Origin of the sequence: Mesorhizobium sp. CO1-1-8 (assembly GCF_020164875.1) — a bacterium.
GTDB lineage: Bacteria > Pseudomonadota > Alphaproteobacteria > Rhizobiales > Rhizobiaceae > Mesorhizobium.
On record NZ_JAIUGZ010000003.1, the window covers coordinates 346,030 to 461,372 of the forward strand.

General features: G+C 60.1%; 105 protein-coding genes, 2 pseudogenes and 1 riboswitch (2 of these 108 only partly in view). Of the genes and pseudogenes, 55 read left to right on the top strand and 52 right to left on the bottom strand.

Going from position 1 to position 115,343, the window contains the following annotated elements; genetic code table 11:
- Positions 1-358, bottom strand: the 5' end (the start) of a protein-coding gene (locus tag LB558_RS07985) for a GlxA family transcriptional regulator (RefSeq protein ID WP_224697039.1). It extends 653 nt beyond the left edge of the window; only the first 358 of its 1,011 coding nucleotides appear in the window; the start codon lies at positions 356-358; its stop codon lies off the left edge, out of view.
- Between the two features lie 54 nt (positions 359-412).
- Here LB558_RS07985 and LB558_RS07990 point away from each other — a divergent pair, with 54 nt between their 5' ends.
- Positions 413-1,108, top strand: coding sequence for a DJ-1/PfpI family protein (locus LB558_RS07990; protein ID WP_224697040.1), 696 nt, complete (start codon positions 413-415; stop codon positions 1,106-1,108).
- 185 nt (positions 1,109-1,293) lie between these two features.
- Here LB558_RS07990 and LB558_RS07995 read toward each other — a convergent pair whose 3' ends face one another.
- The 7 genes from LB558_RS07995 to LB558_RS08025 all read right to left on the bottom strand — a co-directional run bounded on the left by LB558_RS07995 (position 1,294) and on the right by LB558_RS08025 (position 8,151).
- The gene (locus LB558_RS07995) at positions 1,294-1,725 is read right to left on the bottom strand and encodes a GlcG/HbpS family heme-binding protein (protein ID WP_224697041.1); all 432 of its coding nucleotides are present in this window, start codon (positions 1,723-1,725) and stop codon (positions 1,294-1,296) included.
- A gap of 97 nt (positions 1,726-1,822) precedes the next feature.
- Positions 1,823-3,076, bottom strand: a complete 1,254-nt coding sequence (locus tag LB558_RS08000) for a D-amino acid dehydrogenase (protein ID WP_224697042.1) — start codon at positions 3,074-3,076, stop codon at positions 1,823-1,825.
- A gap of 144 nt (positions 3,077-3,220) precedes the next feature.
- Positions 3,221-3,322, bottom strand: a riboswitch (glycine riboswitch).
- 127 nt (positions 3,323-3,449) lie between these two features.
- Positions 3,450-4,136: an ABC transporter ATP-binding protein gene (locus LB558_RS08005; protein ID WP_224697043.1), complete on the bottom strand. Its 687-nt coding sequence runs from the start codon at positions 4,134-4,136 to the stop codon at positions 3,450-3,452.
- Between the two features lie 4 nt (positions 4,137-4,140).
- On the bottom strand, positions 4,141-4,875 hold the full coding sequence (locus LB558_RS08010) for an ABC transporter ATP-binding protein (RefSeq protein WP_224697044.1): 735 nt from the start codon (positions 4,873-4,875) through the stop codon (positions 4,141-4,143).
- Positions 4,856-5,953, bottom strand: coding sequence for a branched-chain amino acid ABC transporter permease (locus tag LB558_RS08015; RefSeq protein WP_224697045.1), 1,098 nt, complete (start codon positions 5,951-5,953; stop codon positions 4,856-4,858). The genes LB558_RS08010 and LB558_RS08015 overlap by 20 nt, the downstream gene beginning before the upstream one ends.
- Before the next feature lie 70 nt (positions 5,954-6,023).
- Positions 6,024-7,256 (bottom strand): ABC transporter substrate-binding protein, encoded by a 1,233-nt coding sequence (locus tag LB558_RS08020; protein WP_224697046.1) that lies wholly within the window; start codon positions 7,254-7,256, stop codon positions 6,024-6,026.
- 22 nt (positions 7,257-7,278) lie between these two features.
- Positions 7,279-8,151, bottom strand: a complete 873-nt coding sequence (locus tag LB558_RS08025) for a branched-chain amino acid ABC transporter permease (protein WP_224697047.1) — start codon at positions 8,149-8,151, stop codon at positions 7,279-7,281.
- Positions 8,152-8,797: 646 nt separating this feature from the next.
- Between LB558_RS08025 and LB558_RS08030 the strand changes: the two genes are divergently transcribed.
- The 6 genes from LB558_RS08030 to LB558_RS08055 all read left to right on the top strand — a co-directional run bounded on the left by LB558_RS08030 (position 8,798) and on the right by LB558_RS08055 (position 14,699).
- Complete coding sequence (locus LB558_RS08030) at positions 8,798-9,568, top strand: ABC transporter ATP-binding protein (protein WP_224697048.1); 771 nt, start codon at positions 8,798-8,800, stop codon at positions 9,566-9,568.
- Between the two features lie 35 nt (positions 9,569-9,603).
- Entirely contained in the window at positions 9,604-10,719 is a 1,116-nt protein-coding gene (locus LB558_RS08035; protein ID WP_224697214.1) for an ABC transporter substrate-binding protein, read from the top strand.
- The gene (locus LB558_RS08040; RefSeq protein ID WP_224697049.1) at positions 10,719-11,435 is read left to right on the top strand and encodes an ABC transporter ATP-binding protein; all 717 of its coding nucleotides are present in this window, start codon (positions 10,719-10,721) and stop codon (positions 11,433-11,435) included. The genes LB558_RS08035 and LB558_RS08040 overlap by 1 nt, the downstream gene beginning before the upstream one ends.
- On the top strand, positions 11,435-12,334 hold the full coding sequence (locus tag LB558_RS08045; RefSeq protein ID WP_224697050.1) for a branched-chain amino acid ABC transporter permease: 900 nt from the start codon (positions 11,435-11,437) through the stop codon (positions 12,332-12,334). Before LB558_RS08040 ends, LB558_RS08045 begins: the two co-directional genes overlap by 1 nt.
- Complete coding sequence (locus tag LB558_RS08050; RefSeq protein ID WP_224697051.1) at positions 12,331-13,410, top strand: branched-chain amino acid ABC transporter permease; 1,080 nt, start codon at positions 12,331-12,333, stop codon at positions 13,408-13,410. The genes LB558_RS08045 and LB558_RS08050 overlap by 4 nt, the downstream gene beginning before the upstream one ends.
- 359 nt (positions 13,411-13,769) lie before the next feature.
- Entirely contained in the window at positions 13,770-14,699 is a 930-nt protein-coding gene (locus tag LB558_RS08055) for a glutaminase (protein ID WP_224697052.1), read from the top strand.
- A gap of 59 nt (positions 14,700-14,758) precedes the next feature.
- Here the strand turns inward: LB558_RS08055 and glmS are convergent, their stop codons facing one another.
- From glmS to LB558_RS08070, 3 genes are all read right to left on the bottom strand, one after another.
- Positions 14,759-16,582 carry a glutamine--fructose-6-phosphate transaminase (isomerizing) gene (gene glmS / locus LB558_RS08060; protein ID WP_224697053.1) on the bottom strand — a complete coding sequence of 608 codons (1,824 nt, stop codon included), beginning with the start codon at positions 16,580-16,582 and terminating at the stop codon, positions 14,759-14,761.
- Positions 16,583-16,815: 233 nt separating this feature from the next.
- The gene (locus LB558_RS08065) at positions 16,816-17,712 is read right to left on the bottom strand and encodes a haloalkane dehalogenase (protein WP_224697054.1); all 897 of its coding nucleotides are present in this window, start codon (positions 17,710-17,712) and stop codon (positions 16,816-16,818) included.
- A 247-nt stretch (positions 17,713-17,959) separates the two neighbouring features.
- Positions 17,960-18,664, bottom strand: a complete 705-nt coding sequence (locus tag LB558_RS08070; RefSeq protein ID WP_224697055.1) for a DJ-1/PfpI family protein — start codon at positions 18,662-18,664, stop codon at positions 17,960-17,962.
- Between the two features lie 670 nt (positions 18,665-19,334).
- Here LB558_RS08070 and LB558_RS08075 point away from each other — a divergent pair.
- Positions 19,335-19,961 carry a helix-turn-helix domain-containing protein gene (locus LB558_RS08075; protein ID WP_224697056.1) on the top strand — a complete coding sequence of 209 codons (627 nt, stop codon included), beginning with the start codon at positions 19,335-19,337 and terminating at the stop codon, positions 19,959-19,961.
- 343 nt (positions 19,962-20,304) lie between these two features.
- On the opposite strand, the gene LB558_RS08080 is transcribed toward LB558_RS08075, so the two are convergent.
- The 5 genes from LB558_RS08080 to LB558_RS08100 form a co-directional block, all read right to left on the bottom strand.
- Positions 20,305-21,165, bottom strand: a complete 861-nt coding sequence (locus tag LB558_RS08080) for a transporter (RefSeq protein ID WP_224697057.1) — start codon at positions 21,163-21,165, stop codon at positions 20,305-20,307.
- A 676-nt stretch (positions 21,166-21,841) separates the two neighbouring features.
- Positions 21,842-22,594, bottom strand: coding sequence for a glutamine amidotransferase (locus tag LB558_RS08085; RefSeq protein WP_224697058.1), 753 nt, complete (start codon positions 22,592-22,594; stop codon positions 21,842-21,844).
- A gap of 11 nt (positions 22,595-22,605) precedes the next feature.
- A complete protein-coding gene (locus LB558_RS08090) occupies positions 22,606-24,171 on the bottom strand; it encodes a GMC family oxidoreductase (RefSeq protein WP_224697059.1) in 1,566 nt (521 codons plus the stop codon).
- A 6-nt stretch (positions 24,172-24,177) separates the two neighbouring features.
- Complete coding sequence (locus LB558_RS08095; protein ID WP_224697060.1) at positions 24,178-24,345, bottom strand: hypothetical protein; 168 nt, start codon at positions 24,343-24,345, stop codon at positions 24,178-24,180.
- Positions 24,342-25,130, bottom strand: coding sequence for an SDR family NAD(P)-dependent oxidoreductase (locus LB558_RS08100; protein WP_224697215.1), 789 nt, complete (start codon positions 25,128-25,130; stop codon positions 24,342-24,344). The genes LB558_RS08095 and LB558_RS08100 overlap by 4 nt, the downstream gene beginning before the upstream one ends.
- A 135-nt stretch (positions 25,131-25,265) precedes the next feature.
- Between LB558_RS08100 and LB558_RS08105 the strand changes: the two genes are divergently transcribed.
- From LB558_RS08105 to LB558_RS08130, 6 genes are all read left to right on the top strand, one after another.
- Entirely contained in the window at positions 25,266-26,645 is a 1,380-nt protein-coding gene (locus LB558_RS08105) for a glutamine synthetase family protein (RefSeq protein ID WP_224697061.1), read from the top strand.
- Between the two features lie 25 nt (positions 26,646-26,670).
- The gene (locus tag LB558_RS08110; RefSeq protein WP_224697062.1) at positions 26,671-28,074 is read left to right on the top strand and encodes an aldehyde dehydrogenase family protein; all 1,404 of its coding nucleotides are present in this window, start codon (positions 26,671-26,673) and stop codon (positions 28,072-28,074) included.
- 53 nt (positions 28,075-28,127) lie between these two features.
- The gene (locus tag LB558_RS08115; RefSeq protein ID WP_224697063.1) at positions 28,128-29,318 is read left to right on the top strand and encodes a glycine C-acetyltransferase; all 1,191 of its coding nucleotides are present in this window, start codon (positions 28,128-28,130) and stop codon (positions 29,316-29,318) included.
- A gap of 38 nt (positions 29,319-29,356) precedes the next feature.
- A complete protein-coding gene (locus tag LB558_RS08120) occupies positions 29,357-30,139 on the top strand; it encodes an SDR family NAD(P)-dependent oxidoreductase (RefSeq protein ID WP_224697216.1) in 783 nt (260 codons plus the stop codon).
- Entirely contained in the window at positions 30,127-30,828 is a 702-nt protein-coding gene (locus tag LB558_RS08125; protein ID WP_224697064.1) for an aspartate/glutamate racemase family protein, read from the top strand. Before LB558_RS08120 ends, LB558_RS08125 begins: the two co-directional genes overlap by 13 nt.
- A gap of 260 nt (positions 30,829-31,088) precedes the next feature.
- Complete coding sequence (locus LB558_RS08130; RefSeq protein ID WP_224697065.1) at positions 31,089-31,784, top strand: DJ-1/PfpI family protein; 696 nt, start codon at positions 31,089-31,091, stop codon at positions 31,782-31,784.
- Between the two features lie 240 nt (positions 31,785-32,024).
- On the opposite strand, the gene LB558_RS08135 is transcribed toward LB558_RS08130, so the two are convergent.
- The 4 genes from LB558_RS08135 to LB558_RS08150 all read right to left on the bottom strand — a co-directional run bounded on the left by LB558_RS08135 (position 32,025) and on the right by LB558_RS08150 (position 35,807).
- Complete coding sequence (locus LB558_RS08135; protein ID WP_224697066.1) at positions 32,025-33,041, bottom strand: SMEK domain-containing protein; 1,017 nt, start codon at positions 33,039-33,041, stop codon at positions 32,025-32,027.
- A 497-nt stretch (positions 33,042-33,538) separates the two neighbouring features.
- Positions 33,539-34,225: an ABC transporter permease gene (locus LB558_RS08140; RefSeq protein WP_224697067.1), complete on the bottom strand. Its 687-nt coding sequence runs from the start codon at positions 34,223-34,225 to the stop codon at positions 33,539-33,541.
- Between the two features lies 1 nt (position 34,226).
- Positions 34,227-34,949, bottom strand: coding sequence for an ABC transporter permease (locus tag LB558_RS08145; protein WP_224697068.1), 723 nt, complete (start codon positions 34,947-34,949; stop codon positions 34,227-34,229).
- A gap of 72 nt (positions 34,950-35,021) precedes the next feature.
- Positions 35,022-35,807 carry a transporter substrate-binding domain-containing protein gene (locus LB558_RS08150; protein WP_224697069.1) on the bottom strand — a complete coding sequence of 262 codons (786 nt, stop codon included), beginning with the start codon at positions 35,805-35,807 and terminating at the stop codon, positions 35,022-35,024.
- A 385-nt stretch (positions 35,808-36,192) separates the two neighbouring features.
- Between LB558_RS08150 and LB558_RS08155 the strand changes: the two genes are divergently transcribed.
- Together LB558_RS08155 and LB558_RS08160 are read left to right on the top strand one after the other, a co-directional pair.
- A complete protein-coding gene (locus LB558_RS08155) occupies positions 36,193-37,527 on the top strand; it encodes an amidase (RefSeq protein WP_224697070.1) in 1,335 nt (444 codons plus the stop codon).
- Positions 37,528-37,673: 146 nt separating this feature from the next.
- Positions 37,674-38,645, top strand: a complete 972-nt coding sequence (locus tag LB558_RS08160; RefSeq protein ID WP_224697071.1) for a LysR substrate-binding domain-containing protein — start codon at positions 37,674-37,676, stop codon at positions 38,643-38,645.
- A gap of 43 nt (positions 38,646-38,688) precedes the next feature.
- Here LB558_RS08160 and LB558_RS08165 read toward each other — a convergent pair whose 3' ends face one another.
- A complete protein-coding gene (locus LB558_RS08165; protein WP_224697072.1) occupies positions 38,689-39,831 on the bottom strand; it encodes an aminotransferase class V-fold PLP-dependent enzyme in 1,143 nt (380 codons plus the stop codon).
- A 4-nt stretch (positions 39,832-39,835) separates the two neighbouring features.
- The gene (locus tag LB558_RS08170) at positions 39,836-40,837 is read right to left on the bottom strand and encodes an ornithine cyclodeaminase family protein (RefSeq protein WP_224697073.1); all 1,002 of its coding nucleotides are present in this window, start codon (positions 40,835-40,837) and stop codon (positions 39,836-39,838) included.
- Between the two features lie 393 nt (positions 40,838-41,230).
- On the opposite strand from LB558_RS08170, the gene LB558_RS08175 reads away from it, so the two are divergent.
- Together LB558_RS08175 and LB558_RS08180 are read left to right on the top strand one after the other, a co-directional pair.
- A complete protein-coding gene (locus LB558_RS08175) occupies positions 41,231-42,400 on the top strand; it encodes an NAD(P)/FAD-dependent oxidoreductase (RefSeq protein WP_224697074.1) in 1,170 nt (389 codons plus the stop codon).
- Between the two features lie 54 nt (positions 42,401-42,454).
- On the top strand, positions 42,455-42,805 hold the full coding sequence (locus LB558_RS08180) for a RidA family protein (RefSeq protein WP_224697075.1): 351 nt from the start codon (positions 42,455-42,457) through the stop codon (positions 42,803-42,805).
- Between the two features lie 535 nt (positions 42,806-43,340).
- Here LB558_RS08180 and LB558_RS08185 read toward each other — a convergent pair.
- A complete protein-coding gene (locus LB558_RS08185; protein ID WP_224697076.1) occupies positions 43,341-45,497 on the bottom strand; it encodes a hypothetical protein in 2,157 nt (718 codons plus the stop codon).
- A 628-nt stretch (positions 45,498-46,125) separates the two neighbouring features.
- Here LB558_RS08185 and LB558_RS08190 point away from each other — a divergent pair.
- The 6 genes and pseudogenes from LB558_RS08190 to LB558_RS08215 all read left to right on the top strand — a co-directional run bounded on the left by LB558_RS08190 (position 46,126) and on the right by LB558_RS08215 (position 54,237).
- Positions 46,126-47,487 (top strand): metallophosphoesterase, encoded by a 1,362-nt coding sequence (locus LB558_RS08190; protein WP_224697077.1) that lies wholly within the window; start codon positions 46,126-46,128, stop codon positions 47,485-47,487.
- Positions 47,487-48,515 carry a GTPase-associated system all-helical protein GASH gene (locus LB558_RS08195; protein WP_224697078.1) on the top strand — a complete coding sequence of 343 codons (1,029 nt, stop codon included), beginning with the start codon at positions 47,487-47,489 and terminating at the stop codon, positions 48,513-48,515. Before LB558_RS08190 ends, LB558_RS08195 begins: the two co-directional genes overlap by 1 nt.
- The gene (locus tag LB558_RS08200; RefSeq protein ID WP_224697079.1) at positions 48,512-49,543 is read left to right on the top strand and encodes a TRAFAC clade GTPase domain-containing protein; all 1,032 of its coding nucleotides are present in this window, start codon (positions 48,512-48,514) and stop codon (positions 49,541-49,543) included. Before LB558_RS08195 ends, LB558_RS08200 begins: the two co-directional genes overlap by 4 nt.
- Positions 49,540-50,385 carry a hypothetical protein gene (locus LB558_RS08205; protein ID WP_224697080.1) on the top strand — a complete coding sequence of 282 codons (846 nt, stop codon included), beginning with the start codon at positions 49,540-49,542 and terminating at the stop codon, positions 50,383-50,385. The genes LB558_RS08200 and LB558_RS08205 overlap by 4 nt, the downstream gene beginning before the upstream one ends.
- A 2-nt stretch (positions 50,386-50,387) precedes the next feature.
- Positions 50,388-53,030 carry a hypothetical protein gene (locus LB558_RS08210; RefSeq protein ID WP_224697081.1) on the top strand — a complete coding sequence of 881 codons (2,643 nt, stop codon included), beginning with the start codon at positions 50,388-50,390 and terminating at the stop codon, positions 53,028-53,030.
- Between the two features lie 494 nt (positions 53,031-53,524).
- Positions 53,525-54,237, top strand: a pseudogene (locus tag LB558_RS08215) (IS5 family transposase).
- Positions 54,238-54,274: 37 nt separating this feature from the next.
- Here the strand turns inward: LB558_RS08215 and LB558_RS08220 are convergent.
- The 14 genes from LB558_RS08220 to LB558_RS08285 form a co-directional block, all read right to left on the bottom strand.
- A complete protein-coding gene (locus tag LB558_RS08220) occupies positions 54,275-55,738 on the bottom strand; it encodes a HEPN domain-containing protein (protein WP_224697083.1) in 1,464 nt (487 codons plus the stop codon).
- A gap of 137 nt (positions 55,739-55,875) precedes the next feature.
- On the bottom strand, positions 55,876-56,784 hold the full coding sequence (locus LB558_RS08225) for a nucleotidyltransferase and HEPN domain-containing protein (protein ID WP_224697084.1): 909 nt from the start codon (positions 56,782-56,784) through the stop codon (positions 55,876-55,878).
- Positions 56,785-57,060: 276 nt separating this feature from the next.
- Positions 57,061-57,852, bottom strand: coding sequence for an ABC transporter permease (locus tag LB558_RS08230; RefSeq protein ID WP_224697085.1), 792 nt, complete (start codon positions 57,850-57,852; stop codon positions 57,061-57,063).
- 3 nt (positions 57,853-57,855) lie between these two features.
- Positions 57,856-59,028 carry an ABC transporter permease gene (locus LB558_RS08235; RefSeq protein WP_224697086.1) on the bottom strand — a complete coding sequence of 391 codons (1,173 nt, stop codon included), beginning with the start codon at positions 59,026-59,028 and terminating at the stop codon, positions 57,856-57,858.
- Positions 59,025-60,089 carry an ABC transporter ATP-binding protein gene (locus LB558_RS08240; protein WP_224697087.1) on the bottom strand — a complete coding sequence of 355 codons (1,065 nt, stop codon included), beginning with the start codon at positions 60,087-60,089 and terminating at the stop codon, positions 59,025-59,027. The genes LB558_RS08235 and LB558_RS08240 overlap by 4 nt, the downstream gene beginning before the upstream one ends.
- A 109-nt stretch (positions 60,090-60,198) precedes the next feature.
- Positions 60,199-61,206, bottom strand: coding sequence for an ABC transporter substrate-binding protein (locus LB558_RS08245; protein ID WP_224697217.1), 1,008 nt, complete (start codon positions 61,204-61,206; stop codon positions 60,199-60,201).
- Positions 61,207-61,316: 110 nt separating this feature from the next.
- On the bottom strand, positions 61,317-62,696 hold the full coding sequence (locus LB558_RS08250) for an aspartate aminotransferase family protein (RefSeq protein ID WP_224697088.1): 1,380 nt from the start codon (positions 62,694-62,696) through the stop codon (positions 61,317-61,319).
- 82 nt (positions 62,697-62,778) lie between these two features.
- A complete protein-coding gene (locus LB558_RS08255) occupies positions 62,779-64,215 on the bottom strand; it encodes an aldehyde dehydrogenase family protein (protein WP_224697089.1) in 1,437 nt (478 codons plus the stop codon).
- Positions 64,216-64,225: 10 nt separating this feature from the next.
- Entirely contained in the window at positions 64,226-65,467 is a 1,242-nt protein-coding gene (gene lhgO / locus LB558_RS08260) for an L-2-hydroxyglutarate oxidase (protein ID WP_224697090.1), read from the bottom strand.
- Complete coding sequence (locus tag LB558_RS08265; RefSeq protein ID WP_224697218.1) at positions 65,464-66,183, bottom strand: SDR family NAD(P)-dependent oxidoreductase; 720 nt, start codon at positions 66,181-66,183, stop codon at positions 65,464-65,466. Before LB558_RS08265 ends, lhgO begins: the two co-directional genes overlap by 4 nt.
- Before the next feature lie 123 nt (positions 66,184-66,306).
- Positions 66,307-66,966 (bottom strand): GntR family transcriptional regulator, encoded by a 660-nt coding sequence (locus LB558_RS08270; protein ID WP_224697091.1) that lies wholly within the window; start codon positions 66,964-66,966, stop codon positions 66,307-66,309.
- Between the two features lie 642 nt (positions 66,967-67,608).
- Complete coding sequence (locus LB558_RS08275) at positions 67,609-68,220, bottom strand: SCO family protein (RefSeq protein WP_224697092.1); 612 nt, start codon at positions 68,218-68,220, stop codon at positions 67,609-67,611.
- The gene (locus LB558_RS08280) at positions 68,213-69,163 is read right to left on the bottom strand and encodes a cytochrome c oxidase assembly protein (protein ID WP_224697093.1); all 951 of its coding nucleotides are present in this window, start codon (positions 69,161-69,163) and stop codon (positions 68,213-68,215) included. The genes LB558_RS08275 and LB558_RS08280 overlap by 8 nt, the downstream gene beginning before the upstream one ends.
- Positions 69,160-69,375, bottom strand: a complete 216-nt coding sequence (locus tag LB558_RS08285; protein ID WP_224697094.1) for a hypothetical protein — start codon at positions 69,373-69,375, stop codon at positions 69,160-69,162. Before LB558_RS08285 ends, LB558_RS08280 begins: the two co-directional genes overlap by 4 nt.
- Positions 69,376-69,812: 437 nt before the next feature.
- On the opposite strand from LB558_RS08285, the gene LB558_RS08290 reads away from it, so the two are divergent.
- Positions 69,813-70,766, top strand: coding sequence for a GlxA family transcriptional regulator (locus tag LB558_RS08290; protein WP_224697095.1), 954 nt, complete (start codon positions 69,813-69,815; stop codon positions 70,764-70,766).
- Between the two features lie 160 nt (positions 70,767-70,926).
- Here LB558_RS08290 and LB558_RS08295 read toward each other — a convergent pair whose 3' ends face one another.
- The 4 genes from LB558_RS08295 to LB558_RS08310 are packed head-to-tail and all read right to left on the bottom strand — an operon-like array spanning position 70,927 to position 74,865.
- Positions 70,927-71,703, bottom strand: coding sequence for an ABC transporter permease (locus tag LB558_RS08295; protein WP_224697096.1), 777 nt, complete (start codon positions 71,701-71,703; stop codon positions 70,927-70,929).
- A gap of 22 nt (positions 71,704-71,725) precedes the next feature.
- On the bottom strand, positions 71,726-72,583 hold the full coding sequence (locus LB558_RS08300; RefSeq protein WP_224697097.1) for an ABC transporter permease: 858 nt from the start codon (positions 72,581-72,583) through the stop codon (positions 71,726-71,728).
- A gap of 17 nt (positions 72,584-72,600) precedes the next feature.
- The gene (locus LB558_RS08305) at positions 72,601-73,752 is read right to left on the bottom strand and encodes an ABC transporter ATP-binding protein (protein WP_224697098.1); all 1,152 of its coding nucleotides are present in this window, start codon (positions 73,750-73,752) and stop codon (positions 72,601-72,603) included.
- A gap of 33 nt (positions 73,753-73,785) precedes the next feature.
- On the bottom strand, positions 73,786-74,865 hold the full coding sequence (locus tag LB558_RS08310) for an extracellular solute-binding protein (RefSeq protein ID WP_318011622.1): 1,080 nt from the start codon (positions 74,863-74,865) through the stop codon (positions 73,786-73,788).
- Between LB558_RS08310 and LB558_RS08315 the strand changes: the two genes are divergently transcribed.
- The 11 genes from LB558_RS08315 to LB558_RS08365 all read left to right on the top strand — a co-directional run bounded on the left by LB558_RS08315 (position 74,783) and on the right by LB558_RS08365 (position 84,653).
- Entirely contained in the window at positions 74,783-75,097 is a 315-nt protein-coding gene (locus LB558_RS08315) for a hypothetical protein (protein WP_224697229.1), read from the top strand. The genes LB558_RS08310 and LB558_RS08315 overlap by 83 nt on opposite strands.
- Complete coding sequence (locus LB558_RS08320) at positions 75,098-75,616, top strand: Lrp/AsnC family transcriptional regulator (protein WP_224697100.1); 519 nt, start codon at positions 75,098-75,100, stop codon at positions 75,614-75,616.
- Positions 75,613-76,809 carry a M24 family metallopeptidase gene (locus LB558_RS08325; RefSeq protein ID WP_224697101.1) on the top strand — a complete coding sequence of 399 codons (1,197 nt, stop codon included), beginning with the start codon at positions 75,613-75,615 and terminating at the stop codon, positions 76,807-76,809. The genes LB558_RS08320 and LB558_RS08325 overlap by 4 nt, the downstream gene beginning before the upstream one ends.
- Before the next feature lie 390 nt (positions 76,810-77,199).
- Positions 77,200-77,991: an ABC transporter substrate-binding protein gene (locus LB558_RS08330; protein ID WP_224697102.1), complete on the top strand. Its 792-nt coding sequence runs from the start codon at positions 77,200-77,202 to the stop codon at positions 77,989-77,991.
- A 17-nt stretch (positions 77,992-78,008) separates the two neighbouring features.
- Positions 78,009-78,872: an amino acid ABC transporter permease gene (locus LB558_RS08335; protein ID WP_224697103.1), complete on the top strand. Its 864-nt coding sequence runs from the start codon at positions 78,009-78,011 to the stop codon at positions 78,870-78,872.
- Positions 78,869-79,648 (top strand): amino acid ABC transporter ATP-binding protein, encoded by a 780-nt coding sequence (locus LB558_RS08340; RefSeq protein ID WP_318011623.1) that lies wholly within the window; start codon positions 78,869-78,871, stop codon positions 79,646-79,648. The genes LB558_RS08335 and LB558_RS08340 overlap by 4 nt, the downstream gene beginning before the upstream one ends.
- Positions 79,649-79,684: 36 nt before the next feature.
- On the top strand, positions 79,685-80,620 hold the full coding sequence (locus LB558_RS08345; RefSeq protein WP_224697104.1) for an arginase family protein: 936 nt from the start codon (positions 79,685-79,687) through the stop codon (positions 80,618-80,620).
- Between the two features lie 66 nt (positions 80,621-80,686).
- A complete protein-coding gene (locus LB558_RS08350) occupies positions 80,687-81,832 on the top strand; it encodes a transporter substrate-binding domain-containing protein (RefSeq protein ID WP_224697220.1) in 1,146 nt (381 codons plus the stop codon).
- Between the two features lie 104 nt (positions 81,833-81,936).
- Positions 81,937-82,470, top strand: coding sequence for an ANTAR domain-containing response regulator (locus LB558_RS08355; RefSeq protein ID WP_224697105.1), 534 nt, complete (start codon positions 81,937-81,939; stop codon positions 82,468-82,470).
- A gap of 233 nt (positions 82,471-82,703) precedes the next feature.
- On the top strand, positions 82,704-83,426 hold the full coding sequence (locus LB558_RS08360; protein ID WP_224697106.1) for a DJ-1/PfpI family protein: 723 nt from the start codon (positions 82,704-82,706) through the stop codon (positions 83,424-83,426).
- A 204-nt stretch (positions 83,427-83,630) separates the two neighbouring features.
- Positions 83,631-84,653, top strand: a complete 1,023-nt coding sequence (locus LB558_RS08365; protein WP_224697107.1) for a GlxA family transcriptional regulator — start codon at positions 83,631-83,633, stop codon at positions 84,651-84,653.
- 417 nt (positions 84,654-85,070) lie between these two features.
- Here the strand turns inward: LB558_RS08365 and LB558_RS08370 are convergent, their stop codons facing one another.
- Positions 85,071-85,844, bottom strand: coding sequence for a DJ-1/PfpI family protein (locus tag LB558_RS08370; protein ID WP_224697108.1), 774 nt, complete (start codon positions 85,842-85,844; stop codon positions 85,071-85,073).
- A gap of 147 nt (positions 85,845-85,991) precedes the next feature.
- Between LB558_RS08370 and LB558_RS08375 the strand changes: the two genes are divergently transcribed.
- Both LB558_RS08375 and LB558_RS08380 read left to right on the top strand, forming a co-directional pair.
- Complete coding sequence (locus tag LB558_RS08375; RefSeq protein WP_224697109.1) at positions 85,992-87,002, top strand: GlxA family transcriptional regulator; 1,011 nt, start codon at positions 85,992-85,994, stop codon at positions 87,000-87,002.
- A 105-nt stretch (positions 87,003-87,107) separates the two neighbouring features.
- Complete coding sequence (locus LB558_RS08380) at positions 87,108-88,133, top strand: alpha/beta fold hydrolase (RefSeq protein WP_224697110.1); 1,026 nt, start codon at positions 87,108-87,110, stop codon at positions 88,131-88,133.
- Between the two features lie 129 nt (positions 88,134-88,262).
- On the opposite strand, the gene LB558_RS08385 is transcribed toward LB558_RS08380, so the two are convergent.
- The 8 genes from LB558_RS08385 to LB558_RS08420 form a co-directional block, all read right to left on the bottom strand.
- On the bottom strand, positions 88,263-90,650 hold the full coding sequence (locus tag LB558_RS08385) for a N,N-dimethylformamidase beta subunit family domain-containing protein (protein WP_224697111.1): 2,388 nt from the start codon (positions 90,648-90,650) through the stop codon (positions 88,263-88,265).
- A gap of 108 nt (positions 90,651-90,758) precedes the next feature.
- Entirely contained in the window at positions 90,759-91,097 is a 339-nt protein-coding gene (locus tag LB558_RS08390) for a N,N-dimethylformamidase, small subunit (RefSeq protein ID WP_224697112.1), read from the bottom strand.
- A gap of 96 nt (positions 91,098-91,193) precedes the next feature.
- Complete coding sequence (locus tag LB558_RS08395) at positions 91,194-91,547, bottom strand: hypothetical protein (protein WP_224697113.1); 354 nt, start codon at positions 91,545-91,547, stop codon at positions 91,194-91,196.
- A 126-nt stretch (positions 91,548-91,673) separates the two neighbouring features.
- A complete protein-coding gene (locus LB558_RS08400) occupies positions 91,674-92,360 on the bottom strand; it encodes an ABC transporter ATP-binding protein (protein ID WP_224697114.1) in 687 nt (228 codons plus the stop codon).
- Positions 92,350-93,042, bottom strand: coding sequence for an ABC transporter ATP-binding protein (locus LB558_RS08405; RefSeq protein ID WP_224697221.1), 693 nt, complete (start codon positions 93,040-93,042; stop codon positions 92,350-92,352). Before LB558_RS08405 ends, LB558_RS08400 begins: the two co-directional genes overlap by 11 nt.
- A 26-nt stretch (positions 93,043-93,068) precedes the next feature.
- Entirely contained in the window at positions 93,069-94,130 is a 1,062-nt protein-coding gene (locus tag LB558_RS08410) for a branched-chain amino acid ABC transporter permease (protein WP_224697115.1), read from the bottom strand.
- A complete protein-coding gene (locus LB558_RS08415; protein ID WP_224697116.1) occupies positions 94,130-94,996 on the bottom strand; it encodes a branched-chain amino acid ABC transporter permease in 867 nt (288 codons plus the stop codon). Before LB558_RS08415 ends, LB558_RS08410 begins: the two co-directional genes overlap by 1 nt.
- Before the next feature lie 10 nt (positions 94,997-95,006).
- Positions 95,007-96,227, bottom strand: coding sequence for an ABC transporter substrate-binding protein (locus tag LB558_RS08420; protein ID WP_224697117.1), 1,221 nt, complete (start codon positions 96,225-96,227; stop codon positions 95,007-95,009).
- Between the two features lie 604 nt (positions 96,228-96,831).
- On the opposite strand from LB558_RS08420, the gene LB558_RS08425 reads away from it, so the two are divergent.
- From LB558_RS08425 to LB558_RS08490, 14 genes and pseudogenes are all read left to right on the top strand, one after another.
- On the top strand, positions 96,832-97,599 hold the full coding sequence (locus tag LB558_RS08425; RefSeq protein ID WP_224697118.1) for an SDR family NAD(P)-dependent oxidoreductase: 768 nt from the start codon (positions 96,832-96,834) through the stop codon (positions 97,597-97,599).
- 632 nt (positions 97,600-98,231) lie between these two features.
- Positions 98,232-99,197, top strand: a complete 966-nt coding sequence (locus LB558_RS08430; RefSeq protein ID WP_224697119.1) for an NUDIX hydrolase — start codon at positions 98,232-98,234, stop codon at positions 99,195-99,197.
- Positions 99,198-99,262: 65 nt separating this feature from the next.
- Positions 99,263-100,237, top strand: a complete 975-nt coding sequence (nadA, locus tag LB558_RS08435; protein WP_224697120.1) for a quinolinate synthase NadA — start codon at positions 99,263-99,265, stop codon at positions 100,235-100,237.
- Complete coding sequence (locus LB558_RS08440; protein ID WP_224697121.1) at positions 100,234-101,775, top strand: L-aspartate oxidase; 1,542 nt, start codon at positions 100,234-100,236, stop codon at positions 101,773-101,775. The genes nadA and LB558_RS08440 overlap by 4 nt, the downstream gene beginning before the upstream one ends.
- A gap of 1 nt (position 101,776) precedes the next feature.
- Positions 101,777-102,658: a carboxylating nicotinate-nucleotide diphosphorylase gene (gene nadC / locus LB558_RS08445; protein ID WP_224697122.1), complete on the top strand. Its 882-nt coding sequence runs from the start codon at positions 101,777-101,779 to the stop codon at positions 102,656-102,658.
- A gap of 10 nt (positions 102,659-102,668) precedes the next feature.
- Positions 102,669-102,992 carry a hypothetical protein gene (locus LB558_RS08450; protein WP_224697123.1) on the top strand — a complete coding sequence of 108 codons (324 nt, stop codon included), beginning with the start codon at positions 102,669-102,671 and terminating at the stop codon, positions 102,990-102,992.
- Positions 102,993-103,059: 67 nt separating this feature from the next.
- Positions 103,060-103,512 carry an aspartate 1-decarboxylase gene (panD, locus tag LB558_RS08455; RefSeq protein WP_224697124.1) on the top strand — a complete coding sequence of 151 codons (453 nt, stop codon included), beginning with the start codon at positions 103,060-103,062 and terminating at the stop codon, positions 103,510-103,512.
- A 59-nt stretch (positions 103,513-103,571) separates the two neighbouring features.
- Positions 103,572-104,570 (top strand): biotin synthase BioB, encoded by a 999-nt coding sequence (gene bioB, locus LB558_RS08460; protein ID WP_224697125.1) that lies wholly within the window; start codon positions 103,572-103,574, stop codon positions 104,568-104,570.
- The gene (locus LB558_RS08465; RefSeq protein ID WP_224697126.1) at positions 104,567-105,709 is read left to right on the top strand and encodes an 8-amino-7-oxononanoate synthase; all 1,143 of its coding nucleotides are present in this window, start codon (positions 104,567-104,569) and stop codon (positions 105,707-105,709) included. Before bioB ends, LB558_RS08465 begins: the two co-directional genes overlap by 4 nt.
- Positions 105,706-106,343, top strand: a pseudogene (bioD, locus tag LB558_RS08470) (dethiobiotin synthase). Before LB558_RS08465 ends, bioD begins: the two are co-directional and overlap by 4 nt.
- Positions 106,340-107,602 carry an adenosylmethionine--8-amino-7-oxononanoate transaminase gene (locus LB558_RS08475; protein WP_224697127.1) on the top strand — a complete coding sequence of 421 codons (1,263 nt, stop codon included), beginning with the start codon at positions 106,340-106,342 and terminating at the stop codon, positions 107,600-107,602. Before bioD ends, LB558_RS08475 begins: the two are co-directional and overlap by 4 nt.
- Entirely contained in the window at positions 107,599-108,582 is a 984-nt protein-coding gene (locus tag LB558_RS08480; RefSeq protein ID WP_224697128.1) for a beta-ketoacyl-ACP synthase III, read from the top strand. Before LB558_RS08475 ends, LB558_RS08480 begins: the two co-directional genes overlap by 4 nt.
- Positions 108,583-109,004: 422 nt before the next feature.
- Positions 109,005-109,355 (top strand): DUF3817 domain-containing protein, encoded by a 351-nt coding sequence (locus LB558_RS08485; protein ID WP_224697129.1) that lies wholly within the window; start codon positions 109,005-109,007, stop codon positions 109,353-109,355.
- A 5-nt stretch (positions 109,356-109,360) separates the two neighbouring features.
- Positions 109,361-109,777, top strand: coding sequence for a CopD family protein (locus tag LB558_RS08490; RefSeq protein ID WP_224697130.1), 417 nt, complete (start codon positions 109,361-109,363; stop codon positions 109,775-109,777).
- 285 nt (positions 109,778-110,062) lie between these two features.
- On the opposite strand, the gene LB558_RS08495 is transcribed toward LB558_RS08490, so the two are convergent.
- Positions 110,063-110,839 (bottom strand): SDR family NAD(P)-dependent oxidoreductase, encoded by a 777-nt coding sequence (locus LB558_RS08495; protein WP_224697131.1) that lies wholly within the window; start codon positions 110,837-110,839, stop codon positions 110,063-110,065.
- A 618-nt stretch (positions 110,840-111,457) separates the two neighbouring features.
- On the opposite strand from LB558_RS08495, the gene LB558_RS08500 reads away from it, so the two are divergent.
- The 3 genes from LB558_RS08500 to LB558_RS08510 are packed head-to-tail and all read left to right on the top strand — an operon-like array spanning position 111,458 to position 114,549.
- A complete protein-coding gene (locus tag LB558_RS08500) occupies positions 111,458-112,720 on the top strand; it encodes a Re/Si-specific NAD(P)(+) transhydrogenase subunit alpha (RefSeq protein ID WP_224697132.1) in 1,263 nt (420 codons plus the stop codon).
- Positions 112,720-113,145 carry an NAD(P) transhydrogenase subunit alpha gene (locus LB558_RS08505; protein ID WP_013528202.1) on the top strand — a complete coding sequence of 142 codons (426 nt, stop codon included), beginning with the start codon at positions 112,720-112,722 and terminating at the stop codon, positions 113,143-113,145. The genes LB558_RS08500 and LB558_RS08505 overlap by 1 nt, the downstream gene beginning before the upstream one ends.
- A gap of 6 nt (positions 113,146-113,151) precedes the next feature.
- The gene (locus LB558_RS08510) at positions 113,152-114,549 is read left to right on the top strand and encodes an NAD(P)(+) transhydrogenase (Re/Si-specific) subunit beta (protein WP_224697133.1); all 1,398 of its coding nucleotides are present in this window, start codon (positions 113,152-113,154) and stop codon (positions 114,547-114,549) included.
- A 597-nt stretch (positions 114,550-115,146) separates the two neighbouring features.
- Here LB558_RS08510 and LB558_RS08515 read toward each other — a convergent pair.
- A protein-coding gene (locus tag LB558_RS08515; protein ID WP_224697134.1) for an ABC transporter ATP-binding protein crosses the window boundary here: on the bottom strand, positions 115,147-115,343 show its final stretch. The gene runs 508 nt beyond the window's last position; only the last 197 of its 705 coding nucleotides appear in the window; its start codon lies beyond the right edge, outside the window — the gene reads right to left on this strand; it ends in the stop codon at positions 115,147-115,149.

The window sequence follows — 115,343 nt, forward strand, 5'->3', positions numbered from 1 at the left end:
AGACCGACGCCACACGGCGAGCTTTCCTTGACCTCCGTTCGATCCAGGCGACAAGCTCCGCGTCCTGGCATGCCTCGGCTACTCCAAGGCCTCCAACAACGATCAACGTGTCCAACTCGCTGTCGGCATCGGGAAGCAAGTTGGCTTCCAGGCCCAGTCCCGCGGTCGTCATAACGTGTGACTGACGCGAGACTATCAGGCATTGATACTGCTCCGGTCGGCCCTCGCGGCATGCGAACTCATTGACGGTCGCAAACACCTGAAGCGGGCCGCAGATATCGAGCAACTGCGCGCCCGGGTAGGTGACGATCTCCACCCGATTGAGACTGTTTGGCACGATCGGAGGCGCATTTGTCATTCGGCCAAAATAAAACCTTCTAAAGTTAGCACTGTCAACAGGAGGAGATGAAATATGACTGTGCAAGTCGGAATTTTGGTATTCCCTGAGGTTCAGCAGCTTGACATGGCTGGTCCGTACGAGTTTTTTGCCACCGCGCAGGGGGTAAACGTCGATCTTATCTGGAAAAACAAAGAACCGGTGAGGTCGTTCACGGGAATTACATTCCCCGCAACTAAGACTTTTGACGAGTGCCCGGACCTGGATGTCATTTGTATTCCCGGCGGCAATGGCGTCGGTCCTTTGCTAACCGACGAGGAAACTCTGGATTTCGTCCGCCAGAAGGCAAAGAAGGCGCGCTACGTCACGTCGGTTTGTACTGGCGCAATGGTCCTCGGAGCGGCCGGCCTGTTGAAAGGCAAGCGGGCCACCACGCATTGGAACTTCCTCGACTACCTGAGCGCCTTTGGTGCAATCCCGGTCAGCCAGCGCATTGTCACGGATGGAAATGTCATCACCGCCGCCGGCGTAAGCGCGGGCGCCGATTTCGCACTGTGGATGCTGGCAGAAACCGTCGGCAAGGATGAGGCTGAGAAGACGCAGCTTTGGCTGGAATATGCCCCGAAGCCGCCTTATCATTCCGGCAACATTGAAGATGCGTCACAAAAGACCATTCGGGAGACCCAGGCGCGTTGGGCAGGCGACCGCGCCGGCATGGATGCTCTTTTTGCCAAACACGGCTGGGAGAGAACTGTCGAGCCGGCTTTCTGATCTTTCGTCTAAAGCTTGTCCTCCTGCCTCGGCAGGAGGACAAGCATCCAGTGACACCTCGCCTAGATACCTAGGCGTGCTTCATGTATGCGCTCAAATCATTTTGGCGAGAGAGCGGGCCCTTTTCGTGGCCGTCACCCGCCAAGGTTGATGGGCCACGTTACGCCAAGACAGTGTCTGAGCAGTCACGCGGTCTGCGCAACAAAGCCGGCAGCTTCGATGCCTGTGACGGCCGCGAGTTCATCATTGTCGGACGTATCTCCTGTTATGCCGACCGCTCCCAGCAGCACGCCTGCCTGATCGCGAATGAGAACGCCGCCAGGAACCGGGACAATCCGGCCGCCCGAAACAGCATTGAGTCCCGCGACAAAATGTGGGCGTTCTGCGGCAATCTTGTCCAGCGCGCGCGAGCCCATTCCGATCGCCAGAGCGCCATAGGCCTTGCCGGAGGCGATCTCGAAACGCAGCATCGACGCGCCGTCCTGCTTCTGAAACGCCTTTAAGTGCCCACCGGCGTCGAAAACGGCAACTGCGAGCGGTTTAAACCCGGCCTGCTCACCCTTGGCGAGGGAAGTTGCAGTGATCGCATTGGCTTTCGCAAGTGTTAGCTCAGTCATTATGGTCCTCTTAATTAGCTCTTCGGTTCGGGCGATTGCCCATCAAATCCAGCCCGCGCCGCTCATCCAAATGTTGAGACCGGCGGTTTCTACCTTTTTACGCGGCTTTGCGATCACCTTGCGGCATCTCCCTCGCAACGGTCTCGGCGACCATAGCGGCCGTTGCGGCCGAGAGTGTCCAACCAAGGTGACCATGCCCGGTGTTATAGAAAACTCCCGGTGCCCTACCCCGGCCGACCCTGGGCATCATATTGGGCATCATCGGTCTCAAACCGGCCCACGGCACAACCCGGTTGGTATCGACTTGAGGAAAGAGCATTCGCGTCCAATCGACCAGCGGCTTGACGCGATCTTCCCTGATGTCACGGTTGATCCCGTTGAACTCCGCGGTGCCGGCAACGCGGAACCTGGTCTCACCCAGTCGGCTCGTAACGATCTTGGCTCGATCGTCGAGCAGGCTCACCCAAGGCGCTGCCAGCTGAGAGCGCTCCTCATCGAGATGGACTGTGATTGAATAGCCCTTGACGGGATAGATATTGACGCGGTCGCCGAGCATTGCTGCGAAGTATCGACTGGTTGATCCGGCGCACACCACGATGGCATCCGCCTCGATCGTCTTCTGGATAGGCTCACCGTCGGGCCCACCCAAAGTACAATCCAGGCGCAAACACCCACCGCGCCGCACTCCTGTGACCGTCGCGTCATAGACAAAACGCCCGCCGCGCCTCTCGCAGGCCAAGGCAAGACCGGTGGTGTATTTGTGGATATCCCCAGTGGAATCCGAAGGCGTGTAGAAACCGCCATAGAATGCGCCTTGCAGCGTTGGCTCGATCGACCGGATTTCCTCGGGGGTTACCGCCTTCCGGTCCAGACCGCCCTCAACCAGCATGTCATTGACCTTCGAAGCATGTGTGAAACTCGGCTTGTCCCAATAGATGTGGAGTATGCCGCGCCGCACGTGGTTGAAGTCAATGCGTTCACGCGCTGCAATGTCGAACATGTGCTTTCGAGCCGCGATCGCCAGCCTCGTGGTCGCGACCGTATTTTCACGATAGTTTGCGAGGTTCCAAACGAACTCGGCGAGCCAGCTATATTTGTGCCAGCTCGGCGCCGGATTCATTAGAAGCGGCGCATCGCTCTTGAGCATCCACTTGATGCCCTTGAACACAGTCGACCAGTGGTTCCAGACTTCCGCGTTGCTGGCCGACAATTGCCCACCATTAGCGAAGGATGTTTCCATAGCGGCATAACGCTGGCGTTCGATAACGGTGACGTCGTAGCCACGTTCAAGCAGCGCATAGGCGGTGGAGACGCCGGCAATACCGGCGCCGATGACGGCGATGTGGGTCATTTCGCTCTCCAAGACAGTTTCTGGGTGCAGGCCGAGGCCCGCGGTTGATCCCCAAATCTGTCACTGTACCTGAGAGCTTAACCAAGTCGTCATCGGCTTGGCTTTCCCCTTCGGTGGGCGCTCTGGGCGCCTCTCTCCAGATGGTTCAACAACATGGTCACTTTTGCCTGAGAGTTTCCTTGGGGGGTTGCTCCTTCGGCGCCGGCAAGATTGATTAGAACTGCCGATCTCTCCCATGCTGTCGTATGAACGCGATAACTATATTATTGGCTCACGGTATCAACGCATTCCCTTCACATGCATGAACCTTTGCTAGGCTGCGCAAATCGCTGCCAGTCGGCAAACGGCTGCTATCCAAAACCGAAATCTGCCTTCAAACCGCGATGCATCGATAGAGTTCCGGGTCGTTACGCACTTCGTCTGGCTCACCCGACAGGGCTACCCGTCCACGGTCTATGACCAGGACCTGATTTGCGATACGCAACGCCATCTCCAGGTGTTGCTCGACAATGATGACCGCCATCTCCTGGGACAGCTTGTGCAAGCGCTCGGTAATTTCGTCGATGACGCCGAACCATACGCCTTCCGTGGGTTCATCGAGCATGAGTATCTTGGGCCGGCCCATCAACGCGCGGCCGATCGCCAGCATTTTGCGCTCTCCCCCGGAAAGGGTTCCAGCGACCTGCCGCAAGCGGTTACCGAGTTTCGGAAAAAGATCGACGATCGTGTCGATTTCCTTCAAGCCCCGACTGGTCATGGCGCCGACCGTCAGATTTTCACGGACCGTGAGAGTACCGAACACCGCGTGCTCCTGGGGCACATAGCCAATTCCAAGGTCCACCCTGTCCACCACACGCTTGTCGCGAATGGAAACGCCGTCCAGGACGACATCGCCCGCCGAAACCGGCACCTCGCCGATCAAGGTTTTCAATAGAGTGGTTTTGCCAGCACCGTTTCGTCCCAGGATAGCGGTGCCCCCTTTTTGGGGGATAACAGCATCGATCCCGAACAGAACGCGGCTGTTACCATATCCGGCGGTGAGGTTTTTGATTTCCAGCATTCAGTCACGCTCTCGTCGTATAGACTCTTCTGACAGCTTCCGAGGCGTCGAGTTCATCGACGCGACCGTCGAAAATCACCTTGCCTTGATCGAGAACCGTCACCGTGTCGCAGATCGTCTTGATGAAATCGAGATCGTGCTCGACGATGACGACGGACGTCGCGCTTTTCAGCGGAACCAGGAACTCGCCAGTGGCGCGCCGTTCCTCCAGGCTCATGCCACCAGTCGGTTCGTCCAGCAAAAGCAACTTCGGATTTTGGGAGACCGCCATGGCGATTTCCAGCCACTGCTGCTGGCCATGGCTCAACACACCCGCCAGATCGCTTGAACGCTGCCGAAGGCCAAATCTTTGCAGGTCCAGCAGGATCTCCTCGCGCAATCCTGCGGCGGAGCCTGAGCGCATTTGCGACCAGATCGGGGTGGATGCCTGCTTGGCCAGGAGCAGGTTCTCAAAAAGCGACAGTTCGGGAAGGACCGAAGTTATCTGGAATTTCAGGCTCATGCCGCTTCTGGCGCGACGGTAGGACGAATGGCGGGTAACGTCGTTTCCAGCGAAGTGGATGGTTCCGCCGTTGAGCTGGTGAGCACCTGTAATGGCCTTCAGCAGAGTGCTCTTGCCAGAACCGTTTGGCCCGATCAGGCCATGGAAGGTCTGAGGCCTGACGGCGAGGCTGACGCCGTTGAGCGCTGTGAAGGTTCCGTACTTCTTGACGGCGCCTTCAACGCGGAGAAGCGACATTTCTGCCTCCCTCGCGATCAGGTGCTGTCGGGCTCGATGGTCCGCTAGCCGGCAAATTCATCTCCGCATCGCCAGCGAAGAACGACCCACGCCTGTCGCGGTCGCTCACGAGAAACCCGATAATCCCTTTAGGCCTGTAAACAACAACGACGACCATCAGGACGCCCATGATCGCTGGCCAGATCCCGCGCAGAAGCTCGACGTCGGAGATGGCGAAGCCTACGCCTTCAATAACAAACACGCCCAGGATCGGCCCCAGCAGCGTGCCTGGGCCGCCAAACAGGGCATACAAAGCAGCGTAGGTTGATTGCACGAAGCCGATGTTTGTCGGCCCGATGTAGCTTTCGTGGAACGCGAACAGGCACCCGGCCATTCCGGCGATAAGCCCCGCCAAGCAAAAGACAATCGCCTTGTACACCTGAACCCGGTAGCCAAAGAAGGCCAGTCTTTCTTCATTCTGGCGCATTCCGCTCAGCACCAGGCCGAACTGCGACCTGACAAGGAACCGGACAAGGCAATAGACGCATGCCAGCACAAAGATCGAAAAATAGAAGAAAACCGGACCCGGGTACAACTCGTACGATCCGATGCGCAGGGGGTCCGGCACAGATATGCCGTTGGCCGCGCCGATAAGCTGCCAGCCACCAACAAGGCGTTCGGCAATATAGGATGCCGTCAGCGTGCCCAACGAGACAAAAATGATCTCGGTCTTGCGCCGCCCCAGAAGGAGGAACCAGGCCACCAGGAAAGAGCCCGTCAGCCCCACCAGACCGCCGAGCAGCAGGACCACGAACAAATTGCCTGTATGAGCGAACGTGCTGAGCAGCGCGGCCGCATATCCGGCACTGCCGAAAAACAGCGCCTGGCCGAACGCCATGATCCCGGAATATCCCCAGCAGAGATCGAAGCTGATCGCCAGGATCGATAACAGGACAAGTTTGGTCATGATCTGCTGCTCATAGCCTTGGAAGGTCGACCCAGCCACGAGCAGCGCGATGAAGACCGCGATCTCTACGATATTGAACCTTGAGATGCGAGGCCGCGAAACAGACGTCGGCCGTGATGTCGGACTGTTCATTAAACAACCTGCGAGTTCGGCCTGTGTCGGCCGCAACGGTCGGCCGCCAGCGGCGGCCGACCAGGACTTATTAGCTTGCTCGGCATGCCCCGGGCGGCACGGCTTCCTTTTTATCCAGGATGTTCCACTTCCCGCCTCCGGCCTGCGCCAGATAGATGTTCATGGTTGGGGCGTGGGTATCCGGGTTCATCTTCGCGCCGCCGCCCGGGCCCTTTTCCAAGGTCGCGGTTGAATAGGCTTCGGTGATTGCTTCGAAGGCGAGATCCCCGTTGGTCTTTAGGACGGCCTGCTCATAGAATTTGAGGCCACGGTAGCTGCCTGTGGCGCTCACGCCGGCGGTAAAAAGATAGGGGCTGCCTGGGAACATCGCGTTATATTCCTTGATCAGCTGCTGTGAATACGGATCATCGACCGTGTGGAAAAAGTCGAGCGCGTTATAGACGCCTTCAAGGGCACGCTCGGGAACAGAGTTCACGGCATTCTCGTCGAAATAGAGGACCGACTGCGTACCGCCATTCTTGGCAAAGCCGGCTTCATAAAGTTGCTTCATGAAGCCCTGGATGCCGGGCGGGATGATCGTGTTGAACACATGATCGATCTTTTCGCTCATGATCTTGCCGACGGTAGCTGAGTATTCGACCTGGTCGAGCGGATAATATTCCTCGAAAACGACCTCCCCGCCGTTGTCTTCAATTACCTTGCGGGCAAGAGCATTCGTCATTTGGGGCCATTGGTAATTGGCGCCTGGCAACGCAAAGCGCTTCGCCCCCTTGTTCTTGATCAGATAGGGAATCAAGAATGCGAGCTGATGCGAGACCGTAGCTGCGGTCGTGTAAAGGTGGGGCGTGCAGTCACCGCCTTCATAGTGCTGCGGATAGATGTAGAGCTTTTTGGCGCGCTGAATGACCGGCACTTTCAGCGCCTCGCGTGTCGACGACAAGCCACCGCCCATGACCAGATCCAACTCATGGCTGCTCAGCAGGCGGTTTATGTTGCCGACCGATTTTCCCGGGTCCGAAACGGTATCTTCAAGATAGAGTTCCAGCGGGCGACCCAGAATGCCGCCGGCATCGTTGATCTGCTTGGCGGCAAATTGGGCGGCTTGCCAATGCGTGTTGCCGAAGGTCGAAAGCGCCCCGGAAATATCGGCGGCAATGCCGACCCGGATCGGTCCGGCAGCATTTGCCCAAGAGGGTTTCAGCACCCAGCCGCCAGCCGCGGCGACCCAACCTGCGGCGGCCAGTCGTCCGCTGGCCAACAGGAATGAGCGTCTGGATGGATGAAATTTCGGGTTTTCTGACATGCGCGTACGTCTCCCTTTTTTGTTAGCGCTTGAACAAACCTTGCGGATAGATTTTCACGGCGGTGAGCAACAGGACGTAGAGCGTGACTTCAGCCGTGACGGGGCTGATCCAGTACGCCGCGCCGGTGTACTCGCGAAGCCATTGGATGCCGGGGGTCAGCGCACCCATGAGGGCCGCGCCGGATATCGGCCCCTCGAAGGTGCCGATCCCGCCAAGCATTACGGACAAGAAAGCCTGGACCAGGAACTGGAGGCCGAGGTCCGCTGAGAGCGAGTACAGGGGGACCATCAAAGCTCCCGCCAGACCTGCAAGGCCAGCGCCGATCGCAAAGGTGATCGAGTAGAGTCTTTGGGTGGAAAGACCCGAGGCTTGGGCCAGGTTAGCGTTCTCAAGGGAAGCCCTGATCTGCAGTCCGAACCGCGTGTATCTGATCACGCAGACCGATATCACCATCAGAAGAAACGTTATGACTATGATGAGCGCTCGCCATAACGAAAACGTTCCGCCGGCAAATTCAACAATCTGCGGAAGCGGCTCTGGAATTTCGTAATATTTTCCCGCCAGGAGCACACGGATCACCTCGCGGATCGCCAGCCCGACGCCGAAGGTGGCCAACATCGCGGTGACTGGTGCTCGATAAAGGCGCCGCACGATCGTCAGTTCTATCAGCAGTCCAATTGCGGCCACGACAAATGGCGCGATGAGCATGCCAGCCCAGGCTGGCCACCCGTTGCCCTTGGCAACGAAGACCGTATAGGCGCCAAGGAGAACAAACTCCCCGTGCGCCATGTTGAATATACCCATAAGGCTGGCGATCACGGCGAGCCCGCTCACGACCAGAATCATGATCGATGCGAAGGCCGCGAGATCGAATGCAACTTTTACCAAATCCATTGGCGCCGCTACCACAACGTTTCTAAAACTGATTTCAAGCAATGCTTGGCGAACGCATTGGATACGACCCGCCAGAGAGCTCGCTCGTACTGACACCGCATCGGCGAAGGGCCCGCTGGGCCTCGATCAATGCAGCCCCTATCGGGGCCATGCGGGAAGCAAGCAGTCATCCTTGTATTAATCTTCGCGGCACAGATCGCGGTCTGCAGGCCTCTCGCGTCATGGACGAGTTCCGCAAGGCGACAACTGTGCCATTCCCACTCCCATCATGCCGCTTCGGACAGCTTTCCGATCATTGATCTTGGCCAGCACCCCACGTCCGGCGGCTCAACGCCGCCGCCGCTCGAACCGTGCAGCCACCAAGAGAGCCGCTTTAATGGCGGTCCTATGCCTTGGAGAATTTCTCCGCTATATGAAATTGCTTGTCAATACAGATAAAATATTTCTGTTTAGATTTGTTTTTGCAAACTGGCATGTCCGTGTGAGCTTTCCCGAAAGATGCAGCAGCTCCAGAGACCGAGCGCAAAAATGCCCTCGGCACGCGCTCCGGGAGTTCCAGCGCGTAAACGGCCCCCTATTTCGCTGTTGACTCCGTTGGTCTTATGGACTGAATTATAGACCTTTCCTCTCCAAGCGAGAATCTGACTTGCCTACCGTCGGAAACGAACTGCTCGTCAAAGGCGTCGCCAAACGCTTTGGGGGTCTCACCGTTCTTAAGGGTGTTGACCTCAATTGCGGTCCTGGAGAGGTCGTTGGTCTGATCGGCCCAAACGGCGCCGGTAAGTCCACACTCATAAACGCCATCACGTCCTTCATGCCGGTCGACACTGGTGAGGTCAGGATCGGCGATGTCCGCGTGAGCAATACGACGCCCCAGTTTTGCTCCGCAGCCGGCCTCGCCAGGACGTTCCAAAACATCAAGCTTTTTGCAAATCTCACGGTGCGCCAGAACATCGAGGTGGCCCTGACCTCGGGGAGACGAGACCGGCCTGCGCAGGCGTCTAAGGTGCATGTCGAGGAATTGCTGGATTGGTTCGGTCTCGCTCGTTCATCGACATGGAAGGCTGGCGCGCTTTCCTACGGCAATCAGCGACGGCTCGAGATCGCGCGAGCCCTGGCTCTTGGCCCCTCCTACCTCCTGCTCGACGAACCTGCGGCCGGCATGAACGGTGGGGAGACCTCAGACCTCATTGCTTCGGTCAACTCCATTCGAGATCGCTTCGGCTGCGGCTTGGTCATCATTGATCACGACCTGCGCTTCATCATGACGGCGTGCAAGAGGATCTATGTGCTGGATGCTGGAGCGATCGTGGCGAGCGGTTCGCCAGAGGAAGTGCGCAGCAATCCCAAAGTGATCGAGGTCTACATCGGCCACGACCGAACTCAACGACACCAACAAGCCGGGAGGCAATCATGAAAACGATCGCAGTCGCAAGCTCAGTCTTCTTCGCCATGTCGCTGGCCACGATTTCCGCCGCCTTGGCAGCAGACCACATCATCATCATCGGCTACGCAGCCGCCGTGACCGGCGCGCTGGCACCCTACGATAGCCCCGACGGGGTCAAGTGCAGGGTGGAGCAACTGAATGCCGGCGGCGGCATCGGCGGAAAGCCTGTCGAGTTGATCGTTCGCGACACCAAGAGTGACGCGGTCACTGCCAGCAATGTCGGCCAGGAACTGCTCGACCTCGGCGCAAACGTTCTGCTTGGACCCCCGACGGACGACGGTCTTATCCCCATTGCGCAACTGGCCCTTCCTCAGGGGATCCCGGTGCTTTCTGTCGGCGGTACTCAGCCCGCCTTCCCGCTTGCCTCGCCAGAGAACGGCTACCTGGTGCCCTATGGCGACAACGCATCCGCCTCTGCGGCCGCCGAGATCGCCTACAAGGCTGGCCACAGGAAGGTGGTTTTGATGATTGCCAATGACGTGGGTGCCTATTCGGCAATCACGCCTGAATATTTCGGCAAGGCTTTCGAACGCCTGGGCGGGAAAATCGTTGGCAGGGTGAACTATCATCACGGTCTGGCGGACTACAATGCGCAGGTCACCGAGGTCCGCAGCAATCCCGAAAAGCCAGATATGATCTTCGCCGCGATCCTGGTGCCTGACGCGGGAGTTCTGGTACGCACCATCAAGGCCGCGGGCCTGGATATTCCAGTCTTCGGCACCGATGGATTCGACGATCCGTCCTTCATCGGTGTCGCTGGTCCCGGAGCAGACCTGGCAACCTTCATTACGCATGGCTTTCCTGCCGAGGGCAGCCCGCTGAAGCAATTCTATGACGACTGCGAAAAACGTGGTCTCAAAGCCCAAAACATCTTCTTCGGCCTCGGCGGCGAGGCCGTGGACGTCATCAAGGCCGCGACCGAAAAGGCCGGCTCTTTCGATCCGCCGGCCATCAACGCGGCGATCAAGGAGTTAGACGGCCTCAAGGGGCTCACCACAGGGTCCATAACCTACAAGGATCGCGGCGGCATTCCTTTGAAGGAAATGACCGTCATCCAGGTCAAGGACGGCAAGTTCGCCCAGGTTGGAAAAATCATCCCGCAATGGGTGGCAAATCCTTGATGCTGAGGCTCGAAAGCCTGCACGTCAGCTATGGGCCGATCAAAGCGGTGCGCGGGATCACGCTTGAGGTCAAGCAAGGCGAGATTGTCGCCCTGCTTGGTCCCAATGGTGCGGGCAAAACCAGCCTGATCTCGGCCATCGTTGGGTTAGCCCCTATTGCCGGAGGCGTGGTGACATTCAATGGCGACGACATCACTTCCGACCTGACCGAGACGATCGTCCAGAAAGGTTTGACGCTGACGCCGGAAGGCAGACGCGTCTTCAGCGATCTCACCATTGGCGAAAACTTGCGTCTGGGGGCCGCATCCCGTTGCGACAAGGCTGGGGTTGCCCAGGATCTTGAACGATATCTTGGGATGTTCCCGATCCTGCGACAAAGGTTCTCGTCAAGGGCTGGCATGCTCTCGGGCGGCGAGCAGCAGATGCTGGCGATCGCCAGATCGTTGATGTCACGCCCGAAAATGCTGATGCTTGACGAGCCTTCCCTGGGGCTGGCGCCGCGCATTGTCGACCAGATATTCGAACTCTTGAGTGCCTTGCGCGGCCATGGGCTGACAATGCTGCTCGTGGAGCAGAATGCGCACCATGCGCTGGAACTCGCAGACCGGGCCTATGTGCTTGCCAGCGGCGCGCTTGTCTTCGACGGAACTGCCTCAGACCTGAAGTCCTCCGGCGGTATCATGAATATGTATCTCGGTACAGAAGGCGTCGATTAGTGTCGGACTATCTTCTCCAACAAACGTTCAATGCGCTTAGTGTGGGCGGCGAATACGCCCTCCTCGCGCTCGGGCTCGCCATCGTCTTCAGTGTCATGGGGCTGGTCAACTTCGCCCATGGCGACATGATCACCGTCGGTGGCTACGCAATGTTTCTTATGCTGTTGTTCGGCATTCGTGATCCGCTGCTGGTGTTACCCTTTGGTGTCATTGCCACAGTAGCCATTGCGCTTCTGCTCGAACGCGTCGCGTTCAAGCCGGTGCGAAACGCGCCGCCGAATACAGGTATGCTCATGGCGTTCGGCGTGGGAATCCTGATTCAAAACATAGCTTTGATGACCCTTGGAAGCCGCCCGAAGGCGGTGGCCACAGCTGAATGGCTGACGCATTCCTTGTCGGTTGGCGGGGTCCAGATACCAGTTATCCAGGTACTTGAGACAGGTGTTACCATCGTCGCCATCGTGGCCTTGGTTGCCTTGCTCCGCTTCACGACCCTGGGATTGGCGATGCGGGCCGCGGCCAAAGACGTGCCGATCGTGCGTATGATGGGGATTAAAGCTGATCGGGTCATTATGACGGCCTTTGCCATTTCGGGGTTTCTTGCTGGGCTGGCGGGAGTCTTTGTTCTTGCTCGTCGCGGCGCAGTCGATCCCTTCATGGGTTTTGCGCCGGTGCTCAAGGCCTTCGTGGCAGCGGTTCTCGGAGGTTTCGGCTCACTGCCGGGAGCCGTGGTCGGAGGGTTCGCGCTCGGCATCGCCGAGGTGGCCCTGCAACTTGGCCTTCCTCCGGAAATCGGTGGCTTCCGGGATGCATTCGTCTTTCTGATCGTCGGAATCGTTCTGGTGTTCAGACCGCAGGGGATCATGGGGGACAGACCCGACTTTGGAGAGAAGTCATGAGGCAGCTTGTCCCTTCTTTGGCCGGCGCGCTGATCCTGTCGTCCGTCGTGGTAGCAATCGGAGGCGCGGCACTGCTGTTTGCCGAGCCGTTTTATCAACGCATCGTCTTTGGCTTCCTCGTCAACCTGATCGTGGTGGTCGGGCTTCAGGTCTTCATGGGCAATTCCGACATAACGAGCTATGGCCACATCTCGTTCATGGCCATCGCGGCATATCTGGTTGCCATTTTGGCCACCCCAGTGGCGATCAAAAGAACGGCCCTGGCCACCGCGCCCTTTGGTTTGTCCGAACTCCAACTCGGCATAGTTCCAAGCGTCCTGATCGCTATATTGATCACCGTTTTCATAGCGGCAGTGGTCGGCACGATGCTGGTGAGGCAAACCGGCGTGCCGGCTTCAATTGCGACCCTGGCCTTTCTCGTCATAGTGCATGTCGTCATCGTCAATTGGGTCGATTTGACCCGGGGTCCCCGTGCGATCTATGGCGTTCCAGTCAAGGCAAATCTCGTCTGGGCTACAGCATGTGCCGTGTTTGCAATCGTCGTCGCGCGGCTGTTTCGGGACTCCAGATGGGGATTGCAGCTAAGGGCCGCCAGCCAGAACATTGCCGCCGCGGGAGCAATGGGAGTCCGCATCAAGCGTCTTCGCCTGGCCGCATGGATCTTGAGTGCGGCGTTTCTGGCTACCGCCGGCGTTTTGTTCACCCTTTTCGTCGGAACCATCAGCCCGAACAGTTTCTATTACGACCTTACATTCCTCACCCTCGCCATGCTTATTCTTGGCGGATCGAGTGTAAGCGGAGCCGTAGCGGGCGCTGTCGTTGTGACCTTCGGGGTCGAGGTGATGCGCTTTCTGGAAAATGGACCGGTATTGGCGGGCGTCAAACTCCCTGAGATGTTTGGACTTACCGGATTATTTCTGGGCGCGATAATTGTCTTGTGCATGGCGCTTCGGCCAGGTGGCCTGATTGGGGCCGACGAAATTGACGAAATCTGGCGCCAGCGCTCGCGGGCACGCGCGACTGAGGTCGATTCCGCGCTCAGCACTTTAAGGGAGCGGGCCGCGGCGAAGGGCTGATGACCGCCTCGGAACTTGAAAGGCGAGCAGTAACAGCGGCTCCGCTGCGACTGCCCCGGCTGAGGCTCGGCATCGCGATAAGTTCGAACGGCAGCCAAGACCTTGTCTGCCCAGCATCGCTTTGGTGCGATGATCTCGTATTCGGCCGTGGCGCGGTCTTTCTGGCAAAACCGCCAAGCCGTCAACGCATCGCCTCGTCGGCGCTGCCACATGAATCTCGGCCGCCGTTGAGCCCCGGCTTCATGAGCCCGCATCTAGCGACCCGGAGCCAAGCCCCATGACGTGCTCTGTGATGTCGGCCGCCAACGCGACATGGTCGCGGCGCTCACGCATGGCGGCCATTCGCGGCGGGTGCTGACATGCCCGGCCTTGAGCAAGCGCTTGCCGAAATTGCCGCCGAAATGGCGCAGCGCACCGATCGCGGTGATGTCGCCGGCTATATTCCGCAGCTCAGCAAGATCGATCCTATGAAATTCGGCATGGCGGCCGTTACCAACGAGGGCCAGGTAATTCTTGCAGGCGATGCCGATCAGCCCTTTTCGATCCAGAGCGTGTCGAAAGTATTCACGCTCACCCTGGCGTTGGGCAAGGTCGGCGATGGGCTCTGGCGCCGCGTCGGCCGTGAGCCCTCCGGCAACCCCTTCAATTCGATCATCCAGCTCGAGCATGAGAACGGCATCCCGCGCAATCCTTTCATCAACGCCGGCGCCATTGTTGTCTCCGATGTCCTGCTTGCAGGTCACCAGCCGCGTGAGGCAATTGGCGAGATACTGCGGTTCATCCGCTCCCTTGCCGACGACGACACAATCATCATCGACCGAGAGGTTGCCGCGTCCGAGCGGGCTACGGGGTACCGCAATTTTGCCGCCGCCCACTACATGAAATCCTTCGACAATATCCATCATGCTCCCGAACTGGCTCTCGGTGTCTATTTCCACCACTGCGCGATTGCCATGAGTTGCCGGCAGCTCGCAATGGCAGGGCGATTTCTCGCCAATGCCGGCAGGAGCCCGGCCAGCGGGCATACTGTCGTGTCAGCAGAGCGGGCGCGACGCATCGCTGCCCTGATGCTCACCTGTGGCCACTATGACGGTTCGGGCGATTTCGCTTTTCGCGTCGGGATTCCCGCAAAAAGCGGCGTAGGGGGCGGAATTTTGGCAATCGTGCCCGGTGTCGCTTCGCTGGCGGTTTGGTCTCCAGGCCTCAACGCCAACGGCAACTCCAAGCTGGGCTCGATTGCCCTGGAGAAGCTTGCCAGGGCAATGAATTGGTCCGTCTTTGCTCCGTGACCGAAAGCTCGGACCGCAGGTCTTTAGAGCACCGCTCCGTCGCTACTGGCAGGGCAGAACTATTCGACCGTCACCGATTTCGCAAGGTTGCGCGGCTGGTCGACGTCGGTGCCCATGAACACGGCGGTGAAGTAGGCGAGCATCTGGATCGGCAGCGCGTAGATGATGGGCGAGATGATCTCCGGCACGTCGGGCAGGATGATCGTCTCCATCGTCTTGATGCCAGCCTGTGCCGCGCCCTTGGCGTCGGTGATCAGGATGATCTTGCCGCCACGCGCCGCTGCCTCCTGCATGTTCGACATCGTCTTTTCGAAGATGCGATCGTGCGGCGCAATCACGATCACCGGCATGTTCTCGTCGATCAGCGCGATCGGCCCATGCTTCAGCTCGCCCGCGGCATAGCCCTCGGCGTGGATGTAGGAGATTTCCTTGAGCTTCAGCGCGCCTTCCATGGCCAGCGGGAAATTGGTGTCGCGCCCGAGGTAGAGCACGTCCTTGTAGCGCGACAGTTCGCGCGCGATGCGTTCGATCTGCTCTTCGAGCTTCAGCACCTGGTTGGCATAGCGCGGCGCTTCCGAAAGCGCGCGCACCAGCGTCTTTTCCTCTTCCTTGGAGATCGTGCCGCGGGCCACACCGGCGCGCACCGCAAGCGAAGCCAGCACCGAGAGCTGGCAGGTGAAAGCCTTGGTCGAGGCGACACCGATCTCAGGGCCGGCAAGTGTCGGCAGCACGACGTCGGATTCGCGCGCCATGGTCGATTCCCGCACATTGACGATCGCGCCGATCTTCATGCCTGCCTTGCGGCAGTAACGCAGCGAGGCCAGCGTGTCGGCGGTTTCGCCCGATTGCGAGATGAAGAAGGCGGCATCGTTCGCCGACAGCGGCATTTCGCGGTAGCGGAATTCCGAGGCGACATCGATATCGACCGGCAGCCGCGCATAGCGCTCGAACCAGTATTTGCCGATCAGGCCGGCGAGATACGCAGTGCCGCAGGCGGAGATAGCCAGTCGGCCGATCTTGGCGAAGTCGAACGGCAGGTCGAGCGGCTTCGACACGCCGGAGACGAAATCGACGTAGTGCGCCAGCGTGTGCGAAATCACTTCCGGCTGCTCATGGATTTCCTTTTCCATGAAATGGCGGCGGTTGCCCTTGTCGACCATGAAGCTGGTCGACAGCGACTGCTGGCGTTTGCGGGCAACCTTTTTGCCGTCGATGTCGAATATGGTGACGCCGCCACGGCGCACCACCGCCCAGTCGCCGTCTTCCAGATAGGTGATCGAATTGGTGAACGGGGCCAGCGCAATGGCGTCAGAGCCCAGAAACATCTCGCCCTCGCCATGGCCGACGGCCAGCGGCGGACCGTTGCGGGCGCCGACGATCAAATCCTCGTCGCCGGTGAACATGATGGCCAGCGCAAAGGCGCCTTCCAGCCGCTTCAGCGCCTGATGCGCGGCCTCGACCGGATTCAACCCCCTGGCCAGTTCGCGCGCCACCAGGTGTGCCACGACCTCGGTGTCTGTCTGCGACGAGAAGGAATAGCCGTCGCGGACCAGCTCCTCGCGCAGTTCGGCGAAATTCTCGATGATGCCGTTATGGACGATGGCGACGCCGTTGGAAAAATGCGGGTGCGCGTTGGTCTCATTGGGCACGCCGTGGGTCGCCCAGCGCGTATGGCCGATACCGATCGTGCCGTCGAGCGGCTCATCCTTGAGCCGGCGTTCGAGGTTGACCAGCTTGCCCTCGGCACGGCGGCGGCCAAGCTCGCCCTTTTCGATGGTGGCGACGCCTGCCGAGTCATAGCCGCGATATTCGAGCCGCTTCAGCGCATCGACGATGAGCGGCGCAACCTGCGAGTGGCCGACAATTCCAACGATACCGCACATGCAGACAGTCCCCGATTGCCCATGGAAAACCAGCGCTATTTAGGGGTGGCCGGCCTGCCGCGAAAGTCACATTGCATTTCGTTCCGTGTCAGCGGCAGGACAGCAAACATAAGTCCCTTTAGCCCGAAACAACACTGCCCCCGCAGGTCAATCAACCTGCGGGGGCACCAACAAATCGCCAGCAGCACTTGGCGGTCAAAAGGCCTTGCCGGCGATCAATGGCCCGAGCGAAACTACGCCGCGGCCTTGGCCCTGGTGTCACGTACGAAAGCGGCGATAGCCCGGCCGATTTCGTCCGGGCTGTCTTCCTGAACGAAATGACTGCCCGATACGGTGACTTCGGTTTGATTGGGCCAGCCGCGCACAACGTCGAGCACGCGTCCGCGTTGGATCACGCCAGGTTCCGCTCTGATGAAGAGCTTTGGCACGTTGCTCTTGGCAAGCCAGGCGCCGAAGTCCTTGACTGTCGCAACGACATTGGCCGGTTCTCCAGCCAAGGGTACTTCACGCGGCCAGGTCAGCGTAGGCCGACGATCCTCGCCCGCGTTGAGGTATGGTTTGCGATAGTGATCCATCTCCACATCACTCATCTTGCGCTGAGTGATGCCTGGCAGGATCCCCTCAATGAAAACGTTGTTCTCAAGCACCATCGGTTCGCCCTGGGGCGAACGGAAACCTCTGAACCCCTGAGCTACCTCGTCAGGAAAATCGCTCCATTCCATGGGGACCGAAACAGTTTCCATATGGACGATGCCGGCAACCCGGTCGCGATGCTTGTTGGCCCAGTCGAATCCGAGTGCGCCGCCCCAGTCGTGGATGACAAGGGTGACACGGTCGCCTAGATCGAGTTCATCCCACAGTGCGAAAAGATAGTCCCGATGCTCTTCGTAAGTATAACGGTGAGGGCCGGAATCATCGAGCTTATCGGAATCGCCCATGCCGATGAGGTCGCATGCAACCAGCCGGCCCAGCCCTTCCAGATGGGGCATGATGTTGCGCCACAGATAAGACGAGGTGGGGTTGCCGTGCTGAAAGACAATCGCGTCGCCCTGCCCCTCGTCTATGTAAGCCATCCGCTTACCTTTGATTTCCTTGAATTTCAGTTTGCCGTAAGGCTTTGTTCCGACCATTGGTTCCTCCCGGATTGGGTTTTGCTTTGGTTTGATCGTTCAATGCGAATTCGTCAGCAGGGACACCCCGCTTCAGACAGTGTCTGCGCCGGCCCCAGAACAGGCCGGGCCACACGCCGTGAGAGTGCCGAAGAAGACGCGCAAGAAGCCGGGGCGAAGCTGGCTTACTGCCCTCCGCCCTCCTGTCTTCCTGCTGGCTGCTCTGACGCCACGCCAGCGCGCTGTCGCCGAGCGCTACTTGGCGTTGTTACTGAGCCTTGTATGGGTTCGCCTCGGCGTATTCGCGATAAGAGGCGTTCAGCGGCTCGACATACTTCATGATTTTGTCGAAATGGACCTGCTTGGCCGTCTTGGGCGAGCCGAAATTGAAAGGCGGCTCCGGTGTGTATTCGATAAGCAGTTGCGCGAAGCGAGCCGCATCCTCACCCAGCATCTCATTCAGCAATATCAGGCCGAAGTCGATCCCGGCGGTGACACCGCCTCCGGTGATACGGTTACGATCGATTACGACACGCTCTTCCACCGGGATCGCGCCAAACAAGGGCAGCGATGCCATCGTCGACCAGTGGGTAGTGGCCTTATAGCCCCGCAAAAGCCCTGCGGCGCCCAGGACCAGCGCGCCCGTGCAGACCGAGGTGACGTATTTTGCCCGCGGCCCACGATCAGCGAGGAAATCGATGATCTGCTTGTCACGCATCGCCGGCGCTGAACCATCGCCGCCGGGCACGAACACGACGTCGAAATCGCCCTCGGCCTCGGAGATCAGCTTGTCTGCCTTAAATGGCAGCCCAGTGTCGGAATAGAAAACATCCGTAGTGGAGCCCAGCAGATGCATTTCGCAGGCTACCCGGAGAGTTTCCCAGGGCCCGATCAGGTCCAACATGGTCATTTCCGGAAAAGCGATCATGGCCACGCGGGGCCGCCAGTCCAACGGTTTCGAGGACGCATTCATGGATAATCCTCCCAATTGTGGGTAAGTTTTGCTCAATTTGGACAATGTGGGTCAACTTTGACGATCTCAGTCGGGCCTGTCAAGGCATTTCTGAAATCGAAATAAGAATGCGTCTTTGTGCCAATGATTGTCAATAAGGCTTAGTTTTCTCGTTATAGAAAGTTTATCGCCAGTTTCGAAAAGGCAAGTCTTCCGGTTCCCGTCGCGCTGGATACCCATCTCGCGCGCGCCGCAGGATCGGCGTGGGGCCGCGACTTGGAGAACGTAAGTTGCATGCGTGCGCCCGGCGATCTCGGCGAGGTTGAGCCTGGGGCCTGATTCGCGATCCCTAGGTGCCGGATAGGAGGAAGCCGGTCCAAATCGCCGGCGGGCAATCGGCAGGGATATCTGAAACAGGCTTTTGCACATATGAAGCTGTTCGTTTCCGGCGCGCGCATGCGGTGTGCAGTAGCATTCGTCTCCCATTTTCTTTATGTAGAAGCAGAGAATGCGAAAGATTTCACGCCTTGAGCTTTTTTTCGAATAGGAAAAAACCGCCACGTTTTGGGACGCGTTCAGGCTCCCCCAGCGACCAAGACGGCGTCGCGCTTCGGGTGCCTCGGTTTAAAACTCTCACCTCCCTCTAAAGATGCGTTGGACCATGTCAAAAACGCCGGCTCAGAATCAGCGAGTGAAAACCAGCGATAAGCGAAGGACCCTTGGGGAAAACCTGAGGACGATCCGAAAGCTGCACAATTGGTCACTGTCAGACATAAGCAAGATGACAGGCATACCGCTGTCATCCTTGTCAAAGGTCGAGAACGGGCACGCCACGCTTTCATTTGAGAAAATCGTGGTTCTCACTGAAAAACTCGGGATCGAGTTCGCGGATCTTGTGAAGCCGGAGCGCAAGAGCCTTCCGCCCGCCAGCCGTTCCATCACAAGGACAGGCACCGGCCCGCGGTTGAAGATAGGGGGACTTGATTTTCAATTCCTCAGCGGCGAATTGACCGCGAGCAAAAGCGTGGCGTTTCGTGTGACTGTGGCCAACCCACGCGACGACGACCACATTCCCCCTTACAACCACCATTCCGGAGAGGAATTTGTCTACGTTCTCTCCGGAACCCTGGTCCTTTACACCGAATATTACGAGCCACTGGTGCTAAATGCCGGGGACAGTGTCATGTTCGATGCCAGCATGGATCATGCCTATGCCTATGCCGGCGACGAACCGGCAGATGTCATCATGGTCAACGACAAATACATCACGCCGACAAGCCAGACTGTGTTCGAATCCTTGCGGCTTCGTCCCGAGTGAGATCGGCTTCACGGCACCCTTTGGGTTGGCACTCACGCCACGCACGTGGGCAAATCGGGACCAAGCAGCTTCGCGTAATCCCAAGTTGGCGGGGGGTGAGCAGCCTCTGGGCTGTCGGCGAGAATTCTCCACGGCGACGTTAGCTTTGATTTCTCGCTGAAGCCGCTCGGAATTAGGCTTCGAGGTAACGGGCCGCGATAGGTCGAGGCCTCGCACCAGGGCCCCGGCCAATCCTTCACATGCGTCGAGCCGACGGCTTGCGATTGCTTCGTTGAGGTAAAAAAGGCAGAGCGACCGCATGGATAACGGGCACCCTGCAAGTTGTCCTGGTTGGGTCAGGCGGTCAAAAGAGCTTGAGGAAACGCAGCTGGACCACGACGTCGTTCTTGAACCCGTCCTCCGTCTTGACGTCGCTTCCGACCATAGCCTGCGCCTGGAAGGTGGACGTGAAGAAATGACTGGCGAACAGGCGCAGTTGGTCCGACCGTGTTTTGAAGCCCGTGTAGTTGTCCCCGAACGACAACGCGCCCCCGAACTTGCCCGAGTAGCCAAACGACACGGACGTGACCTGCGAAAGCTGGTAGCGCAGGTAGGCTTGGGCCTGGTAGGAGGTATCTCGGCTGTAGCCGTCGTGATCGAACTCGAAAGTGGCGTCGAAGGCTCCGTCGAAGAAGAAGCCATTGCCAAGCCCTTGCATCAATCCAACTTGCGGGGTGAAGGCCCATGCGCCGGAGCCAAGGCTCACCGCTGTCGGATCAGCGTTATAAGCGCCAGTGGGAATGTTGAGGTAGCCGGTAAAGCCAAGTGTGGTGCCAGTCGGTTCATTCGAGTGGGCAAGCCAGGCGACCGCGGACACCGTGATGTCACCCAGGCCGTCCTTGATGCCGCCTGCCGGAGGTGCGCCAAATAGATCAACATCAAGATGTCCCACAGGAATGATTGCGTTCACCGCAAAGGGCACACCGCCCAATTCGCCATAGTGCACGACCCTGCCAAAGGCCACCGCGGCATCGAGCTTTGACTTGGGGAGATCTCCCCCGAACGCGCTGGAATTTGCGCTGCTGGCATGCCCATATTGCGTGTAAAGCAGCGCCCCATTTGTACCGGGCGGGGGCACAAAATAGTCTCCAGGCGCAATATCAAAAGCCCAGGCCGTCGACGGCAACGCGGCTGCGGCAATCAATCCAAGCGTAAGTTTCTTCATTCCGGGTCTCCTCCCAAATTTGGCACGGCAGCGGCCAAAAACGTCTGCGGCATCAGCCGGAGACATCCATCAGTCCTTTCAGTGAAAAGAATCGCGAGAGCGCACGGCTTTAGCGTGCTGATCCCCGCCTAAGACGAGCAGGCAAGTGCTGACATTGTGACCCCCCAAGAGCGCTAGTCGTTTGACCGGCCGGATTAATCCAGCCGGTCCGGGCTCCTCAGCCGACCAACGAAAACTTGTTTCAAATCCTCAAGCTATCTGTAGATAGCGATATTAGTTTGTCAATATGATAATCATATTCTCATCAGAGAAATTTTGCCGTTTAGAAAATAAATGCCGAAAGGATGGATGCCAACGCCTTGCACCCACGACGATCAAGGCGACGCCTGCGAATTGCAGCAGCGCTGCAACGGCCCCACGCTTGCGCTGGAGGTCGGCTTTTCGTTAGGACGATCGGTTGTTCAGGAACCTCTAGTCTAGAATGCGGCCGGCGTGAGCGCTCGCGCATCGTGAACGTCAGGCAAGCCCCGCAGCAATCGCCGATTTGACCGGGTGCCAGGTACTGCATGCTTGCCGTTCCCGTTTGCAAGCCCGCTGGCAGGCGCAATCCGGATTGCTCGCAGATGCGAGTGGCGTTCGCCATAGGACCTTTCGCTAAAGCATAGCCGTCGCCTGGCTAGCCCGCGAGCGCCATGCCGAAGAACCGCTGCAGAAGCTGTGGTCCGTAAGGGGTGCTCTCGATGGCCCGGTCAATTGTTTCGACCGACTGTCCGTTCTTCTCAAGCTTTTCGCCGACGATATCGAGAAGGGCGCGCATGATCGAATCGCTGATCTCAGGATGGAATTGCACACCCCATGCCTTCGAGGCGTAACGCACAGCCTGATATTTGTCGCGCTCGTTGTTGGCGAGTACGGTTGCACCCGGTGGAAGCTCAAGCACAGTTTCATAGTGGTGGGAGTTGAATTTAGCTTCGTCGGGGAAACCCGCGAACAACGGGTCATTACCCGTTTTCGCGTTGAAGTTTACCGAAATGCTACCCGCTTCAGGCCCGTTCGGGTTGGGTCCGACCGTGCCGCCCAGGGAATAGGCAAGCATCTGGTGTCCAAAACAGACCCCAAGGACGGGAACGTTGGCGTCCACCGCCTCGCGCAACCATGCAGCGGTGGACTCCATCCAAGGCGTTGGGGAACTGATCATCGCGCCAGAACCGGTGACAAGCACCCCGGCGAAACTTTGTGGAGGCTCGCCGATCGCCTCGTCTTCGTAGACGCAGGCCACGGCAAAATGTTTGGGCGCCATCTCGGCGGCGTTCATGAACATGCCGTCCGAGTCACCGAACTGCTCGACGATTTTCGGTGCGCGCTCGGCCAGCGATCCTGCCTTTATGATGAGCAGCTTGCGACCCTGATTGTCGCTGTCATAGTTCATGATCTTCTCCATCAGTGCCTCGCTTGGCGATCCTGGGCGATGAATTCCGCGACCCGCTCGCCAATCATAATCGCAGGGGCATTCGTGTTGCCGCTCGTGATGCGCGGCATGATCGAAGTGTCAGCTATGCGCAGACCGTCCAAGCCGCGCAGCTTAAGCCGAGGATCGACGACGGAGGCCTCATCAGAACCCATACGACAGCTCCCTGCTGGATGACACATGTTAACCGCGCGGTGGCGGATGTATTCCATCCACTGGCAGTCGGTGCGCACGTCTGGCCCTGGCGATGCTTCGCTGACGATGCTGTCCCGCATCGGCGCACTGGCATAAATCTCGCGGGCCACACGACAAGATTCCATCAAGGTGCGCACATCTTGATCGGAATCGAGCAGGCGGTAGTTGACGATCGGCTTGTCGTGGATGTTTGCAGTACGCAACCGCACCGATCCCCGTCCCTTTGTTCGGCAGAGGCTGACTGCGGTGCTCGCCGAGGAGGTCTCCAGGAACTTCACGCCATGATCGAGCACCACATAGCCAGCAGGCATGAAGCTCATCTGATAGTCCGGCACTTGGTCGGGCCCGTGGATCGAGCCATAGAGCGTGACTTCGCACATGCCGGAAGCTGCCGGGCCTGTACGGCTCATCATCCACTGCGCGCCAGCGGACAATATGCCGCCGAGCCCCAGCGTGTCGTTCCAGGTCTTTTCCTTGACGTTCACGCTCATCCAGATGCAGGGGTGGTCCTGAAGCCCCTCGCCTACCGCGGGCAGATCGTGGACCGGTTTGATCCCCACGGCATTGATATGATCGGCCGGGCCGATGCCCGACACCATTAGGAGATGCGGCGTGTTGATACCGCCGGCCGACAAGACAATTTCCTCATTTGCATAAGCGGTCTGCTCGCGGCCGCCGCGGACATAGGTGACGCCTCTCACCCGATCGCGCTCGACGATGAGGCGGGTGACCGTGCTTTGGGTGAGGATCTTGAGATTTGGTCTCCTCTTGGCCTCCTTCAGATAGGTCCTGGCGGTGCTTTGGCGCCATCCCCCTGCCGAACTGTTGGGACACGGCATTACACCTGACCATGTCTTGAGCAGGTCAGTCGTGTTCTCCGGAAGACCGAACGCGCGCGCGCTCTCCAGGAACTTGCGCGAAATTGGGTTCGGAGTGACCGGGGATTCGATCTTCACCGTCTTTTCTAGCTTGATGTAGGCAGCGTTGACGGCATCAAGGTTCCAATCCGGCCCGGCAGCCTGCTCCCATGCCTGGAAGTCGGATTTCAACCCTTTGACGAAGACCATGCCATTGATGGAGCTGCCGCCCCCCAGACCCCGCCCGGGGGTCAGTGTCTCGCGCCGGCCGTTTCGCGTTGGATCCGGCTCCACGCCAATGAGCCAGTGATAGCGCGGACTTCCCTTAACGAAGTAGATGCCGTTGGGAATCTGCAAGAAAGGCGCCATGCCGCGCCCCCCCGCCTCTATCAGCAGCACGCTCGCCGAGGGATCCTCCGACAGCCGCGCCGCAGCGACAGCTCCGGCCGACCCACCGCCGATCACAATGTAATCAAATGATTTCATCCGTTTTCACCTGCACGTCGAAATGTGCAAATCGACGGTGCGGCGGTCGCGCAGGCGGATCGCATATTGCGTCATGCCAACGAGCGCTTCGCGACCGCGCTCGGGGCGGGCGCGGCCCTTTGCCCAGCAGCGGCAGGAACCCGAACCGGAGAACTTATGCTCGTTGACCGTCATTGCCGTGCTTCACCCTTTGTCGTGTACGCCGAAGTGATCCCGCCATCGGCAATCACGCTTTGCCCGGTCATGAAGGAGGAGTCATCGCTGATCAGGAACGCCGCCACCCGCGCGATTTCCTCAGGTTTGCCGAACCTTTTCATCGGCAGATGCGGCATGCGGGTTTTGAGGAATTCCGGATCGCGATCCTGAAGGGTCTGGAAAAGTTCCGTCGCCACGGGCCCTGGCGACAGCGCATTCACCCTGATGCCTCGCGGGGCGAGCTCGATCGCCATTTCACGAGACATCGAAATGACACCGCCCTTGGCGGCACAATAGGCGATCTGCGGATGCGCCGAGCCAATATGCGCAACCATCGCAGCATTGTTGACGATTGCCGCGCCTGGGCGATTTTCCATGTGAGGCACAGCCGCACGACACATGAAAAAGACGGAGCTGAGATTGAGTGTCAGCGACGCTTGCCAGATATCGACACTTGTATCCAGCAAGCCGTTGTCGCCCGACAGGCATGCGCCGGCATTGTTAAATAGGCCGTCCAGCTTCCCGAAATGCGAAAGCGCGAGGTCGACGGCAGCCTGGCAGTCGGCCTCCACCGATGCATCAGCGCTGATGCAGACCGCCTTTCCGCCCGCGTCGTTGATCTGCGCGGTCAGCTGCTGAAGCGGCCCGGGGCGCCTTGCGGTCAGCACCAGTTCGCAACCTTCCTCGGCAAAATGGCGTGCGCTTGCAGCGCCGATTCCCGCGCTCGCTCCGGTCAGGAGGATGGTACGTCCCTTAAGTCTCATTAATTGCTCCACACGCCGAACTGGCCAATAGGCCGCATATTAGAAAACTACTTTCGTATTTGACAAAAGTTTCCGAAAAGTGCAATAGGCATTCCGCTTGAGCTCGGATCGATTTCGTTGGAGGAAGCGTTGTCAGTGCATGAAAAAATCCGCGTCGAGAATGTCGCGGGGGTGGCGGAAGAAATTCGAAGCCGCGGTCTTCCCGACGTAACGTTCGCCCATTTCGATACCAACGGCACGCTGCGCGGAAAAAAGATCTCGAAGGAGAGCTTCCTGTCGGCGCTGGAGGGCGGGTTAGGCCTTCCGTCGGTGTTCCTGGCGACCGATCACAATGAGGCTGTTGTTCCCGGCCTTCTGCTGACCGATCCAAAAACCGGCTACCAGAACGGCAGCATCAGGATCGATCCGGCCTCTATGCGGGAATTCCCGCAAGGGACCGGGCGCGCCGATCTTCTCTTCCTGACGCAGTTTGACGACAAGCACAGCCTGTTTTGTCCACGCGCGATATTGTCGGAGGCGATCGCCAAGTGTGAAGGTCTTGGTTGGGATGTTCTGAGCGCTTTCGAACTTGAGTTTTCCCTTCTGAAGGAGACGCCCGCTACATCGGCGGTAAAACGCGCCGATGCTCTGGAGCCATTCGAAGACGTTGCCGTGTTCGGGTCGATCGTGCAGCAGGTCTATAATTCGGACCTTTACGACGATCTGAGGCTGACGTCCGAAGTGATGGGCTTTCCTCTTGATGCCCTGCACAAGGAACTTGGCCCAGGTCTCATCGAAGTCGCTCTCCAGCCGAGTTCAGGCATCCGCAGCGCTGATAACGCAGCGCTCTTCAAGACAATGGCGAAAGCGATCGCCAAGAAGCGGGGATTGCTGGCCACCTTCATCGCCAAGCTGAAGACCACCCTGCAAGGGCACGGCGCGCATGTCCATTTGTCGATGCGCGACAGGAAGAACGGAAAGCCGCTCTTTTTTGATCCTGATGGCGAGTTCGGGATAAGCCCGATGACGCGCCATTTCCTCGGCGGATTGCAGCGCTACCTGCCCGATTTCACGCTCCTGGCGCTGCCCAATGTGAACTCCTACAAGCGCGTCATCCCCGACGCATGGGCCCCGGTCTATCCCAACTGGGGTTACGAAAACCGGACCTGCGCCTTCCGCGTGGTTGGCGGCAGCTCGTCATCGAAAAGGATCGAAATCCGCCTCGCCGGCGCCGACGCCAATCCATACCTGGTGCTGGCCGCAATCCTCACCGCGGGGCGTCTCGGCGTCGAGCAGAAGCTCGAACCGACAGAACCGTGCAAGCTGAATGGCTGGGCGTCCGAGGAGCAGCCGCTTCAGCGCTTCCCCGCATCGCTGTCGGAGGCGATCGACGTATTCGCCAACTCAGGTCCTGCCCGCGACCAGTTCAGCGAGGAGTTTGTTGCCCATCTCACCGGGATGAAGCGGGCACAAAATAACGACTTCCTGCGAAGCGTCACAGACTGGGAGGTTCGCAATCTCCTGGTTTCGTCTTGATTGATAAGAACGAAGGTAGATTCAAATGGCGGAAACTTTCAGCGTAATCACGCCGGTGGACGGCAGCGTCTATACCCAGCGCACGTTTGCAACCGGAGCCGAAATTGCTGAAGCCGTTCGCAAGGCGAAGAAGGCACAGCTGGAATGGAAGCGGGTTCCGTTGGCTGAGCGTATGGCAAGATGCCAGAAAGCGGTCGACATCCTTGTCTCAAGAGCTGGGCCGCTCGGCGAGGAGGTCACCTGGCAGATGGGGCGGCCGCTGCATGTTGCGGCCGCTGAGATCACGTCAGGCTATCAGCGACGCGCGCGCCATTTCATCTCCTTGGCCAGGAACATTCTCGCACCTGTCGAACTCCCTGAGGAGCGGGGCGTAACCCGCTTTATCCGGCACGAGCCGCTTGGCATCGTGCTGTCAATCATAACCTGGAACTATCCCTACGCGAACGCGACATTGGCCTCTCTTTACCCGTTGGTCGCCGGCAACGCGGTGCTTTTGAAGCACTCTCCGCAATCACCTACCGTAGCCGAGCAGGTCGCGCGCGCCTTTACTGAAGCTGGCGTTCCCGACGGCGCGCTTCAGGCACTGCATTTGACCAATGAGGACACCGGCCGCCTGATTGGCTCCGGTGACATCCAGCACGTCGAATTCATCGGCTCCAACATGGCCGGACAGGCGATCGTGGCGGCCGGGGCGCATGCCAGGGTGAGCTATTCGCTCGAAATGGGCGGCAAGGACCCAGGCTACGTGCGCCCCGATGCCGACATCGATGCAACAGCAAAGACGATGGCCTACGATTTTACCGACAATTCCGGACAGTCCTGCTGCGCCCTTGGGCGCATCTACGTTCACGAACAAGTCTATGACCGTTTCGTCGAGGCGTTTCGCGAATCCGCGGCGAAAATCACTTTGGGCCACCCGATCGAGGAGAAGCCCGATATCGGGCCGGTGGTAAGCGTCGCGGCTGCCAACAAAATGCGCGGCCAGCTTGCGGATGCCCGCTCAAAGGGCGGCCGGCTTCTGTTGCCGGAAAACCGCTTCGACATTGCCAGGCCCGGCACTGCCTATATCGAACCCCAGGTGGTCTTCGACGCCAACCACATGATGGACTTGGCCACCAAGGAAACGTTCGGTCCTCTGATCTGCGTGACCAAGGTCTCGTCGGACGACGCTGCAGTCGAGCTGATGAATGATACCGAGTTTGGCCTCACGGCGTCTGTCTGGACCAAGGACGTCGATGCCGCGATGCGCATCGGCGACCAGATTTCCTCGGGAACCTTCCTGTTGAACCGCTGCAACCACAGCGACATCAACCTGCCTTGGGGCGGACGCAAGACCTCGGGGTTGGGTTATGTCGGAGGCGAACTTGGATACCTGCGTGTCACGACCCCGCGCGGCTACCATCTCCACACCGGATTCGCGGAGGATTGATGCGGCCGGCCCCAGCATCGGCGCATGCAGACTCCCATTGAAGTGAACAGATAATGACCAAACAATTCTACAGCCAGTTGGCAGAGACGCTTGCTGGGATCGAATCGCAAAAGCTGACCAAGGTCGAGCGTCACTTGACGTCCGCACAACGGGGAATGATCTCGATCTCCTCGAATGACGGTGGGCGTCAAGTCCTCAATATGTGCGCCAATAATTATCTTGGCCTCGCCGACAATCCCAGGATCGTCGATGCAGCCCGCGACTATCTTGAAGAGCGCGGCTACGGCATGGCGTCGGTCCGCTTCATTTGCGGCACGATGGACATCCATCGCGAGCTTGAAGAGAAACTGGCGAACTTCCTCGGCCAGGAGGATGCCATCCTTTACACCTCCTGCTTCGATGCCAATGGCGGACTGTTCGAGCCTCTCCTCGACGACAAGGACGCCATCATTTCCGATAGCCTGAACCACGCCTCGATCATCGACGGTATCCGCCTCTGCAAGGCCAAACGTTATGTCTATGCCAATTCGGACATGAACCAGCTTGCCGAGAAGTTGCGGGAGGCCAAGGCCAACGGTGCGCGCAACATCATGGTTGCCACCGATGGCGTGTTCTCTATGGACGGCTACCTGGCGAAGCTTCCCGAAATTGTCGCTTTGGCCCGTGAGCACGGCGCTTTGGTGATGGTGGATGACAGCCACGCGACAGGCTTCATGGGGCCCAAAGGAAAAGGCACACCAGCACATTTCGGCGTCGAAGTGGATATCGTCACGGGCACATTTGGAAAGGCGCTCGGTGGCGCGGTCGGCGGCTATGTCGCCGCGCGCAAGCCCATTGTGGACCTGCTTCGCCAGCGGTCCCGGCCCTATCTTTTTTCGAACTCGCTGCCGCCCTTGGTGGTCGGCGCCGCGCTCGCCGCGCTTGACCTTGTTGCAGAGGGCGACCATCTTCGCCGCAAACTTTTCGACAACGCCAGATACTGGCGGGCCGGAATCGAGAAGCTCGGCTTCGATGTCCTGCCCGGCGAACATCCGATCATTCCGGTCATGTTGGGCGATGCCGCGCTTAGCCAGCGCATGGCAGCCGACTTGTTCGAGCGCGGCGTCTACGTCATCGGATTCTTCTACCCCGTCGTTGCCATGGGCAAGGCAAGAATCAGGACGCAGATGAGCGCGGTCCATGTGCAGGCTGACCTCGACTTTGCGCTCGATGCCTTCGCGGCTGCGCGCGAGGCAGTGTCCTGACACCTGTAATCAAGAATAACGTGCCGGAGAGAATGACCATGAAGCGTCTGTCGGAAAAGGTAGCCCTTGTCATTGGAGCCGGTGTTGCTGGCGAAGGCTGGGGAAACGGCAATGCAACCGCGGTCGAATTCGCGCGACAGGGGGCGAAAGTCGTTGCCGTCGACTACGATCTCGGGCGCGCCGAGCGCACGCGGGACTTCATCCTTGGTGAAGGCGGCGACAGCATTGCATTGGGGTGCGATGTGACGTCATCCAGCCAGGTCGCCGCCATGGTTGTGGCGGCAAAGAAAGCCTACGGCCGCATCGACATCTTGCATAACAATGTCGGTATCGTCGTCGTCGGCGGCGTGGTCGACATGCCAGAGGATGCCTGGGACCGTGTCATGGACACGAACCTGAAGAGCATGTTCCTGACTTGTAAGTATACGATCCCCGTTATGCTTGAAGGCGGTGGCGGCGCCATCGTCAATGTCTCCTCAACATCGGGCATTCGCTGGCAGGGCACTCCTTACATCTCCTATGCGGCCTCCAAGTCTGGGGTGCTGCAATTCACCCGGCAGATCGCCATGGAATATGCCGCGCAAGGGATCCGCGCCAACATCCTTTTGCCGGGCATGATCGACACGCCGTTGGTGCGCAATTCCTTGTCGGCGGATGGCTATGAGGCGGTGATCGAGGCGCGCAATGCCGCCTGCCCCATGAAGCGCATGGGAACGCCGTTTGAGGTCGCCAAAGCGGCTGCTTTCCTGGCCTCCGACGAGGCCAGCTACATTTCGGGTGCCGAGCTCGTGGTTGATGGAGCCCTGACGTGCAAGATCTGACGACGCGTGAGCCCTGCATCGGCGTCGTCGCTGGCGCCGGGCCGGACGCGGGGGTGACCTTCTGGCGCCAGGTATTGGCCGCCTCTCGGTGGCGGCAGGGGGAGACGTACCGCGGCGATCTGGACGCACCGCGGGTGCGTGTAATCTCAGAACCTACACTGGGATACGTGACCGACCTCGACGCAAACAGGGGCAGGCTTCAGAAGACCCTCAGCGACATCCTGTCGGAGCTTCACGCAACCTGTCACACCATCGTCGTTGCATGCCACGCGCTGCAGGGATTGGCCAAGGACGTTGCCAGCGACGAGATCGGGCAGAAGCTGGTTTTACTACCCGATGTGGTTTGCGATTTCGTGCGCAAGGAGGACATCAGGAGCGTCGGGTTGTTGGGCGCACCATCGATCTCGGCGAGCGCGGAAAGGTCCCCCTATCGCGCGCTCTGGCATGTTGCCGAAGTCGAAAAGCCGAAAGACCCGGACGCCGTTATGGCGCTGATCTTGGAGGCCAAGCGGATCGGCGCTTCCCATCCTCGGGTTTTGAAGCAACTGTCCTCCATGATCTCCGCTTATGAGGCCGACACAGTACTGCTTGCCTGCACCGATTTTTCCGGACTTGACCTAACGGTGGATGGGAAAACGATCGTGGACGTTCTGGAGCTCGCCGCCGATGTCGTCACGGCAGCAAATTGAAACATTGGACGGTGCATCGCCCATGGTGCCGACGAAGAGGCGAAAGCAAGCGCCTTTGCGACGAGCGGACAGGACGCGCAGGCGCGCCTTCGCCACACTGATGTTGCCTTCAGTTCCCCGCACTGCTGACCATTCGGCGTCGAACAGAACGCGTTTTGGGCGATTAAACTGCGCGATTAAGGTTGAACGGCGGTGGGGCCTCGCCCTGGTTACCGTCGCAAGCTGCACCGAACGCTGTGGGCATGAATGAAGGAGGTTGGATGAAGATCGGTTCGCTGCTTTTCGAAAAACTGGACCAGATCGATATGACCGGCCCGTTTGAAGTCCTGTCACGGCTCCCGAACGCAGAGCACCGACTTTACGGCCTCACCGCGGATCCCGTTCGCGACATCATGGGTTTGCGGTTTTCTCCAGACGCAACCATTCACGATGCACCGCAGCTCGACGTGCTACATATTCCAGGCGGCCCCGGTCAGGAGGCGCTGATGGATAACGAGGCACTGCACGAATGGCTTCGTGCGCAGGCGTCGGGCGCTACAAAAGTGTTTTCGGTCTGCACTGGTGCTTTGATCCTCGGCGGAGCTGGTCTCCTGCGAGGGCGTCACGCAACGACCCATTGGGCCTCGCATGCCCTGCTCCCGCTGTTCGGGGCGACGGCGGTTGACAAGCGTGTCGTCGAAGATGGGAAGTTCATATTTGCAGCGGGCGTCACGGCAGGGATTGACGGTGCGCTTACCTTGGCGGCGGACCTGTGCGGTCCCGATGTCGCGCAAAGGATCCAACTCGAAATCGCTTATGCGCCAGAGCCGCCATTCCATAGTGGCACGCCGGAGAGTGCACCTCCGGCAGTCCTGGCCGCGGCAAGAGCCGCCGCTGCGGAACTGCTCGCCCGCCGACAAGCGACCGCGAAGCGCTTTGCCGAGCGATTTGGTATCGCCTTTGGAACCGTGGAGTGACGCTCTCGCAGTTAGCCCTTTCGCCCATGCTATTGATCGCCATAGAGAGGACCGTGAGGCGCCGGCGGCCCCCGCGGGTCGGTGAGAATAGGAAGCGGCAGACTGCAAGCGGGAGGGGCGTCTATGATGCTCGCCTTCAACGGTCGCTCCGGCGCACAATGCGATGATTGGACGAACCGCTCCGAAATGACGAAAAGACTTCGAGTGCGGCAGACCTAACGCTTCAGCAGGTCGGATGTTTCAGAGGTCGCTGAAATCGATCGAGACAATTATTTTCTGCCAGGTCGTGTGGCCCTGCTCGACGTAGGAACCCAAAATGTTGTCGAGGTAGTCGATGTTTGAACGCAGATTGATCCGCCAGTAGACCGCTCCCGTCTCGTCTTCGGGATCAGTAAGCCAGATGTATCCGTCCTCCCTTAGGATTCGGATGTCGCCGTCAGTTCCACCGTGGCCGGCCGTAAGCCTCTGGAGCTTGTCGGCGTTGATACGCCAGCCCTCGTCACCATCGTTCTCTTCGGCGCGCTCCACCATATAGGCGAGGAACTCGCGGGTTAGACGTGGCAGCCTCTGCAAATGCCGCGACATCGTCTCAATATCGGCCCGCACCTCGGTCGCGGTTTTTCCGAGCACCTCGCTGTGGGGGCCCTGAAAGCGTACGCAATCGGAGATTTGTGGGCTTTGGCGCTTCTCCAGTTTGTCGGCCAAGGTCGTCTTGTACCGCCCGTCCTCGTCGGGGACCTCGAGCTCGGCGCGGATGCGCACCGTCTCTTTGGACACGTAGTCGTAGACCTCGCGAAGCTGGTCGATCTCGAGAGGCACGATGGCCATTAAAAGGTCGTTGAGATCGACGACGGTCGTCTTGAGGTCAAACCCCACGGCTTCGCGAAGACTTTCGTCGAGCGACACAGAGTTCTGCTTCCATCCCACGACGAAGAAGCGGATGTCATCGTACTGCTGCCGCTGCTCGTCTGTAATTTTGGCGTAGGTCGTCTCGATCTTTTCCTTATTCGCCCTGGAGGTGACCTGGAAGGCCACGCGCTGCTTTCTGTCGCCAAGGTCCAGGCCCGGCTCGTTGCTCCGATCGGCGTTGAGGCTCCTCAGGTCGTAGCCGTAAGTTTTGTTTAGAATAAACTTGAAGAAGTCCTCACTGAACTTGTTGAGATCGGTCAGGCCGAGCCTAGCACGCTGCTCGACGTCGGCTCGCACGGCAGTCAGGTTGTCGACGATCTCGCCGATCAGGTAGCCCCTAGTGATCATGTGTTCCGCGTCCCTCGGCAACCGGCGGCTTCTCGTACCAGCCCGAGCCGCGTTGGCCAAACGAAAGGCCGGTAAAAGGGTGGGGCCTGCCAACAAGGCCAGCTACAGACCAGCTCCGGCAACGCCCTATTTCGTTTGGTGACGGTCGACCAAGGAACGTGCGCTTGCACTCGTGACACTCCGGAAGCTGACCATCAGCTTCCGGCCCGTTCCTGCCAAAAGCAGCCCAGCAGGATTGCGCCTGATCTCTAAAGTTCAATTCCGCGATTGCTCGACAAGAGACATCTTGCCGCCAACCCGCTGGACGAGTCGTTTACATGGTAACGGGGGATTCATAGTAGAAAGCATCCCAGTCCGGAAGGTACCAGGGAGCGACACTGATCGGTTCAGCCAAAATATTTCGCCAGCCTCAGGTCGTTAGCTAACATTGGCGAAGGCTCAAGCCGCTGGCCTCGGCAGCAAATCGTCCATGGGACGGGCGTAGTAGACGGTTCCAGTTAATACCGCCGAGCAAGCCGTCTCTCGAAAAAACCGAAGCCGCTCGTCACCAATACAGCTAGCAGGAAATATCCTAGAGCAGCGGCGAACAGAGGCTCATAGACCCGAAAAGTCTGCGCACGAACGAGGTTTGCCGCACCCATAAGCTCGAAGACGGTGATCGTCGACGCGAGCGCGGTCCCCTTCAAGAGCAGGATATTCTGCCCGCCGATCGCCGGTAGCGCCAACCGGAAAGCCTGCGGCAGGAGCACCGAAGTCATGATCTGTGTTTTTGAAAGGCCAAGCGACTGGCCGGCCTCGCGCTGCCCTTCCGGGATTGACCGTATCGCGCCTCTCCAAATCTCGCTGCAGTAAGCCGCTGTGTTCAAGGACAGGACGAAAAACGCATAGCAGGAGGCGCCCCGCAAGATTGGCCACATCGGGCTGTATCGGACGGTAGGGATGCCGGCGAGGATCTGGCCGACGCCGTAGTAGCAGAGGTAAAGCTGGACGAGGAGCGGGGTGCCCCGAAATGCAAGGGTGAAGGCGTCCGCTGGATAGCGCACCCATCGCCTGCTGGACAAACGAGCCAGCGCAATCGGGATCGCAAGCAAATTGCCGACCACCGCGCAGCCGATAAACAGGACAATGGTCGTCTGAATGCCTGCCAGGAGTTGGCTGACGAGATATCCCTCGAACTCTGTCACGCTATTTTCGCCTTCCGGGATTGGCAGTGGCAGTTTCCACGGCCTGAAAAAGCATCGCCGACAAGCCTGACATCACGAGAAACAAGAATGCGATCGCGCAATAGAACACGAAGTAATCGTGCGTTGCGCCCGCAGCCATTTTGCCGGCGAGAACGAGCTCGGTAAAACCGATGAGGCTGACCAGCGAGCTTTCCTTCAGGACGACCAGCCACAAATTGCCGAGGCCTGGGAGTGCCAGGGGGACCATCTGCGGCAACGTCACCAGTAAGAATGTCTGGCGACGTGTCAAACCGAGTGCATGGGCGGCCTCGATCTGTCCTCGCGGGATGGCGAGGATCGCACCACGCAGGACCTCCGTGCTGTAGCCGCCCTGCACGACCCCAAGCGACAAAGCCGCCGCGACAAATCCGTTGATCTGAAATTGGGAAGTCAGCCCCATAAGGCTCATGACCCAGCGCAGCGCGTCGGTCGCGGTATAGTAGACGAGAAAAATGATGAGAATATCCGGCACGGACCGGATGATTGTCGTATAGGCGCCGGCCATCGAGCCAGCCACCCGATTGTTTGAAATCTTGGCCACCGCACCGGTAAGGCCGAGAGCCAGGCCGACGAGATAGGCGCTGATCGAAATACCAAGGCTCAGGCAGGCGCCGAGAAGCAATTCGTCGCCCCAGCCCTTGTCTCCGAAGCTGAGCAGGGTCAGCCAAGACACTCTCGGGTTCATGAGGCGAGCTCCAGTTCAAGGTCGACGGGTCGGCCGCGATAAAGTGGCCGGCCCAAGGCCTGAACCAGATGATCAGTCGCCGTAAATATCGAAATCGAAATACCGCTTGGTGATCGTGTCGTACTCGCCGCTGGCCTTTACAGCCTTGAGCGCGGCGTTGAGGCGGTCTCTCAGAGCTGTATCTTCCTTGCGCACGCCGCCGCCGTCGCCGTAGCCAAACATCTTCTCATGCGGCAGCGTCACCTTGATTTCATAGGCCTGGCCTTCCGGCTTCTTCAGGAAATCCTGGATCTGGATACCCGCCGCCGCCATGAGATCCACCCGCCCCGCCTGGATGTCGGCGATTTCGTCGTCGAGTGTCGGATAAACCCTCACGTCGGCAATGCCGTTGAACTTGTCCTGCATGTACGTCGCCTGCAGACTAGCACTCTGTGCCGCCACGGTGACGCCCTTGAATGTGTCAGGCTTGGTCACATCGAATTGCCGCGTGTCCGCCTTGGCGCCGACAAGGACGTTGGGCGAATAATAATACTTGTCGGTGAAGTCGATCACCTCCTTGCGCTTGTCCGTGATCGACATGGAACTCCAGATGACGTCGAACTTTTTGGCCAGCAGCGCTGGAATGATACCGTCCCAGGCGATGTCGACGATCTCGCACTTCGCCTTCATCTCAGTGCAAACGGCATTCATCAGGTCGATCTCCCAGCCTTGCCAAGTGCCGCTTGCATCCTTGACCGAGAAGGGGGCGTATGGCTCGGCGGCGACCCCGAAGCGGATGACGTCGTCGGCTGCCGAGGAGGGGCCGGCGGCGCCAAAGACGGCCGCGATCAATGAGACTACGACTGCAAGCTTTTTCATGGTTATTCCCCTTTTTGTTGGTGTGCACTTGTGCTTGCGCAATTGATGGACGACCGCTCAGTACTCCCCGTTGAAGCGGACAAGGCCATCCCGTTCAGGTGACCGTCTTCCAGGCAGTGTTCGGAAACGCTAACAGTTCAAATCGAGCCGATCTAATGCTCTCTCCCATGGGGTTCATCACCAATAGTTATGACGGCGAAAGGGCCTGGGACATGGATCAGGCCGGAGCCATGAACCGCAAAATAAATCCACGGCCATCCCGCCTGGGGGATCGAGACTATGAGTTTTCCGGGCCAGTCCCATCCGCCAAGAAATAGGCTCAGGCCTGTCGGCTAAATCCCGACTGTGTCATCGTTGAGCGTCTGCTGTCCCTTGGGGTTGCCATATGAAGAGCGGTACTTGCGGGTCTATCGAGGAGACGAGCGGCAAAATCGCGGCCGGCCTGTCGCCGGTCAAGATCGTCGAGGGCTGCCTCGAACGTATCCACGATTTGAACGAACAAATCAGGGCGATGATCTTCGTTGACGAAGCTGGCGCCCTCGATGCGGCGCTACGCGCCAGAGACGAAATTCAATCAGGTCACAGGCGCGGCCCTCTGCATGGCGTGCCAATCGCCATCAAAGATGTTTTCGACGTAGAGAATTGGCCGACGACTGCTGGATCGCGTCTGTTTGGCAACCGCGTCGTCCAGCACACAGCGGCCTGCGTGGCTAAGCTGCAAGCGGCAGGCGCGATCATCATCGGCAAGACCAACCTTCATGAGCTTTGCGTCGGCGGACACGACAATCCCTGGTACGGCAAGGTCGCCAACCCGCTTGACGAAAGCCTGGGAACTGGCGGCACGAGCAGCGGATCGGCTGCGGCGGTGGCCGCCGGCTTTTGCGCGGCAGCGATCGGCACGGACACTGGTGGTTCAAACCGATCTCCGGCCGCTGCGACGGGATTGTTCGGTTATAAGCCGACAAACGGTTTGATAGGTTCCAAAGGCGTCATGAGCACGGCGCCGTCGCTGGACTGCGTCGGCGTTCTCGCGCGCTCGGTGAGCGACGTTCGCGTGGTGACCGAGACGCTGGCCGGAAAGCGGCTCAGCCTGCCAGGGAACGCTCACAGGGACGATAGATCGACGAACAGCATCACGATCGGGGTCTGCCCGGAACTCATTGGCGCTGCTGTCGACGACACCGTCGAGACTGCGTTAGCCGCGATGCTCAACCATCCGAAGGTCCGCGCGATAGAAATCGCCTTCGACGACAGGGAGGCATTCGTTGCCGCCGGCATGACGATCCTGCAATGTGAATTTGCGCAAATCTATCGTGATCCTATCGAGGAGAGCCCGGATCTGGTCGGCGATGCGGTTCTCGCCTTCCTCCAGGACGGCCTTCGCATCAGTGCGGACGCCTACGACGAAGCTGTCGAGATCCGATACAATGTCCGAGGGCAATTTCTGGAGAAAATGGCAGGCGTGGATGCCTTGGCCATTCCGACAGCTCCCGGATCGGCGCCTCGGCTGTCCGACGAACTCACACGAGTGAACGGAGAAATGGTGCCATGGGGAATGGCCGGCGGTCGATTTCGCCGCTGGGCGAATATGCTCGGCGTGCCGGCTTTGGCGATGCCGCTGCGGGTGCCAAACGAGCTTCCGGTATCCATACAGCTTGCCGCTCTCCCCGGCCAGGATGCCGCCTTGCTCCAACTCGCCGATGTGCTGGCGAGCCGCTGAAGCGTCCTCCATAGGATCGCTAAGTTCATAACTCTGAGGAATAAACTTCATTCGTTCACCTCTTGGAACCTTGGGTGCGGCCCGTTAACATCGGCGGCGCCATGATTGGCTTGTCGGCGATTATCGAGGAGGCGAGGTGAGCGCCCATGAAGGTTGGTGAAAGGGACTCGGTTCCGAAGGAGGCAGAGTTTACACCTCGAGAGATCGAGGTTTTCGCTTCCGTGATGCTGCATGGGACGACGACCAAGGCGGCGGACGCCCTGGACATCACGCAGCCTGCTGTCAGCAAAATGCTCCAGCACCTCACCGAGAAAGCGGATTTCCAGCTTTTCAGGAAAAGCCGGCAGCGATTGATCCCTACTCCCGAAGCGCACATGCTCTATGCCGAGGTGCAGCGTGTTTTCGAATCCGCCCGCGGCATCTCGCGGGCTGCAAGGGAGATCCGCGAACTGCGCAGCGGCAGACTGAACATCTGCGCGCTCCCTGCATTCGGTTCCACGATCCTGCCTTCGATCATAACGAGCTTCTCAAAACAGCATCCATCCGTCTCCATTTCGCTGGATATCCGAAGCTCCGCGACGGTGGTCCAGCGGGCAGGCCGCAATCAGCTCGACATCGGCATTGGCGTCACGGCATCGGAAGAGAATCCCTCGATCGTCAGGCGCGCGCTGACCGCAACGCCGCCCGTATGCGTGATGCCGGCGGGCCATCCGCTGTCTCAGCTCGAAGTCATCCAGGCGGACGATCTCGACGGTCTCGATTTCATCTCGATGGGGTCGGCCGATCCGATGCGGCGGCAACTTGATGCCCTCTGCGACAAACGCGGGATCAGCCGCCAGCTTAAAGTGGAGGCCAGCCTGTCCGGCGCCTGCATCGCGCTCGCTGCATCCGGCGCCGGCGTGACGGTCGTCGACCGGCTTTCCGCCTGGATGGCCCGCGACCTGCCGATCGAAATCAGGGACTTCCGGCCGCATCTCGATCTGAACCTGAGCGTATACCGGCCGTGGGGTGTCATCGCATCGACGGCCGCGGACGCCTTCACGGAGCATCTCATCCAGACCACGCGAAGCTTCATGAACGGCGTCGACGCTGGAATATCCGCCTTGGGAACGAGGTAGAGCCAGATCCTGTTCAGGTTGGAGCGAGGGTGCTCGCCCGAGCCTAGCGGAGCGGCAGGCTCTGAAACAGGCGAACGATATCCTCTTCGTCATTGTAGACATGCGGCGACACGCGCATTTTCGTGCCGCGCAGCGTGACGTGAACATTCGCGCACTTCAGCTCCTGCGCCGCATTCGTCGCCAGCCGGTCGCCGAGATCGAGGATCGAGATGTGAGGCGTCGGCAGTCGTGGGCGCGCCACCTCCAGCCCTCGGCTTTCCGCCTGGGCCCAGACGAAGTCATTGAGGAAACGAAGGCGCTCGAACACGCTTTCGACGGACCATCCGTGGATCAGCCTCATGGCGGCGATAGCAATAGGCAGAACCGCGAAATCGGAACGTTCCCCCATATCGAACCGCCGCGCGCCGGGAAGAAACGCCGCCACCGGCACCTTGTAGAAGTCGGATTTGTCTCCGCCCAGCCGGTTCCATGAATGATGCTCGAGCGTGCGCCCCTCTTCGTGCCAGCGGGGGTCGGCGTAGAGGAATGCGAGGCGATAGGGGCCAAGCAGGAACTTGTAGGTGGCAAAGACCAGAAAATCCGGCCGGACGCGATTGACATCGAAGGGCACCGCACCAACCCACTGGGTGCCGTCGACGACAAGGGCAGCTCCTGCTATCCGCGCCGCGACCGCCACTGCCTCCAAGTCGATCGCCATCCCTTCGAACCAGTGGACCAAGGTGCCCGCGACAACCCCGACAGGACGATCCGAGTTCCGGATCGCCGATACGATCGCGCCGGTCCAGTCGCCGTCGGCAGGTTGCGGAACGATGTCCACAAAAGCCCCGGCGCGATCTGCAAGATCGTACCAGACATAGCGATGCGAGGTGTGTTCGTTCTCCATGAGAAGGATCGCCGAACCGGCCGGGACCGGGACATTGGCGGCAGCGATTGCCATGCCGTAACTGGTGGCGGCCACGATGGCGATGTCGTCGGCATTGGCCCCCACCATCGAGGCGGCAAGCTGGCGCGCCTGCTCCACCTCGTCATAGTAGGATGCAATGGTCATCTTCCAGGGTTCGGCCTTCACCCTGACGCCAGCCTCTCCGGCCGCAATGGCGGCTATTGGAATCGGCGACATATAGGCGGCGTCAAGATAAGCCGTCTCGCGAGTAAGCGTGAAGAGATCGCGCTGGCAGCTCAACATGGCGTCACAACCTGAAATCGATTGACGTTCCGAGCCCGGATTCTCGGGCAAAGGCATAGACAAGATTGGCGAGTTCGATGTCCTGGGCGGGAACGCCAAGGGATCGATAAAGCGTGATGTCTGCGTCGCTGGTACGGCCAGGCTGTGTGCCGGCAAGGACCTCGCCGATTTCGCCGCGAATATGGTCGCGGTTGATTTTGCCACCCTCTATTGCTTCGATCAGTTCCCCCGCGGCGGCGAGCGCCATGGGCAGATAGTCCACCCAGATTCGCGCTCTGCGCACGCATTCAAAGTCGATCTCGCGGCATGAGGCCACGCTTGCTCCGACAGCGTTTATATGTACGCCCTGCGGCAACCATTCACCGAACAGCACCGGCTCTTCGGAAGATGTCGTCGTGCAGATGATGTCTGCCCCGCGAACGGCTTCGCGAGCGTCGTGATGCGCCTTCGCCTCGAAGCCGGATGTTGACAGATCTTCGACAAGGCGCTGTGCCTTTGCAAAATCACGACCCCAGACATGGATCACGCGGATCGGGCGCACATAGGCGATTGCCTCGACATGCCGGCGCGCCTGCTCGCCATAGCCGAACACGGTCAGCGTGGAGCTGTCTGGGCGCGAAAGCGCTCTCGTGGCGGCAGCACTGGCCGCCGCTGTCCGCCACGCCGTGAGCTCTCCTCCGTCGATCAAGGCAACAGGGCGCCCATGATTCTTGTCGAACAGGAACACACCGCCGCGGTGAGACGCGAGCCCGTGGGCAAAATTGTCGGGAAATACCGAAAGCACTTTGGCCCCGAACAGCGGCAGGTCGTCCAGCGCGGCATACATGAGCGACAGGCAACTCCCGGCCGCCCCAGGAAGCTCGAGCGTGCGCCTGATTTGCTGGTGGGCCATGCCATTTGAGGTCTTGCGGAGCGCCGCCTCGGTCGCCTCGATCACCTGAGGCAGGGTCAGGACCTGCCGGATTGCATTCTTGTCGATCAGCAGGAAATCCGTCTCGGCGTTCACCTTGCAGTCTCTTCCCTTCCGTCACCCCGTCTGCGCCCGGCTTTGCAAAGCGTAGCATTGCTCTTGGGCGCCGATGACTACGAATTTCATAACTTCGGACGAGAAGTTGCCCATGTCCGATCATGCACCGCATCCATCGGCTCGAAGCGAGCGCGGTTCATAACTTTTGGCCATTAACGGCAGCGGCCAGTTCAATTGACCGCGATTGCCACCCGTTGCAATGTTTTCACGCAGCATCGGATGCCGCGCTTGTTAACAGCGGTGATGTATCCGCCAACGCAAAAGTAATATCGCCGCATCTGGCAGTGTCAGAACGCATATCCATCCCGGTCGTCGCTTTGCAAACGGCGGCATCGAGGATTTTAGCTCGCCAACATCAACGCACCGATTGGCATGAGCAAGACGAATTCGTTGGAGGTTTTCTATATGCGCGTAGTCATCATCGGTTCCGGCATCGTCGGTAGCTCTGCCGCTTATGAATGCGCCAAGGCAGGCGCAAATGTCGTCGTGCTGGAGGCCGGAAGGATAGCGGGAGGTACGTCGGCGGTAAGCTTCGCCTGGACAAATGCGACGACCAAACGCCCCCGGCCCTATTTCGATCTGAACGTCGCAGGTATGCGCGCCCATCTTGAGCTCAAGCGCGACTTCGGCGTTGCGCCCTGGTTCACCCAGACCGGCAGTTTCGATTGGCGGACGGCTTCGGAATCCATGGACGACTATTTCGAGAACTTCCGCCAGATGAAGGAATGGGGCTACGGCGTCGAGTGGATCGACAAGAAGCTCGTCGCCGAGATGGAGCCCGATATCGATGTATCGGCCATGGGCGATTATCCGATCTCATATTACCCGGAAGAAGGCTGGGTTGATCCAGTCCTGTACTCCGCCTGGCTTCTCAGGGCAGCGAAGGAGCGTTGGGGGGCGCAACTGAACGTCAACTCACGCGTGACCGAGATCGAAGCCGGAGGTGGGCGTGTGCGGGCGGTTCGCACAGCAAACGGCGAGCGATATCGTGCTGACGCTGTCGTGAACTGCACGGGCGGCTGGTCCAGTCAGAGGCTCGGCGACGCCCAGGGTATCCCGCTCTCTTCGACCATTGGCGTGCTCGCCTTCACTCCACCGGTGGCATTGACGCTTCGAAGCCAGCTGCACGCGGACGATCTGGATATCCGTCCCGACGGGGCGGGTCGTATCATGATTCACAAGGTCTCGGTGGACCTGACCCTCAAGAAGCCGGAGACGCTTAACCCCACTGGTCACGAGGCGGCAACATTGTTGGAGGCTGCTAGCAAGGTCCTGCCTTCTCTGCAGTCGGCAGGCGTGGAAGCCATCCGCACAACTGTGCGACCGTATCCGGAGGATGGTTACACCTGTGCCGGCACGATGCCTGACATCACCGGCCACTATATGGCGGTGACGCATAGTGGCGTGACGATCGGGCCGCAGTTGGGCAGGGTCGTCGCCGACGAGGTCGTGCGTGGCAAGATCCACGACGAGATGGAGATGTTCCGCCCGCAGCGGTTCTTCCAGGTGAACGCTCAACGCTCCACCGTTGCGCATGCCTGACCTCCCTGAACGGACCGCGACCTTCGTTCAGGCAACGAATCAAGGAGCCTGACTATGCCGAAAATTGAGAGATTCGAGATAAACGACCGGCTCAGCCGGATCGTCGTTCACAACGGAACTGCGTACCTATCCGGCCTGACCGCCGACGACAAGAACACCGACACGTCCAACCAGACGAAGCAGATTTTGAAAAATGCGGATGCTCTTCTGCGCAGCGTCGGTGCGGACAGATCAAAGCTGCTGTTCGCGCAGATCTGGTTGCGGGATGTCAAGGACTTCGACGCGATGAACAAGGCTTGGATAAAGTGGCTCGATGGCGCCGAGCCGCCAGCGCGTGCCACTGTGGGAGCGAACTTCGCGCTGCACGAAATTCTTGTCGAGATACAGCTCACTGCCGCGATCTGACAGGTTCGCGCTTCGTTCAACTCAGGGGATAAAATCGGTTCCAGGAGTCAGGATGATGATCCTGCCGAGAGCTTCATGCTTTCAAACAGACAGCTATCGCCGCAAGCGTCCCACTATCTAGCGTCGCCCAGGCAGGAAAGCCAACAGACAGAACGCAACAACATAAAATGGCAAGACGGGGACGAGGCTCAACATTGATACACTGTATAACGCGCGAACTAACACCCTCTGAGGGGTAAGCGCTCGAATTGTTCCAATTCCAGTTGCCGCGCCGGTCGCCACGGCAAGCAGGCGAACTCCAGCGCATCAAATTCGGTTCTAATTTGCGTGCTTACGGTGGCGGAGTCTGCAGCGGGTCGCAGCGGAACGGCAGGTTTCCAGGATTCCATTGCGGTCAGTCCGCTTCCGGCCTCGAAAACGGTCGGTCCGGAAAGCGCATCAAATCGGACGTTGAGGGAGTGATAGCTTCTGACGAATAGCGGACATAATTTGCAGGTGCCTAACAGCTTGGTTTGGACGGAATCTCCATTGGCAGTTAGGGCCCCCAGCCGTCGATGCTAAACGCCTTCGGATCACCAGTTGGATTGAAGAGTTCGAACATCATGTCTGCACTGCAGCCGTTCCCTGACCTTGCAGACTGCTCGACTTGATCCTGAGTTGGTGCGGTGTCAGACACATCACCGTCGCTCGACCCTGCAACATGGTCGGGTGATCCATGTCCGAGTTTTTCAGCCAGATAGGAACAATCTTGGCCTCGCGCGACGCTGTAGGCAATTTTCTGGACCGTCGACGGGGCAAGCATCCAACCTAGGGGTAGCTTCAGATCAACGAAAGGTAGGGTCTGATGATAGATTCCAGTATCGGTGGTCTGCCCCTGCACACAAAGAGCATCAATCCCGCAGAATTCTTTTGTCGCTCTATACAGAGCGTGGTCGCCGCGCGCTGATCGTGTTTGCAGCATGGTGCGGATAGGATCGAACAGAAATGATTGCTTCGCCGTCGGGATTGCTTCGTACGCCGCGCCTGGATCTTGTCCGCTCCAACTCGATATGGGGACATAACCAAAAAAAATATGCTTGGAGCAGCCCTCCCAGTTTACCATCTTGCTGAAGACAGGTTCGACAATGATCGGGCATTTTTTCGGATCCACATCCTCCAACTGACTATCAGCGCTGAGCTCGTTCGCTTGCTTGATGATTGCCTTGATAGACGCGATGAAATCGATCGCTGTGTCAGCGCCTGAGTTTTCAAAATAGCCGCCATCGGCTAAGACTCTTACCTGATCTTCGGCGAGCCTTATGAAGGCCGTCGGCGTAATCCACGGGAAACGGGCACTCGTAGCCGCCGCACTCCCAATCGTCACATCCTTCGTTGAGCTTATCGCTCCGCTTGGGAACTCCTCCATCGCGAAAGGAAACTCCAGCGAAAAGGGCGTGAATACGAAGCGGCTACCCCGGTGAGTATCGGTTGCCACATACGTCAAGGAGGGGACGGCAGAATCTGGAGACCAAGTCGAGGCATGCGGCTGCGAAAAGAAGATGCGCTCCTGCTCCGTTGATTCCGAGATTGATTGGATTAGGACATCAGCCCGATCGTGCGCAAAAGGCTGCCCGGGCACGATCGCGTTGATCATATCAACGAAGAATAGCGCCGCTAAGACGGGGGACAAATGATCGGCGGTCAGAATGTCAGTCGGAAGATTGTCGGAGCGCGCGCGACATGGCTGGAGTCGCCCGTTTTCTCCTTTGCCCGTAATGGATCCTGAGAACAGGCTATTGCCCATCGAGCCACCGGACACCCCTACGAGCGTGAACACGTGTTGGCTAAAGTTAGGGCAATGCATCTGAAGCGCGTTGAGCGCTAGGAACGCATGCGCTGCCGCAGCCATCCCCCCGCCTTCCGTCGAGGCGATTATGACTGGATAAGGCCTCTGGGCCGCTTTGTAATCCGGGAGATCGCCGCGGGCATCCAACCAGGCATTGAGGCTAGAATAGAGCGGATGGTTATTCGTTGCGTTGGTGCCCGCAGCGTCCACCGCTGGGTCAACTAATGCGACCTCATGCAGCCGGGTCGCCCAAACCGCCATTGACAGCGCAATCGCAGCAACCAAAGCGCCGAGCAACGGCCTGAGCGCCAAAATCATACATCCGATTGATGCCAGACCTAGTCCCAATGCGAGGACCCCAAGGCTCCCCAGGATTCTCGGGAAAAAGACAGGCCAGATGACCGTCGACGCGATCACACTTGCGTAGGCGATCAACCACACGAGCAGCGCCGGTCGGAAGAGAACAAGAGCCCCTCTTGTTTCGCTTCGGATGACAAACCAAGTCAACAAAAGACTGACAGCCACACCTACAAGGCTGACCAGCGGACTGCTACGGATGACGATGCAAGCTAGTAAAAGACTTGGGAGATTGACGAGAAAGGCGTCTCGGATCGGCATCAGCTTCTGCCGGCCGAGAACAGCGATTTGCAGGATGGCAATGACAGCGAGAAGTCCGAACGCCGAGAAGAGAAGATGCCAAGGTCTCTCCGATTCGACGTCGATGACTTCATTCAGTTGCGACGGAGACCTGATCAAAAGAGCGGCATAGACACCACTGACGATTAGGATCGGCGCGCGCTGAAGGGCTGACCTCCAACTGGATATATCGCGATCACCCACTCCGTCTAGATAACCGACGCTCAGCATGCTCTCCTCCTTGTCGAGCTGAAGGTTGACCGTATTCCCAGGCTGAGGATGGTATTCTTACCTATTTTGCAGAGACATGTAGTCTTGAAGTTAGGGACCGTCGATCGTTCCAGGAGGCCTGAAAGTGCCTTAGATCGGCCGCTCGGGCAAACTATCCCTTCGCTGAAAACGCTCGGCCCCAAAGTTCAACGAATGCCAGCATCGCGCCTCAAGTCGGACGTTCGGTCAAACTTGCCTGCGCCCTAAAGCAGATAACCCGCCGTAGTCGTCAGGCGACGGCAATTTGGCTCATCTTTGCCGTTGGGCAAAGAACTTAAACCTGCGTACACTTAGGTAGTCAGTTTTTGGATAAATGGCTGCTGATTAAACAAACGTGCAGGCGGCCTCGGGGCCGCAAGCCGTGGCGTTTGCGTGGAGTTTCATTATCTGACGCGCCTTCCGTATCGGATCTCGATCTTAGGATCAGCTTGGTATCGAATGGCGAAATAGAACGCGCTCCGTCACCGGCGACTTCAGGTCGAGATGAACCTGGTCCTTCGTTGCATCCATATAAGGTCTTTTGGATAGAAATGCCTTCGGAAAACAACTACATCCTTGAACTCGCGCAATGATGCGAATTGGGGTATTGATGGCGGCGATTTTTGTCCACGTGTCGGATATCCATTTTGGGCAGGAACGCGACCATGTCGTTCATATCCATGATGATGTGAAGAAGGAGTTGGTCTCGGACGCTGCAGTGGTAGTCGCCGGCCTGCCCTCGGGCGCGGCGAAGGGCATCCTCGTCACGGGCGACATCGCGTTTTCGGGCAAGGCCGACCAATACGAAGCCGCCGGCAAGTGGCTGGATACTCTCGCCGAAGCGATCGGGTGCCCGATCCATCGGGTTCAGATGATTCCAGGCAATCACGACATGGATCGCGACAAATTATCTGTCGGAGGTGGCAAGCTCCTCGACTTCATTCGGGCGGGGGGGGCGGCGGAATATGAGAAGGTCATCGCGAACGAGAACGACCGCGCGACACTCTTCTCCAGATTCCAGGAGTTTGGCCGTTTCTGCATCGGCTACAACTGCGACCTCGACCAGGAGGCTAAATACGCAACAAACCTCCGCATCGAGGTAGGACCAAACCGCTGGATCAGGTTCGTCCGGCTCAACTCTTCCCTCCTGTGCCATGGCGAGGAGCGTGACGATCAGCCAGAGCTCGTAATGGGCGAACGTCAGTTCGTCATCCCCCGGTATGCGGGTGAGGAGAATGTTGTCCTCGCCCACCATCCGCTGAACTGGTATAAGGATGCTGCGGATGTGCTTCAGTATGTGCGTAGTCGGGCGCGCGTGTTCATCTCTGGCCATGAACACGATCCAAAGGTCAACATTGACCGGGTCGAGAAGGGCTGTGACGTAATGATGCTCGCCGCCGGCGCCGCGGTTCCGTTCAGATCTAATGACGTCTACACCTTCACGTACAACATCCTTGAATTCGACTGGGACGATGGCACGGATAACCTCGTTGTTACGATACATCCGCGCGTATGGAACCCGGTCAAGACTTGCTTCGAGGCGGACGACAAGCGCCTTGGCGGCAAAGAGCCGCGCTTCACACTGGGATGTCCGAACTTCAAGAAGGCTGGTCCAGTACCGACCGCGACCGCGGAGGAGGCGCCTGTTGGTGGGCGTGATGCAGCGGCTGAGCCAAACGTCGAACTGGTCCCCGCTGAAGGTGTGGAGACCAGCCCAGGGGAGCTAGCGCCAATGCCGCCGGATGCCGAAGGCTACGAACTCGCCCTCCTGCGGTTTTTCCGCGACCTCTACGAGAGCGAACGGCTGAAGATCCTCGTAGAGCTCGATGCCCTCCCTGTCGAATCCAACGAGCGAATGAACCAAGGTCTGCAACGGCGGCTCTTTGACTGGCTTGTCCGGGAGGGCAGGCTCCCGGTCATGAATTCGATGATCGATAGGCTGATAGACGAACGAGAAGAGAGAGACGTGTAATGGACAATCTTCCGGTGCATATGAGGATCACGTCGCTCACGCCGACGAACGAGGATGTCGATGCGCGGCGCGCGGCCATACTCAAGCTTTCCGCCGCTTGGGGCAAGATTACCGATGTCGGCAAGATTCTAAATAAGGCCGAGATGATCGCCGACTCGCTAGGAGGCGATGGTCAACCCTTTGAAGATTTCGGCCTTGAGGTGCAGGAAGCATTGCAGAAGCACGCCTCCGCCTACCTCTACATTGAGAGCCCCCTTGACGTTGGTGTCTGCGCCGGCATCGCCGCCCTTTCGATCCTTGCTGGCGTTCCCGGCAGTGGCGGCTGGACAATTGCCGATATCTACTCGAACGCCTTGTGGTCCGCACTAGCGTATCAGCCGACACTGGCTGAAGAAAAGCGCGAGAAACTGCGTCGCGAGGTGCTAGACCTAGCGCAGAAGCGCAGCCAGTTGGCGGCGGACAAGGCTCGCGAGCGCACTGCGGTTCCCGACGTGGGGAACTTGGCTGTGACGATCGCGGAAGGGGCCGAACCCACAACGACTTTCAAGCAGGCGACTGGGGCTACGATCGAGGCGCTTCGGCGGAACGCTGCACTTGATCGGGAAGAACTCGATTTCCTTTGGTGGGTGCAACTTAACCGAAGCCGGTTGCTGAAACGTGCGTTTGGCGGCATGGTCGAGCCACTGCGCCTCGTGGCCTGTGGAATCGAGGCGGCCAGTCATCTTCGCCGCCTTCCCGCTGATTTGCATTACGATCTTGTGCTCCGCTCGCTCGACGAGGATCCTGAACTTGACCTCAAGGAGCTGATCGCGGTGATCGGCGAAGACCGACAGTTGCTCGCAGCATCTATAAATTCGACTCTTGTTGGTCGCCATCCTCTCGTTTTCCCGCTCCTACACGCCCTAGCAACCGGTGAAGTCGACCCCTCCGGAGCCGACGAGAAGCGCAAAGCGTCGACCTGGGCAGGTCGCGCCCTGCTCGAGGCCGGTCTGAGCAGAATGTACGACAACGGGGTCTTGAAGCTGTGAGTGCTGCATGCAACTTCGACGGTTGCACGGTCGGGGAGACCGGAACATGTGCGCTGGAACGCGATCCGGCGACCTGCGAGCATCGTGTTGGCAATGCGGCGTCGGCCACCGCTATCGATCCGGCCAACAAAGGCGAGCCGTCCGACCCCACTGCTCTGTCCGCCATTGGTGCGCCGGTGCTCGAACGATCGACGGGCACATCAGCGTTTCCGTCAAGCCGGACGCTCGGCCCCGACGCGATCTCCAAAATGATGGCGTCGCGCTATGTGACCGTGATCGGTATCCTGGGCGATCCAGAGTCGGGCAAGACCGCCTGTCTCGCCAGCCTTTACCTGATGATCTCGAACGCTGAGCTGGCCGGATGGATGTTCGCCGATAGCAAGAGCCTCATGGCGTTCGAGGACATTGCGCGGGGCGCGCGTGAATGGGATGCGGGCAACCCGCCCGAGCAGATGACCGTCCACACCGAACTGTCTGATGACCGTCGCCCTGGTTTCCTGCATATGCGCTTGGTCCGTGATTCGGATGGCCGGCGAGTCGATCTCGCTCTGCCCGACCTACCTGGGGAATGGACAACCGAGTTGGTCGGCACTTCTCGGGCCGACCGCTTCGAGTTCCTCAAGGCCGCAGAGGTGATCTGGGTCGTGCTGGACGGTCGCGCGCTTGAGAACAAGGAGCGCCGGCAGGGCGTTATTTCGCGGGTAGGCCAGCTTGCTGGCCGGCTGGGGACACTGCTCGGCGGCGAGCTGCCGAAGCTGCTGCTCGTGATTACCCATCGTGATGCCGGCGAGCCGTCGGCCGCAGTCACGACCCGCCTAGAGGCGGAGTTGGCGAAGCGGGGGGTTACCGCAACCGTCGTGCCAGTCGCGCCATTCTCCGATAACGACGAGCAGGTGAAGCCCGGCTTCGGCCTCAATAATCTCATCACGGCCTCCACAACCAGCGGCCTGCCGCCCGTGAAATTTTGGCCACCCTCTGACCCTGCAGAGGGCGCGCGCTCCTACATCGGCTACAGGAGAGATCGATGAGTCGCTCGATCGTGCTTCTTGGCGGTCCTGACTCCGGAAAGACCAACTATGTTGGGCGCGTCTGGCCTGCACTCGACGCGGGAAGGGGCCGCCTGCATGCGGCCGTGCAGCCCGAGGACATCCGTTTCGTCCTTGATGTCGCTGATCACCTATACTCCGGCAACTTCGCGCCGCGATCTGAGCACGCCGACGACAGGCGCGACTTCGAGGTGGTGGTGGCGGCTGAGAAGGGCGGCGAGCAGACGACGATCGTTATCCCAGACATTTCAGGAGAGCTGTGGCTGAACGCCGCCGAGCATGGCGAGGTCGCGACCGCGCTGATGGAGGAGATGCGGTCGGCTAACGGAGCACTGCTGTTCGTGCGCGTCAACTCGGAGGCCGACGTCCGCCCGTTGAACTGGGTGACTTCGAAGCAGCTATTGGCCAAGCTGGGCAACGCCGATGATGAGGGGATGCCAACCCAGGTGATGCTGTGTGAGTTGCTGCGGTTTCTAGAAACCACGCTGTCGGAACGACCGGACGGGCAGCCGCCTCGCGTCTCCATCGTGGTCAGCGCGTGGGACATAGTCGATCAACAGAAATTCGCGATGGGGCCAAAGGCCTGGCTCGAACGCGAGTATCCGCTGCTCGCGGGTCGCCTCAAAGACATCGAGGCGATCGACCTGCGGGTCTTCGGCCTCAGCGTTGTCGGCGGCGATCTGAAGGTCGACGATATCTGTAGGAACGACGTACAGGAGAACGGATTGGACGGTCGAGGCTGGGTCGCCGTGCAGGATTACGAGGGGGTCTGGCAAAAGGATCCAGACCTCACCCTGCCAATTGCGTGGGCGGTCGGTAGCTGACAGTGTCCGTCATCGAACGTCAGGTCCATGGATATCGGCAGGGGCATCAGCTCTTAGCATCTTCCGCGCAACTTCCAAAGGATGACCAGTCGGTCGTCGATCGGCTGTCGGACGTGGCGGGACCGCTGCGTCCGCGTGAACGTTTCGAATCTTATCTGACGGCCTATCCGCTCCCCAGCGCTCAGCACTTCGTCTTGGCGCGGACATGGCAGGATTTGACGGTCGCCCGGGCCGGATGCGTGCGGACCTTGAGCCTAATCATACCAATGACAGATTGGGCCGAGGCCGAGGGCATATCTGCCTATCTTGATCTGGTAGGCATAGATCGGCTTCCCGACGACAGTGACGCGACTCAAGTCGTCGTACGTGCGACGCCGGCAGAGCCGCTTCCTCCCGCTACTGGTTTCGGTGGCAGTGACCTGCTGGAGGCGCTATTCCTCGAAGAAGCGAGACCGGTTGTCGTTCTTGATGCCGTCGATCCCGATCTCATCGCGACGCGCCTGCTGACCGCGCTGTGGCCGTCGCTCCGACGGCGATTCGCGGTCTCGACGTTCGCGCTGTCACCACGCAAGGTCGCGGGCCGCGACTTCGACCTGGTGTTTGCGCCGAAGGATGCGCGGGCGAAGTTCGCGGACTGGAACGGCCGCCGGGTGGATGGTCGCTCAGTTCAGGGCGGTCGGCACCCGTGGACCGAAGCGATTATGTCGCGGGTCTTCGAGCAAGCCCATCCCCGATTGCTCTCTGCCACTGAGGTTGGACTGGTTGGCGGAGCCGATCCAGACATCGACAACGCAGCCGCTCTTCGAATAGCGATGATGTGGGAAGAACTGGTCGCGAAGCTGCATACCACGCCGACGGCGGCGCTCGGACTGTTGGACATCGCCAACTCCGGCAAGGTTCGCGACTCTCTCGCTCTTGACGCGATTGAGCCGGCGCTTGCGGATGCGGCGCACCAGGCATCCGCGACTTTCCCCGAGGTTGAGGCATGGAGCTTCTTGGGCGCGCTCGCCCGGAAGCTACAGGGGCGATCTATGCCAGCGGGCCGGGCCGCGGTCGCCGAGGCGGTGGAACAGCTCGCCGCGCGTTCGCCGGAAGGCGCAGTCACGCTACTGTCGCAGGACGATCCGCGCGGAGTGGTCGCCGACCTGCTGCCGAAGATCGCGTCGGGCATTGGAGGCGCGTTCACTAACCGTGCGGAGCGCGCGCTGCTTGAAGCCGATCCTACGGTCTTGGGGCGGCTGCTGGCCCAAGATGGGCCGCTGATCGGGCGCGTTGCCGATGACCGACCGCTCGTCAATCGCCTCGAGACAGTCCTGCCGCAACTCGATGCCGCGACGCTCGGCGTAATTAGCCGAGGTCTCCTCCCTCTGCTGACTGAGGATTGGCAAATCCCGGCCGTAGAGCCGCTACTCGTCCTGCTTGATGGTCCGCAGCTGGCTATGGAATTGCGTCACCTTGGGGAGATCAATGACTTCGGCGCAACGCAGCTTGCAGACTTAGTACTGGTCAGGGCACTCTCCGCCTCTTCTAGAGCGGAGGTGCGGTCGGCACTCCTGTTGCTTGCTCCCAGTACGCGTCGCGACGCCATGATTGCGCGGACGCTGATTCCCAGCGTTGAAGACGCCCGCTGGCTCTCGGAGAGCGATGCGCTTGACAAGTCGGCAACCACTTCGATGCTCGTCGATCTCCTGCGCCAAGCCGACGACCAGCATTTCGCCGCCATGCTTGTCGACAAGGTGGTGGGGGAGCGTGTGATCGACACGCAAACGACGCAGGCTCCCGACCTATGGCTCCGCGCCGTGTCTGGCGATGCGCTTCCTATCGCGATGTTCGTTCAGGTCCTGCCCCGCGTACTCGACGGGCTGGCTGGCGATGCGAAGGTGAAGTTGGCCAAGCATGCTCTCAGCCGTTGCCTTCCCGTACGCTTCAGTGATGGTGAGGTCGCGTTTCTGGCCTCGACGCTCAGCATAGTGGGGGATCAGCTAGACGGGGCGTGGGCCGCCCGAATCGGTTTGGCGAAGAACATCGACGCTGCGACTGCTAGCCGGAATATGGTTGCCTTCAATAAGGCCACCCAGCCGGCCAGAATTCGAATGGTCCGATCAGTCGCGGAAGTAGCTCAGGTCCTGCGGGATCGCCTCAGCTTCGACCTAGACGAGGAGGCGTTTGAAGCCTGTGCGGCCTTCATGTTCGACGCCGAGAAGGTCACCCCCAGCGCTCTTCTCGATGCCGCCGGTTACCTATTGCCAATGCTGCTGCGCTCACGCAACCGACCCGTGTCGCTGATGATCGCAGCAGTGTTTCCGCCGATACATCGCGAGTTCGCCAAGAGCGATGACGTACCCGAGCTCTTCAAGTTCATCCCGTTTTTTGATTGGGATCGGTGTAAAGCGGCGCGGCATGAGCTCGTCGACGCCTTCATGTCCTCGTCGTGGCCGCCACGTGATCTGGCCCTCACCGCCTGCCGCACCAACGAGGTAGCCAGGATCATGCGTCGGGTTGCAAAGCAGCACGATGGTGAGGCTTACATCGAGCGGATCGCCTCCGAACTTGGCAAACTGCCGGAAGGGTGCAGGAAGGCCGTCGAGGGGGCTATTTCGCAGGTACGGGACAATATTTCGGCGAAGTACGATTGGCGCGATTGAGCAAATTGTTGTGAAGGATTAAGCGCTGAGGGTGCTGTCAGCTCTGCGCATTGTCCGATTTTTGCTCTCGGGCTCCCAAAATCTGTCAGGCCGAAAACGGCCCCATTTCAGACGTTCGACGCTGGATCGTATGACGAAGGATCGTGCGTCGACATCAGGGGTATCCGGTATGAGCGTATGGAGGAATGGGAGGCGAAGCTCACTTTAATTCAAAGCTGAGCCTGTTTTCGGTCTATGGCTAGACAGCGACGATTCTCCCGCTATGGCTGCTGCGGGGCGAGTGGGCGAGTACGGGCAGCGGCCGCTCCAATGTACGTGCGAGACTACGGAAATCATATGCTGGCGAGCCAACTCCCACGCCGCAGCGATGCCGTTTGATCATTCGGACTGGCTCATACTAAGGCTTGTTGAGATTCAGGATTCCGCCTGAACTTGGATTGTGATTCAAGCTTTGGATGGAACGATTCGTACTGACGGACGCCCAATGGGCGAAGATGGAACCGCATTGTCTGGGTAAACCAGCCGATCCCGGACGAAGTGGCGGTGACAATCGCCTGTTCATCGAAGCGTTGCTTTGGATCGTGCGGACAGGAAGTCCGTGGCGCGACCTTCCAGCCTTCTTTGGGAGTTGGAACACCGTTTTCAAGCGATACCGCGATTGGGTCAAAGCGGACGTTTTCATTCGGCTTTTCGAGGCCTGTTCGGATGAACCCGACATGGAATACGCCATGGTTGATGCCACCATCGTCAAGGTCCATCGCCATGGACAAGGCGCAAAAGGGGGACTCAAAGCCAGGCCATAGGCCGCTCCAAGGGCGGCGTGACAACCAAAATCCTGGCGCTCACCGATGCACTTGGCAATCTTGTTCGCTTTGTTCTTTTGCCCGGCCAGCGGTTCGATACGGTGGGTGTCGCACCGCTCATCGATGGTGTCTGTTTTGGTGGCTTGATCGCCGACAAAGCTTTCGACAGCAACACCATCATTGCCGACCTGAATGAGCGCGGCGCCAAAATCGTCATTTCACAGCATTCACGTCGGACTTTTCCCCTGCCGCTCGACAAGGAACTCTACAAATGGCGCCATCTGATCGAGAACTACTTCTGCAAGCTCAAGGAATTCAAGCGTATCGCCATGCGCGCTGACAAAACCGACCAGAGCTTCGCGGCTTTCATCAATCTCGCTGCTGCCGTCATAAACTCACGCTGAATCTCAACAAGCCTTAGCCCAGTAACGCTCGTCGAGCTCAAGACACTCCCGGCGCCCTAGCTCCTGCGCGAGAGGTGAGAAGGAGCTCCTCATCGATTGTCAACGGATTGAGATAGCGCGGATGGATCACAAGTTGCTTGATCACCATTCTGAGAGCCCCGACCGCAACCTGTGCCGCCAAATGTGGACCGTCAGCATGGGCTTGTCGGCCGCGGCTGCCATGCACGATCGCCGAACGGGCATCGTAAGTTTTCTTGATGGCCGTTCGAATTTCCTCCATTTTTGTCATATCGGCATCGATCCCTACGAGTGCGCTCGCTCGCATACGCAGCTTCCATGCGATCGCCTGGCCGTCGCCGTCGCCCAGGAGCACCTCAAGTGCAATCGTGGCGTCAAGGATCGTGTCTGCGGGATCATCGCGTGTCATGGCGGCGTTGAGCCGCCGTAGTGCCAAGGCAAAGCGCTGATCGTTGATGCCGCGCAGCGCCTGCCACGTCCTGGCGACGGCTTCAATGCCTGCTCGCTCGATGATCGGCAGATCGTCGGCCATCCAGCCAAAGTCATCGAAGCGGCTGGGATACCGCCGCGCTCCGACCGCGTGGACTTCAGGGTCTCCAAGCCGATCGTGCGATCGCCAACGCTTGGACAGTCTGATTTCCTGAGCGTAGCCGGTTTCGATGCCAAGTTCGAGGCGGAGAGCGGCAAAGAACGACTCAACCTCGGCGGTGATCTGGGGAGCCGGAACGGAAAGCTGTTGAGCCAGGCTGAGTTTTGGGCTGTTCGAGATGCTCCATCCCGTTAGAACCAAGGCATGGGTTGCTGCTGCCAGGACGCCGTCGTGGCCACTAGCTCCGCGTGCCTTTCCCTCCCATCGTGCTCGCTGAAGTCCATCGGACATCCTGATCAGGATCGCGTCATTTGCGAGACGAGCGCGTTCGAAATTAAACCGCGTCAAAGCGATCGGGATAACGACCGGGGTTGCAAGGCGTTCAGCGGTTAAACCCGCCAAAAGCGGGCGCAGGACGGCCGACCGGCTTTTCTCATCGGATGGTCCTTCGCCGAACTTCAGGAAATGCGTATTGGCGGCCTGTTCAACGCCGGACTCAATAAGATACCGCAGGAGGTCGTTGTGCGGTTTTTCCATGTATGTGAAGCCGACTGCCGGCTCATCAAAAACGAAGCGCTTTAATTCGGTGACTGCCGGGAACTTGCTGTGCGGGAATTTGCCTTGGAGTCGCGCCTCATCGTCGTTCCAAGCAGGTTCTAACACACTACTATATTCGAGCGGACCGTTGCCGCCCAACAGCGGCTTATCCATGATCGAAGGCATTCCGTTATCACGCATCGAAATTTGCGGACGACCCGCACTTCGCGGCTTCGTTCCCGCGGCGAGCTTTGCACGAATGCTGTCGATGACCTCCTTGAGTGCGCGAAGATGCAGCCGCCGAAGTTCGGCTACTTTGAATTCATCCAGGAGCGGTTTCGTGTCGGTATCTTCCATCGCCGGCCTTACACGGTTTCAAAACACACTGCCTGTGTACGTTTTCGGGGTTCGAGGCCGGCCGGTCTCGGCCTCAGAAAGGCCGTTAGGCAGGCGTCGGTGGCAGCGGCCGATCCGCACTGCAAATCCCGCGTTCTTTAGGCTCGGGCCACCTGCTTCATACCCTCCAAATGCTCCAGGCAGATCTGCTCAACCGATTTCTGCAGCAGCAACGTCCTTTCTCCCAACCACGCCAGCGCCTCCTCGCTGATGAGAAAGTGCTTGGAATAACGCGCCTTCACATAGGCCTCATTCAGGGTGTTGAACCAGGCGCGATGGCGCTGCTGATCCCTGGGCCAGGCCTCAGCCAACCGACGATCCTTGTCTTCCGCCAAAGCGCGAAGAAAAGTCAACTTGTGCGATGGCGGGCTGTAATTCGTTAACACCAGAAGCAGCGTTGCGTACGCATGCTCAATCGCCTGGTGCAATTGGAAAGCCGCATTGTTCAACTTCCCTTTTGCCAGCGCATATTGAAAAATGTCAGTGAAGTCCTGGGCTCCGGGAAAGCGCTCCGAAAAATGTTCCTCTGCAGAGCGATAGGCAGCGACGGGCGTGAGCGCCTTTGGCTCGGCTAGCGGCTCATCGTCCAGTTCGTAGAGCACAATGCCTTCCCGGCGAATGTCGGTAAAAAAGTATTGCCCCTGCCTGAGCGCCGTGTTCACAAACCGACGGCTATGCACAATGAAGCTGGTCGGCGTCCTGATCGCGCGATCAAGCTCCAACCGGTCCTTCGCCTTATACCAGTAGGCGAAGTCCGATAGCTTGTTGTTGTTGACGATCACCAAGAGGTCAAAATCGCTGCGGTAGCCTTTCATCGTATGCGGCTCGTCGACCCAGTCGCCTCGGGCGTAGGAGCCAAAGAGAATGATCTTGAGGATGCGGCCGCTCTTTTTCCACTCGGCACTGCTCTCGGCAAGCGCGTCCTCAAACTCGGCGTGCAGGACCGCGACGACGCGGCCAAGCTCCTCCTGCTTATGCGCCGGCAAATGATCGATGCTGGTTTTCATGTTGAGTGATTCAGTCCTGATCGACGCAGCCGCGAAGACGTTCGTTATACCAAGCCTGAATGCCCGCGAAAGGCTATAGGCATCGCGACTCTACAGTCTGGTGTCGGCCATTTTCAATGGCTGCCAGCATGGCTCGCGCGCCCCCTGCCCTCGGGCGCTTCCTCCCTCGAGAGCGAACCAACCTAAGTTGGTTCGCTCTGGATATAGGAACATCATCCTAGCTTCTTCAATGGCTGTTGGCCAGATGTGGATCCGGGAGACGGGAAGCATTCACCGCTACTCGGCCGCCGCCGCCGACAGGGCAGCCCGGTGTTGCCTCATCAGGACGAGCAGGATGCCAACAAGTAGCGTCCCGACGATAAACAGGAATGCAGCAGCGGCAATTGCCGGGCTGATATTGTCGCGGATGGTGGAAAACATCTGCCTGGCGAGCGTGCGCTGGTTGGGGCCGGCGACAAACAGCGTCAGCACCACCTCGTCGAGCGAAGTCGCAAAGGCGAGCACTGCGCCGGACAACACACCTGGCAACGCAAGCGGGAGGGTGACTTGCGTCAGCACCTTCAACGGGTGCGCGCCAAGGCTCAATGCGGCGCGTTCGATGCCCCGGTCGATCCCGTCCAGCGATGCGCTGACGCTGATCACGACAAAGGGCACTGCGACAACGGTGTGAGCGCAGATGACCCCGGCGTAGGAACTCGCCAGGCCAATCCTTGCAAACAGAATCTGCAGGCCGACACCAAGCACCACGGCCGGAACCACCATGGGCAGCAAGAAAAGGGTTCTCAAACTCGAGGCCAGGACAACGCGCTCGCGCAAGCCCAGCGCGGCAAGAGCGCCAAGAAATGTAGCAAGCACCGTCGTGCTTGCCCCGATGATCAAGCTGTTCAAAATCGCCATGCGCCAACTGTCCGACTGCGCAAGTTCCTCGAACCATCGGGTCGAAAACGAAGGGATCGGATAGGACAGGAATATGCTTGAGGTAAAGGCGAGCGGCAGGATGGCAATCAGAGGAGCGACCAGGAAGGCCATCATGGCGAGCGCAAAGACTGGTTTGAGGACTTTCAACATGGCTCAGGCTCCGCTGACGGGGGACGCAGACAACCGGTTGTAGACGGCGTAAAGCAGCGTCGTCACGACGAGCAGCACAATGCCGAGGGCCGCCGCCATTCCCCAGTTGGCGGACCCGATGGCGTAAAAGGCGATGACCGAGGAAATCATCTGGTCGCGCGCGCCGCCGATCAGGGCCGGCGTGATGTAGTAGCCAATGGCGGACATGAAGACGAGCAACGCCCCGGAGGCCACTCCTCTCAGCGCTAGCGGCAGCTGGACATGGAGAAAGGCCCGCACCGGGTTGGCTCCGAGCGAGGCTGCGGCCGGCATGAGACTGCCCGGAATGGCAATCAGCACGCTGTAAATCGGCAAGACCATGAAAGGCAAAAGCACATGCGTCATGGCGATGACGACACCCAGCCGATTGAAGATCAGCGGCACGGGCCCAAGGCCGGCAAGTCGCAGCAGATCGTTGATCAGACCCTTGTCCTGAAGCAGGATGTACCAGGCCGCCGTTCGCACGAGCAACGACGTCCATAGCGGCAACAGCACCGCGCCAAGCATTGCTTGCCGGCGCCAGCCAGCCGACGAGGCGGCGATCATGGCAAAAGGCAGGCCGAGCACGACGCAGGCGCCAGTCACCATCCCGGCAATTGCAAAGGTGCGTATCAGTATCGCGCGGTTGGCAGACTCTGTGCCCGCCAGATCAGTTATCGCGCCGTTGGCGTCGCGGCCGAGGTCGAGCGCCGCCAAAAGGTTGCGGTCGGTATAGGGCGGGGCAGCAACGGCAATGGCACGCCAGAAAGCGACGTCGCTCCAGCGTTTGTCGATGGCGGCAAGGTCGATTGCTTCGGGCTGGCCGGTCACGGCGAGAACGGTCTTGTTCATCAGTGTGCGAAAGCCTGGCTGGGCGCTGTTGAGACGTCTCACCACATCCCCTAGCGCCTGCGCATCGCTGTTATTCCTTATGTCCGTGACAAGCGCCTCGCCGGCGGCCTCGGGCGGCAAACCCTGCTTGTCCCATTCGCGCAGCACAGCCGCCGTGCGCGGCAAAGTGTTCGACACGGATGCGTCGGAGACCGCCTCGACCAGTATTGTCGCCAAGGGCCAGACAAAAAACGCGCCGATGAAGGCGAGCAGCGGCAGGATGAGGAGGAAGGCAGTGGCCTTGCGGCTCTTGCTGCGCGCACTCATTGTGGCACCACCCAGCAGTCGGACGGCGCAAAGCTCGCGATCGCCGCGGTGTTCGGGGCCCATTCGCCGGCCCCTCGACCAGAACGCACGACGAAGCCATTGGCGGAAGCGTCAAGTTGCACACGCAGATGATCGCCCTGATAGATGCTGTCGACGACAGTGGCCGGCCAGGCATTGGCGCCTTCTACCGTGCCCTCCGCCAACGAAACCCGCTCGGGCCGCACAGATACCAGGACCCGCCGCCCGACAGGCGCGTCGCCGGCAACTTCCAAGGTCTTTCCGTCATCGAGCCGAATAAGGGAGCTCGCCGGCTTAAGCTGCTCGACGATGCCTTCGATCAGGTTGGTTTCACCGATGAATTCCGCAACGAACCGGGTCGCGGGCCGGTCATAGACCTCGCGGGGGGTGCCTATCTGTTCGATGCCGCCGCGATTGAAAACGGCGATCCGGTCGGACATGGTCAGCGCCTCGATCTGGTCGTGCGTGACGAACACTATGGTGAGGCCGAGCCGGTGATGCAGGGCGCGGATATCAAGCTGCATCTGCTGGCGCAACTGCTTGTCGAGCGCGCCCAGCGGTTCGTCCATCAGCACAACCGCGGGCTCAAACACCAGCGCTCGAGCGAGCGCCACACGCTGCTGTTGGCCGCCGGAGAGCTGTCCCGGGCGGCGATCGCGCAAGCTGGTGAGTTGCACCATGTCGAGAGCGCGCAAAACACGCTCCTTGATCTCGGCCTGGCCAAGGTGCCGCATGCGCAGCGGAAAGGCGACATTTTGGGCTACGTTCATATGCGGGAAGAGGGCGTAGTTCTGGAAGACCACGCCCATGTCGCGCCGATGCGGCGGCAAGGCGTCGATACGGCGTTGGCCAAGCCAGATCGAGCCGGAGGTGACCTGCTCGAAGCCAGCCAGCATCATGAGCAGGGTCGTCTTGCCCGAGCCGGATGGCCCGAGCAAGCTGACGAACTCGCCAGCCTCGATGGCAAGCGACAGGTCGCTGACCACCTGCAAGGGACCATAGGATTTTGAAACATTGTCAAAGTGGATGTGCGGACGCGTCACGGTCTTTTCCGATACAGACTATTGCCGTCCCGTGCCTTCGGCACGGGACGGGCCAAAAGGAACTTGTGCGCTCGCCCAGCCCCGATAAGGCTGACCTTGCGCGCCGCGATTACTGCGCAAGCCAGGCGTTGAAGCGCTTGGTGAGCTCCTCGGAATGGTCGATCCAGAAATCGGTGTTGAGCGCGATTGCACCCTGCAGATTGTCGAGCGCGGTTGGCAGTTCAGCCTGGAGCGCAGGCGCGACCTTGCTGGCGGCCTCGTTGTTCGGCAGGCCATAGGCGACATAGTCAGGCAGCTTGACCTGATTCTCCGGCTTGCTGGCGAACGCGATGAAGTCCTCGGCAGCCGTCTTGTTCTCGGCCCCCTTGAGGATAACCCAGCTGTCGACGGCATAGATGCTGCCTGGCCAAACGACCTTGAAGGCGCGGTTCTCGGTCTTGTTGATGCCGGTGATGCGGCCGTTATATGCCGACGCCATCGTCACCTCGCCCGAGGCCAACAGTTGGAGGGGCTGGGCGCCAGACTCCCACCAGACCAGGTTCGGCTTCAGCTCATCGAGCTTCTTGAAAGCGCGGTCGACGCCGTCGGGCGTGGACAAGACGTCATAGACCTTGTCCGCTGAGACGCCATCGGCCAGGAGCGCGAATTCAAGTGTGTACTTCGGGCCCTTGCGCAGGGCGCGCTTGCCGGGAAACTTCTTCACATCCCAGAAATCGGCCCATGACTTCGGTCCATCCGCGAGCTTGGCGCTGTCATAGGCAATCGCGGTCGACCACACGATGGCGCCAACGCCGCAAGGGCTAACGGCGGAGGCGAGGAACTTGTCCTTGCCGCCGAGCTTGTCCCAATCGACCTTTTCGAACAGGCCGTCGGCGCATCCGAGCGCCAGCTCCTCGGCCTCTACCTGGACCGCGTCCCAGTTCGGCGCGCCCGCCTTGACCTTGGCCTGCAGAACGCCGATGCCGCCATCCCAGGTTTCGTCAAGGACCGGCTTGCCCAGTACCTTGGAGTAGGGTTCGAAATAGATCTTGCGTTGGGCATCCTGATAGGTGCCGCCCCACGAAACCACGGTCAGGTCGCGCGCGGCGGCGATGCCGGTTGTAAGGGCCAGAGCCATAGCGGCGATGGTCGCAGTCAGTCGTGCTCGTGAATGTGTCATGATTTTCCTCTCTAGATGTTGGATTGAAGTCGCGACTTTCATTGTTGTTATGGTTGGAAGCGGCCGGCTCAGGCCGCTTCGGGTATTTGGTGCAAGGACCGATCGAGAGCCTGGCGGAATCGCGCAAGAACCGTGTCAATCTCAGCCTCTGTAATGATGAGCGGGGGGCAAAAAGCGATGGCGTCGCCCATATTGCGGCTGATCACGCCGGCAGCTTGCAGTTCCGCATTGACGAGCCCGCCAAGCTGGCCTGGCGCGGGCAATGCCCTTCGCGAGAGCTTGTCTGTAAGGAGCTCGACGGCTGCGATGAGCCCAACGCCGCGCACCTCGCCGACAAGGGGATGCTCACGCAGGCCGTTGAGGCCAGCAAGCAGGCGCTCGCCCATCGCGGCAGCGTGGGAAACAAGGCCTCGCTCCTCGATCACGGCGATCGATTCGAGCGCGACGGCGGCCGCGACAGGATGGCCGCCGCCAGTGAAGCCGTGGCCAAAGGTGCCGATGCGGTCGCTCTCCTCGATCACCGGCTCCAGCACTTTGTCGTTTGCCAAAAGGGCTGAGATTGGCAGGTAGGATGAGGACAAAGCCTTCGACAGCACGATCATGTCGGGCTCGATCCCATAGGTCTGGCAACCAAACATGTTGCCCGTGCGCCCAAAGCCGGTGATCACCTCGTCAGCGACCAACAGCACGTCGTATTTGCGCAGCACCTGCTGGATCTTTTCCCAATAGGTCCTTGGCGGCACGATAACCCCGCCAGCGCCCATGACAGGTTCACCAAAGAAGGCGGCGACCGTGTCTGGCCCTTCGGCCAGGATCAGGTCCTCAAGCTCTTTCGCGCGACGATCGGCAAATGCCTCTTCGCTCTCTCCGGGCAAGGCCTCGCGCCAGTAGTGAGGGCTGCCGGTGCGCAGGACGTTGGCAATCGGCAGATCGAAAGAGCGGTGGTTGTTGGCAAGTCCGGTGAGGCTGGCCGAGGCTATGGTGACGCCATGGTAGGCTCGGTCACGGGCGATGATCTTCTTCTTTTGCGGCTGGCCAAGCGCATTGGCGCGATACCAGATGATCTTCATCGCGGTATCGTTGGCCTCGGACCCGGAATTGGTGAAGAACGCCTTGCTCATCGGCGCCGGCGCCATGGTGACAAGCTTTTCGGCGAGGTCGATCAGCGGCCCGTGCGATTTGTGCGAAAAGGTATGATAGAAAGGCAGCTTCTCCATCTGTCTTGTCGCCGCCTGGACAAGCCGCTTCTCGCTGAAGCCGACCGCCACGCTCCACAGGCCCGCCATCGCCTCGATATAGCGGTTGCCGGCATTATCGATGACCTCGACGCCCTCGCCGCGTTCAATCACCATCGGGCCCGCGGACAGGTGCTTTTTGGCGTTTGTGTAGCCGTGGAGGTGGTAGGCGACGTCGCGCGACTCTGGAGAATTCATAAGGGGGTGGGCCATGCTTGGGAGGCCTTTCTTAGATGGAAGCTAGATGTTTGATGCATCAACGCAGCGGGAAATGTTGCTAAGCGAGGGCCTTGCTCTAGGGCTGCGTGTAGGCCGTCTTGACGACGCTGTAGAATTCGCGGGCATAAGCCCCTTGTTCTCGCGGTCCGTACGAGGACCCTTTGCGGCCGCCGAAAGGGACATGGTAATCAACCCCGGCCGTCGGCAGGTTGACCATGACCATGCCGGCCGCTGACCTGTGCTTGAAGTCCGAAGCGAATTTGAGCGACGTCGTGCAGATGCCCGATGAGAGGCCGAACTCGGTGTCATTGGCCACCGCCACGGCCTCCTCGTAGCTTTCGACCCGGATCACACTTGCGACCGGTCCGAAGATTTCCTCACGGTTGATGCGCATTGAATTGTCGGTGCCGGTAAAAAGCGCTGGCGACAGATAATGGCCCGGCTCCTCGCGCTGAAGACGCTCGCCGCCAAAGACGAGGCGGCCCCCCTCCTCCCTGCCCAGCTTGATGTAGGAAAGGTCCTGCTCCAGCTGCGCAGCATTTACGACCGGCCCGATGTGGCTGTCCGGCTTCAGCGCATGACCAACGCGCAGCCGTGCAAGTCCGTCCACCAGGCGCTCGATCAAGCGGTCGTGGATGCCGCTCTCCACGATGATCCGGCTGGAGGCAGTGCAGCGCTGCCCGGTCGAGAAGAATGCGCCATTGATAATGGCGTTCGCCGCCACCTCAAGATCGGCGTCGGCAAGCACAATCAGCGGATTTTTGCCGCCGAGCTCGAGCTGCACTTTCTTGCCCATTTCGAAGCAGGCAACGCCGATGCGCCTTCCGGTCGGCACCGAGCCGGTGAAGCTGATGCCGCGGACCTTGGGCGACTCGACCATGGCCTGGCCAACTTTGGATCCCGGTCCGATCACCAGGTTGAAGACGCCTTCCGGCAGCCCTGCCCGCGACAGGATCTCCGCCAGCGCCCAGCCCGAGCCCGGAACGAGTTCGGCCGGCTTGAACACGACGGTGTTGCCATAGGCAAGCGCCGGCGCGATCTTCCAGGCTGGGATTGCGAGCGGAAAGTTCCAGGGCGTGATGATGCCGATCACACCTTCGGGTTCGCGCAGCACCTCGACTTCAACACCTGGCCGCACCGAGGTGATCCGCTCGCCATTCAGCCGCAGCGCTTCGCCAGCGAAAAATTTGAAAACGCGCCCGGCACGCGCTGCCTCGGCAACGCCCTCGGAAAGGATCTTGCCTTCTTCGCGCGAGAGAAGCGCGCCGAGCTCGTCGCGACGGGCAAGGATCTCCGTCCCCACTCGGTCAAGGATATCGGCGCGCACTTCCGGGCTGACCCGTGCCCAGGCCGGAAAGGCGGTGTGGGCGGCCTCGATGGCGCTTTCGACGGCTGCGCGATCGGCGCTTGCATAATGGCCCACGATGTCGCGCGTGTCGCTGGGGTTGATGTTTTCGACAACGGCGTCGGTTTGGCTCCAGTTGCCGGCGATGAAGTTCTGGTGGACGGTCAAGGCGATCTCCTCAATGCACGGTTTGGGTCGTGCCGGCGCCGGACAGAAGGCGCTCGGCAATCATGGTCCCGATCGGGATGGCGGATGTGGCGGCAGGCGACGGCGCGTTGCAGACATGCAGCATCCGTTCGGTTGCCACGAACAGGAAGTCGTGCACGAGCGTGCCATCCTTCAGCACTGCCTGGGCCCGGATTCCGGCGGCTGGCGCGGCAAGATCGGCAAGCGCCAGCTGGGGGCAGTATTTGCGGCATTCCTCAAGATAGCCGCCCTTCGACAGCGAGCTTTTTAGCTCGCGCAGGCCTGAGCGCCAGTTTGCCGCAAGCACCCGCCAGAAGCCTGGAAAGCTCGTCATATCGGCGATATCGGCCATATCGAAGCTGGCCTTGGCGTAGCCCTCGCGCGCAAGACCCAGAACCGCGTTCGGTCCGACCGTGATGCTCCCGTCGATCATGCGCGTCAGGTGAATGCCCAGGAACGGCAAGTCGGGATCGGGGACCGGATAGATGAGGTGGCGCACAAGGGCCGCGCGCGAAGGTGGCAGCACGTAGTATTCGCCGCGGAACGGCACGATGCGATGGGTAATCTCCAGACCAGCAAGCCGCGCCAATCGATCTGATTGCAGGCCGGCGCAGGCAACCAGGCGCTGCGCGTTGACCGTTTCGCCACCGGCTACAACGGCGATGCGAGTGTCGTCCTCGTGGATTGCGGTGACGGTTGCTCCGCGCCGGATTTCTACGCCAGCCGCGGACAAGTCCTGCGCCATGGCAATGCAGACGCTGCGGTAGTCGACAATTCCGGTCGACGGCACCAGGAGCGCTTCCATCCCCGATATTGCCGGCTCGGCCGCGCGCAATTGGTCGCGGGTCAGGTGGTGACTGCTGATGCCGTTCTGGCGGGCACGCTGTTGAAGCCCGTCCATGCGCTCAAGTTCGACGTCATTGGTGGCCACGAGCAGCTTGCCGCATGTGTCGAAGCCGATGTTGTGAGCGCGACAGAAGGCCTTGGTTGCCTCTGCCCCCTCACGGCACAGTCGTGACTTGAGAGAGTCTGGCTGATAATAGATACCGGAATGGATCACGCCACTGTTGTGACCCGTCTGATGGACTGCGAGTTCCCCCTCCTTTTCAAGAAGAACGATGCGAGCCCCAGGGTCGCGTTTCGACAGGGCCATGGCGGTTGCCAGGCCGACAATGCCGCCGCCGATGACGCAATATTCGAAGCTCGATGGTTGAGCGACACGGCTCCCACTCATACGTGCTGGCCGCCATTGATGTGCATTTCGGCGCCGTTGATATAGGACGAGGCGTCGGAACACAGAAAGTGAATGGTTTCGGCGACCTCGCGCGGGTCGCCAAGACGCCCCATAGGCACTTCAGCTGCAACAAGCTCATCCGTGCCAGGCGACAGGATCGAAGTCTCAATCTCGCCTGGGGCAATGGCATTTGCCCGTACGCCGCGTCCTCCAAATTCATGCGCCATCTCGCGCGTCAGCGCGGAAAGCCCGGCCTTCGAGGCTGCGTAGGCGACACCGGCAAACGGATGCACACGCGAGCCGGCGATCGACGTGACATTGACGATCGAGCCCTTGGCCGCCTCAAGTTCCGGCAACAGGGCGCGGGCAAGGAGTGCGGTCGAAACAAGGTTGACGTTGAGGACTTGCGCCCAAGTCCGGGCGTCGGTTGTGGCCACGCCCAGCCGGCTCTTGCCCGCCCCTTTCGGCGAGATGCCAGCATTGTTGACCAGCGCGTGCAGCATGCCGTGCGGCAAGCGTTTGCGGACTTCGGCCGCGATCTCGTCAATGCGCGACACGTCGGCCAGATCGGCCTGAATATGGCTCTCTCGCGCCGCCGGCCAAGCGCATTCCTCCGAGAAAGGCTGTCGCGAGACGGTGAGGATACGCCAGCCCCGCTCCTGGAACAATTTGACGGTGGCATGGCCGATGCCGCGGCTGGCACCGGTGAGCAGCATGATTGAAGGGTGACCGGTCATATAGGCAACTCACTTGGATGTTTGATGTATGATGCATCATAAATCGGAAAGCAGAAGGGCGCAAGTGGGTGATACCATCGTCGATCAAAAAAGTGGGAGCTATCAGTCCGGAGCGCGGACGTGCTCGATAATGGCGCGCCCGCCAAGCGTGATATCGTTCATGATTGCCGCGGCTGCTGCCTGACTGTCATGCCGTTTGAGGGCATCAACGACCGGGTAGTGGTAGTCGATCATCGAGCGGCCGCCCGATTCATAGGAATCGGCGATCAAGGGTCCCATCTGCAGCCACAGGCGCCGCAAGATGCCGTTCAGCACCGGTAGGTTCGCGATCATGGGCAGTTGGAAATGAAAGGCTTGATTGAGCGCCGTTCCCTGCAGCCGGTCTCCTTCGGAGATCGCCTTCTCATTGTCCTGCAAAACTTTTTCCAGAACTTCGATATCCCGCTTCGAGGCAAGCTGGGCCGCGGTCTCAGCTGCCAGCGCCTCCAGCCTGAGCCGGATCGAACGGATCTCGAGATAGCGCTCCTGGGTTAAAGCGGGAATGCGGATGTCGCGCGGCGACTGGAACACGATGGCGTCGTCATGCGCCAGGCGCAGGATCGCGTCGCGCACAGGTGTGACGCTGGTGCCGAGCATTTCGGCCAGTTCGCGAATTTTCAGCCGGTCACCGGGTTGAAACTGTCCTTTGATCAGCGCGTCGCACAGCGTCGCATAAACCGTACTGCTCAGGTTGTCGTGTTCTAGGATCTTGAGGTTTGACATCGCGCCCTTTCAATCGGTTCAGTCAGAATCGCACAACGGCGATGATGCATCAAGGGACACGAAACACTCATGACGGTATTGGCAGTTGGGCCAGCGCTGCGGCCTTCTGTCGGGCTATACTGCCTGTAAATTGCAGGGCGGGCGCAAATCGTCCCCGGAGAGCACTCCGTTCAGCCTCCGAGTGCCGGGTCCGAGATCGAACACTCAAAGCACGATATCTATCCATGCGCGGGCGATGGCCGGTTACCGACCGGACAATTGAAGCGTGCGTTTAGAAAGACCCGCGGCCCTGACCGCAGACTGGTGAACGCAGATGGGCGGCGGAGCCTGTCAGCCGCACTGCGTTAGACTTCCAGGCAGAGGAGCAATGCTCCGGCCGGACGGCGACTGTGATCGGGTCGAATCGAGCCTGTATCCCTAAACCAGGGATTCCGTATCGCCATTTGCCACCGCCGAGGCAGGAATACATAGGCGGCAGTAAGGCTCGCATACCGATGCGCAACAGCGTCGACCGGCATTCAGCCTCGACCGTCACCGTCAGCAGGCGTCCATCCGGGGCAACAGCGGTCTTCCGCAATTTCCGGCATTGCCGGGGCGTGAGCGGTGATGCCGGAAAGGGTCGTCGAGATCGCGTCCGTCTGGCTAGCTGGCCGGCGCGGCAAGGACCCGTAGGTCGTGCTCCATTGCAGCAGTGTCGTCGTTGTTAGGCGCTAGCAACCGGATGTCACCTGACTGATCGAAGATGAAAAGGGTCGTCGTGTGCATCACCTCAAAGTCCTGGCCGTTGTTCAGGGGTTTGACCGAGTAGGCGACGCGATAGCGCCGAGCGAGGCTGGCCAACTGGTTCGGCGTACCTCGTAACCCAATCACTTGAGGTGAGAAGTAGCCTGCATACTGCTTCAACACCTCTGCCGTATCACGGTCCGGATCGACAGTGACAAACAGCACAACGACGTTCTGAGCACGGTCGCCCAGATCGTGTAGCACCTTGCTGAGGTTGAAAAGCGTCGTTGGGCAGATCTCGGGGCAGGAGGTATAACCGAACTCCAACACGACCACCTTCCCTCGAAACGCGTCGGCGGTGACGGGCTTGCCGTCTGTTGCGCTGGTCATGTTGAAAGCAAGCGGTGGAAGCCTGCCTTCCATATCGACAAGGTGCCATGGGTCTGCCTGGCGACACCCGGACACCACAGCGACAAGTATCAGCAGAGTGGCCACACTGCTGGCCGCGAATTTATGAATATGTTTAGGCAAGTGCCGGCGTCCTCCCGGTTGAGCAATAGGCGTTTTTCTCATCATTGAGCCGCATGAAGTTCAGCACGAGGACGGCGCCGACCACGCTCATCATCGCGCCAGGTATCCACAGGATCAGGCCAGCGAGTTGCTGATCTTGAAGCCCCGTCATCGGCAGGATGCGACCGCAGATTGCATAGACCTCGAAGAAGTCCTTGGTGGCGAATGCAACGACCGCGCCGATCAGGATTTGCGGAGGCATGATTGCAAAGCACAGCAATGCTCGCGAGCCGTAGGTCAGCCTGGCAAGGGGCTTTGGCCGCGGATCGAGGATCAACGCCCAAAACAACAGGCCGTCAATGGTCACGCTCCAGTTCATCACTGTGTAAAGGCGCGGATCAAGCATAGCGTAGAAGTGGACGGGGGGCGCCGGCCACAAATAGATAAGCCCCACGAACAGAAATGTTGCGATAGCCGGCTGCTGAATAAGGCCAAGCGGCCGCGTGATCCACACTGCGTTCAAGCGCTTCTTCAAGCCTGGCGGCATTCCACGCGCGATCGTGGCGGCAGGATCACCCAGTGCGACCAGAAAAGGCCCGCTGTGGTGGAGGACGAGATGCTGCAGCCGATGGATGAAGAACATATGCTGGGCGGCGTAATCCGCGTAGGTCTGCATCGAACCATAGATCAGTCCAACACCCAGAAAGAATGCCAGGCGACGCCAGCGGCTGGGCCGGTGGTCTGCTCCAGTGATTGCGAAGCCGCGAGCGTACCAGACGACGGCGAACGCGGTTGCGAGAAACACCCCCCACGAGAACTCGTAGGGCATCCAGAACGGTAACGACGCAGGCACCATGCGGACAAGCAGCATCTCCGCGGTGCCAATCAGGAAAATCGCTGCGGCGAGCAAGGCGTGATTGCGCCGTGCAAGCCAAGTCGCTGCCCTGGTAAAGGAGCCGCTCACGGGATCACAATGTGCAAATAATGCAGGACGAAGGGCACCGAAAGCGCAAGCAAGAGAACCAACAGCGCCACGAATGCCATCAGCGTTGCCTGCCCCTTCATCCGGCGTCTGACCGCGGCATTGTCGGTCCACAGCAGCGTCTCACCTGCCTCCGGCGCAGCCGGTCCCGATCCCTGCGACGTCGTGGCATCATCTGTTTTATGCCCGCTCATAGGGTCGTGACCGCTACCGAGCTGCCGACGAAATGCACAACTGAGGCAATTGCCTTGCAAATGCTATTGAGCGCGGCCGAGAAGGCAAGCAAGCTGACGACCATTGTTAGGGACCCGCCTTTCTCGCAAGCTTTTCCATTGACGGTTCCTTCCCTAATCGGCCGCCCACCGAGCGACGGCCGGCCTTCGAGCACTTCTGTGCGGTGAGTTCGGTTTGCCAATGGGAAGCGCAAACAACCAGTCGCCCGGTCCTGTGTCCCCATCGCCAGCATGGCGTGCTCCCAGGTTTTCGTCCCTTGGCCAGTCACGCTCTATCCGTCGTCCTATAGCCGCCTAGGGTAGCGATGGCTGGAGAGCAGCGTGAGTGGCAGGAACGACAATCACCGCTTGATTGCTGCCAACACACAAGTCTGCTAGATTCGTCGGTGGAAAAGGTGATGTCGATGCACAAGGTTGCCGTGCTGGCGCTTCCGGAGTTCACGCCGCTGGATTTCGGCATCGCTTGCGATGCGTTCAGGCTCGTGACCGCCGCGAGTGGCGTCCAAGCCTATGAGGTCCAGGTCTGCGGTTGCTCTCGCACGGTTCGCACGCGCGGTTTGGAGATCCGCGTCCCGCACGGGCTTGATGTGTTTGCAGACGCCAACACGATCGTCGTCCCGGGCATGGACAATCCCACCGCCCCGATCTCGAAAGCGCTGCGTGCGGCGCTGCGCACAGCCTCGGCACGTGGAGCCACGATAACGTCGATTTGCACCGGGGCGTTCGTGCTGGCCGCAAGCGGCCTGCTCGATGGCAAGCGGGCAACCACTCATTGGGTGTACGCCGCGCAACTGGGGCAGCTTCATCCCAAGATCAACGTCGAGCCTGATGTCCTGTTCGTCGACGAGGGTAACATCGTCACGTCCGCCGGGATGTCGGCCGGCTTGGACATGTGCCTGCATCTGATCCGGCGCGACCAGGGCCAGGCTGTAGCGGCGCGCGTTGCCCGGCTCGCTGTCGCACCCCTGAGCCGCGATGGCGGCCAGGCTCAGTTCATCCGTCACGACCCACCAAGCTCGCCCTCGAGCCTCAGCCCTCTGCTCGATTGGATGGCCAAGAATCTGGATGGAGGACATACCGTTCAAACGATGGCCAAACGAGCCGGAATGAGCCCGCGGACCTTCGCGCGTCGCTTTCGCGAGCAAACCGGCACGACACCGCTTCAATGGCTTGTCGCAGCGCGCGTCAAGCGCGCCCAGGAAGTGCTGGAGGAAAGCGAGGCTTCCCTCGACCAGGCTGCCTTGCTGGCCGGCTTTGACTCACCTGTGACGTTTCGCGCGCGGTTTCGGCGGGTCGTGGGACTTACACCGAGCGAATATCGTCGCCGATTTACGCTTGCGATCAGAAAATGAAGGAACGGCTTCGCGGCCGGAAGGGTGACGCGCGACCAACGGGTATTGCGACGCGTGGACCTGTGTGGCCAACTGTGACCGCCTGCATGATCGCCGGATTACAAGGTCCCGTGTGACCAGGATGGTTTTCCGCGCCGCCACAGGCTCTCCATAGGAAAAGCTAAATAGATGTTTTGCTGCGCCTCACCAGCGCGATTGCCGCCAAGATCACAAGGGACATCGCCAGCAAAAGCGTGCTGACGGCCGCTATCACCGGCGATATCTGCATGATCGTGTTGTTCCAGATCACGATCGACAGCGTCGCCGTCGACGGATCGGACAAAAACAGCGCAATCAAAAGGTCGTCGAAGGAAAGCAGGAGCGCGAACAGTCCGGCAGAGATGATTGCAGGCGCAATGATCGGCAACGTCACAAGCATGAACGTCTTGAGCGGCGTGGCGCCGAAAATCAACGCAGCCTGTTCCAAGCGCCGGTCAAAGCCCTGCAGGGTCGATGAGATAACGACGACCACGATTGGCATGATGACGAGGGTCTGACCAATGGCTATCGCGCCAATAGTGCCTGTAAGCCCGACGGCACTGAACAGAAAGAACAGCCCGAGACCCACCACGACAGAGGGCAGCAACATTGGCGACAGAAGCAGCGCATAGGCGAGCGGGGCCATGCGGAATTTTCCGCGCACAAGCGCAAAGGCTGCCGGAATGCCCATGCCCAGCGACAGCACCACACAAAGCGCCGCGACCTTTGTGCTGACCCAGAGAGCTCGTGCCCATTGTGGGCGCTCCACCAATTCCGCATACCATTGCAACGACAGGCCCGGCGGCGGAAATGTCATGTAGCGGGCGGCACTGAACGAAATAGGAATGATGACCAGGATCGGCGTCAGCAGAAAGACGACGACCAAGGCCACGAAACCATAAAGCAATGCGCGGCCCATTAAACGATCTCCTGGAGGGGCGTCATCGCTTGCTTTCCAAGGCTTTGCCCAGTCCAAAAAGCCGGGCGTAGGCGAAGAAGACGAGCACCGTGGAAACGAAGAGCAGCGTCGACAGCGCCGCGGCGAAGTTCCAGTTCAGGGACTTGTCGATCTGCTCGTAGATCACCATGGCGATCATCTGGTCCTTGCCCCCGCCGATGAGCGCTGGCGTGATGAAATATCCCACCGCCATGAGGAAGACGAGCAGCGAGCCGCCGAGCACACCAGGCATGCTGAGTGGCAGAAAGACATGCAGGAAGGCCCGGAAATTCGACGCGCCGAACAGGCCAGCGGCGCGCATGAGCGTGGGATCGATGCCCCTGAAAACGCCGCTCAGCGTCAGGATCATGTAGGGGAGCAGCGTGTAGGTCATGCCTATCAGCACGCCGCCCCGGTTGTAGAGCAGCTGGACAGGCGACAACCCAATTTCGGCCAAGGCCTGGTTGAGCAGCCCGTCGGGACTGAGCACCACCATCCAACCATAGGTCCTGACCAGCAGGCTGGTGAAAAACGGCACCAGCGTGCACACGGTCAACAAGAGAGACGTTGCCCGCCCCGCCGTAGCGATCAGGTAGGCCATCGGATAGGAAAGGGCCAGCGTAAGCAGCGTCACGGACGCCGAGATCTCGAAGGTGTTCCACAAGATCCGCAGGTAAAGGGTCTTGCTGAACATGCGCTCATACTGCTCAAGCGTTGGAAAATGATCGGGCGAGCCCAGACCGCGCGCCACCATGTCGACCATGGGATAGACGAAGAACATGGCGACAAACAACAGCATGGGAGCCAGCATCAAGCCATGGCCCGAAACGCTAAGTTTGCTTTTGCTTCTGACCGATGCCACGCGCGGATCCTTCCCGATCAGTCTGCAAGAACCACCAGGTCGCCAGGTGCCCATCCGAGCGCGACCTCGTCGCCCGCTGCCGGCCGGTAGGCGCGGCCGCCATTGGCGACCTTGACCTGCAGGCGAAGCCTGCTGGCTTCTGCGATATAGAATGTGCTGTCACCCATGAAGATTGCCTGCGTGATCTTGGCCGCGAAGGTTTCCAGCCGCGGATCGGAACCCTTGGCCGGCAGCATCTCGATGCGCTCAGGTCTGATGGCGAAGGTGATCGGCTTGCCAACAGCCACGCCGGCGGGATTTTCTGCCGTAAGGAGAAGATCGTCACCAACTCTTACCCGCGACATCGCCGGGGGTCGGTTCTCAATGACTTCGGCTTCGATAAAGTTGGCCGCGCCCAGAAAACCCGCGACAAAACGGCTCTTGGGGGTTTGATAGATGGTCTCAGGTGTATCGACCTGTTCGATACGGCCCTGGTTCATGACGACAATCCGGTCCGACATCGTCAGCGCCTCGTGCTGGTCATGCGTGACGTAGATGACGCTCACCCCAAGCCGGCGCTGGAGATCCTTGATTTCCAGCTGGACCTGCTCACGCAGGTTCTTGTCGAGAGCGCCCAACGGTTCGTCCATCAACAGGATCGAAGGACCAAAGCCGATGGCGCGCGCCAGCGCCACCCGTTGCTGTTGACCGCCCGACAATTGGGTGGGGAGCCTGTCCTCGAAGCCGGTTAACCGAACCGCTGCCAGGGCCTCGGCCACCCCCTGCTCGATCTGTGCTCGCGTGCGCCGTCGCATCTCGAGCGGAAAGGCAACGTTGCGCGCGACAGTGCGGTGCGGGAAAAGCGCATAATTTTGAAAAACCATGCTGAGATTGCGGCGGTGGGCCGGCAGACCGGTGCAGTCAACGCCGTTGATGTAGACCTGCCCAACGGACGGCCGCTCAAAACCCGCAATCATCATCAGCGTCGTGGTCTTGCCGGACCCGCTGGGCCCAAGCAAGGTCAGGAACTCGCCCGTGCGAACCTCGAGATCGATGCCGCTGACGGCTTCAACGGCGCCGTAGGATTTTCTTATTCCCGCAAGTCTGACCGCCGAAGGTGTCAACCTGTCCAGTGTCGGGCCGGTTGACACCATCGCGCCTGTTCCTTGCCTGTTGATGATCGAAAGCATGGTTCGTCCAGAAAGATCGAGGCGAACCCCCCTTCATTGCAGCAGAAATTCGCGCCAGCGCTCGCGGACCATGTCAAGATTGTCGACCCACCATGCGGCGTTGTTGACGAAGCCCAGCTTGGCATGTTCGGGCGCAGTCGAAAGCCCGGCGGCGACGGCAGGCTCAAGGTGCTCGAAGGCACGACGATTTCCGGGCGCCGCCAGGACTTCGCGCGCGATCGCCGCCTGCACAACGGGTGAGCTGCCGTAGTCGAGGGCGGTGTAGGCCAGCTTCGTGTTCGGCGCGCCCTTGATGATGCCCATCGCCCAGATGTTTCGCATCGCCTGGTTCCATTCAATGGCAATTGGAGCACCCTCTGCGATGAGCGGATTTGCCCGGCTCTCCCAGATCGACCCCATCACCGCCACCTTGTCGGACAGAAGCTGGGCGGAAACCGCCCCGCTATCCCACCATTTGACGACATTGCCGCGGATGGCGCCCAACATCTTGAACGCCCGATCGACGTCCAGCGGATAAAGCTTGTCGATACTGACACCGTCGGCCAGCAGCGCCTGTTCGAGGTTCGGATATTCGGCGGCCGCGTCCTGCAACATGCGCCGGCCAGGAAACGCGCTGACGTCCCAGACGTCTTTCCAGCTGCCCGGATGCTTGCCGCCGAATTCGGCACTGTTGTACCCCAGCACGGTCGCGTAGACGGTGTTGACGAGCCAGAACTCGGTAGCCTCGTCCAGGTCGTCCTTGTTGGTGCGCGTGAAGCGCCCATAATCAATGCGTTCCAGAATGCCCTTGCGCGCCATGATGGTGAGTTCGGGAGCCGTCTGTGCCGTGATGTCCAGCGTCACATTGCCGGCCAGCACCATCGCCACGATCTTGGCCGGGTCGATGACCGTCGGCACCACTTCGATGCCGGTATCCTTGAGCAAGGGATCATACCATGCGCGCTTGTAGCCCTCCTCGGCCGAGCCGCCAGAGGTGCGAATATAAACCTGTCCAGCCGTTGCACCGCGCACAATGGCGGGTGCGAAAAGAATGCCCGCGGCTGCGCCACCTGCAATCTTCAGGAAGGTGCGTCTGCCGAGCCTGGTGTTGAACGCCTTGCCATTTTTCATCATGGTTTCCCCTATCTGCGGCGAGCGCCTGCATGCGAAAAATCATCTTCGCCTGACGTGCTTCAACCAGCGCCCCGACGGAACATCGCTGACCGGCACATCGATAACGGTGGCAGAGGTTCTCGGAGAACGCAACACAAAATGTTACGTTTGTCAGAAAAATCTTGCCAAAATTTTCCGCATTGACATACAAGGTGCCTTCGATTTTTACTGTTTACGAAATGCGGAGATATAGATGACCAAATCGGATCGGGCCCTTGATGACATCGAGCGCGGGATTGTACGATTGCTCCAGGAAGATGGCCGCATGTCCAGCATCGAGCTGTCGCGCCGCCTGTCGGTGAGCGAGCCAACCATCCGCAAAAAACTCAATCGGATCCTCGAGGAAGGCCTGGTGACCATCCGGGCGGTCGCCGATCCGGCCTATCTGGGTTACAAAACCGCTGCCTATATCGGCTTCGTGGTCGAGCGCGCGCATCTTGAAGACGTCGCGCGCAAGCTCAGCACATATGACTTTGTGGACAGCGTCACGATTTCGACAGGCGCCAATGACATCACAATCAAGGCCTATTTCGAATCCATCGGTGATGTCTACGCCTTTTTGTTCAATGAGTTGAAGGGGATAGCCAGCATCCGCGACACCGACACCACGCTGGTGTTCCAGGAAATCAAGTACTTTGGACTGAAGGGGGTGGTTGGCATCCAGATCGACGAAAACGGCTCGGTCACTTCGAGCACCGGAGCCGCCCGATGAACACGGCAATGAGGCAGTTTCGCATCGAGAGCGGGTCGGGGCCGCTGATATCCGCCCTACCCTTCTCGGACACTGAATATGAACGCAGATTGGCTGGCTTGCGGCGCCAGATGGCGACCGCCGGCATCGACGTGTTCGTCTCATTCGGCCCCGAGAACATTTTCTACCTGACGGGCCACGACACCCCCGCCTATCAATATACCCAGGCGTGCGTCGTCACGCAGGATACCCGGCCCGTAAACGTGCTTCGATCGATCGATGCGTCCAACACGTTTCAGTATTCCTGGTCGCGCCAAGCCGTTGTTTACCAGGATGATGACGACCCGGTGTTTGCAATCGCTTCGCTGGTGGCGGAGCTCGCCACGCCGGGCGCTCGCGTCGGGCTTGAGTGCGATGCCTTCTTCGTCACGCCACGCCGATATCAAGAGCTGGTGAACCGCCTTGAGGCCGATGGCTTCAAGACGGTGGCGGCCAATCCTGTCGAGAAACTGCGCTTGGTCAAGTCACCAGAGGAAATTGCCACCATCCGCAAGGCGGCCAGCATCACCGAAAAGGCAATGGCTGGTGCGATCGCCGTCGCTGCCGAGGGCCGCTCCGAAGACGACATTGCCGCTGAAACCTGGCGGGTGCTGGTGGGCAATGGCGGCCAGTTCCCGGGCTTGCCTCCTTTTATCTCCAGTGGCACGCGCACCAGCATGGCTCACGCCACTTGGGCCGGGCGGGTCCTGCGCAAAAGCGATCCGCTGGCTTTCGAAATTCCAGGCGTCGTCAATCGCTATGTCGCCCCTTTGTTTCGGTGCGGCACCGTCGGCAGCGCGTCTGAAGATCTCAAGCGGCTCCACGCGGCATGCCTGTCCTCGCTTGAAGTTCTGGTCGACAATACGGCCCCCGGCATGCGGGCTGCGGATTTGCATCGCCTCCATGTCGAAAATTTCGCCAAGCTTGGATTACGCGTCGGCCACCGCAGCGGCTATTCAGTCGGCGTCAACTACGCGCCCGACTGGGGAGAAGGAAACGAGTTCTCGATCATGAGCGGCGAAACGCGGCCATTGTCGGCGGGAATGACGTTTCACTTTGTGCCGGGCATCTTTGTCCCCAACGTGTGTGCGGTCGTCGTATCTGACACCGTGTTGGTGACCGAAACAGGTTGCGAAGTCATCACCCGCTTTCCCCGTGGTCTGTTTGCCGTCTAGGCGACAAACAACACCCTGCGGGGGCGGCTTTCTACCTCTCCAAACACGGGCGGCATGGAACTCCTACCGCTGATTGCCTAACATTGATGCTCAATTGGACAAAGGGTTTGACAGTCCGGAAGGCTTTCGACTACCGTCTTGAAAGACACTGAGCGCCGTAGCTCGAAAGTGTCACTTATCCCAGCTTCACATTGGCAACGACGCCGTCATACCGGACCTGGCTTTGGGTCTGAACGGCGATGCCGCTCGCTGAAGCCAAGCGTCCGTCAAATCAGCATCGGACCGCCGGACAACGGCAAGGGGAATATTTCATGACAACCGCTTATATGCGTAACACGCTTTTTTCTGCTCTCGCCGCGCTGAGCGTTTTGACGGGAGCGCCGGCCAGCAGTGCCGCCGAACCTGTCGAGCTGCCCGCCGCTATCAAGGCATCGGGCGTTCTCGTCCTGGGAACGTCAGCGAGCGTCGGCCTTCCCTGGACATCCACCAAACAGGGGACGACGGACGAATTTGTCGGCGTCGAGCCCGAGCTTGCGGGGGGCCATCGCCCAGCATCTCGGCCTGAAATTGCAGGTTCAGAACCTGGGTTTTGATTCCCTTATTCCAAGCCTTGAGGCTAATCGCATCAACATCATCATGTCTGGTATGCTCGACACCGTGGCACGCCAGAAGCGCGTCGATTTCATCGATCATATCGTTGGCGGTTCGGCGATGCTCCAGCAGGCCAAGGCCGACAGGAACGTCTCGAGCCTGGCCGACATTTGCGGCCTCAAGGCTTCGGCACTTCGAGGCGCTGTCGAGGCGAAGTCGGCGCAGACACAATCCGAAAAATGCGTGGCTGAAAGCAAGCCCGCCGTCGAAGTCCAGGTCTATCCTGACACCCGCTCGCAGCTTGCGGCGCTCGCCAGCGGCCGGACCGATGTCGCGCTTGGTGATCTTCTCTATTTCGGTGATCTCTCACAAACCCAAGCCGACCAATTCAAGCTGGCCGGCGAACCATTCAATTCAGGGCCATGCGCGATCGCGGTGCCAAAGGGATCCAGCCTGGGTCCAGCTATAGTCAATGCGCTCAATGACCTCATCGCCGACGGCACCTATGGAAAAATTCTCAGCAAATACAAGATGATCCAGGCATCCTACGTGTCGCAGGCCGTTCTCAACGGCGTTACGGACACAAAATAATGTCCGAGGCAGCCCATTTGCGGCCGCGCATCGTTCTGACCGACGAGGACCTCTCGTCGGCAGAGTTGCTGCCAAGGCGAAAAATCGGAACCTGGATTGCGGCAGCCTTCGTCATTGTGCTGGCAGCGCAGGTTGCCTATTCGATTGTCACCAATCCAGGCTTCCGGTGGCCCGTCGTCGGCGCCTATGTTTTCGCACCGCAGGTGCTGGCCGGGCTCCTTACCACGGTTCTTTTGACGGCGGGATCGATGACAATAGCGCTCCTTGCCGGAACGGTGTTGGCCCTGTCATCGGCAAGCAGCAATCGCGTCCTTGCGGCGGTTGCTGACTTCTACATCTGGATCTTTCGGGCGCTGCCTTTGCTCGTTCAAATCATCTTTTGGTATAATCTCGCAGCGCTCTACCCAAGCCTCAAGTTGGGGCTGCCATTTCTTGGCACGCTTGCCGAATTCGACACCAACAGCCTCATCACCACGGTCAGTGCCGCCGTCATCGCGCTTTCCATGAACGAGAGCGCCTACATGGCGGAGATCGTGCGTTCCGGGCTGAATTCCGTTGATGTCGGGCAACGAGAAGCCGCGCGTGCGCTTGGGATGTCGTCCACGGCGTCGTTTTTCCGCATCATCCTTCCGCAGGCGATGCGCGTAATCATACCGCCGACCGGGAATGAGACCATCTCGATGTTGAAATACACCTCTTTGGTCTCAGTCATTGCGCTGCCGGAACTGCTCTATTCCACGCAGTTGATCTCATCGCAGAATTTCGAAATCATACCGATGCTTCTGGTCGCCAGCCTCTGGTATTTGGCGCTCACCACAGTTCTCATGTCCATTCAGTCGCGGATCGAGCGTCATTTCTCAAAATCGGCGAGACGGAGATGATGGACGCTGCAGTCACTCCAATTCGGGCGCGTGGCATCAGGAAGTCGTTTGGCGCGCTGGAGGTTCTTAAGGGTGTCGACCTGGACCTGGGGAAAGGTGAGGTCCTGGGTATTCTGGGGCCGTCGGGGTCAGGCAAAAGCACGCTTTTGCGATGTATAAATCATCTCGAACGACCTGATGGCGGCATGGTTGAATTTCATGGCGTTCCAGTTGGCTACAAGAGAGTAGGCAACAAATTCCGTGAGCTTCCCGAGCGCGATATCCAGAAGCAACGCGCCGCAATGGGAATGGTGTTCCAGCGATTCAATCTGTTCCCTCACCTTACCGCGCGGCAAAATGTCATGGCGGCACCGCGCCAGGTTCTGGGGCTGTCTCAACCTGCGGCCTCTGAACGTGCCGAACGCCTGATGAAGCAGGTTGGCCTGGCGGACAAGTTGGAGACGTACCCCAACATGCTGTCGGGCGGTCAGCAACAACGCGTGGCGATCGCGCGCGCCATGGCCATGGAACCCACCGTCCTGCTTTTCGACGAGCCGACGTCAGCACTCGATCCCGAGCTTGTCGGCGAGGTCCTCGACGTCATACGGGCACTCGCGGATTCCCATGCCATGTCGATGGTGGTTGTCACGCATGAGATCGGCTTCGCCCGCAGTGTGGCCGATCGCGTCATGTTCATGGATGACGGCGCTGTCATCGAAGAGGGAGTTCCCGACGATCTTCTCACCAGGCCTTCACATGAGCGCACGCGTGCGTTCCTCAGACGGATTTTGGCGTAGCCCACGGCAACGCTTGCAGAAAAAAGGGTAATAGTCTTGCTTTCAAATGTAACACCAACTTTCCTTGGCGCCGAGAGCGCCACAGATCCGACCTTGGTGAGAACGGCTTACGCGTTCCTCGGTATCCCTTTCGGCCCCCCCTATGAAGGCTGGGAATACGCCGCCGCGTCCAAGGCGCCTGATGTCCTGCGAGAAGTGACCCAGGCAAGGGCGTATACGCGCTTCATAAACCATTGGAACTTCGACATTGGCGAGCCGCAGTACGAGGACGGCCGGCCCGATATCACCGATCTGGGCAATGTCGCCGGCGACGTCAGGCGCCCGGAGACGATCCTAGGCGAGGCCGTCAAAGTCCTCTCGCCGCTCGTGCGCAACGGCGTGGTCCCTCTTGTCATGGGGGGATTGGATTCGGTGCCGCCGATGGTGGTTGCCGCCTTCGAGGGAGTAGAGGATATCAACATTCTGCACGTGGACGCGCATATTGACTTCCGCGACGAGATCTATGGCCGCCGCGATGGGTACTCCAGCCCGATCCGGCGCATTCGGGAGTTTTCGTTTGTCCATGATATCGTTCAGGTCGGCGCTCGCTCGATCGGAAGCGCGCGCCGGGAGGAAGTCGAGGCGGCAATTGCCATGGGCAATCGTATTGTGACCGCATGGCAGGTGCATGAGGAAGGGGCACACACTGTAGCGGCAACGCTCGATCCCATCCGTCGCTGGGTCATCGTGATCGACTGCGACGGCATGGACCCGACGGTCGCTCCCGCCGTTGGCGCGGCAGAGCCTGGGGGACTGAGTTTTGTCCAGACCGCGACGCTCTTGCGTCACCTTGCCAGGAACAATCTCGTCGCCGGCGTTGTCTTCACGGAATTCCAACCCGCCAAGGACATCAATGACCTGACCGCGCTAGCCATCATCCGGCTCCTGTTGAACGTTGTGGGGTTGCAGCGGCAACCCGCCAGGTTAGCATGAACAGGGTGCGTCACCCACGGGTTTGCCGATCAGCCTGTGCGGCTATGCAAGAGTCCTGAGGTGGCCATGCCTTCGCGATGTCGAATAGGTCTGCTCTTTTCGATGACGGGTCCCCATAGCGTCATTGAGCGGTCGATGTTGAATGGCGCCCTGCTCGCTATCGGCGAGCTGAACGGCAAAGGCGGTATCGTATTCGAACCGACAATCATCGACCCGGCCGGCGAGATGACACGATATTCGCATGGCGCCACCAGCCTGCTGGCGGCCGGAATACGGCACGTGGTTGGCTGCAATACCTCGTCGAGCAGGAAGGAAGTGATCCCCGCCTTCGAAAAGTGTGATGCCTTGTTGTGGTACCCGGCTCATTACGAGGGGTTCGAGACATCGCCCAACGTGGTCTATACCGGGGCGGCCCCAAACCAGCATATCCTCCCCTTGGCGGACTATCTGATGAGCCGGTTCGGTCGCAGGGCGTTCTGCGTCGGGTCAAATTACATCTGGGCTTGGGAAAACAACCGCATCCTGCGTGAGGTCGTCAATGGCGGCGGTGGGGAAATCCTCGCTGAACGGTATGCCGCAATTGGAGAAACCGATCTCGGCTACCTTGTGGATGCAATCCTGGAGGCGCGGCCACAATTCGTTTTCAGCACTTTTGTCGGTGCAAGCGCCTACAGCTTTTTCCGGCTCCTTCGGGCGGCTTGCGAGAAACTGGGGGTGGATCAGGCCAAAGACATTCCGGTCGCTTGCTGTACATTGTGTGAACCGGATCTGTTCGAGATCGGGCCTGTCGCGATGGACGGCCATATCAGCTCCAGCGTCTATTTTTCGACCATCGACACTGCTCGCAATGCCGCCTTCGTCCAGGACTATGCCGATGCGTTTCCGGATCGGCCCGCGACCTCGGTCGATTCCGAGGCAGCCTATGTTGCGGTTCATCTGCTTGCGAAGGCGATCGCGGATGCCGGAACTGATGAAGTGGGTGCTGTCAAGCGCGCGGCTGCCTCGCAACGCCTGGACGCTCCGCAGGGAATGGTGTGGCTCGATGGCGCCACCATGCATGCATACCTGACCCCGCGTATCGGTATTTCCAATCGGCAGGGGAGCTTCGATATCGTTGCCACCGCTGCGGCTCCGGTCGGACCCGATCCCTATCTCATCAAGAGCAGTCCCAGATATGCCGATGCAAGGCCAGCTTTGAGGGTGGTGAAATAATGACGCCTCGGGTCGTTCAAAACTTTCGTGGATATCGAGCCATTATTGTCGCTGAGGCCCCCCAGGCCGTTGGCGTATTGCCCGCAACGTTGGGAAATCTTGGCTTGAGTGTAGAGTTCTGTCCGCTCATTGCAGGCGTTGCCGCCCTGGACGTGGCTGCCCTCAATCCGGAAACGGATATCATCCTTGTCGACGGCGATCTCAACGGTGCAATACAAAATACCTCGTCCGCAACGACAGCGCTGCCAGTGGCGACGATCGGGCTCGTGGGAATCGAGGCCCCGGGGCGGTTAAGAGCGTTGCTGAGTTGTGGCGCGACCGCCTTCCTGCGGAAGCCTGTCCACGTGTCATCGGTCTTCACCGCCCTTTTTCTCGGTGTTAATCAGTTCCTCCAGCGAGGAGCTTTGGTTCACCAGTTGGACGAGCACGACCGGCGACGCCAGAGACGACGTTCTGTTTTGAAGGCAATCCTTCGTGTCATGAAGCAGAACGGCATCGACGATGATGCTGCCTATGCGCATTTGCGGCGGAAAAGCATGGAGCGCCGCTGCAGCATCGAAGACTATTGCGAGGAACTCATATCTCGGCCTGAGGCCGCAACGGCACCTGAGTATCAAGCAGCATCGCAGGTCCGCTGAGGTCTCCGCCAGGGCGCGCGAGCAGTCGACAAGGCCTTTGTCTTTCGCCCGCTGAGCGCAGCTATCGGCAAGGGCGACTTTGCCGGCATGCCGTCGCCAGTTCTCAAAGATGCCGGTTTGCAAGGCAGAACGCTGCTCGATGTGGCTGTATGTGAGCGTATTTTGTCGATCCGGCTACTCACATGCAAAAGCGCAAGAGCGTAAAACAGGAGGTGTAGAGGAGGAGAATTCACATGGAACAACTGCCTGCTTCCGAGCCTAAACCCCTGACCGTTGCCATGCTCATTTATCCGGGCATGACCTTGATCGATTTTGCCGGTCCGCAATTGGCCCTGGGACTGCACGGCAAGACCCACCACGTCTGGAAGACACTGGAGCCGGTCGTTAGCGATACCGGGGTCTCGGTCAATCCAACCGACACATACGGAACCTGTCCACGTGATGTCGACGTGCTGTTCGTCGGTGGAGCGACTGACCCGGCCTGGCTTATGGAAGACAGGGAAACGATGGACTTTCTTGTCGATGTCGCAAGGTCGGCTCGATATGTTACGTCGGTTTGCACGGGATCACTTCTGCTCGGCGCGGCTGGTTTGCTCGATGGCTACAAATCGTCTTGTCATTGGGCCTACATAGATGCCCTGCGAGCGCTCGGCGTCGATGCAACGGACGACCGCATTACCAAGGATCGCAATCGCCTCTCGGGAGGGGGAGCGACCGCTGGGGTGGACTATGGCATTGCCATGCTTGCGGAACTGCGGGGTGAGTCCGTGGCGAAGGTCACACAGTTGATCATGCAGTACGCGCCCGAGCCACCATTTGTCGGAGGCTCGCCACGACTTGCCGAAGCAGAAGTCACCAAGATCGCAACGGATATCCTGGCCCCCTTCGTCGCCGAGGGCATCAGGATTGCTACGTCAGTTGGTCGCGAACGCAAGGAACGTGCGGTTGCAGCGTAGGCTTAATCGCAACGATGCTAGAGCCTTGCCGCTCGGGATAATTCCCCCCGGGCGGCCAGGCGCATGGAAGTTTTGGTAAGATCCGCGCCGCGTCGACAGCATGATCAGCATCCTCAGGGCCTTGACCTAGGTCACGATCGGAAAGACCGTACCTCAGTTCGTTAACCGACCAGACAGGACAAATCGTCTCAAGAGGCACAAATCATGCACGAGGTAGCGGTCCTTGCAATGCATGGGGCTGTCGCATTCGATCTCGCAATACCATGTGACATATTTCGTCATGTCCTCACCCCAGATGGCATGCCCGCATACCGGGTCGTGGTGTGCGGCGAAGCTCCAAAGGTACGCACAACCTGCTTTGAGATCGATGCTCCCTATGGCCTCGATCGCCTCGTCACGGCTGACACCGTCGTCGTACCCGGAATCGACGATCCAAACATGCCAATACCCGCGCCGGTATTGGCCGCCGTCCGCACCGCTTGGGCCAATGGCGCGCGAATATCGTCGATTTGCACAGGGGCGTTTGTCCTTGCGGAAGCGGGCCTGCTCGATGGACTCGCTGCGACGACGCATTGGATTTATGCGGTGGACTTCGAGCGCCGATTTCCTTCGGTAAGGCTCGATCCAAATGTGCTCTTCCTCGATGAGGGGCGCATCATCACCTCGGCCGGTCTTTCCGCCGGGCTAGACATGTGCCTGCATATCGTACGGCATGATCATGGGCAGTCGGTTGCCGCACGATCTGCCCGCGTTGCGTGTGCTCCCCTAGACAGGGACGGCCACCAGGCGCAATTCATCCAAAGAGAACCACCTCGGTCCAATGCCAGCCTCGCCAACCTTCTAGATTGGATGATCGAGCATTTGAACGCCACGCTGACAATCGAAACTTTGGCAAGCCACGCCTGCATGAACCCACGCACCTTCGCCAGACGATTTCGTGCCCAGACGGGAACGACGCCTGTTCAGTGGATACTTACGGCGCGTATCCGGCGAGCGCAGGAGCTCCTTGAAACCACAAGCGAGCCCATCGAGCAGGTTGGCTATGCCGCCGGCTTCGAATCGCCAACCACATTCAGGGCGCGCTTCCAGCGAATCGTCGGCATTAGCCCTGGCGCGTATCGCCGTCGCTTTAGCGCTCGATGCACCGCAAAGACTGCGACGGCACCCTGCCAGTCAACTGCCTCACTTGGCTCGTCGAAACAAGCCAGATGGAGCACGCAGCGATAGTCTGGACTAGCTGCTCGCATCTTGACCCGGGCCTCCACACCACAGTCGCCGCGGTCACACCAGGTCCCCCGGATGCGCGCCTTGACACCAGCGCTCGCGCCGTGACGTCCAGTGATATTGAACCGCGGCAAGGCATTCCGGGCGAGACGCGAAGGCGCTCGCCTTCTGAGTCACTGCAATGCGTGAACCCGCATTGTTGATGATCCCTCAGGAACCTCTGCTTGGCAGGCGGAGCTTGGGTGGCGTCATTGCGAAGACGCCCGCCGCTGAGTAGGCCTGAAGAACCCGCCCGGAGGCGGGTTAAGGTCAGCCGGCACTTTGGCCGAATGACCTTAACCCTGCCCATTGCGATGACCTCGGCACACAACGTTGCTGAGCAGGCTACGACGAAGCGCGATTGCAGTTGGACGATGGTTGCTAAGCCGCCGTTGGATGCGCCGAGCTTGTAACCGCATTGTACGCTGCAAGAGATCCGATGCGATAATCCTTGACCAGCGGCTCCATGAATTCCTCGAAGCGCTTGAGCAGTTTGGGGTCGGCTTGCGAGGCGACCCCCATCCCGTAGACGGGACGCGGGTCGTATTCGATCGCCACTTCCGCGAACTGTGCCGCTTCGAGGCCGAAGGCATTTTCGACGACCCGGAACATAGCTTCATAGCATCCCAGGCCAGGACCCGCGGTGTAAATGTTCCCGTCCTGCACGACGCCGAGGTCGGCCGGCACGACCTCGCTGACACCGAGTTCAGAGAGCAGCGGAAGAGAGTTGTGGTTTGTCGTCGCGCGGCGACCTATCAGCAATCCTGCGGCACCCAGAACGAGAACGCCGTTGCAAATTCCGACAATGTGGGACGCCAGCTTGGCCTTTGTCCTGACGAAGGCGATGACCTCCGGGTCGTTCTGAACCTCTGGCATCATCATTGGGACCGCGAGCACGTCCAGCTTATCCGGCGCCTCGGCGAACGTCGTCGTGGGCCGCGTCCACCAGCTCGGATAGCCTTCGACCAGGTCATGCGTTTTCCAGAGGAAGTGGATTTGGGCGCCAGGGATGACGGTGGCGACCGTATGGATGCCCACCATATCCATGGGATTGTAGCCTGGACCAATAACGATCCCGACATGAAAGGGTCTCGCGCCGGCAGGGGATGCAGCGGACCGGAGGTAATTCATCGAGGGCAGATCCGTCGGTTTCAAGTGTCGTCTCCTTGCGAAATGATCTGGATGCAAGATGCCTCTTGATCGGCGATGGCGTAAAGCACATTAAAGACGCATAAAATGACAGGTTCCATTCCGGGTGGTTGGATGTCCTCGCCCAGAACCGGTAAACTTGCGGGAAGAAGAATGGCTCGTCGCATTTCATTCGTCGTGGTGCCCGGATTCGAGCCCCTCGACCTTAGCGGACCGATGAGCGCCTTCCATTGCGCTCTGGAAACCTGCAACGCTGCTTACGAGATAAATGTTGTGTCGAGCACTGGTGGTGCTGTGCCTGGCTGGTTCAACATTCTGGCCGACACCGTAGGTCCGCACGGGGCAAACCACGGCGACACAGTCATCGTTGTCGGCGGCCCCGAAGCACATGAACCTCAGCGTGAACCCGACACCGTCAATTTGCTTGGCTCGCTGGCCGCTTCCTCCCGCCGGATCGCCGGCGTGTGCACCGGCACCTTCTATTTGGCTGAGGCGGGCTTGCTCGACGGCCATAGGGTGACAACGCACTGGCGCTGGGCGCCGTTGCTGCAGGCGCGTTATCCGCAACTCTCAGTCAACTCCGATCGCATCTACCTAAACGACGGAAAGATCTGGACATCCGCGGGCGTCACGGCGGGCATTGATCTGGCGCTTGCCTTGATCGAATCCGACTATGGATCGGACGTATCGCAATCCGTGGCGCGTGAGCTGGTGGTGTATCATCGCCGCCCGGGCGGTCAATCGCAGTTCTCGGCTATCCTTGATCTGGCGCCAGAATCCGATCGCGTGCGCAAGGCGATCGCTTACGCACGCGACCACCTTGGTGAAACCCTCTCGGTCGAAAGCCTGGCGGAAGCGGCGCACGTCAGCAGCCGCCAGTTCTCCCGCGTGTTTCTCAAAGAGACGGGCGAAACCCCCGCAAGGGCGGTTGAACGGATCCGGGCAGAAGTCGCCCGGCCGCGCATAGAAGAGGGCTACGAATCCATCGAGTTGATCGCTCACGATGTCGGCTTTGGCGATGTCGAGCGGATGCGGCGCACTTTCTTGCGTCTGTTTGGCCAGACGCCGCAGGCGCTGCGGCGCATAGCCCGGGCCTATGCGCGAGAGGCAGCATTGACGCATCAGCCCAAATTGCGAAAGCGCATGCCAGTACATGTTGCATAGATGGCGGAATTCGCCGCTTTTATGTCCTTGGCTTGATATCCGCTGCTGCGACAAGATTGGGCGATATGTTGCGCCTGCCGACGCACGGGCTTTCAAAGGACCAGGATGACCGATTACCAACTCTTTCGCCTGGGAGACCACCCGCTGGACGGTGGGCTTGTCTTACCTGACGCAACCCTTGCCTTCAAAACCTACGGCCAACTGAACGCAAACCGGGATAATGCGGTCGTCGTTCCAACCGCCTATGCAGGTGTGCTCGCTGAGAACGAGCCTCGGATTGGCCTCGGGCTGGCGCTTGATCCAAGCAAATACTTCATCATTTCAGTGGGCTTGTTCGGCGACGGGCAATCCTCTTCGCCCAGCAACATGGCGGCGCCCCACGATGGCCCTCGCTTTCCCCAGGTCACAATCGCCGACAATGTCCGAGCGCAGCACCGGCTGGTCACGCGGCACTTGGGTGTGGAAAAGATCCAGCTCGTGACCGGCTTTTCCATGGGTGGCCTTCAAACGTTCGAATGGGCGGTAGCCTTTCCGCAGATGGTGGATCGGATCGCACCGGTTTGCGGCGCGGCCCGTTGCGCGCCCCATAATTACGTGTTCGTCGCAAGCTTGGAGGCGACGCTGAGGCTCGACCCCATGTTTGAAAATGGAGAATATGCTGTCCCACCACAGGCGGGCCTTCGTGCCTTTGGCCGCATCTATGCCAGCTGGGCGTTGTCCCAGGCCTTCTATCGCGAGCGGGTCTATCTCGACATTCTGGGCTTTGCCTCGCTCGACGACTATCTCGAACGGTTCTGGGATGGACGCTTCTTCGACAAAGACGCAAATGACCTGTTGGCCATGTTGCGGACCTGGCAGACCGCGGACATTTCGCGCAAGCCGGCTTTTGCCGGAGATTTCAAGGCCGCACTTTCGTCAATAGGCGCCAACGCACTCCTGATACCCAGCGCCACGGACCTTTACTTCCCGGTCGACGATAACCGAATGGAAGCAGATGTCATGCCAAGCGCGCGCTGCTGTCCGATCCCAAGCGTATGGGGCCATATGGCCGGGTTTCCAGGCACCAACCAGCCCGATACGAACTTCGTAAACGCTCAATTGCTTGGCTGGCTTCGTGAGGCGACAGTCTAAGCGAGGGCGCCGGATGTGCGCGGTCAGGCAGCCACTTCAGCCGATAATCAAGTCGGCGGCCCATCGGCTCTAATTTGATTGCAGACCCCTGCTTTCTGACCCCAGAAGCCGTAACCGCATCACCGATCGCTAGTCAAAAACCGGCGTTCGATAGTCGGCGCGACCTCGAACCTTGCTGGCCTCAGCAGGTGCTGGCGGCAGCGGCCCATCTGCACCGAACCGATCCAGCACGTTCTTGACCAACCGCGACACATTGTTGTCGCCGTTGTTCCAGGGCAATGACCCAACAAAGGAGATCGAGCTGAACGCGAAACACGCCCCGCCGTTGGGTGTCTCATGGAAGGCCATGTCGGCGCGCACCCTCGGGTGCTGGGTTCCATCGATACCAGCCTGGCTCACCCTGTAGTCTTCGGTTACCAGGAGATAGGCCTCCGTATGTTGGCCGACCGAAGTGGCGACCGTCAGAATGTGAGGGGGCGAGCCCAGCATGGTATCGACAATGTCGACCTCCAATCCCGCCGCGCCGCCAACGGAAAGTCCGAAATTGCCGATCTTTTCTTCGTAGCCGATACCCTCGAACGCCCAGCTGACCCGTGGGTCGAGGCTCTCCCGCGTGCGTGTGAAATAGGTTCCGATGTCAAAGCCCTGGGCGGCCATGCCTGTGCCTGCGACCGCTTGAATATAGCGGCCACGATAACGCCACATCCCCCCCAGTTCGCCAGTGCTTTGATGGTAATATTCGCCCGGATCCGCCTCCCAGGTTCGCAGCCCTGATTCAAGGCGTCGTGTTTCTCCAAGGATGCCACGCCCCTGAGCGTCATAGGCAGGGTGAAGCGAATAGACCCAGTAGAAGCCGTCGCCGCCCATATACATCAGGCGCCCACCACGCTGGGTGTAGTCCTGCAGCGCATCGAGTTGCGAGCCCGTCACATATTCAGGATGCGAGCCGGTCAGGACGACATTATATTTTTCAAGGCGTGCGAGCCCCTCATGGATGACGTCTTCGTCGGTAAAGACCTCATAGTCATATCCCATTTTGTCCAACCAGTAGACGAGATAGAGGTCGGACGAGAATCCCCATGGGCCCTGCGCCAAGGGCGAATCGTATTTGGGACGCATGTTCAAAATCGGCCGCAGCCGGCTGGAAAAATGGACCCCACTCCCATCAGTGTGGGTGTCGTAGTTCGAGCAGCCATATTCGCGATGCTGCGACAGGAATATGTTTTGTTCCTGTATGATGGGCGTTCGATAATAGAGCAGCTCTGCGCCCGCGGCGTTGGTCGCCAGGTGCTCGTTAGCATAGGCCATGTAGGTCAAGGTAGGCACCATGAAACCGATCTTGGCCTTGGCTTCCTCCAGGCGCGGCACGACCCAGAATGGGATATAATCTTCGGCTCCCCCCGCGGTCGTCAGCTTGGCCGCATAAAAGCGGCTTTTGGTGCCCTCCGGAACGGTCCAGCAAAAGTCGACCTCCCATCGTGCGTCGTCGAGGTCGTCGTCATGGAAATGGATGGCACCATATTCGTGCGAAGCGCTCTTCCAGTCGAAATTGTGTCCAGTCCAGTTGAAGCCGGTGAGCGCTCGTGCGGGGCAGTTGACCAAGGTGAGGTGCAGGCTGAACGGACCAACGTCGTGGCCCATCAAGGTTGGAATCCCGACCGAGAAGTCCCAGATGGCGACGATGCTTTTTGCGAGGCGATCGCTAGGGCCCGTGTGCCGGCGCTCGCTCAAAGCCGTGCCTGCGCAGGTCTTCATCGCCTCGATGTCCACCCGCGACAGAGCCGTCTTCGAGAGACGCGGACTGTCGATTTTGCCGTTATAGTGGTTCCCCATCACGAAGCCCGAGGGTGTTTGCGCGCTGCGCTTGGCCTGGCCGCCACCGTCTTGCACGCAGCCTGCGATTACCAATGGGACTGCAACCGGCCATGGCTGTTCGCCAAGCACAGCGCGTGCCGGCTCTTCCACCAGGTCGAGAGCATATACGACCTGCGGTTCATGATAGAGGACAGCTTCCCCAGTCTCGGCGTCATAGGTCGCCGCCAGGAAATGCCAGGCGTGGTCGCGCAGGGGCAGCTTGCCCTTCAACACCTGGCCGTTGACGCGAAGCTCGGGAATGCCGACCTCGTCGATAAAAAGCCCGTATCCACGACCCGCGGCCCAATGGGTTATGATCCCTTGCGATCCATGCCGCCAATATTGCGGTTCAGTCTTTGGCATGGTGGGCCAAACCCAACACTGCAGCGTGAAGCTTCGGACATGCAATGCCGGCGAATCAGCGACAAATCCGTATGAGCCGCTGTGAATGGTTTGCGGACGACCCTCATACTTGCCGTCGACAGAACTTTCGACAAGACGCTCGATAAATCCCGGACCACGCGGATTTGTGTCGCCGTGGACCAGCTCGACAATCTCGGCTCTATACTCGCCACCTTCGGCGCAGTTGACGAAGAAGTCGATCGTTTCGCCCGGATGAACCGCGAATTTGTCGGCATAACCGGTCAGGTGCATCAATTCCATGTCTCAACCACCCCAGCTATAAGCAAGCCATTAGGAAAAATCTGTTTCGACGCGACCAACTGGAGGGCATCGCACCAGCGGCCAATTGCGGTCGCAGGCCGGTAGATGTCATCGCGTCGTGGGCATAGCCTCAAGGCGCATCAGGAAGATCGCGTGCTGCACCTCGTGCTCGTCACCAAACACACGGTCATCGGCGAACGCGGGTGGAATGCCCTTTACGCCTGACAGCCGGGCAATCCGCCACTCTTTGTCGTGCTTGGTACAGACCGCGATCAGTTTCCCGGCGACAGGCTGCTTGCGCAGCTGGACAAGCAGCCGGCCCAACTGCCGGTCTGTTTGAATGCCGCCACCGACCGAAGTCACGTCTCCTGGCGTTTCGGCAAGCAGAACCGAGCTTCCTGCCACCCCCTTCATCGAATTCAGGCACGCTTCGTGCTCGACGATCATTCGGTGAAGATCCGCCTTGTCGATTTTTGGAACTGAAGTCATTGTCCTGGTCTCCTCCCGAGACTCGATCCGAATTGCCGAGCCGATCCTCGTCGCTCACGAGCCGGGCTGGCTGTGTGCTGAAGGGAGGCGCGCCGGGTTGATTTTGGAACCGACAACAAATCTGACGGAAGAGATGTCGCCGTAGTCCTTGAAGCTCGCCATGACCCTCTCCATCTCAGGAGTTTTAAGGCTTGCCATGAACCGGTCCACGTCCTCAACATCGATGTCTTCCACCACGTGGCAAAACGGCTCCCCGCCGGTCGGGTCGCCCTCCACGTAGTAGACCTCATAACGGATGCAGCCGTCGCGCCGCGACATCACACCCTGGTCCACCTCTCTGGACCAGGAATCGAACTGCTCTCTGGTGACGCCTGGAAGAAGATTGTGAATGACAAAGATCTTCTGCATTTCCACCGGTTCCTTTCGAATCTCGCAGGCCTTTTCGAATACGATACAAAATTTCAGAATTCTATCATTTTTTCGGCATAGTCCTCGCGGGAGGGCGAAAGGTCCTGGGCAATGGCCCACGGCCCCTCACAACATGAGTTTATCGAGGGCCGCGGGATCGTGAAGGGCTTTAGGGTCGACTTCCTCGCGGAGCCTGCCGCGCTTGAGGATGAGGACGCGCCGTGCGAGGGCTGTAAGGAATTCTAGGTTCTGCTCGACGAGGATGATTGTAATGCCGCGCTGCTCGTTGATGAGCTTTAAGGTGTCGATGATCTCCTCGATGATCGACGGCTGGATGCCTTCGGTTGGTTCATCCAGCAGCATGAGCTTCGGGGCGTTGCACAGGCACCTTGCGAGTGCCAAGAGTTGCTGTTCGCCGCCAGACAACGCGCCGCCGGCGCGGTCGAGCAGGCGGGTGAGACGCGGGAAGAGGTTGAGCACGTCGTCGATAGCGACCTTGCCCTTGAAGGCGCTGATGGCAAGGTTCTCGCGCACCGAGAGCGCGGGAAAGATCTGACGCCCCTGGGGCACGTAGCCGAGGCCGGCAGCGGCCCGCTTGTGGGTTGGCAACCTGGTCATGTCGAGGTTGTTGAAGGTCAAGCTGCCGGCCTTGACGGGGATGGCGCCGACCAGGGTCTTGAGCAGCGTCGACTTGCCGGCGCCGTTGTGGCCGAGGATCCCGACGAAGTCTCCTTGCGCGACATTGAGCGTGATGTCGGTCAAGATGGGAATGCGGCCATAGCCCGAGCCCAGCCCGCGTACGTCAAGCATCATGACGAAAACTCTTTCCCAGATAGATGTCGCGCACCCTGGGGTCGCTAAGCACGGCTTGGGCGGTTCCATCGGTGAAGGTCTGGCCCTGATGGAAGACGGTGACGTGGTCGGCGATCATGCGAATGAAGCGCATGTCGTGCTCGACGACGAGGACGGAGCGGTCTTTTTTGATCGAGCCGATGAGCTGCGCGGTGCGGTCGACCTCAGCGTCGCTCATTCCGGCGGCGGGTTCGTCCAGAAGCACCAGCGATGGCTCGCCCGCCAGCACGCCGCCGATCTCAACCCATTGGCGCTGCCCGTGCGCGAGACGTCCGACCAGCTTGTCGGCCAAGGGCGCCAGCTGAAGCTCGTCGAGCAGGCTGTCAACCAGCCGGTTGGCGGCCGCGCCCTTCTTGCGGCGGCGCGCTGCCAGCCACAGGTTCTCGCGAACATCGAGCTCGTCAAAGAGTTTTGGCACCTGCGTCTTGATGCCGATGCCCAGGCGCGCGATCTCGAAGGGTCGAAAGCCGCTGATGGTCCGGTCGGCGAAGGTGACGATGCCGGCGGTTGGCCGCAACTGACCGGTGATCATCTTGAAGAAGGTGCTCTTGCCGGCGCCGTTGGGTCCGATCAGGCAGTGGACCTGGCCCCTTGCCATCTCGAAATCGACATTGTGGATGGCCACAACGCCGCCGAAGCGCATCTCAAGTCCCTTGGTTGCCAGAAAGCTCACGTCGACAGATCCTTCTGCTGCCGGGCGGCAATCGCGGCGACGTTCGGGGCAGCCGGGCGGCTGCGAAGGCGCCCAATCAGCTGCAGGCACCCGTTGCTTACGAACGGGACCATCCCTTCGGGCACCAGCACCACGAAACCCATCAGGATGATCCCGAGCACAAGGTTCGTATCGAGCGTCTCGGTGGTACCGAGGCGTGTGGTCAGATATTGCATGCCGACCGCGCCCAATACCGGGCCGATGAAGGTCTCGCGCCCGCCGACGATGATCCAGATAATGGTCTGGGCCGTCATCGCCAGGGAAAACACGCCTGGCGATATGAAGGCGTTCCAGTTGGCGAACAGGCAGCCGGCGTAGCCGGCGATGCCCGCGCTGATGACGAAGATGCCAAGCTTGATGTAGGCTGAGTTGTAGCCCATGAGCTCGGCCCGGTCTTCGTTCTGCTTCACTGCGGTGATGATACGGCCATAGGTTGAGACCGACAAAAGCTTGCAGATGACATAGACCAGGATCAGCGAGGCCATGACCAGGGCAAATGTGGCATTGGGATCAAGTACGGCGTTGGGATAGCCGGGGATATTGATCTGCGGGATATTGGACATCCCATTGAAGCCGTTAAGCACGGCCTTGCCGACCTTGTAGGAAGGATCGGTGGTGCTGCTGAAGAAGTTGAACAGAATCAGCGACACACAAAGCGTGATGACGCCGACATAGAGTTCGCTGAGGCGGCCAAGGAACATGAAGTAGCCGAGCGCCAGCGCAAACAGCGCCGGCACGGCAAACGACAGCAGTATGGGGATGGTGCTGTCGCCCATATTCTCGACGGCCACCGCATAGGCATAGCCGCCGAGGCCGAAGAAGGCGGCCTGGCCAAAGCATAGGATGCCGCCCAGACCCCAGGCCAGCGAGAGGCTGAGCGCAAGGATCGCCATGACAGCGAAAATGGTGATCTGCAGCACGTTGAAGAGGTCGAACACGCGCGGCACGATCAACAGGATGGCAATGCCGGCCGCGACCGTCACGAAAGTGCCCGCGCCCAGGCGGCGAACGATGTCCATTACACGCCACCCTTGAAGAAGCGCCCCGAGATGCCTTGCGGCAGAACGCGCAGCAGCATGATGGCGGCCAGTAGCAACGCCGCCTCGCCAAGCACGGCCGTCGACCAGTAGCTGACCAGTTGGTTGACGCCACCGAAGATGATCGAGGCTGAACCGGTGCCAAGAATGATGGCTTCGCCGCCCGAGATCACGGTGATGAAGGCCTTGGCGACGAAGGCGGAGCCCATGGTCGGGATGACGCCGGTGAGCGGAGCAAGCAGTCCGCCCGCCAAGCCGCTCACGGCAGCGCCGATGGCGAAGGTGGCGGCGTAGATGTGCTTGGGGTTGTAGCCAAGGGCCGCGACCATGTCGGGATTCTGCATGGTGCCGCGAGCGATGATGCCCCAGGGGGTGAGCCGCAGCACCGCATAGATTGCCGCCATCAACAGCGCGCAGACCCCGATCAGCAAGATACTGTAGGCGCCCAGGCCATAGTCGCCGATGGTGATGGTGCCGAGGGGCGTGGGCGTTCCCAATGTTGTGTTGCCAAATATGGTTGTGACCAGCCCGGTCAGGAACAGGCTGAGCCCCCATGTTGCCAGCATCGTCTCGATCAGCCGGCCATATAGCCGGCTGATCAGCACGCGTTCGACGATGATGCCCACCAGTCCAACAACGATCGGCGCAACGACGATCATGCCGATCCAATCGTTGATCCCGGCCTCATGGCTTTTGATGGCGCTATAGGCGCCAAGCATGAGGAACTCGCCATGCGCCAGGTTGATGACCCGCATCATGCCGAACACGATTGCAAGGCCGGCGCTGAACAGCGCAAGCGTTGCGATCGCCGCAACGATCTGGATCAGGAGGACTATGGTCAGGCTCATGTAACCAATCTCACTCCGGCGTGAATTCTTGATTGGTCGTGGGATCCTTGATCAGGTCGCACCGGTCGCCGGCGTCAGTGGCCTCCTGCTGCTTCCAGGTTTCCAGGACGCTGAAGGTCTGGTTCTGACATTCGCCCAGATAGATGTCGCGCGCCGCGTAATGCACATGCGCATTCATCTTCACGGTGCCAGCAGGGCCAGCATAGGTAGCGCCCTCCATGGCCGCGACCATCGCGTCGCGGTCGAGCGTGCCGGCCTTCTTGACTGCTTCGGCCCACAGCATCGTGCCTTCATAGCCGCCCAGGATCAGATCGCTGACATAGGGAGCCTTGTCGCCGAACTTCTTGTAGTAGCGCGCCGTGAAATCCTTATTGGCCGGCGTGTCGAGTTCCATGAAGTAGGCGCGCGGCGCCACGATGCCGTTGCTCGCATCGGCAGGCAGCATCTTCTGCTCGTTGCCGGCGCCGAAGGAACCCGACAAGATCGGGATTTTGCCCAGCATACCTGCCGCCGCCCACTGACGGTAGAAGCCCATATGCGCGGCCCCCACGAGCGCCGACGACACGAAGTCGGGCTTTTCGGTCTGGATACGCGTGATCAGCGGACCGAATTCAGTGACTGAAAGCGGCGCGAACTCGTTGCCCAAGATCGTCGCGCCATACTCTTTGCCGAATTTGATCTGCCAATCGGCATAGATGCGCGGGTAGTTGTAGTCGGCGCCAATGAGGAAGGCCTTCTTGCCCCACTTGTTGACCGCCCATTTGAGCGGCTCCTTCACCGTCATCGCCGCCGACGTACCTGTGATGAAGGTGTTCTTGTCGCAAACGCCTCCCTCATGCGGCGTCGAATAGAGATAGAGCGTCTTATAGCGACCCAGGATCGGCCGGATGATTTCGCGCGATGCGCTGGTGATGCCGCCATGGACAAACTGAACCTTGTCCTGCAGCGCCGCCTGCTGGGCATATTGCGAATAGAGCTGCATGTTGGACTGGGTGTCGTATTTGATGAGGCGTACCTTCTTGCCGATGAGGCCGCCGGCATCGTTGATCTCGTCGACGGCCATCTGCATCATCTGCAGCATCGGCGTGCCGTAAATATCGAGGCCGCCGGAGAGGTCCAGGATGGCGCCCATCACTACCTCGTCGTCGGCGGCGGCGGCGCGGCCAACGAATGCGGGGGCTGCAAGGGCGGACAAAAGAAGGCTTTTGTTGAAGGTTCGACGATTGATCATCAGAGTTCTCGCTCCCGAGGGTGAAGACTGAAACATGCGGGTCGTCTTCGCGTCCTCTTTTGCCGAGACAAAAACAGGCCGCGCCATGCCTATCTCAGGAGAAATTTTTCCACAGACGGGCTTTATGGTTTGATTTTCATACCTTTGAATCGGTGTGTCAACTGCCCATTACAAGATTCTAATATCTTTGAACGGTTGCGGGTGCACAGAGCCGTTTCTGAGGGTTTGTGCCGGAAAATAGCCAAATGGCTTGCGAATTTGCAATCATTCCACCCCCTCCGGTCGGGCTCAACATGCAAAAGCTCAAGGCAATTCCCTGGCGGATATGGGTTGCCAGACAGAATATAAGCCAGATGTTCTTATCCAAGCCCTGAAAAAGGTATTTTGGTTAAACCGTTTGAAAGGCGCTTGACACCTTGCGAGAGCGACTTTGGAAGCGCTTCCGCACGCACAATCGTGCGATTTTGAGCCTCAAAGGCTACCCAGCCGTGGGTGATTCAATGCATTCTGCGGGGAAGATTGACAAATCAGCTCAAAGGCATTTTACAAATACCAATCGTCACTCTACCAGCGTCGGCGACCTCAAGTCGGATAGGTGGATGAAATGCGTTTTAAGGACCGGGTCGCGATTGTTACGGGTGGCGGCGGTGGCGTGGGGCTTTCAACAGCGCTCGGCCTTCTGCGTGAAGGCGCCAGCGTCGGTGTCATCGACGTAAAGCCGCGGCCCTCGGACTATGACGCCTACAGCGATCGTGTTCACTACGTCGTCGGCGATTTGGCGGATCCTTCCGAGATTAGCCGGTTCGTTGCTGATATCGCAGCCAGGTTTGGGTCCCCCAATCACCTCGCCAACATAGCTGGTGTTGCCATGTATGGACGTGACGGGTCGGTTGTCGACATGCCGCTGGAGCATTACCAGCGCACGATCGCTGTCAATCTTGACGCCGTAATCCATATGATCCGTGAGACGGTTCCACATATGCGGCGAACCAAGCCCTGTTCAATGGTTCACATTGCCAGTGTCGTTGGCGTGCGCTCCATGGACAACGCCATGAAAGACGGGCCGCTTGACGCCTATCAGATTTCGAAGGCGAGCGTCATTTCACTCTCCCGAAGCCTGGCCATCGATCTTGGCCGGGAGGGTATCCGTTCGAATACCGTCTCGCCAGGCGCCCTGTGGACGCCAATGACAGAGTCGATCTACGTCGATCCTGCCCGGGTCGAGGCCATGGCCAATCGAACGCCCCTTCGCCGCGTCGGGCATCCGGATGATGTGGCGGCTGCTTGCCTGTTTTTGCTGTCCGAGGATGCGGACTTCATTACGGGTGTCGATCTGCCCGTCGATGGTGGCTTGCTGGCCAAGCTCGTTTGACCACGCGACCGAGCTGCGCTGCTTTGACGTCGTCATCAAATGCCGGACCGGATTTTCACCCCTGCCTTCAGGGTGAGATTTGCCCAATTTGGCCGCCGGCTTTGGCCGGGCCCCGGCATTGAAACGAAAGCCTCTGCAGGCCCTCGGTTTTGCGCTCGACGCAAGTGATCGTCGTTGCTGCGGCGCGTCGTTTTAGAGCACGCTGGTTTCGTTTGATCACAGCTCCTGGGGAACAGCGCGCCCTGTTGATGGAGGCGCTGGCCTTTTGTCATTTTCTGCGGGGTCAGCTTCCCGGGGTCGATGCGATTAGGGAAGCTTTCTACTTCGTCAGCTATAACGAGGGACATGGGCGCGTTGGCTAACCCGGCGCTCGAAATGGTCAAGCGCATGCGCCTTCGCATTAAGTCGCGGTTCCAAACTCGCGAACTCGTTTCCGGCGGCCTCAGCAAGCGTAGCCTGCTTCCCCGGCGTTACCCTTCGACAGTGTCGCGTTTGAAATATTTTGTGCAGACGCGAGGGATTAAAAATGGCCGTACGGCGCAGTGTCGACGCGCGAACAGGCATGATACAACGTTGTATTAAATCGGTTCAGTTGCTTCACGGTGGAGCTCGGCACAACCACTTCGGCGAACATGCACGACCAGGCAACACGAACGAAAAATGACGGCACCGCCCAGAAGGGCCGCGATATCAATGTGGACTTGATCGCCGTTGTCGCCGCGGTGGCCGACCGTGAGCCTTGTGTTCTCACAGTCGGGCTTCGGAATGCACTCCCCTCCGGCCCGTTCGAACTCAGTCATCGTTCCCTGCAGTCTGGCCTGAGGGATTGGGTCGAACAACAGACAAGCCATCCGCTAGGCTACATCGAGCAGCTCTATACCTTCGCCGACCGCGACCGAACCGGGGCCGAGCGCGAGCAGCGCAACATCTCCATCAGCTATCTCGCGCTGACCCGGCAGGAGGCCATGGCGGTGTCGCGCAAGTCCCACTGGAAAAGCTGGTACGATTATTTTCCCTGGGAAGATCATCGTTCCGGCACGCCGGAGGCGCTGAATGTCTTGCGGCCGCGCCTGATTGCCTGGGCGAAGGGGGCCAGCGACGCAGCGGCGCGCCGAGAACGCCGACAGCGCGCCGCGATCGCCTTCGCCTTCGACGACCGTCCTTGGAACGAGGATCTCACGCTCCAGCGCTACGAGCTGCTCTATGAAGCCGCGCTGGTCGAAGAGGCTGGTGACCGGCCCAAAACAACTCTCCCGGCGGCCTTGTCGGGCAAGGCAATGGTCGCCGACCATCGCCGCATCCTGGCGACGGGCATCGCGCGGCTGCGTTCCAAGATCAAATACCGGCCGGTGGTGTTCGAACTGATGCCACCAACCTTCACGCTGCTCCAGCTGCAGCGAACCGTGGAAGCTCTGGCTGGCAGGCTCATCAACAAACCGAACTTCCGCCGGCTCGTCGAGCAGCAAGAGCTGGTTGAGGAGACTGGCGCGACGTCTCTCGATACGGGCGGCCGGCCGGCAAAGCTTTATCGCTTCCGCCATGCTGTCCTCGATGAACGGGCAGTCGTTGGGACAAAATTGCCGCTGACGCGGTCTTGACAGACCTTATAGTCAACGTAGATATATTCCGCTTATTGTCACTCGGAATATAAGAGGAGGCGCGAATGATCGGCGCTTTACCTACGGCGGCGTCCCTCTACGAGCGTGTCCGGCGGGTGATCCCGCCGATCGAATGGCCGGCCTTCGTCGACGACATTGACGCCATTCTCGCATTGAAGCGCGAGCGCAACGCCGTCATCCTCGCGCACAACTACCAGACGCCCGAGATCTTCCATTGCGTGGCCGACATTGTCGGCGACAGCCTGGCGCTCGCCCGTAAGGCGATGTCGGTCGAAGCCGACGTCATCGTGCTCGCCGGCGTGCATTTCATGGCGGAGACCGCCAAACTGCTCAATCCCGACAAGACCGTGCTCATCCCGGATCTCGGCGCCGGCTGTTCGCTGGCCGACTCGATCACGGCCGAAGACGTGCGTCTCATGCGGCAGCGCTACCCCGGCGCGCCGGTCGCGACTTACGTCAACACCTCGGCCGCCGTAAAGGCAGAGTCCGACATCTGCTGCACCTCGGGCAATGCGCTCGCAGTGGTGAAGTCGCTCGGCGCGCCGCGCGTGATCATGCTGCCCGACGAATATCTGGCAAAGAACATCGCGGCCCAGACAAAGGTCGAGATCGTCACCTGGAACGGACACTGCGAGGTGCATGAACGCTTCACGGCGGCCGACATTCGCGAACTGCGGGAGGCACATCCTGGCGTCACGGTGCTTGCCCATCCCGAATGTCCGCCGGAGGTCGTAGCCGTGTCTGACTTCGCCGGCTCGACGGCGGCAATGTCCGAATATGTCGCGCGCAATAAGCCGGCGCGCGTCGTGCTGATGACGGAATGCTCGATGAGCGACAACGTCGCGGTCGAGCATCCGGACGTGGATTTCGTGCGTCCCTGCAATCTCTGCCCGCACATGAAGCGCATCACGCTCGCCAATATCCGTACCGCGCTCGAGGAGAACCGTCACATCGTCACCATCGATCCGCGTGTCGCTGAGCGGGCCCGTCGGGCCGTCGAGCGCATGCTCTTCGTATGACGCCTGATATCCATGACATTCGCGGGGCGCCGATCATCATCGGCGCTGGCTTTGCCGGCCTGATGACAGCGCTCTATCTGGCGCCGCATCCGGTTATCCTCATTTCCAGAACGCCGCTCGGAACCGAAGCCTCCAGCACGCTTGCCCAAGGCGGGCTCGCAGCCAGTCTTGGCGAGGACGACAGCCCCGAACTGCACCTCGCCGATACGCTTGCCGCCGGCGATGGGCTTTGCGACGCAGCAATAGTCAGGCGGGTTGTCGAGGCGCTACCCTCAGCCGTCAACCACCTCATTGGTCTGGGTGCTCCCTTCGACCGCGCCTTGGACGGGAAGCTGCGGCTTGGCCTGGAGGCGGCGCATTCGCGCCGCCGCATCGTGCACGCCGCCGGCGACGCCACCGGCCGCGAGTTGTTCCGCGTTCTGCTCGCCGTGGCGCGGCGGACACGTTCGATCACGATCATGGAAGGCATGACAGCCCATCGCCTGATGGTTGCGGAGGGCAGCATTGTCGGCGTGCAAGCTGTGCTGCACAAAGGCGTGTTCGCATTGCCCACGCGCCGCGTGGTGCTGGCGACCGGGGGGATCGGCGGTCTCTTCAGCGATACAACGAACCCGCTTGCATCGTTCGGGCACGGGCTGGCGCTCGCGGCCTGTGCCGGCGCGGAACTCGCCGATCTTGAATTCGTTCAGTTCCACCCGACCGCGCTCGACACTGCCCGCCGACCGATGGCGCTTGTAAGCGAAGCAGTGCGCGGCGAGGGGGCGGTGCTTGTCGACGAGTACGGCGATCGCTTCCTTGCCGAGACGCCCGGCGCCGAGCTCGCAGCGCGCGATGTGGTGGCGCGGGCAATTTCCGATCAGCTCGCCGCCGGACGTGGTGTGTATCTCGACGCCCGGCAATGCCTCGGCGCTAAATTCGCAAAACGTTTTCCGGCGATTGATGCCGCTTGCAAGCAGGCCGGCATCGATCCGGCCGTGGAGCCGATCCCGGTGCGTCCTGCGGCACACTATCACATGGGCGGCGTGGCCGTAGACGCGGAAGGGCGTAGCTCCGTCTCCGGCTTGTGGGCATGCGGCGAGGTTGCATGCACCGGACTGCACGGCGCCAACCGGCTCGCCAGCAACTCGCTCGCGGAAGCCGTTGCGACGGCAGCCTGGGTTGCGGCAAGCGTCGCCGGCACTTGCGCCGGCTGGCAGTGGCCCAGGCTGCCCGCAATCGTTCCACTGCGACCCGACCCTTCATCGATACGCCAAGCGGTCTCCAATGCGCTTGGCATTGTCCGCAACGGCAAGGCGCTGCGCGACGCGGTCGCGAAACTGCTACCGATCGCTGTTGGCGAGACGACGGCGGCGGACCCGGCACTGGTGGCGCTGCTGATCGCGATCGCAGCGCTTCGGCGCGAGGAGAGCCGCGGTTCGCACTACCGATCCGATTTCCCCGGGCGCGATGCTGCCGCCCTGCCCTCGCGACTGACGCTCTGCACAGCCTTTGAGTATGCCGTAGCGCTCAGCTGGCAAGCATCCGAACGGAGCTGTTGACATGACTTCCCTTGCGCCACTTCCCCAGATCATCATGGAGCCAATCGTCCGCAATGCCCTTCTGGAGGATCTGGGCAGGGCCGGTGACATCACCAGCAATGCGATCATCCCCGCCGATTGCAAGGCGACGTTCGCCTTGAACGCCAGGCAGGCCGGTGTTGTTGCCGGGCTCGATCTGGTCATGTTTGCCTTCCTGCTGGTCGACCCCGGCATCAGCATCCAGTTGCGGTGTCCCGAGGGTGGTAAGGTTTCGGCCGGCGAAACCATCGCGATCGTGAACGGGCCAGCACGCAGCCTGCTGACAGCTGAGCGGACGGCGCTCAATTTTCTGTGCAAGCTGAGCGGTATAGCGACGGCTACGGCCGCGCTTGTAAACGCGGTGTGCGGTCATAACGCAAAGATCGTTTGCACAAGGAAGACGACGCCCGGCCTGCGTGCCCTGGAGAAATATGCCGTGCGCGCGGGTGGCGGCGCCAACCACCGCTTCGCGCTCGACGACGCCATGCTCATCAAGGACAACCACATCGCCATTGCGGGCGACATCCGGACCGCCATCGAGCGGGCGCGCGGCGCGATTGGTCACATGGTCAAGATCGAGGTCGAGGTCGACACGCTCGACCAGCTCGAGATGGCGCTCCAAATCGGAGTCGACGCCGTGCTCCTCGACAACATGTCGGTCGAGGAGCTTTCCCAGGCTGTGGCGATGGTCGGCGGTCGCGCAGTGACTGAAGCCTCCGGCCGGATAACGCGGGCCAGCGCCGCAGCAATTGCCGCGACCGGCGTCGACCTCATCTCGGTCGGCTGGCTCACCCATAGCGCCCCCATCCTCGACATCGGCCTCGATATGCCGGCCGATCGAAACTGCAACAGGCATCTGAACTGATGGAGAGGTCATGAACCGGGATCGCAGAAACTCCTTTGGCCGCACACCGACCTGCGTCAGCACGTCCCCAGTTCCACGGACTGCCGAGGCAAGCCTGCTCGCTGCCAGGCGGCAAGCTTCCGCGGCCGAGGCAGAAGCGACGGACCAGCAACAAACGAAAGGCCGCCTCGAAGCACTTGGCCTCATCATCTGCCGGCTCGACGAGATGCGCCAGTTGGCGGCCTCTCACGGGCTGGAGCCTATCGGCTATCTGCTGGATGTCGCCTTCACGGAGTCCTGTGACGCGATCAGAAGGGAGCGTTCATCCGCTGAAGCCCAAGAAACCACGCGATAGGCGCCGAGACGACTAAGGGCGCGAGACGCGTGGGTTAGGGATTGCAATTCGTTCTGGAGAAAAAGGCATGCGCAAACTCGTCGCCGGCAAGCTGCACGGCATCTACGTCACCGAGGCCAATCTCGACTACCACGGCTCGATCACGCTCGACCCCGACCATTGCGAGGAGGCAGGCATCCTGCCAATGGAATTCGTCGAGATCTGGAACAAGAATTCGGGCGCCCGGATCTCAACCTATGTGATCCTCGGCGAGCGCGGGTCGCGCTGCTGCATCCTCAACGGCGCCGCGGCCCGCACCTGCCAGCGGGGCGATCAGGTCATCATCTGCAACTCGGTCTATGTCGACGAGGCAAGGCTCACCGCGCTCAAACCGCGTGTGCTGACGTTCGATAGGAATAATTGCATCGTTGAGCGCCTGACCTATTCGGTCGAGACGAATGCCAACGGAGGCTACGGCTTCTCGATACTCAACGACGCTGGCAACGCATTCGCCATACCGGCGCTCGTGGGCAAATCATGACGGGACCCGCGCCTGTTTCTCTTGCGGCTAATGCCGGAAGCTTTTGAGAAGGAAATGGCATGAACGTCGAATTGCAGTTGAATGCCGCCTCGGTACCGAGCCGCGGAGCTCCCACCCAATGGAACCGGGAAGCGGCGCAGGCTGTCCACGACCTGCCCTTCAACGATCTGCTGTTCCGAGCCCAGACGATCCATCGCCAGAATTTCGATCCCAATCGCGTCCAGCTGTCGCGCCTGCTTTCGATCAAGACCGGCGGCTGCCCCGAGGATTGCGGCTATTGCAGCCAGTCCGCGCATCACCAGTCCGGCCTCAAGGCCTCGAAGCTGATGGATGTTGAGCGCGTCATCGCCTCGGCCAGGAGTGCGCGAGACGCGGGCGCCACCCGCTATTGCATGGGGGCCGCCTGGCGCAGCCCCAAGGAGCGCGACATGGATGCGGTGGTGGCCATGGTGGAGGGCGTGAAGGCGCTTGGCATGGAAACCTGCATGACGCTCGGCATGCTCGACCTCGATCAGGCGCAGCGCCTCAAGCTGGCCGGCCTCGACTACTACAACCACAACATCGACACCTCCGAGCGTTACTACAGCGAGATCATCTCGACGCGGACCTTCGCTGAGCGGCTGGACACGCTGGCCAATGTCCGCGACAGCGGCATCAAGGTCTGTTGCGGCGGTATCCTCGGCATGGGCGAGGAGAAGGCCGACCGCATCGATATGCTGGTGACGCTCGCCACCCTGCCGGAGCCGCCCGACAGCGTGCCGATCAACATGCTGATCCCGATCGAGGGCACGCCGCTGGGCGAGGCCGAACCCATCGAACCGATCGAATTCGTGCGTACAATCGCGCTTGCCCGCATCATGATGCCGAAATCGCATGTGCGGCTTTCGGCCGGCCGCACGGCGATGAGCGACGAGATGCAGGCGCTGTGCTTCTTTGCCGGCGCCAACTCGATCTTCGTCGGCGACACCTTGCTGACTGCGGAGAACCCCGGCGAGGACAAGGACAGCGCTCTGTTCCGGCGCCTCGGCATCCGGCCGACGGAGCGCGGGGCCCTGTGAGCGGGCGAGCCTTGCTCGACCGCTACAAGGTGACCTTGAACGGGCTGGCCCGCAAGGATCGGTTGCGCACCTTGAGCGCCCGCTCAGGGCTAGACTTCGCCTCCAACGACTATCTCGGCCTCGCGGGCTCGCCGCGTATGGCGCAGGCGCTTGCGGCGGCGCTCGCCGCCGGCACGCCCGTCGGCGCGACCGGCTCGCGGCTCCTGCGCGGCAACGATCCCGAACACGAGGCGCTCGAAGCCAAGGCGGCCGATTTCTTCGGCGCCGAGCGCGCGCTGTTCTTCGGAGGTGGCTATGTCGCCAATTTCGCCGTGCTGACGACCTTGCCCCAGAAGGGCGACCTGATCGTGCTGGACGAGCTCGTCCATGCGAGCGCGCATGAGGGGGCGCGCGCCGGCCGAGCCGAACTGGTGGAAACCGCCCACAACGATGCGGGCGCCGTGGACGACGCCATTGTCGCCTGGCGAGCCATGGGCGGCACTGGCCGTCCCTGGATCGTGGTCGAGAGCCTCTACAGCATGGATGGCGACCGGGCTCCGCTCGGTGAGCTGATCGCGGTCGCGGACCGCCATGAGGCGTTCCTGTTCGTCGACGAGGCACACGCCACCGGTGTCTACGGCCCGAATGGGCGTGGCCTCGCTCATGATCTCGAGGGTCGCGACAATGTCGTGGTGCTGCACACCTGCGGGAAGGCGCTGGGCGCATCCGGCGCGCTGGTCACCGCGCCTGCCGTCCTGTGCGACTATCTCGTCAACCGCTGTCGTCCCTTCATCTATGCCACCGCGCCCTCGCCGCTAATAGCGACGGCGGCGGCCGCGGCCCTCGAAATCGTCGCGGACGAACCTGACCGCCGTGAGCGGCTGGCCAGGCTAGTCGCGTTTGTCGGCAAGAGGGCCGAGGCGCTGGGCCTGCCTGCCAGTGGTTCGCAGATCCTGCCGGTCGTCATTGGCGACAACGCAAACGCCATGGCGCTGGCGCAGAAGTTGCAGGTGCGCGGGTTCGACGTGCGGGGCATTCGTCCGCCAACCGTGCCTGAGGGGACGGCAAGGCTGCGGATCTCGCTGACATTGAATGTCGGCGAGGCCGACGTTTCGGCGCTGTTCGATGCGCTTGCTGACGAATGGGAGTACGCGCCGTGACAGTGCAGATCGTTGTCACCGGCACCGACACCGGCATTGGCAAGACTGTGTTCGCGGCCGGGCTGACCGGCATGCTCGACGGCATCTACTGGAAGCCTGTTCAGTCGGGTACCTGCGAAGAAACCGACCGCGAGGTTGTCTCCCTGCTCGCCGGATTGTCTGGCGATCGCGTGCTGCCGGAGGCCTGGCGCCTGCACCGGCCGCTCTCGCCCACCGCGCCGCTGAGTTGGACGGCGTGGAAATCGATGCACAGGCACTCTCGCTGCCCACCACCGATAGGCCGCTTGTGGTGGAAGGCGCCGGCGGGTTGATGGTGCCGCTCAACAGGCACGCGTTCTACATCGACGTCTTCGCGCGATGGAACGCACCGGTGGTGCTCTGTGCCCGCACCACGCTCGGCACCATCAATCACACGCTGCTCTCCATCGAGGCTCTGCGCAGCCGCTCCATACCGCTGCTCGGGGTGGTGTTCATCGGCGACAGGGTGGTCGATACGCAAAAAACGATCACCGATATGGGCAAGGTTCGCGTGCTTGGCCGTCTGCCGCGTCTGGAATCCCTGACACCCAGCACGCTGTCCGCCGCCATGCAGACCTCATTCAGCGCCGCCGACTTCATGGAGATCCGACCATGAGCTCCGCTGTCTGGCACCCCTTCACCCAACATGCCATCGAGCCGGTCCCGTCGACGATCGTGCGCACCGAGGGCGCCTACGTCGAAACGCGGGACGGCAAGCGCATCTTCGATGCGATCTCGTCGTGGTGGGTCATCACGCACGGCCATCGTCACCCGAAGATCATGGAGGCGATCCGGAAGGCAACCGAAACACTCGACCAGGTGATCTTCGCCGGTCTCAGTCACGCGCCGGCCGAGCAGTTGGCCGAGGCGCTGGTCGAAATGACGCCGGCGGGCCTCGACTGGGTCTTCTATTCCGACAGCGGTTCGACCAGCGTCGAGGTTGCGCTCAAGATGGCGCTAGGCTTTCATCGCAACAATGGCTTCCCGCGCTCGCGCATCGTTGTCGTCGAGGGCAGCTATCACGGTGACACCATCGGCACGATGAGCGTTGGCGCTCGGGGTGTGTTCAACGCCGCCTATGAGCCCCTGCTGTTCGAGGTCGGCATCATCCCCTTCCCCGCCGTTGGACGCGAACAGGATACGCTCGATCGTTTCGAGGCTGTCACCCGCGACCGCCGCGCGGCCGCGCTGATCGTCGAGCCGCTGGTGCTCGGCGCGGGTGGCATGCTCATGTATCCGGCACGGGTTCTTGCCGAACTCAAGCGCATCGCCGAGCGCTCGGGCACGCTTTTCGTCGCAGATGAAGTCATGACCGGCTGGGGCCGCACCGGCACCATGTTCGCCTGCGAGCAGGCAGGGATCGCGCCCGACATATTGTGCACCTCCAAGGGGCTGACGGGCGGCTCGTTGCCGCTGGCGGCGACGCTTGCCACCGATGCGATCTTCCGTGCGCACTTTTCCACGGACCGATCCAAGACCTTCTTTCATTCGAGCTCTTACACAGCCAACCCGATCGCTTGCGCGGCTGCACTCGCGAATGTCGCCATCTGGAACGATGAGCCTGTGGCGGAGCGCGTGGCCGCCCTGTCGAGGATGCAGAAAGACAAGATCGCGCGGTTCAGCAGGGATGCGCGTTTCAACAATGTGCGCACGACCGGTACGATTGCCGCGCTTGACCTCAGCGTCGGTAATGCCGGCTATCTCGCCGAGGTCGGCCCAAGGCTGCGCGCCTTCTTCCTCGAGCGCGGGTTGCTGGTAAGACCGCTCGGCAATGTCATCTACGTGCTGCCGCCCTATTGCGTCACATCGGGCGAGCTCGACGAGGTCTATGAAGCAATCGACGAGGCAGCCGAGCTTGCGAGCGACAGCCTATGAACCGCACGGCGCGCATCATAGGCCTTGGCCATCACGTCCCGGCGCGCAAGGTTGGCAATGCCGAGATCGAGGCGAGCCTTGGACTGGAAGGGGGCTGGATCGAGGGGCGCACCGGAATCCGATCACGCTTCTGGGCAGAACCCGACGACACGCTCTCTGGCTTGGCGGCACAAGCAGGCGACATGGCGCTAAAGGCAGCCGGCATTGATCGCAAATACATCGGCCTGCTTCTGCTCGCCACTTCGACGCCGGATCATCTGCTGCCGCCGAGCGCGCCTCTGGTGGCGCACAGGCTCGGCCTTGAAAAGGCTGGCGCGGTCGACCTTGCCGGCGCCTGCGCGGGGTTCATCTATGCGCTGACCTTCGCCGACGGCTTCGTGCGCCTGCACAACAAACCAGCCATCGTCATCGCCGCCAACATATTGAGCCGCAGGATCAATCCGACTGAGCGGGCGAGCGCCGTGCTGTTTGCCGATGCAGCAGGTGCGCTGGTGCTCGCCCCTTCCGGCGATCCTGATCACGGCATACTCGGCGCCTCACTAGCTTCGGACGGTTCCGCTTATGGCCTGATCCATATTCCGGCGGGCGGCAGCAACCGTCCCTTCTCCGACGAGATCGACATCGCCGAAACCCGCATGACCATCGCGAATGGCCAAGAGGTCTTCGTCAAGGCCGTTGAGATGATGAGCCGCTGCTCCAGGGAGGCGCTGATGGCAGCCGGCCTCTCGGCGTCGGATGTCGACCGCTTTGTGCCGCACCAGGCAAACGCCCGCATCTTCGACGCGGTCAGCAAGGCGCTCGGCATCGATAATGAGCGCATCGTCAAAACCATCGCCGACCATGGCAACTCGTCAGCCGCAACCATCCCGCTGTCGCTGTCGATCGCACACCGTGCCAATCCCATTCAGCCGGGCGAGAAATTGCTCCTGTCGGCGGCCGGTGCCGGCCTTGCCGGCGGGGCGCTGGTGGTTGGCGTCTAACGCGGCAGACAGATTTGTCGAGGCGTTTAAATCGCCAAGCAGTCGGCAATGGTTCCCAAGCTCCGGCCGGCTGAAAGCGCTTCTTGAAGAGATGCAGGACACGCACGGCGCCGGTGCCAATGGCAGCGCCTTGGGATGGATCTGCCGGCTTTGTGAGGTCTCGGTGTTTGGCTGCGCATTCTTCGCAACACTCCGCCGACTTGATGGGAGCGCAGAATCCGAGACTTATTTTCGCCCTTTGAAGGGAATCTGCGCGAGCCAGCGCAGCACCTCAAATTCTCCTTGAAATAGCACGATCGGTCGTTTTATTATCTCGGTCGAGCACTGCCAGCAGGCGAGTGGCCGTAACGTATGTCTCGCGTCCGGCGGGTACCCGTGTTCGCCCCGAGTGCCGGTGGCGCGTTCGGGAAAGGAATGACGTGATGGTTGATCAACGAATGCTACCCCAGGCGGCGCTTGCTCTTGAGCATGCACAGTTGAAGCGTCTGGAAATCCTCTCGATCATCGAGGCGACGACGCTTGTCCTGCTGGTCTGCGTTGCCGTGCCGCTCAAGCACGTCTTTGGCTGGCCGCTAGGATCAACAATTCTCGGTCCCGTCCACGGTCTGGCCTTCCTGGCATATAGTTGGACGGCGCTGCAGACGGTGGCTGCGGGCGGATGGCGCCGGCGCGAGATTGCACGTCTGTTCATCGTCGCCTTCCTGCCATTTGCCGGTTATTTCAACATCGCTTGGCTGCGGCGGATGTCCAAGTCGCTCCAAGGGGTGAGATAACAGTCATGGAATTCTACCCTTATCTCGTGGCCGCCCATGTGACAGCGGTGATCTTCCTCGTCGGCGGGCTGATGGCACACAACCGGATCGTCGATGCGATCGCCCGACGTCAGCCCGAACAACAAGGCGGGGCACTGGCCGTGCTGCTCCAGTTCGACAGTCGTGTCACGACACCCGCACTGCTGTTTACCTGGGCTTTGGGTCTTTCCCTTGCAGTGTGGGGCCAATGGTTTCCATCGCTATGGCTGATTGTCAAACTTGTCTTCGTGGTCGGGCTTTCAGCCCTCCACGGCATTCAATCGGGACGGCTGCGGCGGGCGATTAGGGACGGGACCGCCGTGGTCGGCCTTCCAGGAACAGGCGCCGGGATAATCATCGCGACCCTCGCAATCGCGACCCTAGCGCTCGTGAAGCCTTTTTGATGGCAGGACATCGTCACCGATGGGTCCGGGAATCTCGACGAGACTGCGGACACCGATCGTCTCGTTCGCGATGCAGAACCGTCCGATAAAACTGCATCCCCGAGATGAAGGCCTGCAATCTACGCGTCGCACTCCCGCCGGATATTTCCGGAACCCGCCGCGATCGCGCCGCGACGGGCCTCTACAGGGAACTGTGCTTGACCAGCCGCAGGGCGCCCGCGCTGCCGCAACGGATGCTCAGGCGCAAAGGTCGCTGGGAGCTGAACAAGGACCGTCTACGACCTGTCAATCCGGAGGGGTGAGATAGGCGCTTACCATGCCGCCGTCGACCGCGATGGCCTGTGAGGTGACGTAGGACGAGTCGTTCGACGCCAGAAATGTTGCAACGCCCGCTATTTCTTTGGGATCCGCCATTCGGCCCATTGGGATGTGCAGTCGCCGCAACTCGTAAGCTTCCTTTTGTTCAAGCATTTTGGCAGCCAGCGGCGTCAGCGTCACGCCGGGGCAAATGGCGTTGACACGTATGCCGCGCCTTGCAAGCGCAACGCCAAGCTCGCGGCTAAGCGAGATCACCCCGCCCTTGCTCGCCGTATAGGCCACCTGAGAGGGAAAGGAGCCGAGCATCCCAACAATGGATGCAATATTTATGATGCTTCCCCCACCATCCTTCTCCAGCTCTTTTATGGCATACTTGCAAGTCAGGAATATGCTTTTGAGATTGACGAGAATCGTCTTGTCCCAAGCTTCCTCGGACGTTTCTTCCGGTCCGGAATCCTCTGCCAGCATGATGCCCGCGTTATTGACCAGAACATCGAGGCCACCAAATTCCGCAACGGATTTCTTCACCATCTCGGCGACAGACTTCGAGTCAGACACCTCAACTTCAATGGCTATGGCTCTTGCGCCGGTGTCCCGCAGCTCTGCCGCCATTTGCTCGGCCCGGCTGAGGCTCAGGTCAGCGATCGCGACGCTGCATCCCTCGGCCGCATATGCCGACGCGATGGCCGCGCCGATACCGCCGGCAGATCCTGTAACAATTGCACGTTTGCCTTTCAGCCTCATTGATTGGAGTCCTTCTGCTGTTCAAAATCTGATCTTCGGAGTTGTAGTTCGGGAACGCCTTCCGGGACATTACGGCCCGATCGTTAGCCTGCCAACCTGATGGATTTCTGGGACGTTGAACGCTTTCTAATGTATGCCAGCCCGCCAATCAGCGCCACCTGCCCCGGTCTCTGGCGATCCCGCGGACCCCGTGAAGAACCAGCCAGGCAAGCTGGTCTCTGCCAGTTTGGTGATCCAACGGGCAATCGCCAAAAATTCACTGTTGACTGCGCTAATTGGTCTGAAATATAGACCAAAAGCAAGTGAAATTTTCCATACCTTAGAGGTTTAAAATGAGCGCCGTTCTGTCTACAAGGCGCCAATTAACAACGCGTCACGAGCCGATTGCCGCGATGCGGCAGCTGGGATTGAAAAAAGGGCGCATCCCAACCCACATCGGCGCCATGCGGGCACTAACGAACAAGGCCATATGACAATGCACGGGACATGCCGAACGCGAAGGGCCGCGCTCAAGCTGACGGAGGCGTATGCCAAAGGCGGCAGGCGCTGAATCATCCTGTGCGCCGCCGCATTCAGGCGACACCTCATGCAGCACTTGCCAACCGAAAGGATCGTCCGGTGGGACAAATTGTATTCATCCCTCGTGAGCTCGATGCCAACGAGCCGCGCGTCGCGGCTTCGCCCGATACGGTGAAACGGCTGGCGGCGCTGGGCTTCGACGTCGTCATCGAGGCCGGTGCCGGTCTGAAGTCGCGCATCATCGATGCCGACTATGCGAGCGCCGGCGCTGCCATCGGCAAGGTTTCCGATGTCGCCAAGGCCGATGTGGTGCTGAAGGTGCGCCGGCCGAGTGATGCCGAGCTGAAGAGCTACAAGCCCGGCGCGGCTGTGATCGCCATCATGGACCCCTACGGCAACGATGCCGCCGTGGCGGCCCTGGCCAAAGCCGGGGTGACGGCCTTCTCGATGGAATTCATGCCGCGCATCACGCGCGCCCAGTCGATGGACGTTTTGTCCTCGCAGGCCAATTTGGCCGGCTATCAGGCGGTGATCGACGGGGCTTCGGAATATGACCGCGCCTTGCCGATGATGATGACGGCGGCCGGCACGGTGCCGGCGGCGAAGGTCTTCATCATGGGCGTCGGCGTCGCCGGCCTGCAGGCGATCGCTACCGCGCGCCGGCTTGGTGCGGTCGTCACCGCCACCGACGTTCGCCCCGCCGCCAAGGAACAGGTCGCCTCGCTCGGCGCAAAGTTCCTCGCCGTAGAGGACGAGGAATTCAAGGCTGCGGAAACGGCCGGCGGCTACGCCAAGGAAATGTCGAAGGAATACCAGGCCAAGCAGGCGGCACTCACATCAGAGCACATCGCCAAGCAGGACATCGTCATCACCACGGCGCTGATCCCAGGCCGTCCGGCGCCGAAACTGGTCTCGGCGGCCATGGTTGCTTCGATGAGGCCGGGCTCGGTGCTCGTCGATCTGGCGGTCGAGCGCGGCGGCAATGTCGAGGGTGCGGAGGCCGGCAAGATCGTCACCACCGCCAACAATGTGAAGATCGTCGGCCATCTCAACGTGCCGGGCCGTGTCGCGGCATCCGCTTCGCTGCTCTATGCCAGGAACCTGTTCGCCTTTCTCGAGACGCTGATCGACAAGACGACGAAAACGCATGCCATCAACCGCGACGACGACCTGGTCAAGGCGACGATGCTGACCGACGGCGGCAAGGTCGTGCATCCTGCGTTCATTAAGGCCGACCAGCAGCCTTATGTCGAGCCGGCAGCGATCCCGGCCACGACCATGGTCGCCGACGCTTCGCCGGCTGCTACGAAGAAAGCCGCGCCCAAGAAACCGGCCGCACCCAAGTCGAAAGGCGTTGCGTGATGGATCAGACCCTGCAGAAAGCCCTCGACCAGCTCGATCAGGCCTCCGCCGCCGTAAGGCTGGCGGTGCACAACATGGCGACCGCACCCGGTGGCACTGACGCGGCCGGTGATGCCGCGCACGCGCTGTCGGGCGGCGCCATCGATCCCTTCGTCTTCCGCTTCGCCATCTTCGTGCTGGCGATCTTCGTCGGTTATTACGTCGTCTGGTCGGTGACCCCCGCACTGCACACGCCGCTGATGGCCGTCACCAACGCCATCTCCTCGGTCATCGTCGTCGGCGCCCTGCTTGCCGTGGGGATCGCCGCCTCCGGCATAGCCGCCGGCTTCGGCTTCGTCGCCCTGATGCTGGTCTCGGTCAACATTTTCGGCGGCTTCCTCGTCACCCAGCGCATGCTGGCCATGTACAAGAAGAAGGACAAGTAGAGCGCCATGAACGCCAACTTCGCGTCCTTCCTCTACCTCGTCTCCGGTGTCCTGTTCATCATGGCGCTGCGCGGCCTGTCGCATCCGACCACCAGCCGCCAAGGCAATCTCTACGGCATGATCGGCATGGCCATCGCCATCGCCACCACGCTGGCGCTGGCAACCCCGTCGGCCGGCCGCTTCGGCCTGATCGTGCTCGGCCTCGCCATTGGTGGTGGCGTCGGCGCCGTCACAGCGCGCCGCATCGCCATGACCTCGATGCCGCAGCTGGTTGCGGCCTTCCACTCGCTGGTCGGCCTTGCCGCCGTCATGGTGGCGGCCGCCGCCATCTATGCGCCGGAAAGCTTTGGCATCGGCACGGATGGCGACATCCATGCCCAGGCCCTGATCGAAATGAGCCTTGGCGTCGCCATCGGCGCCATCACCTTCACCGGCTCGGTCATCGCCTTCCTCAAGCTCGACGGCCGCATGTCGGGCAAGCCGATCATGATCGGCGGCCGCCACTTCATCAACGCCGCACTTGGCATCGCGCTCGTCGTGCTGATCGTGCTGCTGGTCACCACCGAGTCCAAGCTGGTCTTCTGGCTGATCGTCGCCGCCTCGCTGGTGCTCGGCATCCTGTTGATCATCCCGATCGGCGGCGCCGACATGCCGGTCGTCGTCTCTATGCTCAACTCCTATTCGGGCTGGGCGGCGGCGGCCCTCGGCTTTACGCTCGGCAATCTGGCGCTGATCATCACCGGCGCGCTGGTCGGATCGTCCGGTGCGATCCTGTCCTACATCATGTGCAAGGGCATGAACCGATCGTTCATCTCCGTCATCCTCGGCGGCTTCGGCGGCGAGACGGCGGCAGCGGCCGACGATGGCATCGAACGCACGGTCAAACAGGGCTCGGCCGACGACGCCGCCTACCTGATGATGAACGCACAGAAGGTTATCATCGTGCCAGGCTACGGCATGGCCGTTGCCCAGGCCCAGCACGCGCTGCGCGAAATGGCAGACAAGCTCAAGGCCAACGGCGTCGACGTCAAATACGCCATCCATCCGGTCGCCGGGCGCATGCCCGGTCATATGAACGTGCTCCTGGCCGAGGCCAACGTCCCTTATGACGAGGTGTTCGAGCTGGAGGACATCAACTCCGAATTCGCCCAGGCCGACGTAGCCTATGTCATCGGCGCCAACGACGTCACCAATCCGTCCGCGCGCGACGATAAATCCTCACCCATCTACGGCATGCCGATCCTGGACGTAGACAAGGCGCGCACCTGCCTGTTCGTCAAGCGCTCGCTCGGTTCCGGCTATGCCGGCATCGACAACACGCTGTTCTACAAGGACGGCACCATGATGCTGCTCGGCGACGCCAAGAAAATGACCGAGGAAATCGTCAAGGCGATGGATCACTGACAGCCCAGAGGCCTCGCGCAGGTAACGCCGTTGGTTCAACAAGACAACCCGCCGCTCATCCGGCGGGCTTTAATATGGTTGCCAAGGCATCGTCGCGTCGGAGCCGTTCTCCTTAATTAGAGCACGGGGTCTTTGGGGCCGATCCTCCCGCTTAGGCATCGATAATCTCTAGCGACACATGGCTGTTTGAGTTCGGCAAACGAATTCCTTTTGAGGACAAACCCACCTGAGACGCATGACGCACTCAAAAGCGTACCAGCGGCCGACGCATACTGTGATTGGGGGGCGGTACTTGAAGGCGTCGACCGCCAGCACGTGGGCGGGGGCGCGTCATCAACGATCGACGCGCGGGCATAGTAGGCGTGGTTTCATTGCCCTCAATGGGTCTGCCCCAACATGGTGAACAGTCAGTTACTTTCCACAGCGCGGAATGACTTTTGCAGGGTACATTTCGCGCCGTGCTCCCTCGCCTGACCTTCCGTCTACCGGCTGCTTACGGCACCATTCATCACTAGGTGCCGGCGCCGCTCGCTCGCAGATCGCACGCCCCCCGCGAGCGTTGGCTTACGGGGTTGATGACCGGCCGGGCGAAAGAGCTTATGGCGCAAGGAAACGAACAAGTTTGGGATTGTCCCTGACCTCTGATGCGGTACCCGACAAGGCAATCGTGCCGCGATCCATTACGTATGCATGGCCGCAGACCCGCAGAGCGAGCTCCACATGCTGCTCGACGATGATCAGAGCCATGTCTTTCGCAAGCAGAGTCAGCCGATCGGCTATCTCCTCGATGACGC

Coding starts and splice junctions, on each gene's coding strand:
- LB558_RS07990 (WP_224697040.1), top strand. CDS start 413: ATGACTGTGCAAGTCGGAATTTTGGTATTCCCTGAGGTTCAGCAGCTT.
- LB558_RS07995 (WP_224697041.1), bottom strand. CDS start 1,725: ATGACTGAGCTAACACTTGCGAAAGCCAATGCGATCACTGCAACTTCC.
- LB558_RS08000 (WP_224697042.1), bottom strand. CDS start 3,076: ATGACCCACATCGCCGTCATCGGCGCCGGTATTGCCGGCGTCTCCACC.
- LB558_RS08005 (WP_224697043.1), bottom strand. CDS start 4,136: ATGCTGGAAATCAAAAACCTCACCGCCGGATATGGTAACAGCCGCGTT.
- LB558_RS08010 (WP_224697044.1), bottom strand. CDS start 4,875: ATGTCGCTTCTCCGCGTTGAAGGCGCCGTCAAGAAGTACGGAACCTTC.
- LB558_RS08015 (WP_224697045.1), bottom strand. CDS start 5,953: ATGAACAGTCCGACATCACGGCCGACGTCTGTTTCGCGGCCTCGCATC.
- LB558_RS08020 (WP_224697046.1), bottom strand. CDS start 7,256: ATGTCAGAAAACCCGAAATTTCATCCATCCAGACGCTCATTCCTGTTG.
- LB558_RS08025 (WP_224697047.1), bottom strand. CDS start 8,151: ATGGATTTGGTAAAAGTTGCATTCGATCTCGCGGCCTTCGCATCGATC.
- LB558_RS08035 (WP_224697214.1), top strand. CDS start 9,604: ATGTCGCTGGCCACGATTTCCGCCGCCTTGGCAGCAGACCACATCATC.
- LB558_RS08040 (WP_224697049.1), top strand. CDS start 10,719: ATGCTGAGGCTCGAAAGCCTGCACGTCAGCTATGGGCCGATCAAAGCG.
- LB558_RS08050 (WP_224697051.1), top strand. CDS start 12,331: ATGAGGCAGCTTGTCCCTTCTTTGGCCGGCGCGCTGATCCTGTCGTCC.
- LB558_RS08055 (WP_224697052.1), top strand. CDS start 13,770: ATGCCCGGCCTTGAGCAAGCGCTTGCCGAAATTGCCGCCGAAATGGCG.
- glmS (WP_224697053.1), bottom strand. CDS start 16,582: ATGTGCGGTATCGTTGGAATTGTCGGCCACTCGCAGGTTGCGCCGCTC.
- LB558_RS08065 (WP_224697054.1), bottom strand. CDS start 17,712: ATGGTCGGAACAAAGCCTTACGGCAAACTGAAATTCAAGGAAATCAAA.
- LB558_RS08070 (WP_224697055.1), bottom strand. CDS start 18,664: ATGAATGCGTCCTCGAAACCGTTGGACTGGCGGCCCCGCGTGGCCATG.
- LB558_RS08080 (WP_224697057.1), bottom strand. CDS start 21,165: ATGAAGAAACTTACGCTTGGATTGATTGCCGCAGCCGCGTTGCCGTCG.
- LB558_RS08085 (WP_224697058.1), bottom strand. CDS start 22,594: ATGAACTATGACAGCGACAATCAGGGTCGCAAGCTGCTCATCATAAAG.
- LB558_RS08090 (WP_224697059.1), bottom strand. CDS start 24,171: ATGAAATCATTTGATTACATTGTGATCGGCGGTGGGTCGGCCGGAGCT.
- LB558_RS08095 (WP_224697060.1), bottom strand. CDS start 24,345: ATGACGGTCAACGAGCATAAGTTCTCCGGTTCGGGTTCCTGCCGCTGC.
- LB558_RS08100 (WP_224697215.1), bottom strand. CDS start 25,130: ATGAGACTTAAGGGACGTACCATCCTCCTGACCGGAGCGAGCGCGGGA.
- LB558_RS08110 (WP_224697062.1), top strand. CDS start 26,671: ATGGCGGAAACTTTCAGCGTAATCACGCCGGTGGACGGCAGCGTCTAT.
- LB558_RS08115 (WP_224697063.1), top strand. CDS start 28,128: ATGACCAAACAATTCTACAGCCAGTTGGCAGAGACGCTTGCTGGGATC.
- LB558_RS08120 (WP_224697216.1), top strand. CDS start 29,357: ATGAAGCGTCTGTCGGAAAAGGTAGCCCTTGTCATTGGAGCCGGTGTT.
- LB558_RS08130 (WP_224697065.1), top strand. CDS start 31,089: ATGAAGATCGGTTCGCTGCTTTTCGAAAAACTGGACCAGATCGATATG.
- LB558_RS08135 (WP_224697066.1), bottom strand. CDS start 33,041: ATGATCACTAGGGGCTACCTGATCGGCGAGATCGTCGACAACCTGACT.
- LB558_RS08145 (WP_224697068.1), bottom strand. CDS start 34,949: ATGAACCCGAGAGTGTCTTGGCTGACCCTGCTCAGCTTCGGAGACAAG.
- LB558_RS08150 (WP_224697069.1), bottom strand. CDS start 35,807: ATGAAAAAGCTTGCAGTCGTAGTCTCATTGATCGCGGCCGTCTTTGGC.
- LB558_RS08155 (WP_224697070.1), top strand. CDS start 36,193: ATGAAGAGCGGTACTTGCGGGTCTATCGAGGAGACGAGCGGCAAAATC.
- LB558_RS08160 (WP_224697071.1), top strand. CDS start 37,674: ATGAAGGTTGGTGAAAGGGACTCGGTTCCGAAGGAGGCAGAGTTTACA.
- LB558_RS08165 (WP_224697072.1), bottom strand. CDS start 39,831: ATGTTGAGCTGCCAGCGCGATCTCTTCACGCTTACTCGCGAGACGGCT.
- LB558_RS08175 (WP_224697074.1), top strand. CDS start 41,231: ATGAGCAAGACGAATTCGTTGGAGGTTTTCTATATGCGCGTAGTCATC.
- LB558_RS08180 (WP_224697075.1), top strand. CDS start 42,455: ATGCCGAAAATTGAGAGATTCGAGATAAACGACCGGCTCAGCCGGATC.
- LB558_RS08185 (WP_224697076.1), bottom strand. CDS start 45,497: ATGCTGAGCGTCGGTTATCTAGACGGAGTGGGTGATCGCGATATATCC.
- LB558_RS08190 (WP_224697077.1), top strand. CDS start 46,126: ATGGCGGCGATTTTTGTCCACGTGTCGGATATCCATTTTGGGCAGGAA.
- LB558_RS08195 (WP_224697078.1), top strand. CDS start 47,487: ATGGACAATCTTCCGGTGCATATGAGGATCACGTCGCTCACGCCGACG.
- LB558_RS08205 (WP_224697080.1), top strand. CDS start 49,540: ATGAGTCGCTCGATCGTGCTTCTTGGCGGTCCTGACTCCGGAAAGACC.
- LB558_RS08220 (WP_224697083.1), bottom strand. CDS start 55,738: ATGGAAGATACCGACACGAAACCGCTCCTGGATGAATTCAAAGTAGCC.
- LB558_RS08225 (WP_224697084.1), bottom strand. CDS start 56,784: ATGAAAACCAGCATCGATCATTTGCCGGCGCATAAGCAGGAGGAGCTT.
- LB558_RS08230 (WP_224697085.1), bottom strand. CDS start 57,852: ATGTTGAAAGTCCTCAAACCAGTCTTTGCGCTCGCCATGATGGCCTTC.
- LB558_RS08235 (WP_224697086.1), bottom strand. CDS start 59,028: ATGAGTGCGCGCAGCAAGAGCCGCAAGGCCACTGCCTTCCTCCTCATC.
- LB558_RS08245 (WP_224697217.1), bottom strand. CDS start 61,206: ATGGCTCTGGCCCTTACAACCGGCATCGCCGCCGCGCGCGACCTGACC.
- LB558_RS08250 (WP_224697088.1), bottom strand. CDS start 62,696: ATGGCCCACCCCCTTATGAATTCTCCAGAGTCGCGCGACGTCGCCTAC.
- lhgO (WP_224697090.1), bottom strand. CDS start 65,467: ATGAGTGGGAGCCGTGTCGCTCAACCATCGAGCTTCGAATATTGCGTC.
- LB558_RS08265 (WP_224697218.1), bottom strand. CDS start 66,183: ATGCTGCTCACCGGTGCCAGCCGCGGCATCGGCCATGCCACCGTCAAA.
- LB558_RS08270 (WP_224697091.1), bottom strand. CDS start 66,966: ATGTCAAACCTCAAGATCCTAGAACACGACAACCTGAGCAGTACGGTT.
- LB558_RS08285 (WP_224697094.1), bottom strand. CDS start 69,375: ATGAGCGGGCATAAAACAGATGATGCCACGACGTCGCAGGGATCGGGA.
- LB558_RS08290 (WP_224697095.1), top strand. CDS start 69,813: ATGTCGATGCACAAGGTTGCCGTGCTGGCGCTTCCGGAGTTCACGCCG.
- LB558_RS08295 (WP_224697096.1), bottom strand. CDS start 71,703: ATGGGCCGCGCATTGCTTTATGGTTTCGTGGCCTTGGTCGTCGTCTTT.
- LB558_RS08305 (WP_224697098.1), bottom strand. CDS start 73,752: ATGCTTTCGATCATCAACAGGCAAGGAACAGGCGCGATGGTGTCAACC.
- LB558_RS08315 (WP_224697229.1), top strand. CDS start 74,783: ATGCCCGCGGCTGCGCCACCTGCAATCTTCAGGAAGGTGCGTCTGCCG.
- LB558_RS08310 (WP_318011622.1), bottom strand. CDS start 74,865: ATGATGAAAAATGGCAAGGCGTTCAACACCAGGCTCGGCAGACGCACC.
- LB558_RS08320 (WP_224697100.1), top strand. CDS start 75,098: ATGACCAAATCGGATCGGGCCCTTGATGACATCGAGCGCGGGATTGTA.
- LB558_RS08325 (WP_224697101.1), top strand. CDS start 75,613: ATGAACACGGCAATGAGGCAGTTTCGCATCGAGAGCGGGTCGGGGCCG.
- LB558_RS08340 (WP_318011623.1), top strand. CDS start 78,869: ATGATGGACGCTGCAGTCACTCCAATTCGGGCGCGTGGCATCAGGAAG.
- LB558_RS08350 (WP_224697220.1), top strand. CDS start 80,687: ATGCCTTCGCGATGTCGAATAGGTCTGCTCTTTTCGATGACGGGTCCC.
- LB558_RS08360 (WP_224697106.1), top strand. CDS start 82,704: ATGGAACAACTGCCTGCTTCCGAGCCTAAACCCCTGACCGTTGCCATG.
- LB558_RS08365 (WP_224697107.1), top strand. CDS start 83,631: ATGCACGAGGTAGCGGTCCTTGCAATGCATGGGGCTGTCGCATTCGAT.
- LB558_RS08375 (WP_224697109.1), top strand. CDS start 85,992: ATGGCTCGTCGCATTTCATTCGTCGTGGTGCCCGGATTCGAGCCCCTC.
- LB558_RS08380 (WP_224697110.1), top strand. CDS start 87,108: ATGACCGATTACCAACTCTTTCGCCTGGGAGACCACCCGCTGGACGGT.
- LB558_RS08385 (WP_224697111.1), bottom strand. CDS start 90,650: ATGGAATTGATGCACCTGACCGGTTATGCCGACAAATTCGCGGTTCAT.
- LB558_RS08390 (WP_224697112.1), bottom strand. CDS start 91,097: ATGATCGTCGAGCACGAAGCGTGCCTGAATTCGATGAAGGGGGTGGCA.
- LB558_RS08395 (WP_224697113.1), bottom strand. CDS start 91,547: ATGCAGAAGATCTTTGTCATTCACAATCTTCTTCCAGGCGTCACCAGA.
- LB558_RS08400 (WP_224697114.1), bottom strand. CDS start 92,360: ATGATGCTTGACGTACGCGGGCTGGGCTCGGGCTATGGCCGCATTCCC.
- LB558_RS08405 (WP_224697221.1), bottom strand. CDS start 93,042: ATGCGCTTCGGCGGCGTTGTGGCCATCCACAATGTCGATTTCGAGATG.
- LB558_RS08410 (WP_224697115.1), bottom strand. CDS start 94,130: ATGGACATCGTTCGCCGCCTGGGCGCGGGCACTTTCGTGACGGTCGCG.
- LB558_RS08415 (WP_224697116.1), bottom strand. CDS start 94,996: ATGAGCCTGACCATAGTCCTCCTGATCCAGATCGTTGCGGCGATCGCA.
- LB558_RS08420 (WP_224697117.1), bottom strand. CDS start 96,227: ATGATCAATCGTCGAACCTTCAACAAAAGCCTTCTTTTGTCCGCCCTT.
- LB558_RS08425 (WP_224697118.1), top strand. CDS start 96,832: ATGCGTTTTAAGGACCGGGTCGCGATTGTTACGGGTGGCGGCGGTGGC.
- LB558_RS08430 (WP_224697119.1), top strand. CDS start 98,232: ATGCACGACCAGGCAACACGAACGAAAAATGACGGCACCGCCCAGAAG.
- nadA (WP_224697120.1), top strand. CDS start 99,263: ATGATCGGCGCTTTACCTACGGCGGCGTCCCTCTACGAGCGTGTCCGG.
- LB558_RS08440 (WP_224697121.1), top strand. CDS start 100,234: ATGACGCCTGATATCCATGACATTCGCGGGGCGCCGATCATCATCGGC.
- nadC (WP_224697122.1), top strand. CDS start 101,777: ATGACTTCCCTTGCGCCACTTCCCCAGATCATCATGGAGCCAATCGTC.
- LB558_RS08450 (WP_224697123.1), top strand. CDS start 102,669: ATGAACCGGGATCGCAGAAACTCCTTTGGCCGCACACCGACCTGCGTC.
- panD (WP_224697124.1), top strand. CDS start 103,060: ATGCGCAAACTCGTCGCCGGCAAGCTGCACGGCATCTACGTCACCGAG.
- bioB (WP_224697125.1), top strand. CDS start 103,572: ATGAACGTCGAATTGCAGTTGAATGCCGCCTCGGTACCGAGCCGCGGA.
- LB558_RS08475 (WP_224697127.1), top strand. CDS start 106,340: ATGAGCTCCGCTGTCTGGCACCCCTTCACCCAACATGCCATCGAGCCG.
- LB558_RS08480 (WP_224697128.1), top strand. CDS start 107,599: ATGAACCGCACGGCGCGCATCATAGGCCTTGGCCATCACGTCCCGGCG.
- LB558_RS08485 (WP_224697129.1), top strand. CDS start 109,005: ATGGTTGATCAACGAATGCTACCCCAGGCGGCGCTTGCTCTTGAGCAT.
- LB558_RS08490 (WP_224697130.1), top strand. CDS start 109,361: ATGGAATTCTACCCTTATCTCGTGGCCGCCCATGTGACAGCGGTGATC.
- LB558_RS08495 (WP_224697131.1), bottom strand. CDS start 110,839: ATGAGGCTGAAAGGCAAACGTGCAATTGTTACAGGATCTGCCGGCGGT.
- LB558_RS08505 (WP_013528202.1), top strand. CDS start 112,720: ATGGATCAGACCCTGCAGAAAGCCCTCGACCAGCTCGATCAGGCCTCC.
- LB558_RS08510 (WP_224697133.1), top strand. CDS start 113,152: ATGAACGCCAACTTCGCGTCCTTCCTCTACCTCGTCTCCGGTGTCCTG.